This window comes from Paenibacillus sp. FSL L8-0644 (assembly GCF_038008165.1).
Lineage (GTDB): Bacteria > Bacillota > Bacilli > Paenibacillales > Paenibacillaceae > Paenibacillus > Paenibacillus polymyxa_D.
The window spans coordinates 873,871-977,500 of sequence record NZ_JBBOYN010000001.1 but is presented as its reverse complement, the minus strand read 5'-3'; the positions used below and the strand labels follow the sequence as shown (position 1 = coordinate 977,500).

The window sequence follows — 103,630 nt, the reverse complement described above, 5'->3', positions numbered from 1 at the left end:
AAACAACTCTACAAATGTGAAAATGAAAATGATATCAAACAGACCAATATGCAAAGCTGCTTTCAAGTCTAACTGGCCTACAGCCAAATTACTGAAATCAGGAATCCAGTTGCCTGTTGTCAAGCTACTCAGATTCGTTACTCCCATCGGAATACCGATTAATGTAGTAGCTACGATCCCAATCAGCAATGCACCTTTAACCCGAACGACCATCAGTACTGCGATAATAAGCAATCCGATTAGGGCCAGCAGTGCATCCTTTTGATGTACCAGACTTCCCAAAATTAAATTAAAAGCATGACCCGGAACCGGTTGACCAACATCTGTCCCTGGAACGATACTCACCATAACCAGATTACAAAGCTTGAAGCCGACAATCGTAATAAACAAGCCGATACCCACTGTAATAGCTGTCTTTAAATTTTCCGGAACCGCAACAAGCAGCATCTGTCTTACTCGTGTCACGGTTAAAATCAGAAAGACGATACCGGATATAAATACAGCGCCAAGTGCCGCTTGCCAAGTAATCATGCCATTAGAACTCAGGACTACAGTCATAAAATAAGCATTCAAGCCCATACCCGGCGCCATGCCGATCGGCACATTAACGAATAACCCCATCAGGATGGTAACCAAACCTGCACCTACGGCCGTCGCAAAAAAGACAGCTTCACTGGGCATACCTGCTCCAGTCGGACCTAAAAAGGTATTGTTGACCACCAAAATATAAGCCATGGTCATAAAAGTAGTAATCCCCGCTATAATTTCTGTGCGGACGTTCGTGCCATGTTCCTTTAATTTAAAGAAACGCTCCATGAGTCGTAATTCCTCCTACGCAAAGCATACTCGTATTGTTGTCGTTCGTTTGAAGTAATATTCGCATTCAATGCGCTATATTATTACATTCGTTATTTTAGGCTCTCACCTACTGCTTGTCAACAGAAAAAGCGAATGTTACAAATTAAACATATATGTATTGTTCGGAAAATATAAAACCCGCAAGCTATTATGCAGCTAACGGGTTATCATTTAAGGGAATCAGATGTTTTTGTACTTATCAAATGCATTCGCTGTGTCTGGGATATTCTCCAGATAAACGATCTTACCTTCCGCATCCAGCCGGGCCTTGTCCACTCCAGTAAGTGTATAAACTTCGCCTGTTGCTTTTTTACCACACACTGCCCATTTGGTTTGATAGGTATCAGGTTCTCTGGGTACAGGTTTCCAACCTTCATACATATGCTTGATTTCGAGCGATCCCTCAAAGAACATATTCAAGAAGCTTTTCCAACTGTTCATACCTTGTTTTCGATCACCATTCAATACAAACTCAATCTTCTCAGAAAAAAGGCTAATTAATCGCTCTCTACTCTTCTCGTCATCTTTTGCTAAATCATAGTAGTGAAAATAATCTTCTAAAATCTTCATCGTGCGCAATTCCATTCGTGCTGTATATGTGTATTCATCCTTATGAGAAGGTTATTGCAATTTTTCCAACAGCATGGTGGGTTTCGCTTAAAGCGTGTGCATCATATAAGCCTTTTTGCGAAAAAGGAAACGTCGCTCCCACTACCGATCTTACTTTCTTTTGCTCCAACAGGTCGGCAATTTCCTGCAGTTGCTGTCCGTTGGGCTCCAGCCATATATTTTTGACCGTTACGTTGTACTCCTTTACCAGCTCTTCGTCAAAATTGCTCACAATGGATATGATCCGTCCAGTGCCCCTTTTCATTACCTTAAAGCTATTCTTCTGAACATCCCCGCCCATCGTATCGAACACCACGTCCACATCAGATAAAACTTCCTCAAAACGAGTTGTGTGATAGTCAATGATTTGGTCGGCTCCCAATGAAGCAAGCAATTCATGATTACGCTCACTGGCTGTAGTAATGACATAGGCTCCGGCTTGTTTGGCAAACTGGATAGCAAACATGCCTACGCCACCTGCACCTGCGTGGATTAATACTTTTTCCCCTTTGGTCAGTTGACCATGTGTAAAAAGCGCCTGCCAAGCAGTCAACCCCGCCAAAGGTACAGAAGCGGCTTCCTCCCAAGAAATTGAGGCAGGTTTACGCGCCAACAGGTGATCATCCACCAAGGTATACTCGGCATAAGTACCGAACCGTGTGGTGTCCGGGCGTGCAAACACTTCATCTCCCACTTTCCAATCGGTGACCTCGCTGCCTACTTCCGAAATAGTGCCGGCTACATCCCAGCCTAAAATAATCGGGAACTCCCAATCCATCATTTGTTTTAAGTAACCTTCACGCAACTTCCAGTCAATTGGGTTGATGGAGGTAGCCGCCACTTTGACTACAACCTGATGAGCCAGTGGTGTAGGAGTAGGCACTTCTCTTTCTTTCAATTCATCCTTGCTTCCATACTGATCTATAACGATGGCTTTCATATTCATTTCCTCCTCACATTTATATATTCTTCACATTGTTAGACATACGCTGTAGTACATCTGTCAAAGCCACAATTTCCTCATCTGTAAACTTACATAGCAGCTTTTCCTGGAAGGCTTGTCTTTGCTCTGACAAAACTTGCAGCTCTTGAACCCCTAATTCGGTCAAACGTATATAGGTCACACGCTTATCCTGCTCTTTTTTACTACGTAAAATCAGACCTTCCTCTTCCAGCCTTCGTAGATGTCGAGTCACTGCTGCACCATCCAGAACGAGCAGATGTTGGAGCTCTAGCTGGCTTAGTTCCTGACGATGGTCAATATGATACAAAATTTCAACCTTGGTAAAACTGGTTTTTAACTGTGCTTCAAAAGCGTTATTCATTTCTTTACACAAAAGATGCATGCGATAAAACAACTGACTTTTTTCAGAGCAATGTTCGATGACAAACCATCCTCCTAATACTTGACCTATCAATTGATACATCAAGTATTATACACCCTCACTAAAAACAAACAAGTCCTGAGACAAGTCTATATGTATTGAAATCCTACAACCATAAAAAATGCTCAATTTAAACAAATAGCCTGAGCATTCTAAAATTCCACTTATTGAACGGTACTATTAATTTCGATAAATTTATGTTCAATCGCTGTCATTTCGTGATTTGGCCGGGTTATTAAATATGTATCCATGTAGCCGAAGGTTGGGGGAGCGGGTAAATAGGAGGTTACTTTAAATTGCCGCGTCAGCTTTTTGGACATGAGGGTGATTCCCGTTCCCATCAAAGAAAATTACACCATCGTATCAAACCCGCCGACCTCCACCGCCTCGCCATGGTCAATTGCATGTCCTGATACATTTTCTCTAAATACGTGAGGTACAGGCAGCCCTCAGACAATATATGATGATAGACGCAATTCGGAAATCTAACACTCGAAAAACTGGTGTACGATTCGAGCAGGACACAGAGTCATGGTCCTAATAGCGCACCCGCCTGCTCCCGATTTCAACCATGCCTTAAAGCTGCATCAGCTACTGGATCGCATTGAGGAATCGGCTGTAACTGGGAAGAGGATCGTATGGAGGTAATATCGTGAATCGTGGATATCCCTCTAAAAAGCTGTCTTTTTTAATGAAGTTATGCATTCACGACCTTTATACTGTCACTTTCAACCAAAATAACTTCCGCGTTGCTGATTGGATATAAATTTAATTGGCTGTCATATTCCTCAATGATGCTCTCGGCCGCCTTTTTAAACGGAATATTCGTATGGTGAGGAACTGGATAGAAATCAATAATCCCGAGCGCAACAAAGGAATCCAAAGCAGGAGCCTCCTCTACATTGTCCATAAGTCGGGCATATTCGATATTCGGCGATAGAATCATCGAACCTGCCGATTCGCCTATATATAACTTGCCCGCACTAACTTCATCAGCAATAATTTTGTCTGCGCCGGTTCTTCTTAATTCTTGGAGTAAATAAAATGTGTTGCCTCCGGTAATGTAAATATAGTCATTCTCTCTAAGTTTACTCTCTATTTCATTTGATGCTGCTGTGCTGATTTCGAGTTCATCCACCACTAATCCTAAATTTTCTAATGTTTTTTTCCTGAATTGACATAAAACTTAACTGTTTCTGGGATACTTGCGGTTGGGATGAAGGTGATTATTTTTCCTTCTAAGTGTTCACCAGCAAAATGGACTAAGCATGGTGCAACATCCTTAAATGAGGATGACAGAAATAATTTTTTCATCTCTTTATTCTCCTTAGAATAGCGTTTAATAAGACTGGACTTGAAGAATTATGCTTATCGTCGCAATACCTCGGTTCCCATCGGAAAGTGGACACCGGAATTCGCAGCATCTATCGAAGAGAAACTTCAGGCGACTTGGTCTCCTAAGCAAATCACGGAGCGCCTTCGGCAGGAAGGCCTGCGTAGCCACGTCTCTGGAACGCAAGACACGTTTATACACCGCCACTGTGATGCCCGATCGCACAAGAAGAACTGTCGCACTTGGCTTGACAATCCGTCATAAATATTAATTTTGTCTTTCCAATCCTTTGTATAAAGACAGGAGTTCGACATCCTTTTTTATTAGATTCAACGCATTTCTCCAAAATTCAACTAAATGAACATCTATATTTAATATTTTGGAGAGATCTACAATATCATTAGTACTTGATATACCTAAAAATCCCTTATAAAGTGCTGCGAACCCTTCTTTTTTCTGAAGATATTCCGAGTAAAGACCCTTAGAAAATAGTACGCCAAAGGTATAAGGGAAATTGCAAAACTCATTACCGGACATAAAGTAGCCCAGTTTGCTTCCCCACATATAAGGATTCAGACTCGCAATATCTATATTATCTCCGTATGCTTCTTTTAAAGCTTCCATCATCAGTTCATTCAACTGTTCGACGGATAGCGCTCCATGCTTTCTGCGCTCGTAAAGTCTTATTTCAAACAAATACCTCGCATACATCTCCACAATATAATAAGCGGAATCCGCAATTCTTTTTTCCGCAACATGGATCGAATCCTCAGCAGGCAGCAGCTCAACCAGGTTATTATTCATAATGATTTCGCAGAATATAGAAGCTGTCTCTGCAATAGGAACTGGATAGTCCGTATTAAGCATGGTCTGGTCTCCCAGACATGAACTTTGATAGGCATGTCCAATTTCATGTGCCAATACAATAACATCTTCATAATTACCGGCAAACGTGGTCATAATCCGGCTCTCATGGATCGAAAAAATATCAACGCACATCCCGTAACCCGCTTTACCCTCGCGTGGTTCTGCATCAATCCACTGGCTGTCGAACACTTTCTTGGCAAAATCGGAAAGCTCTTGGTCAAAGCTACTAAAAGCTGAAATAATTAGATCACGGGCTTCTAAAAAGGATATTTTTTTATTCTCATGATCAATAGGTGCAAAAATATCGTAATAAGGAAGACCTGCCCTGTGACCTAAAAGCCGTGCTTTCATTCCGAAATATTCATGAAAGACATCCAAGTTCTCTTTTATAGCTTCTAACAAAGCGTTCAATGTCTCGACATCCATCCTTGATTTAACAAGCACCTTCTCCAAAGGATTTTGGTAACCCCTTAATTCTGAGAACGTAATGGCTTCGCCACTAATTCCGTTAATACATGCCGCAAAAGTGGTAGACATCCTATGACATAATTCCATCTCTGCCTGATAAGCAGCTTTTCTGACAGCTTGATCTGCATCATATGCCATGTTTTTTAATTCGGAAAAGAGCACCTTCTTCTCTTCATCTGGACTTCCAATATTAGCATAGGTGTGATTAATTAATTCCATATATAATCGCTGCCACGCTTTGGAACCAGTGCTTTGCATTTTGTAAACTGCCTTCTCAATCTCTTCATTTTGCATATAGTTCGTATTTTGCAAAAGCTTTTTGAGATAATATTCGTGCTTCATAAGATAAGCTGAATTCGCTATAATTTCATCGGAATGAAATATATTTCCAAACCATTTTGCAAAACTAGCAACGCTCTCGGCTATTTCAGAGTCCCTCTCAGCGATCTCATCCAGGATTGTTAAGGCCACGGTGTTGGAGCCGTCGATGTTTGATACTAATTCAGCATAAGAATATAAACAAATATATACACCTTTATAAGCATTATGTGTCTGTAGATACTCTTCGATAATCCACTGCAATTGTTCTTGATTGGAATTCGTTTCCACTGAACCGAATACCCATCGGCTCAATGATTCTGTATGCTCGTTAAGCAATTCCATATCTCTTTTAAACTCATCACTGTCAAATGAGCTATATAAACTTCTAGATTCCACGATTTAATCAAATGATCACCTCATTTGTTATGGATAAAAAACAAGCGCCATCCAGTTTTTAATAACTTCTGATTAGAACTTTCCTATTTCTTTATTAACACATTATTTAATAGACCGCTTAACTGCTGACCTGCTTCTCCGTCGAACATTGAGAAATGATCACAATCCACCCCCTGATAAGATATTTTATCGTTTGAGTAATTCTTCCATATATCCTTATCTTTACATGGACCCTTCAGCGCCACAAAGTAAGCAATATCAGCTTGGAGTTTACCCTGTAATGAATAATTATTATATATTGCGTCAACCAAGGTTCTAATGGTGTTAAAAACAAGAATGATTGTTGGTACAGTCATCATCTTATAGCCACTCAATAAGCTTTTACATTGCGGTTCAAATAAACATATGTTTTTAAAAATTATCTCTTTTTCTTCTTCATTTATTGGATAATCGTCTATATTCTTCACAAACGCATCCCAAATACTATCCTCATTTTTTATTTTTTCAAGGTTCCCTAGATCAATCCCTTTCATAACGAATTCGAACATTTTAAACTCTTTATTTTTATCATTTCTTTTGTGTTTTTTATTAATGATAAATTTATATTGCTTATTTCTTGAGGTCGGAGAGTCAATAAGCCCCAATATATCTACTTTCTCACCTGCGTCCTCTAATTGTTTGGCGATTTCATAAGCTATAATTCCAGCAATACACCATCCTACTATATAATACGGACCCATTGGCTGGATTTTTCTAATTCGATTTAAGTACTCTTGTGCCAGATTTTTGATATCAATATCTTGCTTGCAATATAAATCATGGTTGTTGAAATGAACACCCCAGCAATTAAAATCATCATGTAAATATACGCTTAATTTTGCATAACATTCGCTTGAGTTGGTTGCTGTATGAATAAAAAAGAGATTCTTTTGTTTATCATTCCCCTGTTTCAGAAGGGTCATATAATCCACACTACCAGAATTTGTGCAGCCTTTAAGCTCAATTAATCGATCAATTTGTACCCCTATTTCTCTAACTGACAAATTTTTAAAGATCTCACTCAATGGAAGATTAACATTAAATACTTCAAATATTTTTGTCACTACATAGGCGGCCTTCAAAGAGTGTCCCCCTATATCGAAGAAACGCTGATTCACACCAATTTGTTCGATATTAAGAACGTCTTTCCAGATACCAAGCATCTTTTCTTCTGTATCACTCTCAGGCAAATCATAAGCCACTCCTGTTTTGACGCCTATCATTTTCAATTTGTTTTTGTCAATTTTTCCATTTATATTAATTGGAAGTTTATCAACCCTGTAATAATACCTAGGCAGCATATAATCTGGTAACTTAGTAGCCAGATATTCTTGAAGCTCTGTTTGGGTAATGTCGTTCTCTGCAACATAGTACCCGCTGAGGAATCTATCATTGTCCTCAGCTTCAATATCCATAACAATTGCTTCACGTATCATTTCATGTTTCAATAAAACATTTTCAATCTCACCCAGTTCAATTCTAAAGCCTCTTATTTTCACCTGGTTATCCAATCTACCAATAAACTGTAGATTACCATCGGGCAACCATCTAACTAAATCTCCGGTTTTGTACATCAACCCATGTGATAAAAAAGGATTACTTACGAATTTCTCAGTAGTAAGCTTAGGATTGTTTAAATATCCACCGACGATCCCGTCACCAGAGATACAAAGTTCACCCGGCAATCCAAGGGGCTGTAAACGATCTTCATGAAGCACATAGACTGAAGTATTAGATACAGGCTTTCCGATTGGAATTGTGATTTCTTCGTCCTCTACCCTATTTATGGGATAATATGTTGTGAAAGTGGTACTCTCACTCGGTCCATACATATGAATCAGTTTATCACCACCAAGGAATCGCAAAGCTTTTTTGACGTGTGGAACTGAAACTCGTTCTCCTCCAAACAATATTTTTCTTGCATTAGATAAGCATTCCAATTTCGTGTCAACAAGCATATTGAAGTAGGCGGTAGTTAAAAGCATAACACTGATTTTATTATCATGAATAATACTTCCGATTTTATGGACATCTAAAGAAGTTTCTTTGTTAACCATAATTAGCTTTCCGCCATTTAATAAAGCTCCATTAATCTCAAAAAGTGAAGCATCAAACGATAGATTGGCCAGTTGCAATACTGTATCCTCACTAGTTATATCGATGTAGTTAGTGTCCTTAATAATTCTTGTTATATTAAGATGAGAAATCAAGGTGCCTTTGGGTTTACCCGTAGATCCAGAGGTATAAACCACACAACATATTTGTTTACCATCGCATGCAACGTTGATGTCCTTGTCATCTAAATGTTCATACACTTCTTTACCGTATTGATTTTTATACTTCTCAATACTTTTTAACTCTTGATCCTTTTCAATATGAAGCATCGCATCATATCTGAATTTGGTGAGTTCATTTTCAAGAGTATAGATTTTATCAGAGAAATCAACCTTTTTAATAGATGAGAAATCACATCTCAAGTCGAGAATAAATTCTCTTGATAGAAACAATTCCGAAGACCAATCTGTTTTTGTTCTATAATTCATATTTTTATTATTTGCTTTAAATTCCTTAAGCGAAGCAATCAATTCATCCTTTAAACCATAATCCATAATGTCACCAAAGAAAATAATGCCTTTCTCCGACATTAGTCCAATGATTTTTTCTATTACTTCACGCAAATAACTGTATCCGCTAAAGGTCTGAATGACACTGTTAAGAATAACAATATCAAATCCATTTTCAGCTATTGTATCTATTTTATCTGCTGGCAATGTATCTAATTTAATATTGGGAATATTTTCTCTAAGTATCCGCTTTTTATCTTTCTCAATGATAACCTCCGATAAATCGGTTCCGTAATAAAGACCTACATGTGGGGCAATCCTGAACATGCTAATTCCCGAAGCACACCCAATCTCAAGAACTTTTGTATTTTTATTCAGATGGGGTAGCAATTTCTTTAATATATTATCGCCGTATTCATCCATATCCTCTTTGCTTAAATCCTCGCCGGTGTAACTGTTGCCCCAACCTCCACCACTAATTTCATCAGTAGCTTTATCACCAACGAACTTCCATAGCTCTTCATTACTCAAGATATTATTGTCCTCTTGCTCCTGATAAACATTGTTACTATCCATACATAAATATGTTTTAAAGTGCGGGCATTCCCACTGCAATTCATTCAATAACTTAATGTGCTTCCTAGAAGAAATAATAATTTTCGCTTCCGAATCTGTAATTATTGTTTTGATGCGTTCCTTTGGATACTCGGGATTAATGGGTACATAGGCCCCACCAGCCTTAAGAATCCCCATGATAGCAATTAGTGTATGTTCGGATTTCTCCATTAAGATACCAATCAATGAGCCAACTTTAACCCTTTCAGTTTGTGTTAAAAAATTTGCTAACTTATTAGCTTCTGCATTCAGTTTTTTATATGAAAGCTGCACATCATTATAAACAACTGCAATCCGATCAGGCGTTCTTCCAACTTGTTCTTCAAATAATTGATGAATGGGCTTTGAGGAAGGATACCCTGTCTGTGTATCATTGAAAGAATACAACTGTATATGCTGTTCTTCCATGGTTAAAAGACTGATATTATCCAATTTAATCTGAATATCCTTCAGCACTAAGTCAATAATCATTACATAGTGACGTACCATTCGCTCAATAGTGCTCTTTTTAAAGAGTTTGGTATTATATTCAAAAATACACTTGATTTTCTCGGATTCTTCCATCACAAACAGTGTCAGATCGAATTTAGATGTTCTAGCTTGGGATTTATACTCTCTAAATGAAATGCCTAAATCGTCCATATCTATAACAGACTGATACGTATTTTGTACGGTGAAGGCTACATCAAACAACGGATTACGATTCATGTCTCTAGCGATATCCAAATCTTCTACCAATTCTTCGAACTGATAATCTTGGTTTTCGAAAGCTTTGATTGCTGTTTCTTTTATTTCGGTCAAGAAATTTTCAAATGTCTTATCTCCTTTAGGGAAATTTCTCATAACCAACGTATTAACAAACATACCGATCAAATCATCTAGCTGAGTGCTTTTTCTTCCGGCAATTGCAGAACCAACAAGAATATCTTCCTGTGAAGTATATTTATACAACAAAGTATTGTAGACAGCCAGTAAGTACATATATAACGTGGTTTTGGTTTCTTTTAAGGCATATCTAATTTTGTCGGTCATATCACCATTTAGCTCAAATTCAAAAATATCTCCGTCAAAATTTACTGTTTGACCTCTCTTATAATCTAATTCCAAATTAATAATGGGGATTTCTCCAGATAATTGATTTACCCAATAATTCTTCTGGTCTTCCAAAGCACCCGTCTTCAGAAAACTATTTTGCCATTGTGCGAAATCTTTATATTGAATTTGGAGCTGTGGTAAGGGGTTTGACCGATAGATCTCTATTAGATCCCTGATAAAAATCCCCATAGAGGTTCCGTCAGAAATGATATGGTGCATATCCAACATAAGCGCATGTTTGTTATCTTCCAATTCAATTAACTTCGCTCTAAATAGTGGAGCTTTATTCAAATCGAATTTATGAATAAATTCATTAATGATTGCAGGTAATCTATCCTCTTGTGCCTTGCTTTGTATCAATACGAAATCAACTTTTGGATGTATCTTTTGTATAGCTTGACCATTTATGAACTCAAAAGAGGTTCTCAATGGCTCATGTCTATGAATAAGTTCATTAAAGGAAAATTCCAGCTTTTCTTTGTTCAGATTTCCTTCAATTATCACTGTATGAAGCATATTGTAACTCGTGTTAATATTTTCGAACTGATCTAGTAAAAACAACCGCTTTTGTGCTGAAGATAAGGGGTAATTCTCACTTATTTCCGTGGGTTGGATTCCAACATACTGAACCTTTTGCAACTTTGCAATATATTGTGCCAGCATCTGAATGGTATTAAATTCGAATATCTCTCTGAGCTGTACTTCAACATTAAACTCTTTATAAATTTTCGAAATTAAATTCGTTGACTTTAAGGAATGTCCACCAATTTCAAAAAAATTGTCATTTGTGCTTATTTTGCTGATTCCTAAAATTTCACTCCATAAACCAGCCAATCTTTGTTCAACTTCATTTGCAGGAGCAATGTAAAGATTTTCTGTTTTATAGTCCTCCGGATCTGGCAGAGCATCTCTATCTATTTTTCCATTCGCATTCAAAGGGATAGCGTTTATTTGCATGATAAAGGTAGGTATCATATACGCCGGAAGTTTCTGAGCAAGCAGTGTTTTGATCTCTTCTAAATTCAAGAACTGATCGGTTACATAATAGCCGCACAGACAGTTTTCACCCGCAACCTCTTTTAAAGTAACAGCAACTTGTTTCATTCCTGGTATACAGGAAAATACACTTTCAATTTCTTCGATTTCAATTCTGAATCCTCTAAGTTTAACTTGATTGTCTTTACGACCAATATATTCAATCGTACCTCTATCACTCCAGCGCACTAAATCACCTGTTTTATACAATCTTCCAGACTGATCCAGATCACTATAGATAAATTTTTGTCCGGTTAATACTTCGTCGTTATAGTAACCTCTAGCCAAACCCTCACCAGCGATATACAATTCACCTATTACTCCTAAAGGAAGCAGCTCCCCGCTTTCATTTACTACGTATGCTCGCATATTCGCTATAGGTTTACCTATCTCAGATTTCTCTATATCACACTTCGCAACTATAGCATCAATGGTACATTCAGTTGGTCCATAATGGTTATATAAGGAATATCCTTTCTGCAGAATCTGATTTTTCAATGTTTCATCAAGCTTCTCGCCACCACAAATTACAGTTCGTAAACAGTCCAACTTTTCACCTTCAAGTAAGAATTCCTTCAAGGTAGCCGGTACAAACTGTGCTAAATTAATTTCGTTATTTCGCAAATATTCAATCATTCGGGTCGTGCTAACCAGTTTATCCGGTATATACAATGTTGCACCATTCAATAGTGTGGCTAGGATTTCCTCAACAGATACATCAAAAGCTATGTTTGTAATTTGTAGAACATTTCTATGATTTTGAAGTTGATATTCGCGGTTGAACCATTCCGAAATATTAACTACACTTCTGTGCTCTATCATTACCCCCTTTGGATCACCAGTTGTACCAGTTGTGTAAATCATATAAGCCAAGTCTGTGGAATGATTGAATTTCTCAAGATTATTTTCTCCACAAGCTCCTATTTCTTGACTATCGAGGGGAATAACACGTCCCGAAAAATGATAGCAATCAGTATCCGTATTATGCTTTAGAAGTACCTTGGTATTACTATGTTTCAAAATGTAGTTTATACGCTCTATGGGATGATTAGAATCCAAAGGAACATATGCTGCGCCAACTTTCAATACCCCTAAAATTGCTGCGCAAATTTCTATAGATGAACTCCCAATAATCCCTACCATATCCTGGATTTTAATCCCTTGGTTTCTTAGATAATGAGCAATTTGATTGGCACGCTTATTAAGATCAGCATAACTGATCGTTTTATTCAAACTCTTTTTGCTTATTTGTTTGACATTATCATTGGAAAACAGCATTTTGTAGAACGTATTTTTTTGATAGCTCTGTTCAAAGTAAGGTAACTCGTAGCTAAATTCTGTTACTTTGCCACTTGTTGATACTAAACTACCATTTATTTTATAATCAGGATTTATTTTATTTCCACTAACAGTTCTAATGCAGTTTGCAAAAATCTGATCCCCTTTTTTGACATCTATCCCTTCATAGAAAGCAGGGACAAATACTGGAAGCCAATTCGTTCTACTATCCATTACATTAATCTCAATATTATCTTGAACATGTAAGTTAACCCAAATTAGAAAACCTTGAATTTTGGAATCCTTATTAATAGTAAGCACTATCTTTTGTTCATACTCACTCGAAGTAGAGCCAAAGTGCAGGTCTTCAAAAATATCTTCATTAGATACTAGATGTTTTCTGGAGAGGTTATCTATGCATACCCGAAAATCAAATCTAGCATTACCTTGGTTGAATAAATATTCAATATATTTAGTGCTTAATTCAGAGAAACCCATTTTTTCTTCGAAATCGTTCGGTAGAGAAACTACGGCTATTTTCGATACACATCGACTAGGAATCATTTTTCCACTATCATTTAGAAATTTTCGGGCATCTTGAAGAACGACTTCAGCACCTTCTGAACCACCAATCATTCCTATAATTTCGGAAACGCAAATGTCAACCTTCTCAGGCAGATCAATTTTTGTTGAATCCCCATGAAGTAATATTATCTTGTCCTGCAGACCTAATCTGGAAATCAACTTCTTTGCCTTTAAGTAACTTTCCTCCATAATTTCTATGGCATATACTTTCTTAGCTCCCGCGTCGATGCACATCAGCGCAAGTACAGCATCCGCACCTGTTCCTATATCCACTACAACTTTGTCTTTTACAGAATTCTCAATAGCCTTCTTATACTTTTCATTTCTTACTCTATCATTTGTCATCGCTTGATAAAGCATTTCATCGTAAATCGGATACTCTCCTAGACTGGGCCATAATTCAAACTTTTCAGTATCTTCTGCAACAATTGCGCTTTGCTCTCCGTTCATCGAAGCCTTTATTTCAAAAATTTCAGGAATCGTTTGATTTAACGAAAAGTTACTTGCGGTATCATTGAATTCATATACTAATCTATTTCTCTCGTTTGTGGTGAGAAGTTCAGTTTTGCTAATTATTTGATTTATATCCAGTTTAAGCACTTGTAATATACTTTCATATTTATCCAAAAGATCAATGATTAAATACGTATCATACAGCAGATGATTATACTTAAGGTTAATGATAATTTCTTTTTCCTTTCTCTCAAAAGAAAAAATCACATTACACTGAGACAGATTTTGCTTGTCTCCATGTATATTTCTTAATTCACAGCCAAGGTTTAAATAATAACTTTTATCTTGGGCTCCTAAAGCATTTATCCTAGACAAAATATCTTCCATGGGGTAATCCTGATTCTCATATGCCTCCTCTAATGTTGTACCTAGTTGTATCACTAAATCTCTGTATGTTGTTAATGAATTCAGGCTTGCCTTAATAACTACGTATTCGTTGAGGGTATCTTCTGTACAAAATTGTTGATATACAGGTGATACGATATTAATATCCGTATTTCCAGTGTATTTGTAAATTAAGCTGTTTAAGCCGGTCATCAGCATTGCGTAAAGGGATAAATCATTATTATTACACATTTTAAACAGACCAAAACTGAGCTCTTGGTCGAGATGGATCGAATGAATTGTATGCACTTTTTCTCCACTTACGAATGGCTTCATATAGGGAAAAAGATTACTTTGCTCACTCTCAACGGATAGCTTATCTGTCCAATACTCCCGTTGTTCTATAAAGTGCTTACCTGTTAACATAAGATTTATGTTTGTATTCATTATGCAAGCCCCCTTTAGATATTGAAATCAATTTTAATTTTCTCTTTCTTTTTAACTCTTTTGTCTTTGTTGCTTCCTATGGCACTTATCAGGTCAATGTCACCAATTTGAACATCGGTATTGTTGAGCACTTCATTAGTAATATGAATAAAGTGCTTACCCATTTCTTCAATTGTCTGCTTCTTGAAAAGAGCAGTACAATATTCTATATGGAATGTCAGACCTTTTTCTTCGTCAACAACCCCCAAAGAGATATCCACTTTAGAATTCTTATTGCTTAATACAAGGGATTTGAATTCTAACTGATCTAATTTAATTTTGTAATCTCTTTCATTATCCATCGCAAACATGACATCAAACATCGGATTTCGACTACTGTCTTGATGTAAATATAGCCTGTTAACCAGATCTTCATACTGATAATCCTGATTCTCATAGGCTTCTAATGAGTTGTTCTTAACTTGATGCAAAAAATCTATGAACTTGATTTTATAATCAATTTGATTCCTCATGACGAGCGTATTAACAAACATTCCAACCGTATCTTTTAAATCTCTATGATTTCTCCCTGAAATTGGTACGCCAATATTGATATTCTCATCCCCTGTATATTTATACAGCAACACATAATACAGAGCTAAAAAAATCATAAATTGAGTTGCTCCCGTTGCTAACGAAAGTTCATGAACGTGAACCCTCACTGTTTCCGGAAATCCAAATTGAATGGTGTCTCCTTCAAAGCTTCTTATTTTCGGACGCGGATAGTCAGTCTTAAGACCAATTTGCGTAATTCCCCCCGAGAGCTTGGTTACCCAGTACCCCTCCAAAACTTTCTGATAGTCTGATGTCAAATAATCGTTTTGCCACTTCGTAAAATCCTTATATTGAATGCTCACCTCTGGAAGTCCGATTTCCGAATATAAGCTTGTAAATTCCTTTATTAAAATTTTCATTGATATAGCATCTGCGATAATATGATGCAGATCTAGCAACATAATATATGAGTCTTCACTTATTCGTAATAAAACAACTCTCAACAATGATGGTGCTGCCAAATCAAAGGGCTGTATAAACGCCTCAATTTGCTTATCAATATCATCTACATTAGTTTCAATAACCTGCAATTTGAATTCGATTTCTTGCTGAATTATTTGTACCGGTTCACCATTTACTAATTTGAATGAGGTACGTAGGCTCTCATGCCTCTGAATTAGTTGATTTATTGCTTTACTGAACTTTGAAAGATCAATGAGGCCTTGAATGGTTACACCAGCAGGCAAATTATAGCCTGTTCCCGTGTCAGTAGTTTCATTTAATATGTAAATTCTTTTTTGCACGGAGGTCATAGGGTAGTACTCTCTTTCAGGTACCTTAGCTATGGGAACAAAATGATGATTTTTTGCTTTTGTCAGGATAAGTGCTAGATCTTTAATCGTAGGTGTTTGGAAAATTTGTTGTAGATTTAGGGTGTGTTTGAATTCTTTTTTAATCCAATTTATCAAATCTATGGATTTCATAGAGTTACCACCACATTCAAAAAAATTATCCCTAATACCTATACCTTTCACTTCCAATATTTCTTCCCAAATTTCAATAAGTCTCTGCTCTATATTGTTTCTTGCTTGTTCAGGTATACGATTTAAATGAGTAGATGTTGGTTTGATATTTTTTAATGCTTGTTTATCAATTTTCCTATTTGGTGTTAAAGGCAATTTATCAAGTTGCATGATATAATCCGGTACCATATAAGCTGGCAGTTGATGAGCTAACTCGGCTCTGACAGTCTCCATATTTAATTTCGCCTCAGATGTTACAAATGCGCTTAAACACTTATCACCTTTTTTGTTGGTTATATCAACTACTGCAACATCTCTTATGGATTTATTGAGCAAAAAATGGTTTTCAATTTCCTCAACCTCTATTCTATGTCCTCTAATTTTTACCTGATTGTCACTTCTTCCCATGAACTCTATATTACCGCTGTCTAACCATCTGCCCAAATCACCAGTTTTATATATGCGTTCACCCTTTATGAATGGATTATCAAGGTATTTCTCAAATGTTAGCTCAGGTCTGTTTAAATATCCTCTTGTAACCCCTTCACCTCCTACATATATCTCTCCAATGACTCCTATCGGTTGAACTTCACCATATCTCCCTAAAATATACACCTGTGAATTATTAATAGGCTTTCCAATTGGGATATTACTGTTATAATCACGGTCAATGTAAAATGCTGTAGAATGAGTTGTATTTTCAGAGGGTCCATAAGCATTAATAATTTTTAGTTGACCGCAATTTTTTCTAGCTAAATTTACATGCTTTGGAGTTAAAACTTCTCCACCTACAATGACGTATCGTAGGCCCTTAAAAATATCAGCAATTTCTTGCACTAGGTTATTAAATAAAGACGTCGTAATTGCAATGATTGTAATTTTCTTTTCCCTGATCAACTTCACTAATTTTTCTGCTGTCATGATCGTCTCATTATCTGCTAAACATAAGGTTAAACCATTAAGCAAAGCACCCCAGATTTCAAATATTGAGCCGTCAAAAGCGATTGCGCAGGTTTGAAGTATCTTATCCGAAGAAATAAAATCTAAATAATTACTACCTTTAACCAAACTCACGATATTCTTATGCTCTCCCATTATTCCTTTGGGATTACCTGTGCTACCGGATGTAAACATGATAAATGCCAAACTAGAAGAATCGCTAGTCAAGGGCATATTATCTGAATCTTCCATTGTCAAGTCCAATTCTGAAACATTTATGATGTCACATTTAAAATCAGTCCTGTCAACTGTCCTCGATGTCAAAATGAGACTGCACCTGGATTCTTTCACCATATAATCCAATCGATTCTTAGGATAGTTCTGATCGAGTGAAAAGTAAGCTCCTCCTGCTTTTAGCACAGCGAGCATTCCAACAATCATAGTTATGGATTTATCCATCATGATGCCAACGATTACTTTTTCGGAAACACCGTTTTTCTTTAGAACTCGAGCTAATCTGTTGGCTGATTCATTAAGTTCTCTATAAGATATACTTTCGTTTTCAAACTCTACTGCGATTTTATAAGGATTCGATGCTGCTGCTGCTTCGAATACCGCCTGCACGGTCATGTCTTTGGGATAGGGTACGAAAGTTCTGTTTAAGTTAACCAAAATATGATTTTTCTCTTCATTTGTAATCATATTTAAATCAGAAATACGAACTTCTTGATTGCGGCATACAAGCTCCAACAACTGTATATAATGTTGTGCCATTCTTTCAATCGTTTCTTTCTTAAACAATTTTGTGCAATATTCTAGTTTAAACTCCAGTGTATCCGGCTTCTCCTCTACATTTAAAGATAAATCAAATTTAGAGATTTCATTTCTGCCAGCTAACAGTTCTAATTTAATTCTCTCCGATTCCAACTTAAGACCCTTATCTATGTTGTTCATATTAAATACTACGTCAAATAAAGGGTTTCTACTGACGTCTCTTTTAATATTTAGTTTTGTAATCAATTTCTCAAGTTGATAGTTTTGATTAGCGTAAGCATTTAAGGAGTTTTCCTTCACTTTACTTAGCAAATCAAGGAAACTTTTATTTGGATCAATATTCAATTTCACTGCCAGTGTATTTACAAACAACCCCATTAGATTTTGGAGATCTGCATGCTGCCTTCCCGAAACAGGCACCCCTACAATCAGTTCATATTGTCCACTATATTTAGACAGCAAAACTTCATACACAGCTAGTAGTATCATTTGGAGCGTACATTGTCTGTGCTTGCATATTTCCTTCAGCTGCTCTGTCATAGATTGTGCACTACAGAAGCTTATACTACTACCTTCAAAGCTTTGAACTACTGGCCTTTCGAAATCATAAGGTAACTGTAAAAGCGGAATATCACCCTGTAAAGTATTCAACCAATATTCTTCCTCTTGACTAACAGTATCTGAGGACAGATTTTTATTTTCCCATTCCGCAAAATCCTTATACTGTATAACCAGAGGTTCCAGCGTAAGACCGTTATATAGTTCCATAAACTCTTTAATCAGAATCCTAATAGAGATACCGTCACCAATAATATGATGCATGTCCATCAATAAATAATGCTTATTCGGAGTAGTTACCCATGCGATTCGGTACAACGGTGTAGAATGTAAATTAAAAGGCTTAACAAAATCTTTCATAATCTTTTCGATATCGGCATCTGAACTTTCCATAATTTCCAACTTAAACTTATTTCCGCGATGTATTTTCTGTACCACTTTGTTATTTATATATTCAAAGGACGTTCTAAGTGCATCATGGCGCTGAATCAATTGCTTAAACACGATTTCTATTTCTTCTAAGTGAATGTCCCCCTGAACCTCTATAGCTCCAGGCATATTATATGCCGTTAAGTTTTGGTCGAACTGTTGAATCATATACATTCTTTTCTGCGCTGAAGAAGTTTCGTAGAACTCCTTTTCTTCCATTTCTTCAATTTTCAGGTAAATCACTTTATTGCTAATATCGATATATTCAGCTATTTCTTTGATGGTAGGACAGGTGAATAGCTTCTTTAAAGGCACCTCCACATTAAATGTCTGATGAAGTTTACTTATTAATACTGTAGCCGCTAGAGAGTGTCCTCCCAGTTCGAAAAAATTATCATTAATTCCGATTTCATGTTGATTCAATAATTTCTCCCATATAATCACAATCTTCTTTTCAGTATCAGTATTTGCATCTTCGTAAATATTTTCTTTTTTTATATTTATTAGAATTTCCAACAAGGATTTATTATCAATTTTCCCGTTAGGTGTTTTGGGTATTTCTTTTATTTCTACAAAGTAAGAAGGAACCATATAATCCGGTAATGTTTTTGAAAGGAATTCTTTCACTTCATTAGTGGATAGCGTTTGGTTCACAACCAAATAAGCAACCAGATAATGGGCTTCATTATGATCTTTTTTACCGAGGACAACAGCTTCATTGATATTGTCATGGAATAACAACTGGTTTTCGATTTCCTCCAGCTCGATTCGGATGCCTCTAATTTTTATCTGGTTATCTATTCGTCCAAGAAACTCCATATTTCCACCGTACGACCATTTGCCGATATCTCCAGTTTTATACATTTTATTATCTGGCAGGTAAGGGTTAGGAATAAATCTTTCTTCTGTGAGTGCAACGTTATTCAAATAACCTCTAGACAATCCACAACCCGATAAATAAATTTCACCTGTCAATCCGATAGGCTGCAATTGATGGCAATTATTTAGTACATACATTTGGACGTTATCGATTGGTTTACCGATATATACTTTCTGATCATCCTTATCAATTCGATACACGCTCGAACACACACTATTCTCTGTGGGACCATATTCATTATAAAGAGTGGTTTGATTTAACTTTTTGTAGTGCTCATTGATTAGGCGTTTTGTAATATTTTCTCCGGCAAGGGTTACTGACTTAAGACTTTTCAGTGAAGCCCAGTTGTCCTCCAACAATTTCGTGTAAAAACTTGGAACAATAAGCAAATGATTAATGGAATGTATAAAAATAGTCTGTCTCAAATAATTTAAATCCAACCGTTTTTCTTGCGGAATTAAAACCAATTTCCCACCTGATAATAGTGGTGTAAAAATGTCTTCAACCGAACTATCAAATGAAAAAGAAGGGATTTGTAGAACAGTATCCATTTCGGTGAATTTATAATACTTGATTCTCCAACTAATGGTGTTCACAATGGATCGGTGTTCTATAGCCACACCCTTTGGTTTTCCTGTGCTACCCGAAGTATATATTACATAAGCTAAACTCTTGGCAGAAACATGAATTCTATTAAATTCCATTTGGTTAGAATAGACATACTCTGAAGCTAAATCAATTACTTGAATATTCTCTGCAAGCTTTTCTCTATAATCTCGTTTAATTAATACAATATTTACTTTACTATCTTGAAGCATGTGCTCTATTCTATCATTAGGGTACTCCGGATCAATTGGTAGATATGCTCCCCCGGCTTTTAATACGGCCAATATTCCAATAATCATTTCCAGAGATCTATCCAACAGTATTCCTACAATAACTTCAGGCTGCAAACCACACTTTATTAAGGTTGTTGCCAATTGATCTGCTTTTTCATTGATTTCTTTATACGTTAAACTTTTATTTTCATAAATAACGCATACATTATTAGGGGACTTTAACACCTGTTCCTCGAAAAGTTCGTTAAGTGACTTATTATGAGGATAATGTGTTTGCGTTTTATTAAAATCCTCAAGTATTATTTTCTCTTCCTCGGTGATCAGTTCGATCTTATTCAGTTCCACGTTAAGATCGAGTAAAATATTGGAAAGTAAGCTTATATAAACCCGAGTAAAGAGCAAAATACTATCTTTTTTATACATTTTCGGATTGTAATATATACGCCCGTTTAAGCTGTCCTCTTTTGTTGAAAAAAGAAAAATATTATCAATCTTCAACTTTTCATTGTGCTGAAATTCATGTATTGTATCTAACATTAGCAGCATTTTAAAAAATGGATAAGGAGCTAATGAAGAGGTAATTTGATCTATCGGATAATTTTGATGATCTACAGCCTCTCTTATATTTTGATTAACAGCAATGAGAAGTTCTTTAAAAGAAGATTCTCTATTAACGTGAGTTTTCAGAGGCAAAAAAATATTTATAAAATCTGCATCTACTTCCTGCTGTTTATAAATCGGAACACCCAAGAAAATATCCTCTTGATCCAAGATTTTACTTATCATAACAATTAATACTGCGGTCAAAATCATGTGTAGCCTAATATCGGAGCCATTGCTTATTTTTAGAAGCTGCAATCTTTCTTTTTCCGGAATTTGAAATGTGATAAATTCGTTATTCGATGGAAGGCGATTACCGCTTTCCTCTAGATAATCATAAGGTAGAACGGCGCTGGTAATTTCGCCAGATAATATATTATTCCAATATTTCTTTTCTCTGAATGATTTTTTTTCTTCACTGCAACTGGCAGGATTCTTCAAATCTATTTCTCCTTTATAAAAATGTTATTTGAATTCCTTTTTCCTTTTATTAGCAACTAAAATTAAAGTCATTCTGATCCATCATCAACAGATCTGCATTAACATGCTTAAATCTGCTAGGGATTTTAATTTCATCTAAATTAATAGTTTTATTATTTAACACTTCCTCTAAAATAAGAACAAAGCTTTCGATCATTAATGAAATAGTTTTTTTGTTGTATAGATTTTTACTATATTCAAATTCGACTTTATAGCACTTCTCCTGCTCAATAATTCCAACCGTAATATCAAATTTCGAAATAAAACCTAGATCGGTATACTTTTCAAAACAAAGATTTTCAATGTTAATCTCATCGTCTTTACTGTTATGCATAAAGAAGGAAATATTAAAAAGTGGATTCCTATCCATAACTCGTTTAAGTCCGAGTTTTTGCACTAAATCATCGAAAGGATAATCCTTGTTCTGATATGCCGACAACGCATTATTTTTTACATCTGCCAAAAATGTAGTGTATGCTGTGTTCTTACGCACTTGATTTCTCATGGGCAGGGTATTTACAAACATTCCAATTATATGCTCTGTATCCGAATGCATCCTCCCATCTATAGGCGTTCCAATTACAATATCTTCTTCATCCATATATTTAGAGAGGAGTATGGTAAGAACAGATAAAAATATCATAACCACAGTGCTTTTGGTTTCGTAGGCGAAATCATTAACCTTATTAAATAGCTCTTGATCCAAATTCATGGTGATCCTTGCGCCGTCAAATTCCTCACCTTTTAAAACATCTTTATCGCCCTTCAACCCCTGAGTAGGTATGAAATTTTTGAATTGAGCTAACCAGTAATTTTCTTGTCTCTTCATTTCCGCAGAATTAAGAATGCGGTTATGCCATTCTGAATAATCTTTGTATTGAATTTCTAGTTTTTTCAGTTTATCACCTTGATACAAATCAACGAGTTCACGCTTTAATATTTCAATTGAAGAACCATCTGAGATAATATGATGCATATTAAATAGCAATAAATACTCCTCTACTCCCAGTTTTACCAACCCTACTCTAAACAGCGGAGCCTGAGCTAAATCAAACATCAAATTAAAATGTTGAATTCCTTTTCTAGTATCTCTATCTTGCTGCTCCGAATATATAATACTGAATTCGATGTGCTCATGGATTTTTTGTACCAGCTGATCATCAACAATCTCAAAGGAAGTTCTTAAGGATTCGTGTCTTTCGACTAACTGCTTAAATGCTAGCTCAAGCCTTGCTATATCTAAGTTCCCGTTTATTAGTAGGGCATCAGATAAATTATAAGTTACTTTGTGCTCATCCATTTTTTGTAGAATAAACATCCTTTTTTGAGCCGAAGAGGTTTCATACCATATTTTTTTACTAACTTTATTAATTGATTCATATCCGCTAATGGACTGATGGGAGATATATTCGGCGATCCCCTTTATTGTTGGGTTCTCAAATATTTTTTGCACAGGAATATTAACCTCGAATTCTTTATGAATAGAAGTAACTAATCTTAAAGCAGTTAACGAATTTCCACCCATCATAAAAAAGTCATCTTCTATTCCTACACGTTCTGTTTCTAGTAAATGCATCCATATTCGCATAAGTTTCTCTTCCATTGCATGAGTCGGAGCTACATAATTGTTCCCGCTCTTCATGTTTGGAGATAGTCCAATTAATACATTTCTATTCAATTTTCCATTGGAGTTGAGAGGCATCTCAGTCAATTGAACATATTGAGAAGGTAACATATATTCTGGTAATTTATCGGATAAGAAACTCCGAATCTCTTTCACTGTGAGATCTCGATTACATACTATGAATGCATTGAGATACTTGTTACCAAGCTCATCTTCTTTGTCTAAAACCACTGCATCTAGAATTTCCACGTGTTGTAATAGCCTATATTCAATCTCACCAATTTCTATCCTATGGCCTCTGATTTTAACTTGAAAATCAGTTCTCCCAATATATTCAATCTCTCCTTGTTCGGTCCATTTAGCAAGATCACCAGTACGATATAATTTTGCATCTTTAGTGAAAGGATGAATAATAAATTTTTCCTTTGTCAACTCTGCTCTATTGATATAACCTCTTGCAAGTCCAGTTCCTGAAATAAACAATTCACCTGGAACCCCGATCGGTTGCAGATGTAGATCTTTGTCTAAAATGTACATTTGAGAATTGAACAAGGGTTTTCCAATAGTAATTTTTTGTTTATATGTTATTTCCTTTACTGATGCCCAAACAGTCGCTTCTGTAGGTCCATACATATTGTATACTTTTGTGAATGGAAGCTGGTTCAAGTATAAAGTCAGTTCTTCTTGTAGCGCTTCTCCACCTAATAATATCTTTTTTACATGGTTTAAACAGAATAAACTATCGGGAGTATGAATTAATAACTTCATTCTAGATGGTGTAGTTTGAAGAAAATCTATATTATTGTCAGCAATGAATTCACATAATTTTTCTGCATTGTTTTGATCCTTCTTCTCGCAGATGACAACCCGCATTCCTTTGGTCAAAGGTAAAATATTCTCTAAAAAGAAAATATCAAATGATAAACTAGTTACTGATAATATACTTTTTGCTGTTTCGAATTCAATAATCTTGCTTACCGCGAGAATAAAACTAATTGCACTCCTATGTTCAATCATGACACCTTTAGGTTGACCAGTAGTACCGGAAGTATAAATGATATAAGCAAGATCTTCTGAGCAATTTATATTCTCAAGGTTGTCCACTTTGTGCTCATAGATGCTTCTCTCGTTTAAATCAACAAGTGTACCTTTAAAATTAAACGTCTCCATAAGCGAAGTTTGACTTAATACCAGTTCTGCACCACAATCCTTCAACATGTCTTGAATTCGTTGCTGAGGTAAGCTTGGATCTATTGGACAGTATGCTCCCCCTGCCTTTAATATTGCCAAAATTCCCACTATCATTTCTATGGAGGGCTCTACGATAATAGCGACGATACTATTAGGTTTAACGCCATGGTTTCTTAACCATTGTGCCAATGCATTAGCTTTATCATTAAGTTCACGGTAAGTTAACGCTTGACCACAATACACAACTGCATTCAAATCAGGCGTTCGAAATACTTGATCTTCAATTAGTGACTGCAATGTTTGATCTTCAGATAACGCTATCGGCATATCATTGAAAATATTCAGAACTTTTTGTTTTTCTTCAAGTCCCAAAAATTCAATCTCACCGACAGTGGTACCCTTCTTCGCATTAACAAAGGCTTCTAATATATTTTCAAGATAGTCAGGAAGTCTATGAACAAGCTCGTCACTTATTCCGTTTATATAGGAAATTTGAAGCGACAAATCATCAAAAGCTGTAATCGTTAAGGTTAAGTTATAATTGGTTTGTTCTTCTAAGGTGTAATCTTCAAGCTTGATGACGCTAGTATCATGCGAGTCAAAAGATAGGGGATAGTTCTCTATAACAACTAAAGAATTAAATGAATTTTTACTTTTACCTTCACCGGAAAATTCTTGTACTTTCACGAGAGGAGTATTCTCGTAATCCCCTCTATATTTGAGTTCATCGTTAACTTTATTTATCAGCCCCTGAATTAAGTGGTTTTTTTCACATTTAATTCTTATCGGAATTGTATTTATAAATAGACCTACAATATGATCAATATCTCTAAGAGGAACTGTTCTTCCTGAAACCGTCATGCCAAAAACGGAATCATCGGAGTTGTTCAGCCTTTGCAGAAGGACACCCCAAGCTGTATAAAAAATGGAGGCTAATGAAACATTGTTCTGTTTAGCCAAATGATGAAGATTCCTGCTCAATTCTTTCGAAAGTTTTTTTTCGAGTTTTTTCTTTATATGCGTATCACCGTGATAGTCAAACACATCATAATTCACTTCAATATTACTCAAATAATTATTCCAATACTCCTTATGCTCAGGGAAATTTACTGACTTGCTCCATTTGATATAGTCTTTAAAATTACTTTTACAAACGGAGATTTCGGGTGTCCCCCCCTTATATAAGCTGTTATATATACGCATAAAATCTCTTAAAATAATCCCATTACTCCAACCATCGTATAAAATATGATGATTACTGATAACTAATTCATAATATTCATATTCTAACTTTAATAATGTAATCTTCAACGTTTCTTCTGTGATATCAATTTGATTAAGATCTTTATGTTTCAACCGATTCTTTGAATGTAACTTTTGATCTTCAGTACAACTACTGAGATCATAGTAATTAACCTTGACCTTATGGCTTCTTAATACAATCTGCACTGGCTTATTTATCTTCTCCCATTTAAAAACGGTTCTGAGTGCAGCGTGCTTCGCTATAAGTAAATCCCATGATTTTTGCACCAATTCGAGACGTACATCTCCACGAAGTCTGATGCATAACTGTTCATAGTAATCCTTACTATCTTTGTCCTTGACATAATGGAACAATAACCCTTCTTGAGTAGGCGAAAGGTCCATTATTTCTTCCGTGTTCTCTCTAGTTAATTCCATATGGTTCACTCCCATTCTTTTTATACAACGTCTTAAGAATAAGCATTATAAAGAAAATGAAGATTACCAAATAAACGAGATATAAAGCTATTTCCATACTAAGTGGAAGCCAAATAAATACAAAATTCCAAGACAACCCGTTATAAAAAAAGTAAGGGATAAAGTAAATGAACACTGAAATCGCCAAAACAACGACGCTTATTATTATTATTTTAATTATGAATCGAATACCGAGTTTCTGTCGTTGTCTTCTCTTGATTTGGATATCTCTACCTATCCTTACTAACGCAACTCCAAATGCCACAATAATAATGACTATGATCATTATCAGTATGCTTGCAACAGTGTCTGCGACCTTATTCAGATCCGATGTAGCCGCAGGAGATTTATCCTGAAGCAGATCAAATATTCCTTGTCCAATAGAGCTAATATACATTGAATTTATATTGCCTAATACAATTACACCAATACCGTTTTTATTGAAAACAATATAAGATGAGAAATTAGGATTACTTCCATCATGAGAAATTTCTCCACTATTATTTCGTGAAATATACCATCCGTTCGCATAGGCCCATTTACTATTGGTAGCAATAGGTTGTGGGTTATGGTGTGAATTCTCTATCAGTGATCCCATAACTTCAGAATTTCCCTGAACCCCTATTTGTAATTTGGTCCACTCAGCCATATCCTCGATATTTGAAATGTAATATCCTGCTGGAGTATTGCCTCTATAGTTGGGTGCATTATACTCCAACAACTTTAAGAAACCGAGCTTATAACCTTGCGCTATTTCGCCATTCCACTGATTACTCGCATAGAAAGTGGTGTTTTTCAGTCCCATAGGATACAGGATCTTATCAATGATGTACTCTTCAAAAGGTTGGCCTGAAACCTTCTCAATGATTAAGCCTAAAACATCATAATTCATAGTCGCGTATTGAAATTTTTGGCCCGGTTTACTATCAAGAGCTGTATTCTCTAGTGTCCTAACAGTCTGTTCCAATGCGTTAAAATTGCTCGAAACAGGTATCTTATCAATGGTATGGAAGGGTATCCCGCTTGTATGATTTAGTAAATCTTCAATTTTCACATTCGCTTCGTGCCCCTGATGATACATCTTTAACCAGGGGAGATAGGTCGTAATATTATCTGTTCTCTTCAATAGACCTTCAACTTCTAGTTTGGCTATGCCTAAAGCAGTAAAAGCTTTGCTGTTCGAGCCAATCTCGAATAAAGTTTTCGAAGTCACGGGGGTTTTATGCTGAATATTCGCATATCCATAACCTTTTTGGAAAACTATTTGTTCATCCATCACTATGGCCACAGATAGACCAGGAATCTCACCATCTTCCATCTCTAATTTAATAAAATCTTCGATCTTTTGGGCATCTTCCGTAGGAAGACTTATAATTGTGTTTCCTTCAGCACAAGAGTTCATATGGGAATAAAACAATCCGATGATGAAAATAAGAGCAGTTAACAACAATCTAATTTTTTTATACATACTTTTCTCATCACCAGACTCCTAGTAGATTAGTGATTAGCTGTACAATGTATCCAAATCTTCTTGCGAAATATTAGCCGCATCAAAGTCTGAAGGGGTAAGAATTTTGTTATTCAAGGTGTCCAAATGGGAATTAATTTTAAAAATTTCTTGTTCGAATTGACTTAAAAGGTTTTGAATAGTCCTTTCTGAAAATCGATTGTTACTGTATGTTATGGCGATATTCAGTCTTTCTCCGATGATCATGCTATTAATATCAATCAATGTAGTCAGCTCATTGTTAGGAGCGCTATCTAAACCGCTTTCTATACTAGATATCTTGCCTTCGGCTAGTCTAATTACACTTTCATAATCACCTAGGTAATTAAAACGAATATTTTTTTCATAGGATTGTTTGTACTGTTTTTTCAAATACTTTAGTAATCCATAATTGAAGCCTTGACTTGGGATACTTCTTATCTGCTCTTTGAGTGTCTTAATTAAAATATCCATACTGTAGGTATTGGGTATTTGGAAACTGGCAGGATAGATTGTTGTGAACCAGCCTACAGTTCGGGATACATCAATCACAGAGTCAACTTCACGACCGTGTCTCTCAAGTTCTAAAAAAACACCTTGCCGGTTAAACACCTTGCTTATTGTTATGATTAAAGCAATCAATAAAATTTCATCAAATTTAAGGTTATAAAACTCAATACTTTTCATTGTTAAATTTTTCATCACTGCGTTTTCTATATACAAATTTAAGGTACGCCCAGTTATTACGGTATCCACACCTGCAGTGAAATCCGTTATTTTGGGATTATTGTTGTCCATACTTTCAAGTATGCTTTTCCAATAAAGCTCTTCATTAGTAAAGTCATTTTTGCAATTTTCATACAGCCATTCCGCCCACTCACTGTAGGAAGATGTTTTATAGGGGAGATCTATCTTATCACTGTCATCTTTTTCAGCTAGAAGCTTCATAAAATCCTCTATTATAATTCTCCAAGATATCCCGTCAACAATTAGGTGATGTGCAACAAATAGAAGAGCTTGCCTATTTTCATCCAAGTGAAAATTGGCTATGTGGAATAATCGACTACTCTGAATATTGATGCTTCTTCCTAATTCCATCCGAACGGTCTGTATTTCAGTTCGCTGCTGCTCAAGAGAACACAACGATATATCGTACTCCTGAATATGCGCGGGCTCATTTAAATAATCATTATTATAAAATAGTCGGTGGCCGTTATAGTTTGACCTCAACATATCATGATGGATAATCAGCTTTTTGAGTGAAGATTCAAGATTTGAATGGCTATAGGCATGCTTATACTCTATTAACAAATACTGAGTATAATAATCTTCATCTAAAAAATTCTGATTAAAATACCATTCTGTTATAGGCGTTTCCATAATCTCTCCTGTACATTCCTCCTCTGGAGTAGTGGCTCTGACAGGATTCAAAGATTGTACCTCCCTCATCATCATACGAATGCTATCATAAGACAAAATATCCTTGACCCTAATATCAAGGTCGTTGTCTTGCAGTTTGGAGGCAAGCTGAATAGCCTTAATAGAATCTCCACCCATTTCATAAAAATTTCGATCGATGTTAATTGGGACGTCACCGAGTACTTGTCGCAGAAGAGTTATTATTAAATAATCTGGTGAACCGACATGCGAATTTAAGCAATCCATGTTATGGTCATTTGCCTTGTGGGGCAAATGCAAGTTATCTACGTCCACTTTTCCATTAGGCGTTAACGGGAGCTTTTCTAAAAAAATAAAATTTGTAGGAATCATATAAACAGGTAGAAAGGCTTTTAAATACTCTCTCATTGCTGCTTCTGTTACTTCCTCTCTAGGAACGAGGTAAGCATTCAATATTTTATTTCCAGATTGACTATCCTGATATAGCACAACAGCGTCCTCAACAAAATTATTCTCCATCAAACAGCTTTCTATTTCTCCGACCTCTATTCGGTAGCCGTGTTGTTTGATTTGTTTATCACTTCTTCCAGTATATTCTATTACACCATTACTCAAATACTTGGCTAAATCATTCGTTTTGTACATTCGACTTTCTTTAATAAATGGGTTAGATATAAATCGTTCATTGGTTAACATTTCCTTGTTCAAATAGCCTCTTGCCAAACCGTCTCCGGAAATATAAAGCTCTCCGGGAACTCCATCGGGGACCAGATTAAGCTCATGATCTAAAATATAAAGCTGAACATTATCTGCCGGATGACCGATGGGTACTGAGATCCCTAAATCATTGCCAACTTCATATTTATATATCATGCAGCCCACTGTTGTTTCCGTAGGACCGTACTCATTGTAAATTTCAATGTTTCCGCCAAAGCTGGCGACGATATCCTTTGCCAATCCTACTTTCAGATCTTCTCCGCCTACAATAAATCTCTTTACAGATGAATTAGTGTTATCCAAATTTTTAATCAAACTCAAGTGTGCAGGAGTCAGTTTCACTACTGTTGCTACATTATCTTTCAAAATTTCATAAAGGATAAAATCCGATTCTTTACTGTTGTAAATAGCTATTACCGCACCAAAAACCAAAGGAGTAAAAATAGAAGTTACAGTAAGGTCAAAAGAAATCGATGAATAGAAGGCAAACACATCTTCTTGAGAGTTTAGATACATTTTTCGGGCCCAGCTTATATAATTAACCAACCCTTTCTGTTCTATAATTACACCCTTTGGTCTACCCGTTGATCCCGAAGTGTAAATTATATAAACTGCATTTTTCACATTATTTGTTATATTCAAGTTTTCTTTAGAATAATTATCAACTTTAAGACCTACTAAATTAATGACTATTCCGCAAAATGCCACTTTTTTATTCCAATCACTATCCGTCAAAATCACCTGGACATTAGAATCTTCCAATATGTACTTGATTCTATTGTCTGGATAGCTACTGTCTATAGGGAGATAGGTTGCGCCAGCTTTTAAAATCGCCATTAGTCCAACAATTAACTCTATGGAATGATCTAGCATCAGACCTACAATAGCTTCTTTTTTAACCCCGTTATCTATAAGATAATTGGCCAATTGGTTAATCTTTTCATTTAATTGCTTAAAGGTTATCTTTTTATCTTTTAATATTATGGCAACCCGATCCGGAGTCTGTTCAACCTGTTCCTCAAATAACTGAACGATAGTTTTATCACTCGGGTACTGACACGCTGTCGAATTTAATTCTAAAGATTTATAAATAATCTCCTCTTCATTCAACAAATGGATTTCTTTTATTTTCTGATTTGGATCATCTAGTAAATCTTGAAGTATTTTCATCATATTATTAAACATCGTTATGATATTTTGTCTACTGTACTCACTCTTCTTATAATCAATACTTAATTCTATTCCTTTCTCATCAGATTCTTGGATGACCAGTTGCAATGAGTAACTCTGGTGTCCGCTACAGTACTCTTGCACCTCCACATCCAAACTATCAATGCGATTATTGTATTCCATATTATAGTAATTGACACTCATACGGAATAAAGAATCATATCCCAATTTCCCTAATTCTAAATCTTTGATTAATAAATCATAAGGATACTTTTGATGCACAAAAGATGTTTTCAGCTTTCTATTAATTAAGTTGATAAATTCCATAATAGATAAGTCAGCATCTAATTTTAACCTAAACGGCATAGTGCTAGTAAACATACCAACCATATGCTTTTCGTGCCTGCCACTTCGATTAAAAACGGGAATACCCATAGTAATACTATTCTCACCTGATAGTTTATACGTGTAAATAAAAGATATTGCCAGAAACAAAGTATTTAACGAAAAACCATTTATGCTTTGGAATCTCTGAATGCTATCTCTTATAAATTCATCTAATTGGATACTTTCCCTAAGTCCATCAACAGATTCGAAAGTTTTATAAAGCATAGATTCATCAAGAGTAGTGAATTCTCCCTTCCAGAACGATTTATGTTTAGTGAATTTATCGGATTTTAAATAGTCATCTTCTTTTTTTATGTATTCAATAAATGAGGGGGCTTCCTGGTATTGTTTACCGTTATTATTTATCAATTCGCTGTAGATATCACAAACTTGTTTTTGAATTAATCCAATGGACCAACCATCGCATATCATATGATGGATTTTCAGCAGAACACCATATTCAAAATCATTAATTTTGTATATTGAAAAATAGTACAGTTGTGAATGATCTAGATCGAATTTCCGCGAAAAAATTTGTTTTACCCATTGCGTATGTTCATCTACAGGATTCATGAATTTGCTAAAGTCTAGAAAATCCATCAATATATATTCTATTTCCTGTACATATTGCATAATTTGTCCATCATTGTCACAGGAAAACCTTAGTCTCAACCCTTCATTTCTACCTATGGTGATATTAATAGCCTGTTGTAATAAATCGACATTTATAGAACCATTAATTTTTAAGCATCCACCAATATTATGAAGATGAGAATTGTAATTAATTTGCTCCATATACCATATTCTTTTTTGAGAATGAGTTAAGGGGTACAAGGTTTCTTGTGTCTTATACATAATTACTCCTTCCTGTTACTAATAAGTTGTTTAGTGCATTTTAAAATGATTGAAGTAAATCGATCCCATGCGAAGTAGTCCCAAATGTAAACAGCATCCATGGCGATCCGAATTTATGTACACTAATAAGATCATTGGCTTTTCTGGCCTTTTCGGTTGTAATGCAGAGATCTACTTCTTGATTCCTACATGATATTGCAGCATACGCATTTGAATTGGAATTTACGATTGTAACATTGGGTACTTTGTTAAGTAATGTAGAAGGTGAAGCGTGGGATGAAACCGTATACGATTCTTTTTGAGTTAATTCTTTGGTTGCTAGCTGCATTTCATCCAATTTCATGTATAAATGATCCATAAAAAAATAACAGTCACTATTCGAAAAATACAATTCACTTAATCGATTGTACACGGCACATAATACAAATACTGGAAAAGAATTAGGTTCCTGAATTTTTTTTGCTTTTAATATTGCTTCCTTCGGAGTTTCACATAAGATAAATTCACTTTTATGACTTATTTTTTTCTCTTCTGTCCACAGCTTTGCTGCTTCATAAATATTTGTACCTTCAGGACCCAATGCAAAAATATGTATTCTATTAATTTTCTCGCTCTGAAAGTAAGATTCTAATACATTAGAGTAATTGTTAACCTCAACGAAATCTTCTAGCTCTGCATCCATATCCAAATATATCTCATTCATTTTAAATCACCCTTTCTTTATATTTATAATTCACATCACTAGATACAAGTTTGTGGAGAAATATTTCTATAACTGAAATTATAAATCATTTATCCAATATTATCCCATACAATTGTGAATATTACGTGAAATATTCAACATACTTTTGGAGATTAACTCACGCTTCGCCCCCCTCCCCCACCAATGCGTATCCATTATCCCGCATAATTTCAGAGGATTTTAAAAGGCTCAAAACCAAAATTAGCGATTGAAAATTAAAACAGAGGAAAAACGAGGTAGAAATAGGAAAACATCTGTAAATCCTATATTGTTGTAAGTCCTACCTCAACAACAAAAAGGATATGATAGATGCCACTTCAGTATATTAATGAGCTGCTCGAATTACCAGAACTACAATTTCATAGTGTTCTCTTCATCCATAAATCAGAAGTACATTTGGAAGCCAAATCGGTAGCCTACAAACAGGTTTGCCCCTCTACCACTCCAAAGATGCGGTAAAGCGAGACGGCCGTAACACGCCGCGAAAAATTCGTCATGTCAGTATCTTTGGAAAAAAGTGTTTTTTGCACATTCCCTCGCTGCGTTTGGCCTGCTCGCGGTGCAATATCGGTTTTGTTTGGTCGTATGCATGGGTGAGGGCGAAAGAACGATACAGCCGTCTTTCGGCTCACAGACCGTACATCAGACACTCGGTTCCACAGTAGCACACAGTGCGAGAGTGCAAGAAGCTCCAGCTAGTATGGTTCAGCGCATGTATCAGAAAGCTCTTCCTGCAGAAAACGAACGTCTACTTCAGCTAGCATGGAAACAAGCAAAGGATCAGGCCGGGCTAGTGCTTTGTATCGACGACTTTGCGATTAAAAAGGGGCATATGTACAACACCGATATTCACGATCTTCGAGGTGAAACCATGTTAGTCCTGCTTTCGGGACGAAAACTGGACGCGCTACGCGCGTATGCCGAGCAGCATCCAGAATTCTTAAGCCTGAATCCCAAGGCTGCCATCATGGATCTGGCTCAAACCTATCACACCTAGATCAACGAGTGTTTTCCAAGGGCCATTCGAATCGTGACCGTTTCCACGTTCACGGGTATGACATTGAGAGTGTCCAAGCTGTTCGGAAATCCATTCAGTCTACTCTTTCTCCTCGGGCCAAAGGGATTTAAAAAGTCATCACCGACTAGTAAATCCACCGGTAGAATCGTTACCGGCCAAGAGCCGCGCTCAGTTAGATCACTTGCTGGCCTTCTCTCCGCTGCTGCGCGAGGTAGGGGAATGGAAAGAATCCTTCACCCGTTGATATGACTATTCGCCGAATTTTGATGTAGCCCAGCTTGGTTTTACTCGTTGGTGTCAGCAAGGGGAAGATATTCCTCATGAAGCCGTGTGAAGCGCTTTGAAGACGATGCGGAGCTGGGAAGAAGAGATCGTGAACTTCCATCACTGCCTTTTAAAAATTGGGGAAATAACGTGCAATAAAGACAGACTTCTCCCTTACACTAAACCTGATCATGAAGTATGACGAATAAAAGGCAAAATGAGAGTTACCGCTTTATACCTCCCCTTCATACTCAAAGATCCACAAATCTTGAAAGTCTCAAACAGCTCGTCCATGGTTTAAGTTCTTAAATTTGCTTTCATGGTCTGTGTGAAACCACTGGACATCTCTTAAGGCGCCTTATACGGCAGCGAAGGCATGGGGAAATCAGATCAGATCCACATCCTTGTTAGGACCTGCACTATGTACAATGATTTCTCAATTGAATAGGTCAATCAACACGCAAATGCAGTACTACTTCTGCTGAAATTTGACATAAGTTACCCAACTTTCGCACCTAGATTATTAGCCTAAACTCTTGATTTTGTAAGATAAGTTCACCTTTTTTTACTAATTTTTACAAAAAAAACACCTTGCTTGTCTGGTATTATGGAAGTACGACCAACCATAACCAAAAAGAAAGGTGTGTAACCATATGTTACAACAACATTGAAAAAAGAACAAATCGTCGTAATAATATAAATATATTTGATTCCACATCATAATACTTTAAGGAGATAAAATAATGGTTCTTAACCTAGTAGATATGGAAAATTGGAAATGAAAAGAATATTATACGCACTATATGCAGAGTTTACGTTGCACCTATAGTTTAACAACGAATATAGACATTACATGTTTACGAAGCGAAATAAAAAAGTTGAACAAAACAATGTATCCGGTATTGATTTACATGCTAGCAAGTGTTGTGAATCAGTATCAAGAGTTTCGGATGAATACAGATAGTGAAGGACGTTTAGGTTATTGGGATCAATTGAATCCAGGTTACACAATCTTTAACAAAGAGAAAGAGACATTTGCAAGCATATGGACTAAGTATAATCCGTCTTTCTGCAATTTTTATGATACATGTACTGGCGATATTGCAAGCTACTCAAGCTCAACTGTTTTAATGCCTAAGCCCAATGAACCACAAAATTTATTTAATATATCCAGTTTACCTTGGACGAGTTTTACAAGTTTAATCTTAATGTATATACCGATGGTGGTTATCTACCTCCAATCTTCACGATTGGTAAATTTATTGAACACGATAATAAAGTTTTAATGCCTTTGGCAATACAAGTACATCACGCCGTATGTGACGGGTTTCATGTGGGGAGATTCATTAATACCTTACAAGAATTAGCGGATAATTATAGTGAATGGATGTATACCTAAGTATGCTGCCTCGTTACTGTGGGTGGGGTAAAATAAATGCTCTCTTTTATCTCAACTACGCAGATAAAAGAGAGTATTTTAGGCATTCCATTAGTTAAGAGGAATGTATAACTTTATTCCCACTCAATCGTTGCTGGTGGTTTGGAAGTGATATCGTACACGATACGATTCACGTTATCCACTTCGTTTACGATACGAACGGAGATTTTCTCCAGCACATCCCAAGGAATACGTGCCCAGTCAGCAGTCATACCGTCGATGGAGGTTACTGCACGAATACCTACAGTGTAAGAATACGTACGAGCATCGCCCATAACGCCAACACTCTTCATATTCGGCAAAGCGGTGAAGTATTGCCAGATTTCCCGGTCCAGACCGGCTTTAGCAATCTCCTCGCGCAAAATGTAATCCGATTCACGAACAATGGTTAGCTTGTCCTCTGTCACTTCACCCAGCACACGAATGGCAAGACCCGGACCTGGGAATGGTTGACGCCATACAATCTCAGCTGGCAGTCCGCATTCTTCGCCGACTTTACGCACTTCGTCCTTGAACAGGGCATTCAACGGCTCGATTAGCTTGAACTTCATGTTCTCCGGCAAACCACCCACATTATGATGGGATTTAATGGTCTGTGCCGTTGCAGTTCCGCTCTCTACAATATCCGTATACAGCGTACCTTGTGCCAGGAAAGTAAAATCGTCGAATTGAGAAGATTCTTCCTCGAACACATAGATAAACTCGTTACCGATGATTTTACGTTTTTGTTCCGGATCATCGACTCCTGCCAGCTTGGACAAGAAGCGCTCACGTGCGTCAATTTTGACAACTTTCATATCAAATTTACCAACGAACGTCTCCATTACACTTTCGGCTTCACCTTTGCGCAGCAATCCATGGTCTATGAACATACACGTCAGTTGGTCACCGATCGCTTTGTGAATAAGCATCGCTACAACGGAAGAATCCACGCCACCACTTAAAGCACACAATACTTTTTTGTCGCCTACCTGTTGACGAATCTCGCGAATCTGATCTTCAATGAACGACTCCATCGTCCAGTTGCCTTCACAACCGCACACTTCATATAGGAAGTTGCTGATCATCTCGTTACCTTGAACGGAATGACGTACCTCTGGATGGAATTGCACCGCATACAGATTCCGCTCCAGGTTACTCATCGCGGCAATCGGCGCACTCTCTGTTCCTGCATCCAGTGTAAAGCCGGTTGGCAGATCTGTTACGTGATCCCCATGGCTCATCCATACGGTTTGACGAGAATCCAGTCCTTTAGCCAAGCGGGCATCCTGATTGAATTGCACGTCTGCTTTGCCATACTCACGCTTGCCCGCACGTTCTACCTTACCATCCAGTTGGTGGGCCATCAGCTGCATGCCATAACAAATACCAAAGATAGGAATGCCCAGGTCATAAATTGCCCGATCCACCTGAGGAGCATTGTCTGTATATACGCTGGAAGGTCCGCCTGAGAAAACAATCCCTTTTGGCGCCAGCTCTCTCAGCTTCTCCGCAGGCGTATTGTATGGAAGGAGCTCGCTATATACGCCGAGATCCCGAATTCTTCTTGCGATTAACTGGTTGTATTGTCCTCCAAAATCAAGAACTACAACGATTTCATTAGGCTTATTCATTACCGTGCCTCCCTCAATTGTTCGTTTCATTATACGCAACGATAAAACAAGACGTCAAGAAATCAACCGGAGTTGAGTGGGCATGAAAAGATTGTTAAAATGAATTGATTCTAAAATACTCAATCTGTTCGTAGGAGTGTAAACGATGGATGTGCTGAAGTGGATCGCGCAATTGTTCGAAGAATACGGCTACGGCGTCCTTTTTTTCGGCTTGCTGCTTGAGTTTATTGCTTTACCATTTCCCGGGGAAACCACCATGGCTTATGCGGGATATCTCTCCTATGCCGGTACCCTGGATTTCGGTAAACTGATGCTGCTAGCTTTTTTGGGCACGACCATCGGTATGACTATTACCTACTTTATCGGAAAGTGGGCTGGACTCCCCTTTATTCAGAAATATGGTAAATGGGTTTTGTTATCGCCGGACAAGCTTCAGAAAACACAAAAATGGTTTCAACGATATGGATACTGGCTTATTTTCCTTGGATATTTCATCCCCGGTGTCAGGCATTTTACCGGTTATTTTGCCGGAATTATTGTTCTTTCTTTCCGTAAATTTGTCTTATATGCTTACAGCGGCGCTTTATTCTGGGTCATCCTCTTTCTAAGCATCGGCAAGCTGTTTGGTCCCCAATGGGATGCCATTTTCCATTTGGTAGAGCTGTATGCACTGCGAATTGCGGGAGTCGTTGGGTTCATAATCCTGCTGTATATTATTTACCGGTGGAGAAGCTTCCTATTTAGCTCGCTACGCAAATCCGAAAAGTCGGTGAAAACCAGCAACAAGGATGACACGAAGTAATCACACTCATGCTGCCTTGCGGCTACGAGTCCTTGCATAATACATCAAAATCACGATAGATATCACAATAAACCCCCCACCTCCAGCCAAACCCAACGTACGCGGCTCCATCATTTCAATCGCCACCCCTGCACCAAGCATAGAACTCCGATGATTCCTTGACTCTACGCCGTCAGCATGCCCAACAATGGACCCTGTAAATACAATGGGGTCTCCCGTATTAATAATGTATCCAGACAAATGGCCCCTACCCCGCAAGCCAACTACCGCTTAATCCATAAGTAAAATCCCCAGCAACAAAAGACATACCAGTCCTCCCTTCACCGGAGCAAATCGCGAATGTCAGACTGCATTCGTTTCTATAATCGCAAGGCATAAATTCATATATTCAGAGCATACTAAGCCAACAAACTCCAATATCGGAGGATTTTACGTATGCCAAATCAGAATAAAAGTTGTCCACTTACTCATGTGTCCTCTAACTTGAAGGATAATGTGAATCATATCGAAAGCTCCTTTGGAAACAGCGGAGATGTAATCATTAAAGAGCTATTATGGATGCAAAAATGGCCAGCAGCTCTATTTTATATTGATGGTCTGGTCAATACTCAATTGCTCCATGATTCCGTTCTCCGTTCATTGATGCGAGTAAATGAACATCATGTACCGGAGGGCGCAGAACCATTCGACTATTTGAAGAATCAAGTTTTGATTGCAGGTAACTCAGGTAGTGTGGACGAAATGGATGCCTTATTCAACCAGATGCTATCTGGCGGTATTATCATTTTGCTGGACGGATACGCCAAGGGCATATGGATTGATGCGGTCGGTTGGGAGGATCGCAGTGTTAGCGAACCCCAATCCCAAAGTGTCGTACGGGGTCCAATGGAGGCTTTTACCGAAAATTTACGTACCAATACCGCTCTAATTCGTAGGCGAATCCGCGATCCGCGCCTGTGGATGGAAACAAGACAGATCGGTCAAGTCACTCATACCAATGTGTCCGTGATGTATATCAAAGGAATTGCTGACGAAGGGGTTATTCAGGAACTGAGAGAACGTTTGGACCGAATTGATATTGACGGAATTTTGGAAGGGGGTTACATCGAAGAGGAAATTCAGGATGAATCCTTCACTCCGTTTCCCACCATTTATAACAGCGAGCGTCCGGATTCGGTCGCTGCCAGCCTGTTGGAGGGGCGGATTGCTATCTTGGTGGACGGGACACCCTTTGTTCTGTTGATTCCTGCGCTATTCGTGCAATTTTTCCAGTCGGCAGAGGATTATTACCAACGTGCTGATATCAGCACGTTGCTGCGTTTGCTGCGTTTCTTTTCCTTTTTTATCGCTTTGCTTGCACCGGCAGTTTATATCGCGGTAACTACCTTTCATCAAGAGATGATTCCTACAAACTTATTGGTCAGTCTCGCTGCACAAAGGGAAGGCGTACCGTTTCCAGCCTTTGTCGAGGCGATGCTCATGGAAATTACTTATGAAATTTTGCGTGAAGCAGGAGTCCGAATTCCGAGGACAGTCGGACAAGCTGTATCTATTGTAGGCACATTGGTCATTGGGCAAGCAGCCGTGGATGCGGGGGTTGTCTCGGCGGCTATGGTCATTATCGTGTCAATCACCGCCATCTCCAGCTATGTTATTCCAGAAAACGGCCTGTCGATAGCGGTTCGTATTATACGCTTCGCCTTAATGATGCTAGCCGCAGCCTTTGGGCTTCTTGGAATATTGATGGGGTTAATCGTAGTTTTGCTGCACTTGACCAGTCTGAGATCGTTTGGAGTATCTTACATGAGTCCGTTTGGCCCCTATGTGGAAAGCGATATGAAAGATACGCTGTTTCGCTTGCCTTGGCCTCATATGACGAAGCGTCCTCAATCCATCTCTATCCAAAATACGATCCGCCAAAAAACGAAAAAAAGACGGATCGGTAATAAATCAAAAACCAGAAGGGATCAACCATGAAGCAGACCATACATTTGTTCTTCGTCTGGGGCCTGATTGCATTACTGTTAGGTGGTTGCTGGGATCGCCAAGAATTAAATGAGCTGGGCATAGCTATTGGGATCGGTGTGGATATAGAAGGAGACCAGTATCAGGTAACCGCTCAGGTGGTCATTCCTTCTGCTGTAGCTTCCAAATCTTCACCAAGTGCAGGCCCTCCAGTCGTTACTTATCAGGCCACTGCACCCACGATTCAAGAGGCCATTGAAAAAATGACGAATACAAGTCCGCGCGCCATTTACTTATCTCATATTCGTATGCTGATTTTAGGTGAGGAGTATGCGAGAAAGGGAATTGCTGATGCGATTGAAGCCATGATGCGAGAGCCTTTCACAAGAAGTGACTTTTATATTGCGATAGCCAAGAATAACAAGGCTTCTACGATGTTAAAGATCCCCACTCCAATGGAAAAGTTGCCGGCAAATAAATTATTTGCTTCGTTAGATACCTTAACCAAAACCTGGGCTCCTGCTACCAAAGTAACCATGGATCAACTTCTTAGCGATCTGGTTAATCCCGACATCCAGTCCACTCTGCCCGCATTGGAAGCTGTGGGAGATATAGAGTCGACCAATGAAAAAGGTATGGATGCCACCAAAAGTATATCGCCTGAAACCATATTGCGGTTTTCGGGTAATGGTGTATTCAAAAAAGACCGATTGCTGGGATGGATCAATGAACTTGACAGTAAAGGGCTCAGTTACATCAGGGATAAAGTGGAGTCTACAACGGGGCACACCGATTGTCAGGGTGGGGGTAACATTGCCCTATTAACCTTGAGTAGCGACACTCAAAAAAAAGTAATCATTCGTGATGGAGAACCTGTTATCTCTATATCAGTTACCAACAACAGCACAGTACGAGAAGTCAACTGCCAGCATATGAAGCTAGACAGTATGGACGATATTAAAGAAATTGAAGCCGCAAGCAATGAAAAAATTGTTGAAATTATGAAACATTCCGTAGAGACCGTTCGGCATGAGTTTAAGTCAGACATTTTCGGCTTTGGTCAACTGATTCACCAGTCCAAACCCGAGCTTTGGAAAAGACTAAAAGAAGAAAAAGAAAATCCATTTATGGACTTACAGATTGAATATAAGGCACAGACAAAGATTAAAAAAATTGGTTCCTTGTTTGAATCATTCCAAAAACAAATGAAGGAGTGAGCTGGGTGGAGGAGAAAGGGCGTATCAGCATCAGAAATATAGCCGTACTCGTATTTTTGAGTATTATCGGAGACTGCGTATTGGTGTATCCCTCCCTCATTACAAGCATATCCAAGCAGGATGCCTGGATCAGCTCATTCCTAAGTATCCCAGCAGGATTGGCTGTATTACTGCTACTCCTGCGGGTACATCAGCTATATCCTGATCTCACCTTTATTCAACTCTGCCAGAGAATTTTGGGACCGTGGCTAGGCTCCCTCATCTCGATATGGTATTTGTTCCATTTATTAATGAATTCCGCGATTTATTTAAGAGAGGTCGGGGATTTTATGAACAGCCAGACTTATGTTATGACGCCTCTGCCTGTTATCAATTTACTCTTAATTCTTGCGCTTATGTGGGGGATGTATATGGGATTAGAGCCTATTGCTCGTACGGCTCAAATCTTATTACCATTATGCTTGGCTTTCACTTTGTTTTTAATCCTGTGCTTGCTTCCCCAATGTGAAAGTCAGCAGCTTAAGCCTATGCTGGAGCAAGGTATTCCCAAGATTATGGAAGGCAGCCTATTTGCACTGTCCTACCCATTCGGAGAATTAGCTTTTTTACTCATGATTTTTCCCTATGTGAACAAAAAACCGGGTCTAAAAAAATCGGTTTTGCTAGCCGGACTTACTGCCAGCGTTCTGTTAAGCGTACTACTCTTGGTTTCTCTCATGGTTCTGGGCCCTTTTGTAACCGAACATAGTGTGTATACCTCTTATACGCTATCTAAAAAAATCAACATAGGAAATTTCTTGCAGAGAGTTGAATCCATGATGAGCATAGCCTGGATTATCACTACCTTTGTTAAAACCATTTTACACTTCTATGCCTTTACCTTAGGAATGACTCAGCTACTGCGATTAGACAATGTACGGACCTTTCTTGGCCCTAGCTTTATGATCCTGTTTGGTCTGATTATCGTGTCGGCACCCAACATTACTTATTATCTGGATACGATCGTCCACGCTTGGATTTATTGGGATTTGACGGATTCCGTTGTCCTGCCTTTACTGCTGCTTGTCGTATACAAGTTGAGATCGAAAGGCAATCATAGCCTGGGATCTGGTTGAGCCTCACCCTCAAAGGAAGGAGCATCGACATGCTGATTACCACTATCATTATCTGTATCGGCTTAGCCATCGCTGCCAAAGATTTGCCAGGCTTGTACCGAAAGCATCGCTTTAAGGATATGTTCGTGTACATCGTTATGCTCGGATTAGGCACATGGCTTAGTATTCTTGCTGCCAAATTAGAGGTTACGCCAAGTCCGCTGATTCTGATAGAGATCATCTATAACCCTGTTAACGCTTTTATTTCACATGTATTTGGCTTTTAGAAGGGAGGCAGCCACAAATGTCAAAAAAAGAACGTATCAGTGTTCGGCAAGTGACTGTCCTTATGTTTATGTGTTTAATCGGGGATATGCTCTTAATTTATCCGACTATGATTACGCATATTGCTCATCAGGATGCCTGGATCAGCTCTATACTGTCCATACCGTTAGGTTTAATTATTATTTACGTGCTCCTTCGTGTCCATGAACTCTACCCGGGCCTTACACTTATTGAAGCGATCCGTAAAATTTTCGGGCCTGTATTCGGAACCATTGTCTCCTGCTGGTATTTGTTTTATTTTTTAATGAACACCGCTCTTATTGCTAGAGAGGTAGGCGATTACCTGACTACCCAGTTATTTGTACAAACCCCTCTGCATGTCCTGCTCGTTATGGGAATTTCCCTAATGGTGCTTACTGCGCTAATGGGAATTGAAGTTTTCGGTCGTGTTAGCGAGATGCTATTACCAGCATATATATTAATCTTCTCCGGTCTGATCCTTGCACTCCTGCCACAAATTCAGCTTTCTAATGTACGGCCTGTTTTGGAAAACGGGTTAGCTCCTGTTGCTAAAGGAATGGTTCCAGGCGTGGCTATGCCTTTTGCCGAAATGTCTATTATGCTCATGGTTTTTCCTTATGTAAACAAAAAAGCCCATTTTAAAAAGGACATGTTGCTCGCCTCTCTTATAGGCGGATTCCTGATTAGCGTGTTTCTGCTTCTCTCTCTCCTTGTCGTTGGTCCCTTTGTGACCAATTATAGTCCATACATTTCTTCTGCTCTCACAACAAAGATTAACGAGCTCAATTATATTACACGAGTTGAATCGTTAGTAACTTTAACCTGGGCACTTGCTGCCTATTTCAAAGGTGTCCTTTTCTTTTACGCGTTTACTTTCGGAACAACCCAGCTATTCCGAGTTTCTAATATCCGCTCCTTTGTCATCCCCGCAGGAGCGCTTGTGTTTGGCATGACCATTTTGATAACCCCAAATGTGTTTTATTATGTAAGAACTCTTGTTTATCCCATGTCTACTTGGCATTATACAAACGGCTTGATCATTCCGCTTTTTTTATGGGGTGTTTATCTCTGCAAGCAAAAGTGGAAGCATCGACAGAACGCATCCAAAAATTAACAAAAACCTTTTGAAACCGATGCTTAAAGAAGCATAATCCGATTCCAAAAGGTTTTTTTGTTCTTCACTTACGCCATATCCTGAATGTATGCCAGCGCAGCATCAATGTGCCCTTTTACTCTTAAACCACGCCATTCGTGAACTAAGATACCATTTTCATCAATAAGGAACGTAGACCGAACAATGCCCATGTACTGCTTGCCATACATCTGTTTTTGCTGCCATACACCATACGTCTCAGCGACCTGATGCTCTTCATCAGATAACAACTGAAAAGGGAGTCCGTACTTGGCAATAAACTTGTCATGCTGCTTGAGTGGATCAGGGCTTATCCCCAGAATCACCGTGTTCAAACCTTCAAACTCCGTATGTTTATCCCGAAAATCACAAGCCTGGGTCGAGCAGCTAGAGGTCAAGTCCTTGGGATAGAAATATATCAACACCCTACTGCCTCGATAATCTGACAGCTTAACATGCTTTCCCTCACTGCCAGGCAATTCAAAATCCGGTGCCGCTTGCCCAATAACGGTAAATGCCGCGGACATCTCATCATCTCCTATCTTGTGGGGGTTCTTATATAACCTGACCTATGAGCCTGCCCCTCTGTAGCGGCGAATTCCCCAGTTCCATGCCAGTAAGCCCAAGGTCAGAAAGACAATCCCCATCACAGGAGTTAAGAGCGCCATATGGCGCATGTCCTCTCGGTGAAGGAACAGGGAGGCTGGATATACGCCAACAAAAGCAAACGGTAGTATCCAAGTCAGCACAACCTGAATGGCTCGGTTATAGATCGTTACTGGATAACGTCCGTAACCCTGAATATTGTACATGAGCGGAATAATTCCTGTCGGCGCATCCGAAAAAAACGAAAGGGAAGTCAATATGGTGTATATCCCCGTATAGATCGCCACGGCACTTAGGCTTAAAATGATCAGCGCCGGTATGAACCACCACTCCATAGCCAAGTCCATCTGTGCCCCGCTGATCCCCATTATAATCAGACCGATCACTGAGCCGACCAGTGCGGGCGGGTCCACATTTTCAAGGAAAATCTGGAACAGATTATACGCAGGACGGGTCATTACCCGGTCGAGTTCACCTTTTACAATATAACGCTCGCTAAAGTTCCAAAGGTTGACGAAACAGCTGAATAGTCCGTAAGGAACCATAAAAAATCCATAAACGAACACGACTTCATTTTCACTCCAGCCACCCAAACTGTCTGTGTGCATAAAAATAACCAGGATAAAAATAAGATTCGTGGCCTGAAACAACAGATCTGAAATAACTTCTACCCAAAAGTCGGCCCGATAGGTGAGCCGTGACTTCATGTAATTTTTTAAATATTCGCTAATGAGACCCAAATAGTACATCATCGGCTTACCCTCCCTGCACGAACAGACGTCTGCGCGCCAGTCGCCAAATGATGATCATCGGCACGAGCAGAACGACCAGCCAAATGATTTGGATACCCAGTACATTCCAAATGCCAACGCCTTTTACACGTCCCGTAAATACAGAGCCCGGCAAATAGGTAATTGCCTGAAACGGCATCCATTGGGCGATTGTCGCCAGCCAGCCTGGGAACAAACTAATTGGCAAAATCAATCCAGAAAACAGATCTACAACTACGCGCTTCATACGCATCATGCCCTCATTATTTTCGATAAAAAAGGCCGTTAATCCCGTAATAATATTGATCTGAGTGTTGATCATAAAGCTGAAAAACAGCATGACCAGAAAACCAACCCAGGCTACCGGATCCGTGGGAAGTTTCACCGGAAATAGCAGCAACGCAATCGCCATACCTGGAATCATAAACAACAGAAAACGGAACATTCCCTCGCCGAGTCCTTGCATAAATTTAACAAGTACATAGTTATAAGGTCGGATCATCTGAATTGCAATGCTTCCATCACGAATATCCGTCGATATCTCACGATCCAGATTGTTAAAATAAAAGGCTCTCGCCATCCACGATACGGCTACATACGTCGTCATCTGAGCAGCGGTAAAGCCTCCAATGCTACCCGCATCGCCATATATCGCTTTGTATGTGAAATAATACACGCCAATATTCATGCAATAAATAAGGATTCCTGAATAATAGTTCACACGATAAGCCAGCATCGTGAGAAATCGAATACGAATAAAATCGGTGTATACGCTAAGCATGAACTTTGGCCTCCACTACCGGATTGCCCTGGCGTTCCGCCGAGCCAGACTGATAGATACTGCGGACGATATCATCCGTGTTGGTTTCAATGATTTTGATATCCGTAATGTCCGTGCGACCGACTACGCAAGCGAGCACATCCGATACATTAATATGAAGAGGAATCCATACCTTGGCAGCCAAATCATTATCCACCGTCCAAGCCAATGGCATATCAGCAGTCCATGCCTGTAATTGCTCCAATTGGGTCGATGTGCCGAACTGGAACCGTACTTCTCGACCTGTACCCCAACGCGCCTTCAGATCCTCAAGACCACCATCATAAATGATATTCCCATCATCCAGCATAATGACGCGCGAGCACAGCGCTTCAATATCCTGCAAATCATGGGTCGTCAGCAAAATAGTCGTACCGTGATCCCGGTTCATGTCCTTCAGAAACTCGCGGATTTCGGACTTCACCATAATGTCAAGCCCAATGGTCGGCTCGTCCAGAAAAACAATAGACGGATTGTGCAGCAAGGCTGCTACCAACTCACAGCGCATCCGTTGCCCGAGACTAAGCTTGCGTACCGGGCGGCTTAGCAGATCCTGCAATTGCAGTCTCTCCACCAGCTCATCCAGCCTGCGTTTGAAGTCAGTAGCCGGAACCTGATATACTTTCCGCAGTAGTTGAAAAGACTCGATCACACCGATGTCCCACCAAAGCTGGCTGCGCTGACCGAAAACAACACCAATGTTGCCTACAAATTTCTCACGTTCCTCATAGGGGACATAACCGCCCACCTTGAGATGTCCCGATGTCGGCACGAGAATGCCTGTCAGCATCTTAATCGTGGTGGACTTTCCGGCGCCATTCTCACCGATATAACCGCATATTTCTCCTTGCGGAATACGGAAAGATATATCTTTGACCGCGGCTACCTCGTTGTACTCGCGGGCAAATAAATCAAGGAAGGCGCCTTTTAAGCCCTCGCGATTTTTTTGAACCTTAAATGTTTTGCGCAGATCCTGCACATCTATTGCCAGCATGTTATACCTCTCAATCAGGATTTGTAAAATCCATAGTTAAATTGATTGTGCTCCAAAAAGAAATTATAATGTAATGAACTGAAAAGCGAAAGGGAGAGCATCCATGACAAGCAGAACCAAAAGGACGATATGGTCGGTTCTAGCCGTGGTAATCGTCGCGATTGTCGGCTTTGCCGTGTACTATTTTACATCTATTTATAATCAGCTGGATAATCTGCATAAAGAGGGTGCTAACTCCCCCTTCAAAAATGTAAAGCAGGTCGATCAGGTTCGTACGCCAGAACCGCCCAAGTGGGAAGGTACCGATATGGTCAATATTTTGCTAATGGGTGTCGATGGGCGCGGTATCCAGAAAGGGGAAGTCCCCCGATCAGACAGCATGATGGTCGTGTCACTGGACCCCGTCAAGAAAAAAATCCACCTGTTCTCTATTTTGCGTGATACGTACGTGGATATTCCCGGTTACGGAAAAAATCGAATTAATACCGCCATTACTCACGGACCCAACACAGCCATGAAGACGGCTGGCGATCTGTTAGGCATTCCGGTGCAATATTATGTGTACACGGATTTCCAGGGTTTTATCAAACTGGTGGATGCCGTAGGCGGGATTGATTTTGAAGTGGAAAAGGATATGCATTATACAAGTAATGCAGATAAACATCAGTACGACATTGATTTGAAAAAGGGTATGCAGCATCTGGATGGCAACACGGCGCTTCAATATGTGCGGTTCCGCCACGATGCGATGTCCGACTTCTCCCGATCAGGACGGCAACGCGCATTTTTGGAGGCCGTAGCCCAGAAAATGCAGACCACGACTTCCATCGCCAACCTGCCGAACATTTTAGAGCAGGTTAACCCGTACATCGACACAAATCTCAGTGTTAACGATATGTGGAAGCTGGCGAATGTGGGGTACCAAAGCAACTTTGCAGGCAGTGAACAGGTTCCACCGATGAAGATGCTCGGAGAAGAGAATGTGGGCGGCGCGGCAGTTCTTACTGTCCGCGATCCGGAAGAACTGAAAACGTATGTGCAGGATATTTTTAATAATCCACCCACACAAACACAGGAACAAAATAAGGATCAGACCGAAACAAAACAGCCAGACAGTGCATCGTCTACCAAGACGGATAAAGCTTCTTTTACAGGGGGCAGTAAAGCCAGTGATGAGAATGCTTCCAAACAATCAACAACAAAGACAGGTCAAAAAGAGCTATAATGATGTATGCAGGGGCAGCCGTGAACGCTGCCCTTTGGCGTGTGTATACCCTATTTTAATGAACGGAAAGGAAGTTTTTGATGATGAAACGGGAAAACTCCGAAGCACTATATAAAGAGGCCCTGGAGCATATTGTCGGGGGCGTTAACAGCCCTTCACGTTCCTTTAAAGCTGTGGGCGGCGGTGCTCCAGTATTCATGAAACGCGCTCAAGGCGCTCATTTCTGGGACGAGGATGATAATCGGTATATCGATTATTTGGCGGCCTACGGCCCTATTATTACCGGACATGCTCACCCCCATATTACCAAGGCGATCAGCGAAGCGGCCGCGAACGGCGTATTATACGGAACCTCAACGGTATTGGAAATCAAACTGGCCAAGATGCTGAAGGAAGCCATTCCTTCTATGGACAAGGTCCGGTTTGTGAATTCCGGCACAGAAGCAGTCATGACGACGATTCGTGTGGCACGGGCTTATACTGGGCGGAACAAGATCATCAAATTTGCCGGCTGCTACCATGGTCACTCGGATCTGGTACTTGTAGCTGCTGGCTCTGGACCTTCTACACTGGGCATACCTGACAGTGCAGGCATTACAACCAACATTGCGAGCGAGGTCATTACTGTGCCATTCAATGACCTCGACGCGTTGCGCCAAGCTTTGGAGCGCTGGAGCGACGATGTGGCGGCAGTCATGGTCGAGCCTATTGTCGGTAATTTCGGCATGGTTATGCCGCAGCCCGGTTATTTGGAAGGGTTGTGCTCCATGGCGCGTGCGAACGGCTCACTCGTCATTTATGACGAGGTCATTACCGCATTCCGATTCCACTTCGGCTCTACCCAAACGTATGCAGGTTTGGACAACCATGATGCGATTCAGCCAGATTTGACCGCGCTGGGCAAAATCATGGGTGGTGGTCTGCCAATTGGTGCCTACGGTGGCAGCAAGCAGATCATGGAGCAGGTTGCCCCACTCGGCCCGGCTTATCAGGCGGGTACGATGGCAGGCAACCCGGCGTCCATCTCGTCAGGCATCGCCTGCCTTGAAGTCCTTCAAGGAGAAGGCGTGTATGAAGAGATGGAACGTCTGGCTGTGAGGCTGACGGACGGTATTCAGTCCTCTGCCGAACGCTATGGCGTGCCATTGACGATCAACCGTATTCGTGGAGCGTTCTCGACGCATTTCTGTGATCATCCGATCACGAATTACGCACAGGCGCAGGATACGGATAGCGAAGCATTCGCATCCTTCTTCCGTCACATGCTGGATCGAGGTATTCATCTGGCACCATCCAAGTACGAAGCCTGGTTCCTCACAACAGCGCATACGGACGAAGATGTAGATGCTACGCTGGAAGCGGCGGACGATTCGTTCCGGGCGATGTCACAAGGGAAGTAAACCCAGCAGTAAGTGATAGAATATGAATTTTGATAAGAGCTGGAAGTAGTCTTAGGGAAGGGTATTCGACCTCTGGGACTTCGTTCCGGCTTTTTTTATTTTACAACTGTACCCGTACAGTTTCAGATTTTATGGATTGTATCATGTTATGCCATCCGGGTATATTGAGAGAACCACAGGTTAAGGTCATGACTACGGAGGTTTATTATGCACAGTCGTTCCAGAAATGGAGCCGCCTATCTGGCAGCTCTCAGCTATGCAGCTATACTTGGATTTTCATTTTTATTTGTAAAATTGACGGTCACAGAGGCGAGCCCGCTGGATGTGATCGCCCACCGCTTTGCGCTGTCTTTTATCGCTTTGACCGTTCCAGTGCTGCTTGGTTGGATTAAGCTCAACATCAAATTGCGTGACATTCTGCGCATTTTACCACTGGCGCTGCTCTCGCCATTAGTGTATTTTCCACTGCAAGCCTTCGGGCTGATGAGCACTTCTTCATCGGAAGGTGGAATTATTCAAGCAACCGTTCCCATCTTTACGTTGCTGTTAGCTTCTTATTTTATTAAAGAGCGTACAACAGTAGTCCAAAAGATTTCCTTACTGCTCTCTGTCTTTGGTGTGGTTTTTATATTTGTAATGAAAAGCGGAGCACCGCTAGCGTCCAATAGCTATGGCGGTATTCTTCTGCTCGTGCTCTCTGCGATATGCCTATCCGGTTATAATGTACTGGCACGGCCCTTAACACAAAAGTACAGCCCCATGGAATTGACCTACGTTACCTCTATTTTGGGATGTATCGTTTTTAACGTGGTGGCACTGGGATATCATGCCATAGACGGCTCCATGAGCGCCTATACCGCTCCACTGGTGAAGCCTGGTTATTGGATGGCACTGATTTATCTGGGCATTCTGTCTACCCTCGTCACCTCACTGTTATCAAGCTTTGCCTTGAAGTGGATCGAAGCCTCCAAAATGAGTGTGATCGGTAATTTATCCACCCTCATTTCCATGATTGCCGGTGCTTACATTTTGAAGGAGCAGCTCGCCTACTATCACATTGTTGGGGCTGTGATGATCATTATCGGCGTGCTGGGTACCAATTTTGGAGGGCGAAAAAACTTCACGCCGATCAAAACAACTTCGGCAAAATCACAAAAGACGGGCTAAAAATGGATACTAATTTGCCTGCAAAAAAAAGAAATCTCCCAGCTGCGCAATTCCAGCCGGGAGATTTCTTTTTTCACTTCTTAGTCTTCGTCGGATTAAATAGGGTACGCCATGACACTCATTAACGCCAATTCCGGCTGTGTCGTGTCCAATCTGCTATATTGTACGATGATGGGCACATCGCTAGTGACCGTAATTGCGTAAGGAATGCCTGTCGGAATCCGTTCGCCGGATTTCTCCAACGAGGCTGTTCGGATATGACGGGTTCGTCTTCCTTCCACCACCTCGATCAATCCCTCCAATGGCTCGCGGTCTTCAAAATAGATGTCTATACTTAGATTTGCCACACGGCTCCCACAATTCAGCACGCATATACTCTCATGACTGAGCAGCTCTCCCCGGCTTTCCGGTGGAATATACCCATCGGGGATGACCCAGAATAGGCTGCCTCGCGGCTGATTAGCCACCTTTTCCTGAGAAAGTTCAGCATTTCCCATACTATTGGCCTCCTTCCTTTACCCATAATACTTTTTAGCGCATATGCCCTTTCTTCTAGCCGTATGGATTCTCCTTGGTACGCAACAGTTGAGCCAGAAAAGCAAGCGCCAATCCCTGACCCCAGCCCTGAATGCGTTTGTAGGGGACGTTTCGATAGCCGTCAATATCGTTCATCACAGCGGTTCCAGCGGATACACCCGTTACTGTGCCGTCGTCCTTAATGCGGGAAAGAATACCGTCGATCGCCTTTTGTGTGTATTTGTTAAACAACCGCCCTTGCATAAGCAAGGCAGTCGCGATTCCTGCCGAGCCCGAGGTTTCCAGATAAGAGGTATCATCATTCAGCACCGTATGCCACAGCCCTTCCGGGGATTGCAGTCGCACCAGCGCATTGAGCTGGTCACGCAGCGAGCCATCGATGATCATATAAGATGGATGCTGCACCTCCACAAATTTCAGCGCTTTTGCCATCGTGAGAGCTGCCCATGAATTGCCGCGCGCCCAATATATTCCTGACATCCGGCTTTGATTCGCATGATCCCATCCGTGATAATACAGATTCGTATCCGGGTCCTGCAAAAATTCTTCATGCCCGTGATATTGACGAACCCCATCCTCCCAATACTCTTTGTTGCCCAACAGATGACCGATACGCAGCAAATAATAACCGGCCATAAACATCGTATCCACCCATGCTTGCTGCGGAAATACATCATGAAGTGAGTTCACCGTATGCTGGAAAATGCCGTCGGCAAACCGTTCCGCTTTTTTGGCCAAAAATTCTGCCATCTCGATGGCAATATCAAGGTATTTTTGCTCACCTGTGGCCTGGTAAAGCGTCAACAAACAGTGCCCGACAGAAACGCCGTTCACCGAGAGAGATGGAAGCCCATCCTCAATACTTTCGTCAACCCATTCTTTCAGCTTGATCAAATACTTTTCGTTCCCTGTCGCTTCATACGCTTCGCATACTCCGTAAAAGGCTACTCCACCCGGCCAATCCCAGCTGTAGTGCATTTGAAATGTGCGTTCAACTACCCGGTCGATCACCTGCTTAACTTGTTCTTCATCAAATATCAATGCAGGCATTTCCACGTCCCCCCCTTTGGTAAGTTTCACGTGAGTTACCTCCTTGACGTCCGTATATGAATAGGTCGTCCTTCAACGTAAATACATGCGTAACGGTTGCAAATCCAGTGCCCTCACAGCATCCACCACCATGTCTGCAATACGAACCGCACCATTCTCATGAAAATGTGTGTTATCCTCTAAGCCGCCGGAAAAGTTCATGTATTCACCAGGCAGCAGCCACATAAAAAGCTCTTTACTCTCTTCGGGACCCAGCTGCTCATATAACTCCTGCGTGCGGGCAGACAAATCAATCAGCGGTACATTCGCTTCTTCCGCCAGCTCACGAACCGCTGTTACATAGTCACCATGTGTGTCAGATAGCGTACCATCCTCATTAAAATAGCGACGATGTACGGGCGTGACCAGTACCGGGGTTGCCCCATGGCTTCTTGCGCCGTCGATGTAGAGGCGAAGATGCTCCTTGTAGGTTGTAAAAGGCTCTGTAGCCCGCTCCGGGTCAGGCTTCTGATCATTATGGCCGAACTGGATGAACAGGAAGTCTCCTGCCTTTATTTCGCCCAAAATGGCACCCAGCCGTCCTTCGTCCACAAAGCTTTTGGAGCTTCTTCCCGATACGGCATGATTATCCACGCAGACATCATGCTTGAACAGGGCGGGCAAAGCCTGGCCCCAGCCAGTATACGGATAACCGGATGCGTCCTGATCCGTAACCGTGGAATCTCCGGCTAGGAATAGCCGGAGGGTCTGTGGCGCTGGCGCAATCTCCAGCGCATTGAGCCGTGGCGCGGTGCCTGATACGGTGAGGCGCAGCTTGCCACCCCGGACTGGCACCGCAAACAGGGCTTCGGTGAACTGGCCCGGCAGCGTCTGTACCGGGGGAAGCATGTGCTTGCCTTCACCAGCCTTGAGTCGCGTGAGCGTTTCCGCCTGCGAATCGCCGACCAGTATAGTGACGAGATACATCCCGTCTGGCACATCTGCAACAAATGCAGCGTTCAGTGGAATACAAAAGCTGCTTCGTAGCTGCGTGCGTGCATCCTTAGCTGCACACTGCCTTTTTCGACCGTACACATGCTCCGTAGTCTCGAAGCCATAGCCCTGTTCAGTTGTATATACGCAATCCGGAGACACTCCCTTGTAGCCATCCGCAGGTTCCCCCGGACCAAAATCAAACTTCCACAATTTACTCACCTCTCAGCCATCGCCCTCAAATCCCAACCATTCAATTGTATAAACCCGGATACCTTCCATTTCCACTCGTAAGCCTCATATCCTCACGCTATGGATTTTGGATCTTATCCCTTCAAACCACTTGTACTCATTCCTTCTACAATTTGCTTCTGGAATGCGAAGAATACAGCGATAACTGGAAGCAGGCTTAGGATAGACATCGCGAACATTCCTCCCCAGTTGGAAGCCGACTCGCTGTCGAGGAACATCTTGAGTGCAATAGATACGGTATATTTCTCCGGCGAATTCAGATACAGTACCGGACCTAGCAAATCCTCCCACTTCCAGTAGAAAGAGAAGATTGCCGCTGTAGCCAACGACGACTTGAGTAAGGGTAAAATAATTCTAAAATACAGCCGGAACTTGCCGCATCCATCAATCGTCGCCGCTTCATCCAACTCTCCTGGAATCGTTCGTATAAACTGCACCATCAGAAAGATGAAGAACGGCATCCCGAAAAAGGAGGGTACCACCAACGGTAAGATCGTATTGATCCAACCGAGCTTGGTGAAAATAATATATTGCGGTACCAGTACCACATCCCCTGGTAGCATAAGCGTCACCATCATCAAAGCAAACCACAAGTTACGTCCTTTGAATTTCAAGCGCGCAAAGCCAAATGCGATCAATGAGGAGGAAAGCACGGCTCCAATCGTTGAAATCACCACGATCGTGAGCGAGTTCAGAATGTACGTGCCAAAGTTGTAGCCAGTCGTTCCTTTCCAGCCTGTTACATAGTTTTGCCAGATCCATTCTGTAGGGAAAAGCGAGGATGCCGTGACGAATATCGTCCGACTTTCTTTAAACGAGCTGAACAGCATCCAAAACACGGGATACAGCATCAGGAGCGCCAGTGCAGCAACCAGTATGTGATAAATTGGCCATTTGACCGTTTTCCATGCCATCGGTATCAGCGCCCCTTTTCCGTTTCATAAAATACCCAGTATCTGGAGGTTATAAATAAAATCGCTGTCAGTATCCCAATCATAATGAGCATGACCCAAGCCATGGCTGCCGCATATCCCATATTGCTGAACATAAACGCCTGCCGGAACAGATACAGTGAATGCAGCATCGTTCCATCCATCGGGCCTCCTTCGCCCTTAGAAATAACATAAGCCGGGACGAAGGTCATAAAGGCACTGATCGTCTGCATAATCAGATTAAATAGAATAATGGGGCTAAGCAACGGCAGCGTAATACTGAAAAATTTTCGTACTGGCTTAGCGCCATCTACACTGGACGCCTCGTACAATTCAACAGGAATGTTCTTCAAACCTGCCAGAAAAATCAGCATGGAGGAGCCAAATTGCCATACGGACAAGGTGATTAGCATCGTAAGCGAAGCATCCGGGTCACCAAACCACTTCACCGGAGTCGCCCCTAAGGTCGAAAGCAGGCTGTTCACTATGCCGTTATTACTGAAAATGTTCCGCCACATAATGGATACCGCAACGCTACCTCCGATAATCGACGGCAGATAGTACATTGTCCGATAGGTGCCGACCATACGCGACTTGGTATTCAAAATCATAGCCACAAACAGCGCGAAAATCAGTCGCAACGGTACACCGACCAATACATACGTAAACGTGACCCTGATCGAATTCCAGTATTTCGGGTCGCCTGTGAACATTTTTTCGAAGTTACCCAGACCAATCCATTTGGGCGGGGTGAACAGGTTGTAGGTGGTAAAGGACAGATACAGCGAAATAAACATTGGAATTAACGTAAACGCCAGAAAGCCCACAATAAACGGGCTGATAAACGCATATCCGGTCATATTGGCTTTCAAGCTCTGATGATTTCGCAAGCTCATCAAGCCTCCCTTCTGTTGCATTTTAAAGAATTAGCAAAACTTTATAATATTAATAATTCGTTGTTATGTGAATAATATTGTGATGTCTGCAAAGGGTGCTTATGCAGTTGGTTCGTCCAATCAACCGTGCGCAATCATGCTTTGGACTACGCACGGTTAACTTAACGAAACGTTCCTTCGATCTTATGCTAAACAGTATCAGATATCCTAAAGGTCACATTGCGCTCATTATTGCTTGTTATTCGCAAGGATAGTATTCGCATCAGCCCGGAATTTGGCCGCTGCGTCTTCAGGCGTCATCTGTCCGAAATTGACCTGTTCAATATAATCGGTCAGAGTCGCAATCACTTCCGGCGATCCGACTGGCGGCGGCGGGCTCATTGGAGAAGCCTTCGGCTCCATGGAAGCTACAAATTCAAACACCTGCTTCGTAGGCTCGCTCAACTCTGGCGCAACAGCCTCCTTGATTTTGGAGGAAATCGGCACGCCACGTTCGCCTTTAATCAATTTATTCGCTTCTACATCATTCATCCAGAAATCAATAAACTTTGCGGCCTCATCCTTCACCTGTGAACGGGAAGCAACCGTCCAGTACATCGTAGGCTGCATGTATACGCCTTTTTCCATATTCGGCCCAAACATTGGTGCCAGTGCCATGGGGCGGTTAACAACCTGCTGTAAACCTACATACTGATTGGACCACTGCCAAATACCGATGCCTGTTCCTTTTACGATATCGGATTCCTCAAGAATCCCCTTGGTCTGGTTCATAATTTCAGGAGGCGGGGTCGCTCCCTTCTTAATCAGATCAGCCAATCCGCTGAAGAAGTCAACAAACAGCTTATCATCGTCATACCCCAATCCTGTCCCTTCCGCATTGTAGAGAGTCTTTCCTTGCGTACGCAAATAATAGTGGAAGAAAATATCGGCAGCCATTGAGCTGTCAAAGTATACTTTATTGGAAGCTGCCTTTAAAGCCATTTCTTTGTATTGATCCCATGTCCAGTTGTCAGGAATTTTGTCTATGCCCGCTTTTTTGAGCAGCGCCGGATCATACTGGAAACCCAGAACATTGACACCTGTTGGAATACCATATTGCTTTCCTGCTATTACGCCGGTACTGAGTACATTTTCGTTCACGTCAGCGACCTGAATTTTTTGATTTAAGTAAGGCGCGAGATCCTCCAGTTGACCATTTTTTGCATATTGGCTAATGTACGAAATGTCCATTTGCACGATATCCGGTAACTGATTAGCCGCAGCCTGTGGGGCGAGCTTTTTCCAATAGTCATCAAAAGAGGCATATTCCACATCGATCGTTACATTAGGATTTTTCTGCTTATACAAATCAACGACCTTCTGCGTGTATTCATGACGCGTATCCGATCCCCACCAAGCGATACGTAACTTTACTTTCCCGTCTGCACTTGTGCCCGAATTGCCGCCGCCGTCCGCTCCGCTACATGCTGTCGTCAAAACGAGCAGCATAGCTATAATCAGAAACCATCCCTTTTTGCCCACCTATCTCTCCCCTTTTCGCTGTTCTAGAAAGGAGCCAAATTACAAGTGACAACGTATTTACGCATTTTTGATAGCGTTTACATTAGCTCCTGTTGTTATTTTCCCAAAAGCTGAGAAGCATTGGAATACACAAATCAGGTTTCCTGGGTTTAAAAAACAGTGGGACTCCATCAGCTCATCCCCTCTCGTGTGATTTAATGTACTCGGAAGGCGTCATACCTGCCCATTTTTTGAACACCTGGCTAAAATATTGCGCGTTCCCGCCAAAGCCGAACCATTCGGCCAGCTCAAACACCTTTACATCTCCTGTCTCTCGAATATGCTCAGCCGCACGTTCGATCCGATAACGATTGACGTAGTGTGAGAAGTTTTCCCCAGTCACCTTTTTGAAAATCTTCCCTAAGTAGTCGGAATTCATATACAGCATTTGGCCTGCCACTCCGTTCAGCGACAAATCGGATTTTCTGTAGTTTTGCTCAATAATAGTGATCATTTTATCAACGGTAGAAGATTGGCGATACACATTACTTTTATAATAGATTGCGGTCATTCGTTCGGCAGCTTCCTGTACAAAAGATTTGAGACATGCCAGCGTTTTTTGCTCTGCCAGCACCACCATTCGGCTCGTAAACGCCGCACGCTCTTCTTCAGGGCATATACGGATCATAGCGGCATAGAGCTGAAGCACATAAGAGCGGGTCACAGAGATTTCCAGCTTCATCCGGGACAAAATACCGAATAACCGATCCACTTCCTGTGCAACCTCCACCGTATTTCCAGCCTTGATCAGCAGACCGAACTTTTCCTCGTCCAGCTCCAAATCTGCCATCTCCCGGGTATCCTCAGTCGCTAAATCCTCTTTCGTAATCAGACTGCCCTCCCCGGTGTAAAAACGGTGATTCATACAATGCAGTGTCTCCCGGTACATCCCCCGTGAATGCTGCATACTATCCGACTCACTAACTGCGACCGTTACCTCCAGTTTGTAAAAGCGATGAAATGTCGCACGTACCGCTTCAATCTGTTTCATAAACCGTGACGTATCATCCTCGCTTTCCAGCACGATGAGCAATTGCCCCTGCATGGTCGTACTGAGCAAGACATCATCCATCAAATCTGCCGCTATATTTTGCAATGCAAACAGATGCTCCGGCTCATGGGATTCCTCCACCCGCAGCAGCAGCATTCGAACCTGCTTATCTTGCAATTCAATTCCGAATAACCGCTCATAAAATGCGATATCGCGGCTACCGTAAGTTTTATAGGAAATAAACTCCTTCAAAAAGTGTTCCTTCACATGAGGCAGCATACGCTGAAAATCTAGCTTCATCCGGTTTACAAACTGCTTGCGTTCTTCCTGCTCCTCCCGCTCCTGTCCCAACTCGGTCAGAGCCTCATGAATTTGCCGCTCATTGCATGGCTTCAACAAGTAGTGCTTCACCCCGTATTGCATGGCCCGACAGGCATAATCAAAATCTTTGTAGCCAGACAACAGAATGAAACGGACGTCTGGAAAATGCTCCGTCGTTTTGGCAACCAGTCCGATACCGTCTAGTCCTGGCATAGAGATGTCGCTAATCACAAAATCAGGTGGGCTGGCTTGAATCTGATCATAAGCCTCAATCCCGTTACGTGCCGTGCCAACCAATCTCGTGCCCGCTTTCCCCCAATCAACCACCTGTGATATGCCTTCCAAAATCATACGCTCATCATCAACCAGTAGCACCTTGTACACGACCCTGATCCCCTTTCACATATGGAATACAGACATGAATCGACGTTCCTGTTCCTGACTCGCTATGCAGCTCTATCCCCCAAGGTGTACCAAATGTCAGGTTAATCCGTTCCTGAATATTCGTAAGTCCAATGCCCTGCCCACGAGTCGTAACCTGCCCGCTTCGCAGCTTTTCCAAGAAATCCGGCGTCATTCCCGGTCCGTCATCTTCAACTCGCAGAAATAGAGCACCCTCGCTTTCTCTCGCAATAATAGCAATCTGACAGGGTTCAATTCGCGGCTCCAGCGCATAATGAATGGCATTCTCCACCAAGGGCTGAAGCGTTAGCTTCGGAATTTGTGCATCCATCAGTTCTTCCGGAATATCCAGATGGAAAACGAGACGTTCATCAAAACGTGTTTTTTGGATCGTTACGTAGCTCCTTACAATATCCAGCTCTTTTCGAAGCGGAATCAGCTGCTCCTCAAAACTGACCGCACTACGCAATAGAAAGGCAAGTGCTTCCACCATCTCTGAAATCCGATCCTGTTTATTGGCCTTGGCGAGCCAGTTCACGGACTCTAATGTATTGTATAAAAAATGTGGATTAATCTGGGCCTGGAGCGCCTTTAGCTCTGTTTCCCGCAGTAATAGCTGCTTGGCAACATTCTCATTAATGAGCTCACGAATGCGGCGAATCATTTTCTTGTACGTTCGATGAAGCAAGCCTACCTCATCCTGTGTGGAAAGGGGGACCGCACCAAGTGCTTCCTCTTCCAAACGGTCGAGATCGCCTTTTTCTATTTTACGCATGTTCTGGATTAATTGAACGATCGGTTTGGTAATGCTCCCTGACAATCTAGCCCCCAGAGCCAATGCGATAAGAAGCATAATGACAAAAATAGCGCTTACAACCTCTTTGATAATCGTAATGCTGCGAAACATATCATCGAAGGGGGTCATATGCAAATACGTCCAATCCGTATAAGAAGATTTGATTTGAGCAGCGAAAAAGGTTCCTCCTGAGTAGGTCGCAATCCCGTAAGGCTGCTTCCGGCCCAGCTCGGCCTGAATATCACTCTCACTCAAAAGTGGTGTTTCGGGATAAATCATCCGCCTTCCATCTGTAATCATCAGTTGTCCGTCACGACCGGAGGTTTGTACACGGTCCGCTACAATCCGGTCAATTCGCACACGAATCGCAAGCGTTCCGAGCCCATTCAGCGTAAAATTGGAATCGGTAAAGGATTTGAACTGCCGAGCTGCCAGCAAGGAGGAATGACCTGCGGCATACCATGCATTGGAACCGTCATGTTCGTCTGCCAGCTCCGACAGGGTGGATCGAAGCTCTTGGGGAATACCTTCGCGGTTGCCCGCACTCATGACCTGTCCCTCTTTGTCGATGACCATCATAGAATAGACATAGGTTTCAGAGCCGGCAAAGGCGACAAGCCTATTCGTTATTTTTTTACGCAGCACCATTTTGGCATAAGGGGATTTCTCCTTTTCCAATTGCAGCAAATAACGTTGAAGCTGCTCGTCCGTTGTTACCTTGAAAGTAACTTTTTCCACATCCTTCAGCTCATTTTCTATACCGATTGAAGAAATATTGAGTACTTCGGATGTTTTTTTGTACATTTGATTATCATAAATGTGAAATACGTACTTAAGTATGACTGCAACAACTGCAAAATTAACCAGCATAAGCACCGTGATCAGCAGTACCATTTTATGATGGATTCCAGCATTTTTGTAAGCGCTTTTAAAGTAGGTAATCAGTGATTGTCGCCTCCTTTATAACATACAAAATACCCCATGCCTTGGTCATTCGGCAAGAGGTATTTGCATTTGCTTAGCGTTGATCGGTTGGTTTCGATTTGTCCGCCTTGCTCATATATTCGTCGTATCGGTCATCAAGTTCCCGTGCCATACTCCGGTATTTACGCGTTTCCTCAACAATGGGATCGATATGAGTCTGAACCCGCACCTCATATTTAGGGCTGAGCCGTTCCCGCTTTTGGGCCTCATTCTCACGAATTTCGCCTTCCGTCAGCAGTTCACTGAGCTGGCGTTCCAATTCTTCGGATTGACTCATCGCGATTTCCTCCTTTAGGGTGATGGTCCCTACGTAGAATTATAACCCGGTTGCGTCTGCTTCTTTCAGCACTTGAATAAGTTGAGAATGAATAGCTGTATTCGTAGCTGCAATATGCCGTACACTCAGGTCATAAGGTCTGCCCAATGTATCGGTAATGGTACCGCCTGATTCCTGCACCAGCAAAGCGCCCGCTGCTACATCCCACGCATTCAAACCAATTTCGCAATAGGCCGATAACCGTCCCGACGCCACATAAGCCAGATGCAATGCTGCCGAGCCCAGCGCCCGAATGCCGCGTACCTGAGGTGTAAGAACCTGCGTGATTTTCATATTTAGCGGTTGTGCATACGTACGATCTGGCGGGAAGCCGATGCACACCAGACTATCTCCCAGTGTTTCTTCTCTTGAGGCTTGCATGCGATTACCATGTACATATGCGCCTTTTCCTTTTTCCGCTACAAACATTTCATCACGGGACGGATCATAAATAACTCCGACAATCACCTCTCCACGATGGGCCAAGGCGATAGACACACTGTAATACGGCAGACTGTGTACAAAATTGGTCGTGCCATCTACCGGATCAATAATCCATAAATATTCCTCTTCACGGGCAGCCTCTAGTGCGCGGGCCGAAGCTTCGGCTCCCGGCTCTACACCCTCTTCACCCAAAATCGCATGATCGGGAAAATGGGTCAGAATCAGTCTGCGAATCATCTGTTCTGCACCTTTATCTACCTCGGTCACTAGATCCGTAGGAGACTGTTTGGTATTCAAATGTTCAACAGTTCCCAGCTTGCTCTTAATCCATTCCCCGGCTTTGGATGCCGCGTTAATAGCCACGGCCGTATAGCTTTTTCCTGATACGATATAGGGAACCTTTTCGTTTTCATGTTCGTTCAACGTGTTCACTCTACTTTCTATATCATTGTTACGTGGTTTACGAAGCTGGCCTACAGCACAGTCTCTTAACCATCTCTGTTTCAGTACAAGTTTGCTAGTTTACACATTCTAGTATACACAATAAACTGCATAAAGTTTCCCCAAATGAGAGCTTTATCCGCAAAATACTACTTTCTAAGGCATAATTTCTACGGAAGCCCCATCCAGCACTTTGACCCCATTATCTTCCTGAAGACGCAGTTCATTCATCAATCCGAATAACGCTTCATCCTTAAGCTTGGCTTCAAGCATGACATCAATCCGATCCGTATATCCAGCAATATTGCGCAGAAAGGTCAGCAACGGCTCCACCAGAACACCGTCTGCATGACCACGAGGGTCTTTTTCACTTTTGGGACTGGAGGCATGAATTTTGGGCGGCAATGGATGATCAGTAGAAGATCCGGCTTGGGCCAATTCCCCTTTCCAGGTATTCAATATGTCCGGCCATAGCTCCCACGGCTTCTCACCCTCGTTATTGACCCATTGATGATGAATATCGAGAACCATCGGCAAGCCCGTTATTTTGCAAGCTTCCAGTGTTTCCACCGCATTGAATGTTTTATCATCATTTTCCAGCGTCAACCGTTCTCTTAACGAAAGATCCAGAGCACTAACCTGCTCTACAAAACGCTGGCCTGAGGTCACCTTATCTCCGTATGCACCACCAATATGAATGTTGTTCTTGGCTTCGGCACCGAGCCCCATGGCCTCCAGCATCGCTTTGTGGTACTTCAAGTCATTAATGGAGCTCTCCAACACCTCAGGACGGGGAGTGCTTAACACTGTAAAATGATCGGGGTGAAACGATACCCTCATCCTATTCGCCTTGACATAGTTCCCAACCTCTGCAAAGTCAGCAGCAAGCGCCTGAAACGGGTTCCAATCCCGCAGATCCTGATGGGTCGCGAGCGGAATCAGCTTGGATGAGAAACGATAGACCTGGATATCACTCGCGCGATTATGGCGCAGCAGCCTCAATGTATTATGGAGATTTTCAGCTGCTATCCGTTCTAGCTTGCGGATCGCAGCTTCTCGGTCTCCAATCTTGTTAAAGCTGGCCATCGTCATGGTTTTAGAGGGGGATGCATTTTGCACGGTAACCGACATGGCTACATAACCTAACCTTACGATCATAGGGTGTCTTCCTTTCAGTAGTTCGCAGTAGATGGTAAGGCCGCTTTCGTTCTGTGACCTAAAACCCTTTTCTACTGATCATACCCGGAAAAGCACATGCTGATTCGGTGTTATCGCACAAATTGCAAGAAGCAAACAGCTAGGATTGCTGCTGTGCTCCAAAAAACATTTCATCCGCCAATGCGGTCTGAATTCTTGATTCCTCATCATTCAGCTTACGAATGAGGATCATTTCAACTTCGGTCACTTCATCGCCCTGGAAATTAATTTCGGCGATACAGCCCACAATCTGCACGATGGCTACTGCCACGTTGTCCACGCTGTAAGCGATGACCTTCTGGCCTGTCGGAAACACGCGCAGCCCGGATTTAACCATTTTGCCACGTCCGTATTCCAGCAGTTCGTAAAGTTCTTGTTCGCTCTTGAATTTGCATACGGAGTTAAATTCAGTTTGAAAGCCCATGTGTAGCCGCCACCTTTCATCATTAAGGGTTTAGTGAAATGCTCAAGTAAGTGCCATATATATGAACAAAAAGGAGAGTGATCAGCTCCCCTTTGTTTCTTTTATGAGTTCTCGTAGTGCAATGCGGACCTGCGCTCATAACGCTCCAGTGCAAGAGCAATCATGCGGTCCAGCAGACTTGCATAGGATACGCCGGTTTCTCTCCACAATAATGGATACATACTGAACGGTGTAAAACCAGGCATCGTATTCACTTCATTAATAAGAATATGTCCGTCCGAGCGTCTGACGAAGAAATCGGCACGGGAAATCCCGCAGCCTTCCAGCGCGCGGAATGCTTGTAATGCGGCTTCACGAATACGATCTGCCACTTCCTCATCCAACGGTGCCGGAATAAGCATTTCCGATTGGCCATCCGTATATTTGGCAGCATAATCATAATAATCACTCGACGATACAATTTCACCCGGTACCGAGGCAATCGGCTCGTCATTGCCAAGTACGCTGACCTCAATCTCACGGGCATCGACGTACTCCTCGACAATCACCTTCAGGTCAAATTGCAAAGCCAGATCTACAGCCTTTTCCAGCTCTTCTCGGTTGCTGGCTTTGGAAATACCGACACTTGATCCCAGATTGGCCGGTTTGACAAAGCAAGGATAACCTAGCTCGGTTTCCATATTACGTACCAGATCATGACTGGTTTGGGCCCACTGTGTACTATTAAAATAACAGTATTTCACTTGCGGCAATCCTGCATGCTCAAACAGCTTCTTCATGACGCCTTTATCCATACCTGCTGCCGAAGCCAACACTCCTGCACCGACATAAGGCATATCCGCCATTTCGAACAGACCCTGAATCGTTCCGTCCTCGCCAAAGGTGCCGTGCAGCAACGGAAACAGCACATCCAGCGTCTGCTCTCCGTACAGCTTGCCGAACAACGTATCTAATGCCGCCTTGGTACCGCCCTCTGCACGTTCCAGCTTCAATTGCTCTACAGAAGCCAGAGGAGCGCTTAATAGCGCCCCTCTACGCCAATCGCCAGCCTTCGTAATATAAAAAGGAATAATCTCGTATTTCTCATAGTTAAATGCGTTCATTACCGCATACGCCGTTTGCAGCGAAACCTCATGTTCGCCCGATTTGCCACCGTACACCAGCCCTACGGTCAATTTTTGATTTGCCATGCCTATCCTCCGCTTTCCTACTTTCGTCATTATGACTGATTTGCGTCACTATACCTGTTATCCATCATCTCATTTAAAAATAGTCGGCGATGTGATAAAAGCGATATACCGTGTTGTCGGTCCACGCATACGAATTTTTATAGTCCCAATAACGATGTCTGGAGCTTACCGTATGCGCATTGACTAGCGGCATGCCGCCCGCATCAAAGGCCGTTACCACCGTGCTGTGCTGAAAGGTTCCGTCACCATCCCAATCGTAAAAAATGACGTCCCCCAGCATGAGCTGCTCCGGTCGACTCACCTGCTCAGCAGTCAAACCCCATGAGCTGGAGCCCAAATACCGCTCCAGACTGTTGGAAACTGCCCAACTGTAGCTCCACAGCTCACGTCCGGCGACCCGTCCTTTATACCACCAGCCCGATTCTCTTTTACCAGTATAGTGGATCGGTGCGCCCCCTGCAAAGAGGCATTGCGAGATATAATTGGTGCAATCCACATCAAAACCTTCAAACTCCGGGTTAAAGCTATCCCACCACTGATCTGCATAAGCCGCTGCTTCTTCACGGCGATATCGGCTGGGACGTGCGGACGAACCAAAGCCCAGCACACCGCGATTCAGCAGCGGCAAACTCCCTCCCTGATTAAACGAAGCCTGTTCAAAAGGAACCTCTCCCCCCGCTGGCTTCCTTTCTGCCGGATCTCGCTCAATTCTCGCTACCTGCCAGGCTTCACCCTCGCGTGTGAACGTCAGACGCTCCCGTTCAATCCGATCCTCCCGGTGAGTCATCCCGCCCTTCTCATAAAAGAGTCGGACATGCAGTTGTACATCTACCACAGCCTCATCCGGCGTATCCTGCACCATTCGTAGCGGCTTGGCGCGTGTCTCGCTGCGTAGGGGAACAGCATCCCGTTCGTTGTACCACTGCTCCAATCTGGCCGCACGTGCTGCTCGTTCCATCCGCTGGCCCACCTCCAGATACTCATCTGGCTGCGGTACACCATTGACTTCACTGCGATTGTATTGATTCACGTAAGCAAAAAGGGCCTGTTTCCATTCCCGCTCCCCCATCCCTATCCCTCCAAATTCGTCCCGCTATCCTTTTCCGGGGATAACCGGAATGATGTATAACTTCCTTTCTTGCCTCTCTGGTCTGAAATGCTCTCTATCTATAAGTATGAATCTCTAAAGCTTGGTATGAACATCGAAACGCGAGGGAGCGGAACGTTTTATTTTCCAATCTGCAAGGCATCATTTAGGCCAAAAAAACTTTACGGAACTGCCTGAAAACGGTATACTTAATCCAAAAGCAATCATTTTGAAATCATGTTTCATCTAATGAAACAAATTGCATTCATCACAACCTCTAACACGTTATGAAGCACTGAAGATGTAATTGAGAACGCAACCAATTTAAACCAACTGGGCAAGACGTCGAAAAAACGACATCCCTATTTTCCCCCAAGCATTCACTTCAAGGAGGTAATACTTATGTCAGGAAAAGATCAATTCTCCATCGCCCGTAGTCTGGAAGTTAACGGGAAGCCTTATCGCTACTACAGTCTTAAGGCACTGGAGGAACAAGGAAAAAGCGGTATCGCCAAGCTGCCTTTCTCCATTAAAGTGTTGCTGGAAGCCGCGGTTCGCCAATTTGACGGACGCGCCATCACTGAAGAACATGTACAGCAGCTGACAGGCTGGGCTGAGGATCGGGACACCAACAAGGAGATTCCGTTCATTCCTGCACGCATCGTGCTACAGGATTTTACCGGTGTCCCCGTAGTTGTCGATTTGGCAGCTATGCGTGATACGGTGAAAAAAGCAGGCGGGGACCCGAAGCAAATCAATCCGCTCGTTCCCGTCGATCTCGTTATCGACCACTCGGTCATGGTCGATGCTTTCGGTACCAGTGATGCGCTGGATTACAACATTAATGTAGAGTTTGAACGTAACGAGGAGCGGTACCGTTTTCTGCGCTGGGCGCAAACGGCGTTCAACAACTTCCGCGCCGTTCCGCCATCCACAGGTATCGTCCATCAGGTCAATCTGGAATATCTCGCCTCCGTTGCCGCTACCAAAACCATTGACGGTGAAACGGTCGTCTTTCCAGATTCCCTCGTAGGAACAGACTCCCATACCACGATGATTAACGGCCTTGGTGTTGTTGGCTGGGGTGTCGGCGGGATTGAGGCAGAGGCGGGTATGCTGGGGCAACCGCTGTATTTTGTCACTCCCGATGTGATTGGCTTCAAGCTGACAGGCAGTCTGACGGAAGGCTCTACCGCCACCGATCTGGCGCTCACTGTTACACAAATGCTGCGTAAAAAAGGCGTAGTCGGCAAATTCGTAGAGTTTTACGGGCCTGGTCTGGCTAACATCAGCTTGGCTGACCGTGCGACAGTTGCCAACATGGCACCGGAATACGGCGCAACGATTGGTTTCTTCCCGGTCGATGCGGAAACACTGGCATACCTGCGCAGCACTGGACGTTCCGATGAGCAAGTAAGCCTCGTAGAGGAATATTACAAGGCCCAAGGCATGTTCCGCACATCCGATACACCGGACCCTGTGTTCAGCGATACCATTGAGCTGGATCTAGCTTCGGTTGTACCGAGTCTCGCCGGACCCAAACGTCCGCAGGACCGTGTAGAGCTTGGCCGCATGAAAGAAACGTTTGAAGGCATTATTCGTACCCCAGTGGACAAGGGCGGCTATGGACTGAGCGATGAAAAAATCGCACAGAAGATTCCGCTGACCCATCCGGACGGCTCCACCAGCGAGTTAGGTACAGGAGCAGTCGTTATTGCGGCTATCACAAGCTGCACGAATACCTCCAATCCAAGCGTTATGCTCGGTGCGGGCTTGCTGGCCAAAAAGGCAGTGCAGCGTGGGCTCAAAAAGCCAGGCTATGTTAAAACAAGCTTGACGCCAGGCTCCCTCGTCGTGACGGAATACCTGCAAAAAGCGGGATTAATCGGACCGCTCGAAGCCCTCGGCTTCCATGTAGCAGGCTACGGCTGCGCAACCTGTATCGGTAACTCCGGCCCACTTCCTGACGAAGTGAGTCAAGCTATCACAGACCATGATTTAACGGTTGGCGCAGTTATTTCCGGTAACCGGAACTTTGAAGGCCGTGTGCATGCGCAGGTCAAAGCCAACTATCTTGGCTCACCGCCACTGGTTGTCGCTTATGCGCTGGCAGGTACAGTGAACATTGATTTGGTGAATGATCCGCTCGGTTACGATCAGGACAATCAGCCTGTCTACCTGAAAGACATTTGGCCCACTTCCGAGGAAATCAAGGAAGCCATCAGCCTGTCTCTCAGCCCGGATATGTTCCGTCGCAAATACGAAAATGTATTTACTGCCAATGAAAAATGGAACTCCATTCCGGTTCCTGAAGGCGAACTGTATGAATGGGATGAAAAATCAACTTATATTCAAAATCCACCATTCTTTGAAAAACTTCAGGATGGCGTGCAGGATATCAAGGAAATCCGTAATGCCCGTGTGCTTGCCCTGTTGAATGATTCGGTCACGACGGACCATATCTCACCAGCAGGCAACATTGCTCCTTCCAGCCCGGCAGGACTGTACTTGAAGGAGCATGGCGTGGAACGCAAGGATTTCAACTCCTACGGCTCCCGTCGCGGTAACCACGAGGTCATGATGCGCGGTACATTCGCCAACATCCGTATCCGCAACAATGTGGCTCCAGGTACTGAAGGCGGCGTGACCAAATACTTGCCAACGGATGAGGAAATGTCCATCTATGATGCGTCCATGAAATATCAGGCAGCCGATCAGAACCTGATCGTCATCGCTGGTAAGGAATACGGCACAGGCAGCTCTCGTGACTGGGCGGCCAAAGGTACGCTTCTGCTGGGCGTTAAGGCTGTCATTGCCGAAAGCTTCGAGCGGATTCACCGCAGTAACCTAGTCGGCATGGGTGTACTGCCTCTGCAATTCCAGGAGGGCTATGGCTGGTCCAGCTTGGGCCTCAATGGCCGCGAAACCTTCGACATCCTCGGCATTAACAATGACGTGAAGCCTGGTCAAGAGCTTACAGTTGTGGCTAAACGCGAGGATGGCACAAAGTTCGAATTCCCGGTAATTGCCCGTCTGGACAGCACCGTCGATATCGACTACTACCACAACGGTGGTATTCTGCAAACCGTATTGCGTCAAATGATTCAAGAGTAAAGAGCGTATAAATAACAAAATCCCCTCCAAATGCAGTGGAAACTGCACATTGAGAGGGGATTTTTTATATGATTTAAGCCTTTAAAAGGAAACATATGCCGAGAACTGAGAACACTAGGGTTATAAGGAGTGTGAAGAGACCAGGCAGGCTTTCCATGATTGCAGAGCCTTCTTCGCTCTTGAACTGACGACTGAAATAGGGTTGGAGCATAAGCATAATCATAAAAGATATGAGGCTGATTCCACACAACAACCATACCTCAGGGGAGGATTTGTCAACAAAACGGTCAGCCACATCATTGAAATTGTAGTGGATTGCTACATTCCTAGGCATTCTCGGATACATGAAAAGGTAGATAATGAAAGGCAAAACAGAAATAAGAAAAGACAATACATTAGAAAAATTTAATTTACTTCTCATGGAAATCCCCCTAATATGCTAAATCGATCCGCATTATACAGATATCAGCAGTCTATATTTTTATACCTATGGCTTAGAAAGAGAGAAGTAACAAAACTAATCATCGTCGGTAAACAAGAAGCGAGCACCATACACACATTAACTTCTTGTCCTAATCCTATAACGATCCCGATTAAGCCAAAGGCTATCCAAATATAAGCAGAGATACGATGCGTCTTCTTCCATGCCTTTTCATTCGAAAGCAGCCATGGGAACTTCAAACCAATTAAACGGTTAGGTGTTAATTTAGTGAATGTGATACCTACTGTTAAGTGCGATATCGCTGAAACCAATAAAACTATATTTAAGGGACTGAAGTAAATAGCATTTGAATACAGTAACATTAAAAAAAGAAAAATAAAATTTAGAACAACAAACACACTGGAACATATTTTACGATATGGAACCAAATTATTTTCAGAAAATTGTTCTCTATGTTTCGAGAATTTTGGATACAAGACAACAATAAGAAAAGAGATAATCATCGCTCCTGATGACACAATAAAAAAAGCTAAAGGGAGCTTTAGCGGGTTCATTGAAGGCAATATAATAAATGATATTTATAAAATGCAATATAATAAATAAAATAGAAATCTGAATCCACGGCTTTTTAAATTCTTTTTTTAAATCATAGTTATTCTCCACTCAAAACAACCTCACTTGGAACTGTTTCTCAGTTGATTTTAGAAGTAAGTGTATTTATAATACTTCATTATAAAAAATGAATATATTTTAATAAAATATATATTATTGTCAGATCATAATGCATATTTTTCAAAAAAATAAGAGATCAAAGTCACATTCACAATATTTTTTTACAAAAAATAGCTTTTCTTCTGTTTCGAAAAGAAGTTATTATCTATCTACTCTATTTCGATTATTAAAATAAACATCTCAAAGCAAAAAAGCCGATCCCTCAGGACCGACTTCCTACCCTATTCTCCTATAACCTTATCTTCACACCACCAGTTACTTCGAAATATCCAGAAAACCTTCTCCGAACACGTCCCGCACGTCATGAATGGTGATAAACGCTGCTGTGTCGATGGCTTTCACTATCTTTTTAAGCGCCGATACCTCTTGTTTACTAATGACGATATACAGCACTTCTTTTGGATTTTTAGTGTAATAACCGTGGCCTGACAGGACAGTAACTCCACGATCCATTTTCGTAATGACCATCTCGGCAATTTTATCTTGGTGCTCCGAAATAATCATGACCGCTTTTTTGGGGTTCAGTCCTTCGATCATAAAGTCCATCACCTTCGTACCAACGTACAAAATAACGATAGTTAGCATCAATTTCTCCGGGCCAATAATAAAATAGGAAGAGAATGCGACAATCAAATCAAAAAACAGCAGGCCATAACTGATATTCCAATCCAGATACTTGTTGGCAATCCGTGCTAAAATGACCGTACCCGCCGTAGTGCCGCCTACCCGTACGATTAGGCCTATGCCAACCCCCACCAAAACTCCGGCAAATACGGCATTAATCGTCGGCTCATGCGAATCAATCCGCCAGTTGACTGTTAAATGTAAAAACAGCGAGTTAAAAGCGACCGCAATGATAGTGTACAAGGTCGTTCTCTTGTCTAAAAATTTATATCCGACAATCAGCAGCAAGCCATTAATCACCAGATTAACGATCGAGGGAGACCACTGAAACAGGTAGTACAGGATGATTGTGACCCCTGTAACGCCCCCCTCGCCAAACTCATTCGGGATCACAAACAGATTAACAGCTAGCGCGAAAAAAAACGCACCCAGAATAATAAATGCGATGTCTGCAATACATTTTTTCATATATGCTCTAATCCTCTCTCTAACATTTCAAAGGATGAATCGCCAGATCGATTGGCTGACTCTTGTTGTCAAAATACGCTGACAACCAGTTCATGGTATCTACTACCAAACATAAAGTCAATACAACTTTGACACTTTAATTCGCCACCAGACTGCCTCAATCCTGACTTGAGGAGTCCGCAAAACCCTCCTTTTACAAGGTTATTCGACAAAAAAACACAATCCCGACTACTAAACTAAGAAAACGGGCCTCAAGCCCTTGTTTTAGACCTAGGCACATTTTCCCCTAAAACGACCATCCTCCTAATCGGCATTTTGAACACACATGACCATCTTCCTGTTTTATGTCAAAAGCGTTTTACTTTGAAAAAATGTGGGTATAATGATTGAAACATAACCAAGCAACCTACATAGCATTGCGACATCAAGTACATATAAATAGTCCTATACAGACGTCCTAAGCAACTCAATCTGAATTTGACAATATGGAATTGGAGGAATGATCTACATGAATACAATGAACTTAACCGTCCACACCCTGATGCCCTTTCACCACCAATACCAACGTGCCAACGCGGTGAGTATGCAGAAGAAAGAAGATAGCTCGGAGAAGAAGCTCAGCTTTCAGGACATTTTGAATGAAAAAATGGGTAAAAAATAAGGCGCCGTTTATCCGGTTGCATGACTCGCTTTACATAAGCCAAAAAGCCGTAGTTTCCTACATCGACTGTAGAGAACCACGGCTTTTTTTGATTCATGCGTTCCTAAACTCACACATTCGTTTTACTGACCGCCATCCCGATACTGCTCTGCCTTCTCACGCATCCCAGCGGCCACTGCTTCTTCGGTGTTCAGCCCCTTATCCGCTGCATAGGCGCGAATGTCCTGCGTGATGCGCATACTACAAAATTTGGGGCCGCACATCGAGCAAAAATGTGCTTCCTTGGCTCCCTCTGCTGGTAGCGTTTCATCATGGTAGGACAAGGCCCGCTCGGGATCAAGCGACAGATTGAACTGATCCCGCCAGCGGAACTCAAAGCGTGCCTTGGACAAAGCATCATCCCGCTGCTGCGCCCGTGGATGGCCCTTCGCCAGATCGGCAGCATGTGCCGCAATTTTGTAGGTAATGACACCCTCACGGACATCATCCTTATTCGGAAGACCCAAATGCTCCTTAGGCGTAACATAGCACAGCATGGACGTCCCGAACCAACCGATCATCGCCGCCCCGATGGCTGAGGTAATATGATCATATCCGGGGGCAATATCCGTCGTGAGCGGTCCCAAGGTATAGAAAGGAGCTTCCTTACAAATCTCCATTTGCAAATCCACATTCTCTTTGATTTTATGCATAGGGACATGTCCCGGCCCCTCAATCATGACCTGAACATCATGCTTCCATGCGATTTGCGTTAGCTCGCCCAACGTTTCCAGCTCTGCAAACTGTGCTTCATCATTCGCATCATAGATACTACCTGGACGTAGACCATCCCCGAGAGAAAAGGCCACATCATAGGCTTTCATAATTTCGCAGATTTCTTCAAAATGTGTATACAAAAAATTCTCCTGATGGTGCGCAAGGCACCAGGCTGCCATGATCGACCCGCCACGGGACACAATTCCCGTCATTCTATTCGCCGTCATCGGTATATACCGCAGCAATACACCCGCATGAATTGTAAAATAGTCCACTCCCTGCTCCGCCTGCTCGATCAGCGTATCGCGATACAACTCCCACGTCAGCGCTTCTGCTTCGCCGTTCACCTTTTCAAGTGCCTGATACAGCGGCACAGTTCCAATCGGTACAGGAGAATTCCGAATGATCCATTCACGTGTGGTATGGATATTACGGCCTGTGGATAGGTCCATAACTGTATCCGAGCCCCAACGCACAGCCCAGGTCATTTTCTCCACTTCCTCCTCAATCGAGGAGGTAACCGCAGAATTACCAATGTTCGCATTGATCTTCACGTGAAAATGACGCCCAATGACCATCGGCTCACTTTCCGGGTGATTGATATTCGAAGGCAAAATGGCTCGTCCAGCCGCCAATTCCTGCCGTACAAACTCAGGCTCCACCCCTTCGCGGATCGCCGCAAATTCCATTTCGGGCGTAATGATCCCTTGCCGTGCATAATGCATTTGCGTCACTGTACGACCTTGCGAAGCACGAAGCGGACGGTTGGTCACGCCGGGAAATTCAACTGTCTCCCGTTTGGAGCCAGGTTTCAGTCCATTATCCTCCGGTTTGACGGCGCGTCCCTCGTAAGCCTCCACATCGCCCCGTTCCAGTGCCCAAGCTCGCCGTAATGGAGGCAGGCCCTGACGGATATCGACCTGATAGGCTTCGTCAGTCATGGGACCGCTCGTATCGTACACACGCAATGGCTCATGATGCTCCGTGCCCTGCGGCGTATGTGTAGGATGAAGAGCAATTTCCCGCTCTGGGACGGCAATGTCCGGCCGCGAGCCTTGAATATATACCTTACGGCTCCCTGGAAAGGGCGTTACCCCACTGGCTTGCTCCCCGTTTGTCTTCTCTACCCCAACTTCCCTTGTTCCTGCCAACCTTACTTCTGCTGATTTAAATTCTGTTCCTTTTGTTCCTTCTACTTCTGTCGGCTTCATTGTCCATTCCTCCTGTTTCGATGAAATGACACACCGATCCGGAACCATTCCCAGGGTGGCGCTGATCTATGCAAAAAAGCCGGTTCCCGAGGGAACCGGCTAATCTAACGAGGCAGCTATCCAGACCGTGCACATGTGGAATAATCCTATTCCAATGCGTCACCGTAGACAGCAGCTGCGTATACATTTCAATGGCCGATTACTTCCCTACGCTGGTATGATCCAGATCAGGTGCAAAGGGTCCGGAATCTTACACGATTCCATCTCAGCCCGGCATTACAGGCTCCCCCAGTAACTGCGATACTTCTATTCACATGAGGCGGACATAACAGACATCCCGCCATCCTTATCAGACTACTTCAAATTTATGGCTTTGGCAACCCTTCTAGGTTCCATTTAGCAAGAAGACGCTCCTCACCAAATCACTTTGCTTGCTTCAACTGCATTCATTCTTGTTACGGAAGCATAAGCCCCATTTCCTTCGCCGCTTCGATCAAAATCGGAGCAAAGTCATGTAGCGTCTCGGGTGCAAGCCGACTGACCGGACCGGATACAGATAAAGCCGCAGTGACCTGTCCCTTCCGGTTCACAATTGGTGCTGCCACAGCAGCGGCCCCTGGCTCCCGTTCTTCATAGCTGGTCGCATAGCCCTTCTCGCGAATGTCCTGCAGCTGGGCTTTATAGACCTCCGCGTCTACCGAGGGCGGCCATTCATTCCCGCTTAGCAGGGCTTCCAGCTCCTGCGGCGGCATAAAGGCAGCCAGCACCTTACTGGAGGCTCCTACAGCCAGCGGCATACGCGCACCCACAGGCGCAACCCTGCGGATCGCCTGATTGCTCTGCACGGCTTGTATGCGAATACGCATGCTGCCGTCCCGTAAGTACAAGCTGACCGTTTCGCCCAGACGGTCACGCAGTCCTTCCATTGCAGGCTGTAACAACACCGCCGGCTCGTCACTTTGGGACAAATGTGTGGATAGCTCCCAAATGCGGAAGCCAAGTCGATATTTTTCCGTTTCGGCATTCCGAACGACAAAGCCCCGATCCTCCAACGTAGTCAGCAGCCGATGAACCGTGCTTTTATGTAGACCAATTTTGGAGGCAATCTCCGTTAGGCCAAGATCCGAATCTGCGGTAAAACACAGCAATATATCAAGTGCACGCTCTACAGCGCGAACGGTTAATTTACGGTCTTCCATTCGTGAACCGCTCCTCTTGTATCCATATTCGTTTCACACTATGAAACATGGTTACATAAATTATATAGAATAGTCGCGGCTACTGTAAACCGATGTTTTTGTGACAACCATATTACAGAACGAGAACAAACATCGACAATTCTTTGCATCATTTTTACTTTTCCGGTTCAGGCGTTGACTTTGGATAACCCCCATCATACGATAATAGGTATCTATACGGATATACACTATCATTTTCAAGTGGAATTATACCTAAATTCTATTGAAACGAAGATCAATTTTATATAAGGAGGCTCTTACATGATTTCTACATCCCAGCGCAACTCTCAGCTACAGACCGCTGTTCAGGAGCCGTCCACCCCACTCTTTAATCCCCGTCTGCTGCGGTTCAAGCACGTTGTGATTGCTCTGCTGCTGTCGGTCGTTTTTTTTCTGTTGTTTTGTTTTATTGCCTTGCATGCTTACATCGCATGGGTACTTACGAATCCTACCGTCGCGCCGCTGTACTCTAATCCGATGCAGGCCAAAAACATGCCTTATGAGGAAGTCAGCTTCCCTGCCAAGGATGGTAGCCGCATGGTACAAGGCTGGTATATCCCGGCGGATCAATCGCGGAAAACGATTATTTTCAGCCATGGTTATGGAGCTAACCGCGAAGAAAGCTGGATTCCCATGTATGATCTGGCGCATTATGCCCACAGTTTGAACTTTAATGTGGTCATGTTCGATTATGGATTCGCGTCACAAAACAGCAAATCAGTCGCAACCGGAGGCAAAGCGGAATCCCAGCAGCTTCTCGGAGCGATCCAGCTTGCGAAGCAACGCGGCTCGTCGGAGATTATCGTATGGGGCTTCTCCATGGGGGCAGGAACCGCTCTTCAGGCGGGCTTGCAAACCAAGGATGTGGACGCAATGATTTTGGACAGCACTTTCCTGTTGGAGCCGGATACGCTGTACCATAACATTCACAATCAAATTAACCTGCCAAGACATCCGTCTTTGGAAATTCTGGAGTTGCTGTTTCCAGTCTTGAACGGCACCAGCTTGCATCAGATTCCATATCAGGAGGTTAAAAAGGAAAACTATCCGTTCCCGATCATGTTTGTGCATGGTACACAGGATGAAAAGGCTCCTTATCCTATTGCGGAAAAGCTCGCTGCCAATCAAACCAACCCACTTTCTAGTGTATGGATTGTCAAAAACGGAATACATGAGCTTATTTTCAGAGAGCATCCCCGTGAATATCTACGGCGGGTATCGACGTTTCTAAGCAGTGTACAGGAGCTGGAGGACAAGAAAACGATCGCTGATGCCCACAAACAAACGACTACAAAGTAAAGAATTATTTTTCAAAAAAACTGTATTTAATTCTTCACCTTGAAGAAGCCTGCCTACGGACACTAACCCGTGCCGTAGCTGGGCTTCTTTTTCGTTTACCATGGTATTCTTGTTCTACGTAACAGATGTGACCAAATTAAGCGAGTTCATAGACATATTCCCGATAGGACAGCGAATATACTGGGTACGTATGCATCCAGGGCAGATCTGCCAGATCCGCCGGATAGCCATAGTGGGATACGGGAGGTATAAAACGATGCTGAGTACTTATGGGTCTTTCCTGCCCTTACGTGTGCTGGAGGAAATTCGGCATTGGAAGCAGCAGGAAAGTTGGCATGTGGAAGTGATTAAATCCGCTACCGAGGGACTGGAGCCTACTTATGTACGGCTGCTGGATGATTGGCGGACTGTATTCGAACAGACGGAACGCACCGCCATAGAGTTGCTTGAAGAGCAACGGAGCGCACTTGATCCGGCAGATCAGGCGTGGCATCAGGAATGGAAACAGCTGGCGGCTGCCCCACAAGCACATACACACGAATTCACTGAACCTCCAAAACAGTCAAGGGGATTAGACGCATCATCATCTGTAAAGATGCCATCGTCAGAGTCAGCATTAAACGCTCAGCCTGACTCACAAGAATTAAATCGTCGATTGGACGATTTGCTACAAACCGCAAACCGCCAGTCACAGGAGTATGTACGGCAGCTCGGTCTGCTGAGCGAGCACAGTCATGCATTGCGTCAGCAGCCAAAATCCGCTGGAGTTGTATTACACGCGGCACATGAAAGCCAATATTTCCTGATCTCGACAACCCCCTTTCAAGAACCTGGCTCCATCGCAAGGGCTGCTGGGTTGTATCATGTAGCGACAGAGGGTGAGAATTACCCAGAGGAAGCGTTTCGAGAACGTCAGGCAGGCATAAGGGGAGAAGGCACATGGACGACTAAAGGCGTCAAATCCAGCCAGGCTCAACCTTCGGCAACGGAAAAAACCTCAATCGGCCGGTCGGTTCCTATTGGAGGACATCGACTCCCACCGCTCCCTTACCCCTATAATGCGCTTGAACCGTATATTGATGAAAAAACGATGCGCATTCACCATGACAAGCATCATTTGAGCTATGTGAATGACCTGAATAAAGCGGAAAAGAAGCTGGAAGAAGCCCGAAAAACAGGTAATTTTGATCTCGTAAAACATTGGGAACGCGAACTGGCATTCAACGGCGCAGGCCATTATCTGCATACTCTTTTTTGGACGATCATGAGTCCTCAAGGCGGTGGAAACCCAAGCGGACCGCTGGCTGAACAGATTAAAAAAGATTTTGGCAGCTACGATGCATTCAAAAAACAATTCAGTTCGGCAGCCGAAAAGGTCGAGGGTGGCGGCTGGGCGATCCTGGTATGGAGTCCGCGCGCGGGACGGCTTGAAATTTTGCAGGCCGAAAAGCACCAGAATCTGACTCAATGGGAGTCCATTCCGCTGCTGGCGATAGATGTGTGGGAACACGCATATTACTTAAAGCATCAAAACGAGCGCAACAAATACATTGAGGATTGGTGGCATGTCGTTAACTGGCCTGAAGTGGAAGCACGCTACGATCAAGCCTCCAAGCTGAGATGGCAACCCTTCTAGAGGTTGTTCAAAAAGTCGTCTTTCCATAACGAAGCTATTCAAGAAGCGGATTCGACGTCGAATCTTGAATTCAGCCGGGCCTTCCGTTGCTCACGTAGATCTGTCTACGCTCCGCTACTCAGTCCCTAGCTTCATCCAACTTTCTCGGTCCTGAAAAGCCGACTTTTTGAACACGCACTAATAGGCTTCTAAGCTAAAGACAAACTACACCTGCAAATCGTATCGCTCTCTGAGCGCTGCCATTTGTTCGGTCCATCCTTCCGGTTGTACCAGCCAGCTATCGGCAGGTGAAATGGCTGTCTGGCTCTCGACGACACGGCGCAAAGATGCCGTGTACGCCTCAACAGACGGCACTCCAGCCAGCTCTGCCAGGCTACCCATCGTTGCTGGATTCACCCGGGGGTAATCCTGCTGCTGCACGCCTGTCGACGTATCTCCGGCTGCCTCTGTATAGAATTGCTGTACCGCCTGTGCACGCTCTGCACCGCTGCCCTCAATCATCACGAAGGCTGTGATGATATACGCCTTGGCTTGACGTCGCTGTGCAATGCCGCAAAACTTGCGGCCCCGGACGCTGACATCGTAATCCCCGGGACAGAAGGACCCGGGGATTTCTCCGGTCTGCGCCTCGCCAGACCACGGAACCAGCGCATCGGCAATTAGCCCTGCCATGAGCCGAAAATCTTCATGCAGGCTGATGGCCCGCTGTGGATTCGGCAGGATCAAGGACAGGTTCAGCACCCCCCTGTCCAGCATGACGGCTGCTCCACCTGAGGGGCGTACGCATACCGAAGTTCCCGCGTTGCGCACTCGCTCCATCGCTTGTGGGGCGTAAGAGAGCCTGCGGTCCCGGTGACCGATCACAAGCGCTGACGGATGCCGCCAAAGATGCAAAATGGGTGCAGCTCCTTTCCCTACTTGCCGACAGGCCAGCTCCTCCCAAGCCAGCGGAGACAAAACGTCCTCCTGAGTGTCCGCAAGTGGTGCTTCAAACCACTGCAACTCAGGCAAAGCTGTTGTTTTTTCTGTTGATCTATGTACATTCTCCATACGTTATCCCCTATCTATAAAAATAACTGTTATCCATAGGCTAATCGTAATTTTAAGGCGGCTATCCCGTCGTTTATATCTGATGTTAACAAAAAAAGGTGGCTACGCCTATGCGTAAACCACCCTTTTTTGTTCATCACATAAACGTCTTGCGATGTTCGATCAATCCTTAAGCAGCGACAGAAACTCTGCGCGCTGCGCTGCATCATCACGAAACGTACCGCGTACCGCAGACGTTACTGTTTTGCTACCAGGCTTTTTGACACCTCTTGCACACATGCACAGGTGCTCGCCTTCTACGACTACCATAACCCCGTGAGCGGAGACCGCTTCATTTAAAATATCAGCGATCTGTGAAGTAATACGCTCCTGTACCTGCAATCGGCGGGTCACTGCCTCTACCAGGCGTGCAAGCTTGCTCAATCCTACAATTTTGCCGCTGGGTACATAGCCGATATGCACTTTTCCGAAGAAAGGAGCCATATGGTGCTCACACTGGCTGTAATAGACGATGTCCTTCACGATCACAAGCTCCTCGTGATTCTCGTCAAATGTCACACCCAGCGCATCCCGGGGATCAACCTCATAACCCGCAAATATTTCCTCATACATGCGCGCAACGCGTGCCGGTGTTTCCAACAACCCTTCACGCTTGGGGTCCTCACCGATCAGTTGTAAAATCTGCTCCACATGGTACTCGATTTTATCCCGGTTATCCGCAGCTTTGCGGTTAATATAATCTTTTACGCCAGCCACAGTAATCCTCCTCTATGCAGCAACCTCATGCGGCATCCGTACTCACGTTGCTCATTATTTCCGACGGCCCTGATTTTTACGCGGACCAGGCTGATTTTTGGAGAACTGTTGGTTCTTCATCATCTGCTGGGCTTTTTGCATTTGTTTCCCATTCAGGTTGTAACCCATCTGTTTGGCCATTTTTTGCAGCGTTTCAGGGTCGTTTTGCATCTTTTCAAGCTGTTTACGAAGATAATAAGCACCGATGAAAAATCCCCCAACCAAACCAGCAATCAGGGTAATAATCGGAATGACAATATTCCACACCACGAAGTCGTCACCTCTGTATATTTATATGAAACATCTTGAATTACACACGAACCTATCATAGCAAAACATGGGACAGCTAGCAAATCACTTTTTGCAAACATATGTCCTTATTGTTTCTCCAAATCCAGCAACTTCGTCTTGACTGGCAAGCCTCCAGCATAACCGACCAAACTTCCGTTAGCACCCGATACTCGGTGACATGGAAACAGAATGGGTAACGGATTTTTGTTATTGGCTCCACCCACAGCACGTACTGCCTTGGCTCGTCCGATCGATTCCGCAATATCTTTGTAGGACACACTTTGTCCGTACGGAATATTTTGCAGTGCACGCCACACCTGCTCTTGAAAAGGAGTCCCTCTCAAATCATAAGCTATACTAAATTCCCGCCGTTCTCCGGCAAAATACTCACGCAGTTGGTCCGCAGCTTCGCGCAGCTTTTCCGGCTCCTGCACATAGACATATTCCCCAATCCATGTTCGGGCCCATTGCTGAAGCAGTGCTTCCTTCGCATGAAAAACGCCATAGTCTATTCGGCACAGCCCCCGATCCGTAGCGCACAGCGTTAACGTGCCCACAGGTGTCTCCATCTCATCATAATAAATGGTGGTTGGACTCTGTGAATCCCCGGCCGTTACTTCTGATTTTGATAATTCAGATGCCTTTAGCTCTTCTGCCTGCTCTTGTTCCTCTAGCTTGGAATGCGCCTGTGCGATCATTTCGCGTACTTGCTCATGTTGTTCCTTCTCTGATGCTTGCTTGATCGCTGTCATAGCGTTTTCCCCTCCTATTCGACTCAAAGCCCACGCCGCCGTGCCTCGCAGCTCGGGACGCGGATCATCCAATAAAACCTCCGTCAATTTGGGCACCGCGCTAACATCCTTGAAATTGCCAAGACCAATGACTGCATTGCGTTGAATCGGCTTCTTCCCCCGCCAGGCCGCCGCACTTTGACCAAATCGGTCTTTAAATTCGCGATTGCTCAAATCCAATAACGGCAGCAGCAACGGCTTCACAATTTCAGGATCGGGTGTAAGCTCGGGATGATGATCCCAGTTAAGGCCTCGATTTTTGGGACATACGATTTGGCACGTATCACATCCATACAGCCGATTCCCTATTTTCAGCATAAACTCCTCGTCCAAAAAGCCCTTGGTTTGCGTCAAAAAGGACACACACCGCTGGGCATTCAGCTGTCCAGGACCTACAAGCGCGCCCGTAGGACAGGCATCCAAACATTTGGTGCACTCTCCGCAACCATCCGTAACCGGTTCATCTGGCTGGAAAGGAATGTTCGTCAACAGCTCCCCCAGATAAATCCATGATCCCAGTGTCGGTGAAATCATCATCGTATTTTTGCCGCTAAAACCAATCCCTGCGCGTTCCGCAACGGCTCGATCCGACAGTTCTCCGGTATCCACCATGTTTTTCATAATGGCATCAGGCACCCGCTCGCTTATAAAAGCCTCAAGCTTTTCCATCGCTTCGCGTAGTACCAGATGATAATCTTTCCCCCAGGCTGAACGCGCCAAAATACCACGGTACTTCCCCTTGTCCGACTTCGGCGGGTCCTTCATTTTGGAAGGATACGCCACTGCAATAGCAATCAGAGATGCAGGCTGTGAGCCATACAGCTCCGGGTAGATCCGCTTATCAATATCTGGCTCCTCAAAGCCGGATTCATAGCCTTTCGCACGATGCTCTTCCAATATAGCTTTCAGAGACAGAAAGGGGTCGGCGGATGCGAACCCGATGGAGTCGATACCCAGCCCTGGAGCCGCCTCAATAATTTCCTGCTTGAGCGAAGCCCAAGTCGAAGCGGTTCCGGCAGCCGCCTGAGTCAATCCGCGTTGCATCCGATACTCACCTCTCTTCCACTTTTTATCATTACAGATATGAGAATTTGCAAAATTCTCATATCTCAAATTTCAACAGAAAATAGCAGCAGATGCTACCGTAAATTTTTAACAGCACTGGTCGCTAGAAAATCACAACGATTATTCAGTTCGTTGTCACTGTGCCCCTTAACCTTCACATATTCAACCTCATGCTTACCCATCAGTTCCCACAGCTCTTCCCATAATTCCTTATTCTCCACTGGCTGATTTTTACTGTTGCGCCAGCCATTACGAAGCCAGTTCTTAATCCAGCCCTGTTTGAAGCAATTGACGACATAGGCAGAGTCACTGTGTACTTTCACATGGCAAGGCTCCTTGAGCAGCTTCAGTGCTTCAATCACGGACTTAATCTCCATACGGTTGTTTGTCGTCATTTTCTCGGCACCTGACAGCTCCTTACGATGCTCCCCATACAGCAGAACGATCCCCCAGCCCCCAGGACCCGGATTTCCCGAACAAGCACCGTCGGTATATACCATCACTTCTTTCATCTTCCTCTTCCTTTCCTTGATTTCAGACTTTAGTTGCTCTATAGCCACTTCCACTCAGATATCGGCCAAAATATAAATTCTGCACGTCCCAGTAAATCTTGAGATTTAATGCTGCCAAAATAGCGGCTATCCTTGCTTGCTGCAGTATGGCGATTATCTCCCATGACAAAAAAGTGCCCCGGCTCCACCGTAAAAGGACCATAATCACCATCCTCCACGTCAGAGTTGGTGTAAGGTTCATTTAGCAGTTCACCGTTCACATACAAATGATTATGTTCAACTCGGATTACATCTCCGGGAATACCTATGACTCTTTTCACTAAAAATCTTGGGCTCGACAGCTTGGAATCGGGATCTTTTAAAATCACAATGTCCCCCCTGCCCGGATCATGAAAATTATAAACCAGCTTGTTAACGAACAAATGCTGGCTTTCCATTAGCGTCGGCTGCATCGAATGTCCTCTGACCGTGGACAAGTTAAATACAAACAGGTTCAGAAGCAGCAAGACGACCATAGCGATCAGAAGAGTGACTAACCAATCGCGTATGTAACCAGAGCGACCTGCTTGTTTGGACGTTTCCGGCGAGGGAGGCGGGCCTGACGAAGGAGCCAAAGCGTCCATAATTAAACCTCCTCAACCCTGTTATAAATAGAAAAGCATATCCCGTACCCGATTGCAACGGTTACTCAGATATGCTCTAAATGTAAATATTATACTTAATGTTATTCAATTCTCTTTATTTCGATTCCCAATTAATGAGGCGCCAAAATACTCAGCTTCTGAAAAGCCTGTAAAATCTGGCTTGCTCCATAGCCCATCGCTTCGTACAAAGGCATGGCCACACTGTTATGCTTGTCCCCTGCTACCCAAATACGGCTAACCTTACGTTGCTGAAAACGCTGCTCCATGGACTCCACAAGCGATTTGCCGATTCCCATCCGACGACGATCCGGGTGAATAGCGATACGATAGTAACAACCATCATTCTGATCGATCGTGCCGATCAAAGCACCCACGATCTCTCCCTCTTCTTCTGCAACGATAATCAAACCGGAATCCCACGAAAGCTGACGGGCAAATGCTTTCACCGTCTCTTTGTAGCACTCCTCTGACAAGGCAATTTGCATGAGTTCCGTTACTGAGTTCACATCACTTAATTGAAAGGAACGAACGTGCATAAGTAATATCTCCCTTTTCGTAAGCATAATAAAAAAATTGAGACAGCACCGTCATTTTTACATAAATCCTTAAATTTCTTATCATGGTGTTAATCACAAGGCATTATGATAAAAATGCATACGATCTGCTATATATGAAATGAAGAACAGGAAAAGGGTGTATGCCCTCAAGTTCGTCATGTCATAGACATGACAGATTATAGCAGACGACAAAAAAGCCGAAATTTCTGCTTCCTTGACCATTAAACCATACTTTTTGACGGAATACATCCCTTTTTCTCATGTAAGCGCTGTATATAAAACGTTTACATTTTAATGTTCACAATTTACCTCTTATTACCTATGTATTGTGTATTCCAAGCGGGTTTTTGGACATGCTATCTACCAGGCCGTATTGCCCAGTTTGCTATTTTACAAACAAAAATGTTGATTAAATAGGCTGAATGCGGTTTAATATAACTGTCGAGGGTATTATTACATAGGAACACTTACCCAACCATATAACCAGGAGGGATTTTACTATGGCATTTCAATTACCAGAACTTCCTTACGCAAAAGACGCATTGGAACCGCACATTGATGCACAGACAATGGAAATTCACCATGATCGTCACCATAACACATATGTTACAAACTTGAACGCAGCTCTGGAGAGCGCTCCCGAACTGCAAAGCAAAAGCCTGGAGGATCTGATCTCTAATCTGGACAGCGTTCCAGAAAGCATCCGCACTGCGGTTCGCAATAACGGTGGTGGACATCACAACCACAGCCTGTTCTGGGAAGTTATCGGTCCTAACGGTGGCGGACAGCCAACAGGTGCAATTGCTGAAGCAATCAACAATGAACTGGGCGGCTATGACAAATTTAAAGAAGACTTCACTAAAGCAGCTACAACTCGTTTTGGTAGCGGCTGGGCTTGGTTGGTTGTCGGCAAAGACGGCAAACTGGCGATCACTAGCACTCCAAACCAAGATAGCCCGCTGTTTGAAGGTCTGACTCCGGTACTTGGACTGGACGTTTGGGAGCATGCTTACTACCTGAAATATCAAAACAAACGCCCAGACTACATTTCAGCTTTCTACAATGTAATCAACTGGGATGAAGTCAACAAACGTTACGCGGCTGCAAAGAAATAAGCCAGTAGCAACATTCTTATCCTATAATAAAGGGCTGTCTCAAAAGTAGATTTTCTACGAATGAGACAGCCCTTTTGGCATTCCATGGTAAACTGGTGGAGATGATTCTCAAATATGGCTCTGGAGGTTGATGGATGCAGACTTTTTTTCGTTACAACTGGATGATTCGGGAACAATGGTACCGCTGGTGTGAAGAGGTGTCGCAGGAGGAATTACTGAAACAACGCGTCGGCGGAGTCGGCGGCATTCTAAAGACACTCTTTCATATCGTTGATGTGGAGTGGAGCTGGATTCAAACGATTCAGGGCAAACCCGACTTTCAGGAGGACTTCTCTCTGTATGATACGCTCGACAAGGTCCGTGAGCTGGATGCGAAGTTTCGACTCAATGTCGAGCCGTTCGTGCTCGCCTGGCATGATGGTCTGGAACGGAAAAGGTTTGAAGTTCACCTCCCGGACGGCAGAATTGTAATGGATGCCTGGGGCGAGGTGATGCGCCATGTCATTGCCCACCAAATCCACCATATTGGGCAGTTGTCCATATGGTCTCGGGAGCTCGGCAAGCCTCCGGTTTCGGCCAATGTAATCGGCAAAGGGCTGATTGAAAGCGATGGTGGCATCGATTAGCTTTAACGAATGTACATGCATACCTATGTAAACTTAGGGCCATCCTCGGTCGTTTATAACGACGGAGGACGGCCCTTTTAATTTTTCATCTATGCTCTCTTGTCCATTCCACAAATATTCTCTTCCTTTAACCGTTTTCATAAAAGCTTAATTTTTTCAACCTGCTAATGTTCCTTTGGTTCAGGCTCGTGACCTCTTGCTCTTGATAGCACCGTAAGCCAAGGTAAATAATGCTCCACATAACAGGGCAATAAGATGAGCGACAAGATAATTGATATGACCGTGATTATCTGACGCTGCAATTGCAAAGCCCGGAAGAGCCGTGGTTCCGAATCCTATGGCTGTCAGTTTACTTAAATATACATATGCTCCCGCAACCATTCCTCCGAGGCATCCAGCAACTAAGGGGAACTTATACTTTAAAGTGACCCCAAAGATCGCTGGTTCCGAGATTCCAAAAAGTACAGACCCGAATGCAGAGTAACCCAATTCTTTAACTTTAGTGTCTTTGCGATTCAAAAGAATATACCCCAAAACGGCGCCCCCTTGAGCCATCAAAGCTACTGATGCCAATGGGTTGATAAAATTTCTGCCTGTATCGGTTAACAGCTGCGCTTCTACCGCACCCATAACATGATGTAAGCCTGTAATAACAATGATCTGCTGAATGCCTGCAAAAAACATAAAACCGAATATTCCAAGATTTTGCGTCATCCAAAGCAGCGAAACGGTGACCAGACTGGCCAACTCTCGCCCAAGAGGGCCGATAATCGTGAACAATAGCAGGGAAGAAACAAAGACCGTCAGCAAAGGAGCCAAAAATAGTTTAATCATGTCTGGAACCTTTTTGTTAAAAAACTGATCCAACTTGGCTACCACATATCCCATCATTAGAGCAATAATAATACCACCCTGAAATCCAACCAACTGTACGGGAAGGCCAAAAAGACTGATCGATTCCGGATTTTGACTCCCTTTAGCTACCTCAAAGGCATCCGCCAGGGCCGGATGAAGCATAATCGCACCCAGCACAAGCCCCAGAATAGGACGACCACCATATCTCTTGGTTGCAGAATAAACAACAAGCAGCGGCAGGATGGTGAAAATACCCGTGGAAACGATTTGAACAAAGCGATTAATCCCTTGAAAAATTGGATACATCTCCACAATCGATTTAGGACCAAATAACCCCTTCTGACCTAACAGCCCGGTTATCCCCATTAACAATGCGGCGGCGAGAATTCCCGGCATGATCTCAATGAAGACATCTGACAGCGATTTAATGGCTTTTTGAAAAGGATTTTGCTTTTGTGCGGACTTTGATTTGACATCACTTAATGACATATCTTCTGTTCCGGTCAGTTTGGAGAACACGGCATAGATATTATTGACCAACCCTGCTCCAAAAATGATCTGCAGTTGATCCCCCGCTATGAAAACACCTTTAACCAGATCAATATCTTCAATCTTCTTTAATTCCGCTTTTTCATTGTCCTCAAGTACAATTCTTAATCTTGTGGCACAATGGGCCACACCGATAATGTTCTCTTCACCACCGATATATTTTAAAATTTCTTGAGAAATGTGCTTATACCGCTTTTCTTTCGCTTCCATCTAGTAAACCCTCCTCTAGCTGAATCAGATCTCTTCTTTAACAAATCTCCAGAACATGCCTAAAAAGTCCTGCTTCACCCTGGCAAGCGTTATGCCAACATGCATTAACTCATCACCGCCGAACAGCTCACCGGTTTCTACATTTCTATAAACGTAGTCTGGATTCAGACCTTTGAATTTTAACGTTTTAATCGCGGCAGCGGGTTGGGATAAAACCTTGAAATAGCTGGCCGCCATTTCCGTTTGATCCTCTGACACAAAACTCCATGCGGCTTCATTTTCATCAAACGGATTAATCATTCTGTAAAAATTCCCAAACTGAATGAGCGATCTCATTTCTTTATATAGAGCTATCTGTTTTTTCACCACTTCTTTTTCTTCAACGGTTAATGTCGTCAAATCCAGCTCATATCCTAAATTCCCGGCCATGGCGACATAACCTCTTGTCTCCAAGGGAGTTATTCTACCCACTTGATGGTTGGGTACTGTGGAAACGTGTGCCCCCATGGTAATTGGCGGGTAGACAAGACTTGTTCCCCATTGAATTTTCAGTCGGCAAATGGCATCCGTATTATCGCTCGTCCAGGTCTGAGGCATGTAATAGAGCATGCCGGCATCAAAACGGCCTCCTCCACTAGAACAGCTCTCGAATAAGACATTGGGGAACTTTGATGTAAGCTCTTCCATAATATTATAGAGTCCCAGGATATAACGATGCGCAGTCTCCCTTTGTCTCTCAGGTGGCAAGGCTGCCGAACCCACATCCGTCATGTGACGATTCATGTCCCATTTTACATAAGTAATTGGAACATCCGATAAAATATCGGAAACCGATTTAATAACGTATTCACACACTTCCTTCCTCGATAAATCCAACATAAGCTGATTTCTTCCCAACGTATACGGACGATCAGGGACATGGATACACCAATCGGGATGCTTTCTGTATAAGTCGCTGTCTATGGATACCATTTCAGGTTCAAACCACAAACCAAACTCCATACCCAGATTTCGAATGCGGTTTGCAAGATCCGGCAATCCATCTGGAAGTTTGCGACGATCCACCACCCAATCGCCTAATGAAGTATTGTCATCATCTCGTTTTCCAAACCACCCATCATCCAATACAAACAGCTCCACTCCCACACTTTGAGCTTCCTTCGCCAACTGCTCAATCTTGTTGGCATCAAAGTTAAAGTAGGTAGCTTCCCAGTTATTAATCAGGATCGGCCGCTCCTTGTCACGAAAAGGCCCACGGCATAATCTGTTCCTGTATAAATCATGATAAATTCTCGACATACCGCCCAAGCCATTTTCGGTGTATACCATGACCACTTCTGGCGTTTGGAACGATTCCTCTGGTTCAAGCAGCCATGTAAAATCAAAAGGATTAATCCCCATCGTGATTCTTGTGTTCCGATAGGAATCTACCTGAGTCTGGGCCGTAAAGTTCCCGCTATACACCAGATTAAAGGCGTACACTTCACCCTGTTCTTCATCTGTCCCTTTTCTTACAAGTGCCATAAAGGGTGCCTGTTGAGGGCTGCTAGCGCCACGGCAGCTGTCTACCATTTGAATTCCGGGTAAAATTTTTCTCCTTGCTATATTTTTTTCATTGTTATGCGCACCGTACAAGGTAATGAGTTCATATTCATCATCTCGAAAATCCACACTGGCACTTAACGCTCTAAGCAGTTTTAGCTGTTGCCGACCTTCATTCTCGAAACGGACTGAACGGGTAATGACATCCCGCTTTTGATATAGGCTATAGGATAGTACAACCTTTACATCAATTAATGGGTCTTCAAGGACGATTTCCAGTGTTGCTACTTCGCCATCATCCTCTGCATACGTAGAAGGAAGCCCTTTCAATTTTGGTTTGCCTTGGAAAACCCGATGTTCTTTATACCGGAAATCGGTCACGGTAGAACCATTCTCCAATTGAATCTGATACGCAGGAATCCTGAAATCACTATTCCCAAATGACGGATATTCTTGTGGGATGGTATCCAGTGAAAAGGCTCGATCCTCGCCATCGGGATTGGGCGAAAATCCTCTATCCATAAAGATGATTTTATTGCTCCCCCGATAGTTCTGAATTTTCTTTCCCCAATACAAATGGGATAAATAACCACCTCGTATAACCTGCATGACATAACTTGTATTGCTACCTTGTAAATGGAATAGAAGCTTCTCTTTATCGATGTATATAGCCATAGCAACCCCCTTATAGCGCTAATAGTACGATTTCCCAAAATTATAAATTATGTTGTTTGCTTATCGTTTACATTCTAATAATAATTGAATAGTTTTAATAATTATATGGAATAATGTAGACTCTATATGAAACAGTGTGATAATATGCAGAGATGAATTAAGGGGTGAAACCAAATGAGTTCGCATTTTTCCAATCATTCCTATAACAATCTGGATCTCAATCTATACACATGTGGCAAAGAGAGCTGTACCAGCAAACACTCTTATGGTCCAGCCATTCGAAGCGGGTATATGGTGCATTTTATTTTAAAAGGAAAAGGGATCTTTAAAGTCAACGATAAAATCTATCATTTGGAGAAAAACGATGCTTTCTTTATTGAACCGAAGGTTTTAATTTACTACGAAGCGGATGAGCTCGACCCATGGGAATATGCCTGGATTGGTTTTAATGGGGTGCAAGCAAAAGAATATCTAAGCCGGACCTGTATCCATAGGGACAATCCCATTTTCCGGTTTGAAGCGGAGGGCAGCCTTGCCCGCTGTATGGAGAGCATCGTGGTTTCTTCTACGCTGAAAACCAACAAGGACCTGTTGCTTGCATCCAAGCTGTATGAATTTCTGTATCTGATGTTTGATCTTTACCCTAATCAGGAAGTCAACCCTGAGGTAAGACAGCAGCGGTATATTAAAGAAGCGCTTCTCTTCATTCAACAAAACTATTCACACTTCATTACCGTAAGTGATATTGCCAAGTACATTTCAATTGACCGTTCGTATTTGCATCGTTTATTTAAACAGCAACTAAATAAGTCACCGCAGGAATTTTTATTGCATTTGAGGATTGAAAAATCGTGCTCCCTATTAAGAAATACTTCCCTTAAAATCGGAGATATTGCTCGGTCTGTAGGGTATAAAGATGTACTCCTTTTCTCCAAAATGTTCAAAACGGTCAACAAGGTAACTCCATCCGAATACCGAAAAAATTCTCCAAAATAACACCTTCGCTCGCAAGTAAGTTAGGCATATTCGTTCCAGAAACAAAAAATAGCGGTAGTATGGATCAACCTCATGTCCATACTGTCGCTATTGTCAAAAGAAAATAAAGTTCTAGACTGAAAAATAAAGTATTAGACTGACGTTGCTTCATTAAGCTAACGAGCAGGTTAACCTAACAAGTAGACTGCCAATTACGTTTGAAAATACCCAAACGTACCGCCGGTTTGACATTCAGAACTGGCCTTTTGAATTTGGTGGAGTTAAAGGGAGTTCTAGTTGTGTCTCATCTATTATTTTGAACAAGCATTGTATTGAAGAGCCAGCGAAAATTCCATCTGAAATACTGAGCTAGATGCCAATCTTCATAACCATTTAGTACACCTTCATTTAACCAGTAAGACTCTGGTTTTCCGCTCGTCGCAGCTTCAGACACATAAGCGATCGTTTTTTCTAAAAAGCGAATGACATCTAGAATTTTATCTGGAGTGGACACATCTCCATGCCCGGGAATAACAGTATCTACCTTCAGATCTCTTTGAATGCGTTTTAGGATGCGTATCCAAGCGTATGGATTACCGTATGGCATGACCGGAATCGTCTTGTTGGTTATTAAATCACCAGCAATTAAGGTTCGTTCTTCAGGCACGTAAACAACGGCATCGCTTAAAGAATGGCCGCCTCCGTAAGATAAAACTTCGACAGTGCGTTTTGCGCCTTTTATAACTAGTTTATCGTCAAAAGTTATCGTGGGTATCACTCTACGAAGGGAAGGGATAGCATTATATAGAGCTCTCTGCACAGAAAGATCATAACCGATTTCGGTTAACATGTGCGGATTTTTTTCTTGTGAATGTACTTGATGCAGGCTATTTATTAACTTCTGAATGTTTTGTTGCATTAGATCAATATTCACTTTACCCATTTCAGATAGCAAATCTCTTGTCCAAACGGTAGATATAAAATCACTTTCCATGAATTCCTGATTGCCGTTGACATGATCTCCATGGAAATGAGTATTGATCACATATTTAATTGGTTTATTCGTTAATTGCTCTGCGGATTGACGTAACAAAGCACCAGAATGCGGTAGGTTGGTTGTGTCCACAACAACGGTCAAATCCCCAAGGTCAATAATTGCCGCATTCCCCAGAGAACCACTACCAGGTACCGAAATAGCACCCCAGATACCTTCCGCTGCTTGTTGAATCGTGAAATATTTGTTGTTCATTGTTTATACCTCCATCAAAATAAGTTTGACACCATTTCCTTTTATCTTTAGGTTGTTTTTTGTTTTCATGTATATCAATAAGCAACTTTAGCTTACAAGTTAGAGTCAACTAGAAATCAAGCACAAACTTTGAAATGAAGTTAGAGGTGCAAATATCGACTTCAAATTGACTTAAAGATGTATAATAGTTTTAAATTTTGGTTTAGAAAAAAGGAGTGACATATAAAACAATGCTTACTATAAGCCAAGTATCAGAAAGAACGGGGTTAACTCCTTATACGATTCGCTATTATGAAAAAATTGGAGTGCTACAGGAACCAAATCGAAGAAATGGAAGGACACGTATTTATACCGAAAGTGAGGTTTCATATATACAATGTTTAATTAGATTGAAAAAATTGGGATTGTCGCTTGAGGAGATCACGGAATTTACTCGTGACGGATGTGTACTGGATAAAATTCAACAAGGGGAAGAACTTGCTAATTTTACTCCTGCCTTACACATACGGATAGAAATTCTTGAGAAGCATCTGATGGAACTGGAATCCAAGCGACAGGAACTTGAGCGCATGATTTCCCTTGCCAACGAGAAGATAGCCCTGTACCAAAAACTTATGAAAGACGATATAGTAATGTAGGAAACTTGGTTCATCACCAGCATATACGATGGCAACAGAATTGGTTGAACTAACGGGAAACGATAGCTCAATCAATTGGCTTTTACCACGCCTTATTTAATGCCAAAGAGAGCCTATCCATTTATTAATTGGAAATGATTTAACCTCCAAATCAAAGTGATGGGCTTATTTTCTTTCTCCTAAGCACTACACTACATTAGACTGACGCTATTTCATAAACCTAACGGGCAGGATAGTTTAAATACAAATTTTACATAGTAAATTTATTTCTGACGGTTGTATACTATGGGTGTCAAACATTTCCTAAATATAGAAAAGTAGAATTGGGAGGCCTCTCTAAAATGGATGGAACGATAAATGAAAAGTTACTCGAGGCAGACATTGCTTCGTTACAAGCGGCGATGGAATTAGGCACGTTAACGGCAGTGGATTGTGTTCGCTGGTATTTGGAGCGAATTGAACGATTTAATCCAATTCTGAAAGCGGTGCTGGAAGTTAATCCGGACGCGCTTGCTGTCGCAAAGTCGCTAGACGAAGAACGACAGAAAGGTGGATCTCGCGGACCGCTTCACGGCATCCCGATCGTTCTCAAGGACAATATCGATACAGGTGACCGTATGCACACTAGTGCTGGGTCGGTCGCACTGGCGAACCACTTCGCACCGAAGGATTCGTCCGTAGCTGCGCAATTAAGGGCTGCAGGAACAGTATTCTTAGGCAAGGCAAATATGACGGAATGGGCGAATTTCATGTCGCCTACGATGTGGGCAGGGTATAGCTCTAGAGGTGGCTTGACACTAAATCCTTACGGTCCTGGTGAGTTGTTCGTAGGTGGATCGAGCTCGGGCTCCGGTGTAGCGGTTGCCGCAAATTTGTGTACCGCTGCCATCGGAACGGAAACTTCCGGTTCAATTATCAGCCCATCCTCGCAGAACTACCTCGTCGGCCTGAAGCCCACTATCGGGCTCGTCAGTCGTTCGGGCATCATCCCGATTACTCATAGCCAAGATACAGCCGGTCCAATGACTCGGACGGTCAGGGATGCTGCGATCTTACTCGGTGCCATGACAGTGGCGGACCCGGAAGATACAGCCATGTTATCTAAAGAGCGAATAGCGCACAAGGACTATACACGGTTTTTGGATCTTAACGGTTTGCGTTCTGCGAGAATTGGTGTTCCGCGTCAATATTATCGAGGACTGGACCAAGCCCGGTTGGCGATTATCGAACGGGCGATCGCTTTGTGCAAGGAATGCGGGGCCACTATCATCGACCCGATCTCATTGCCTTGCGAGAGTGCTAAGTGGGACTGGGATGTGATGCGGTTCGAATTCAAGAAAGGACTGAACGATTATCTCGCCAAAGCAGGTACCGGCGCCTCGGTTAGAACGTTAGATGAACTCATAGTGTATAACGAAACGAATCGCGACTCCGCGCTTAAATACGGCCAAGATACGCTAATCTGGTCTAACGAAACGAGTGGCATGTTAACCGAAACGGCGTACATCGAGAGTTTACGCCTGAACCGAGAGATAGCCAGAGGCCAGGGGATCGACTACGCAATTCGCGAGTATCGATTGGACGCGCTGCTGTTCCTTGGTAACGAGGATGGACTCGACTTGTCCGCACGTGCGGGGTATCCTGCCATTACAGTGCCGGGAGGATATGCTGAGACAGGTATCATCGCAGAAGGGGGCTATACGACCAAGGGGCCGCAGGGGATAACCTTTGTCGGAACCGCATACAGTGAGCCTTCACTATTCAGACTTGCCTATGCTTACGAGCAAGCAAGCAATAACCGTTTTGCGCCGCCCGATCCGGTTTAGTCGAGAACTCAATCAAAGAACAGAGAAGCATTTACATTGCTCACTAAACTAACGGAGAACGTTAGTTCAATGGAAACAGCGACAGTCTAGGACTTTATTTTCTCATCCTTGGTTGTCGCTGTTTCCATTTTCTAGGCTCAGTCTAATACTTTATTTTTGCTGACAGCTATTCAATTAACATCAGTTCCCTTTTTGCTTCGCATAATACTCGGTGATCAGATCGAGGAACACCTTGGGAAACGCCAAGGTGGCCATATCCGCTTCGCTGATCCAGCGGTACCCCGCTGGCAGCGCATTATGCGCGTGCTCCGCCTGCTCAGCCAGCGCAATTAACGCACCTGGCTTCGCTCCGGTGCTGTAGCTGGCCCGCTGCTCGGCAGCCAGCGGGGGGCCTCCCGCCTCCCCGGCAGGGGCGGCGACCTCCTCACACTGGAACACACGCAGATTCCAGTGAATGTGGCTGAACGTGTGCTCCGCCTCACGTACAAACCGCACCGGGCGCGCAAGCACGCCCTCTGCCAGCAAATGAGCCGCCAGATGGTCCATGGCGGGCTCATCTGGCACCGGGCCGTTGTAGCCCTCCGGTCTGGCAAGCTCATGCGGCAGCTCCCACATGCGGGCCAACAGGCCCTTGGCCGGGCGCTGCCGTACGAGCAGACGGCCGGTGTTCGCTCCGCTGCCCTCGATGAGAGCGACGGAGCGCGGCTCCAGCCGCGGCGGTTTCGCCTTGGTCTTGACCGGCAGCGTCTCCTCGCGACCTGCCAACCTGCCCGAGCAATGCTCCATGACCGGGCAGGTCAGACAATGAGGCGACTTCGGCGTACAGACCAGTGCGCCTAGCTCCATCAGAGCCTGATTAAAATCAGAGGCTCTTCCTTCGGGAATCAGCTCCCGTACCAGACTTTCCATATGTGCCCGCGTGCTGCCTTTCATAATATCCTCTTCAATGAGAAAATAACGCGACAGCACACGCATCACATTCCCGTCCACAGCAGGCTCTGGTCGATTGAAGGCGATACTCATAATCGCCCCCGTCGTATACGGGCCTACTCCTTTCAGTGCAGCAACAGCTTGTGTATCATCCGGCACCTGTCCGCCGTGAAGCTCAACTACTTGTTTTGCCGCAGTTTGCAAATTCCGGGCCCGCGAATAATAGCCCAGTCCTTCCCATAGCTTAAGCACATCCTCCTCGGGTGCTTCCGCCAGCGCTTCAATCGTAGGAAAACGTGCAATAAAGCGATTAAAATACGGAATGACCGTATCGACACGCGTCTGCTGAAGCATAATTTCCGAGATCCAGATATAAAAAGGATTCCGATGACGTCGCCACGGCAAATCGCGTTTGTTACGTGTATACCAATTCAACAGTTCAAAGCTGAAATAACGCTTTTGTTCCAATGTATTTGTAGTCATCACATCACGTCTCCTTATATTCGACAATCACAAAAGCAGAGGCAATGTTAGGCTGATGTGTAATACTCAAGTGAATGCTGTAATTTGAGTCACCTGTATTCGGCAATCTCAGTCGATCCCACGCGGATGAAGACAAATAAACTACTGGCTTCCCCCCAGGTTCCGGTAAAATATCCATATCGCCAAACCCGATGATTTGCCCAATTCCGCAACCGAAGGCTTTCGTTATCGCTTCCTTGGCAGCAAAGCGCCCTGCTACAAACTCCGTTAGTCTACCCTTGCGTTCCACAGCAAGCTCGCGTTCTGCCGGGGTCAGCACTCGATTCAAAAACGCATCTGCATATTTACCTGCCAAAATATGAGCCATACGGCTTATTTCCAGCACATCATGTCCAATTCCGTAGATCATTTGGGTATTCTCCGTCCTTTATACTTTACTGGATCTATTGTAACAGTGCGTCCACACCCTGGCGAGTCACAAAGGCGTAAAAACAGCACCAAAATATGTTAAAATAAGAAAGGCTATAGATGAATGTTTGAAATTCAGCTGATATGCCCATTTTAAAAAAATTCCCGTAGAAAGGAAGGATAGGATGTCAGAAACCATTATTGTTGAAGCAGTTACCGAAGCAGGAACAGATGCGGTGATCCGGGCTTCCTGGTTTCCCTCTAAAAAAACAGCCAAAAGCCTGCTCATCATCGCTCATGGCTACAAAGGATTTAAGGATTGGGGCATGTTCCCCTATATAGCAGAAGCATTGAGTATGGATAACCATGTTGTGACCTTCAACTTTTCACATAATGGCATAGGTGAGGATCTGGAGAATTTTACCGAGCTGGAAAAGTTCGCACGCAACACCTATAGCCGCGAACAAGAGGATTTGGAACTATTGCTATCCAATCTGAGAGCCCGTCATGAGTTCAGAGAATTGCCATTGTTTCTGTTAGGTCATAGCCGAGGCGCGGGAAGCTGCTTTGTATATGCTCTAGATCATCCCGGCGAGATTGCTGGCGTCATTTCATGGAATGGCGTGACAGATCTTGATCTGTTTACTTTACCGCAAAAAGAAGAAATGCGCGCCAAGGGGCGCAGCTATGTGGAGAACGCCAGAACCGGGCAACAGCTCCCGCTGGATGTTATCATTCTGGAAGACCTGGAACAAAATCGCCAGCGTTTTGCCATTGTAGACAGACTTGCCAACAGCCAGCTCCCAGCTGTACTGATCCAGGGAACCGAAGATTCCAAACGTCTACGAGAAGGCTCTGCCCTGCTCACATCCGTTCGTCCCGACATCGAATGGGTACAAATTCAAGGCGGCAATCATACCTTTAATACCGTTCATCCATTCCAGGGAGGCAGTCTTCCACTGGATCAGGCGATTACCGAAACCCGCCGCTTCATTGAGTGGATCGCCAATTAATTATTACCCCTTCAATACAAACGGCGATCCGCCGGGCGGATCGCCGCATTTATTTACTTCAGAATTTTGCAAATCCTCGCTTGAGCATTTTAAAATTACATAATGATTAATGCTTAGACTCCTGGGATGCTTGTCCGCTTATGCGCAGTACGTGTAAAGAAGCTTTCCAGCTTTTCGCGTGCCGCCGGGTCAATTTCCTTGCCTTCCAGATAGTCACTGTTTGCTTCGTAGGAGATCCCCAGTTCTTTTTCATCCGTCTGGCCTTCCCACAATCCAGCTGTAGGCGCTTTGTCCAAAATGGCCTGCGGAACTCCGAGATAGCTGGCGAGCAAGCGCACCTGACGTTTGTTCAGCGTGCTAAGTGGCGTAATATCGACCGCACCATCGCCCCATTTGGTATAAAAGCCTGTGATGGCTTCGGAAGCGTGATCTGTGCCAACGACGAGCAAATTCAGCTCATTCGCAAGTGCGTACTGAACTACCATACGTGTTCTTGCCTTTACATTCCCTCTCACTTGCGGAGTAATCGAACGCTCAAGACCAATATCCTTTAACGTATGCTCCACTTCCACGGCAACCTTGTCCACGGCTTCCTTAATGTTCGTTTCCCCGGCATATTTCAGGTCGAACGCTTTGGCAACCGCGTAGCTATGCTCGATATCTTCCTGTTGGCCGTATGGCTGGAATACACCCAACGTTTTGTATTCGTCTCCTTGTTCCTGCGTCAATTCATCTGTAGCGCGCTTGCACAAAGCAGCTGCTACGGCACTGTCAATCCCGCCACTGATGGCGATCAACAGCCCTTTGCTTCCCGTTTTCGTTACATACGACTTGAGGAAATCCACACGCTTACGGACCTCTGCCTCTACGTTAATCGTAGGCTGTACTCCCAATTCAGCAATAATCTGTTCCTGCAAACTCATCAGATAAGCACCTCTTTTTTAGGAATTTCCTTCACAAGCCAACATGCAAAAGCCCCGGCAAGTTTCGCAGGCGAAAAATGCGGGGCATAGCTTGAGCAGTCTTACCGGCAAAAACGATCAAATGCACTGGTCAAATCAGCAGCAATCTGATCTGCCGAACGATCCTCCACCTGATGACGCTCGATGAAGTGAACCAGCTCGCCGTCTTTCAACAGCGCGATAGAAGGGGAAGACGGTGGGTAAGGTGCGAAAAATTCGCGAGCCTTTGCCGTTGCTTCCTTGTCCTGTCCGGCAAAAACCGAATACAGATGATCTGGCGTAATATCATGCTTCAGTGCTTCACCCACACCCGGGCGGCATTGGCCTGCGGCACAACCACATACCGAGTTCACAACCACCAGCACTGTTCCTTTACTATTAGGCAGCTTGGCCTCCACATCTTCAGAGGTACGCAGTTCCTGAATCCCAAGATTCGTCAGTTCATCGCGCATCGGCTGAACTGAATCTCTCATATATTGATCGAAAGACATAGACATATTCTTTCACTCCTTTTCCGAAAATCATGTATAGTACGTTTCTAATTTCATCCTTTGCCGTAGTAAAGGCATGGACATCTAAATTTCATTATACAATCTTTTTCACGTAATTTGCAAAAATCCGGCTATATTTTTGAACGATTATTTCTGTATCGGACTCATGACAGGAGGCTCAGAATGATCCCGGTAAGTCGGGACGGTTCTGCGCAATCGAACTTTAAACTGCGTGCCCATTCCCTCCACCGAATCTACGGCAATCGTACCGTGATGACGCTCCACTATACTTTGACATAAGGCCAGACCCAGACCTGTACCTTTCGTTTTGGTGGTGTAAAAAGGTTGGAACAGCTTTTCAAGCTGTTTTTGCGAAATTCCAGGCCCTGTATCCTTTACTTCCAGTTCCACGAAATCCCCTTCCTCATGAGTAGAAATGGTCAGCACTCCCTTTTCCCCCATGGCTTCCATCGCATTACGCGATAAATTAAGCAGCAATTGCTTTATTTCCTTAGGGTTCAAATGCAGCATCGTCACATGATCCTCCAGCTTTAGATCAATCGTCTGCCCCCTCAGATTCGCATCTGCCCACAATAAAGGCGTCAGTTCGCGAATAATATCATGCAGATGACATTGCTCCTTCTCGACAATTCGATTCTGGGCCAGTGAAAGAAAATCGTTAATAATCCCGTTCGCCCGGTCAAGTTCCTCCATCACAATGCGGTAATAATGGTTGAGGGATTCTGGGCTTTTCTCACGCATAAGCTGTAAAAAACCACGCACAACCGCCATCGGATTACGTATTTCATGAGTAATGCCCGCTGCCATCTGTCCAACCAGGCTGAGCCTCTCGAAATTGCCCAGCTCACTGCGCAGCGTCTCAAGCTCTGTAATATCTTGCAGGGCGATAATGACGCCTGTCGTTTGGTTTACATGTTTATCCCGAATAGGAAGGAAACTGGAGAAGAATACTTTGGGAGTAACATTTATAAAATCAGCACCCGCCTCTCCTTCCAATGCTTTCGCAACTCGTTCGTTAACCACAGGTAAAGTGTCAAAACCATATAACGTGCTCAATGGACGACCCACTATCTCAGGCAGTGTAATGTAGGGATCGTAGTTTCGATAGAGTTCCAGCATCGTTTTGTTCATATGTATAACTCGTTCTTCGCTGTCCAGAGTAACAAGAGATAACGGCATCAAATCCATAACTTGACGCAGCTTATCCACTTCAATTAAGTATTTGCTCGTAAACTCAGTCACATCACGCCGAAGCGTCAGTTTCTCAAAGGCATTATGCATTAGACTCACGACCGTAAAACTTGCCAGCACCCCTGCACCCATATTCCAAAACGTTGTAAGTAAGTCAGGAATGTATACAGAAACATCCTGTTTGCCCCACAGTAGCGGAAATATCGCCTTAAACAGCATATCAGCCACAACATATGCAGAGATCAGGAGCTTTTTGTCCAGCAATGTTCCTCTTTGAAAAAACTTGACATGCAGGAGCATAAAAGGAAAAAGGATAAAACCAGTGCCCACATACATTGGGGACATTTCTGTCGACTGGGCTATAATCAGGACACCCATCAGTGCGGAAGCAGCGAGCACAAAGGCAGTGCGACGTCTACCGTACATGATGCCAACAGCAAGGGGAATAATACCGAGATTAGAAGGTAGACCATACGGAGACTGATATTGAAAGAGTGTACATAGCAATATGGCTGGTAAGCAACACAAATACAGTATTCCTTGAGTGGGTCCAGGAAGCAGATTGCCGCCCCAAACCTTTTTCTTATCCCCATAATCCGTTAATATAGAGAAAAAACCCGCCGATATAACGGCAAGGAGAACTTGGAGCACACTTTCCTTCAACGCAATTAACAAGGACTTCTCCCCCTCATCATCTTTCCTTGACGCCGTTAGTTGAATTAAAGCACAGGCTACAATATATTACAATATATGTGTTAAAATTCCGGTATAGAACGACAAAATCTGCTAAATACCAGATGTATATAAGAAGATCGTTTTTACGCGTTTTAAAATCCTGTAAATTGAAAAATATACACGTTTACCGTGCCCTTAGGTTATCTAAAATGACGGTATTGCGATATGATGAAAAATTGGTTACGCCGTTCTGAATTTTTTGAAAATTTGTCGACGAAAAGGAAGAGGTTTATGACTTACGACGTTATTGTGATCGGAGGCGGCTCAGCCGGATTAATGGCTGCTGCCGCTGCCAGCAGTGAGGGCGCCAAGGTGCTTTTACTTGAAAAAGGAAATAAACTCGGGCGAAAGCTGGGGATCTCTGGTGGAGGCCGTTGCAATGTCACGAATGCCAAAGAGCTGGACGAACTCATTCGGCACATCCCCGGCAATGGCCGTTTTCTGCACAGTGCACTGGCGGCTTTTGGCAATCGGGATATCATCGCCTTTTTTGAACAGCTGGGTATAGCCTTAAAGGAAGAAGACAATGGGCGTATGTTTCCAGTGACGGACAAAGCCAAAACAGTAGTCGATGCTTTGATTAACAAGGTACGCTCTCAAGGAGTCGAAATTCGGACAAGTCTTCCTGTTCAAGAGGTTATTTACAAAGAAGGTCATACAGCTGGGGTACGGCTGCGTTCCGGTGAAATCCTACATAGCCGTAATGTCATTGTAGCCGTCGGTGGCAAGTCCGTCCCGCATACCGGCTCGGAAGGTGACGGCTATGCATGGGCAGAACAAGCGGGGCATACCATTACGGAGCTGTATCCAACAGAGGTGCCATTGACCTCAGGCGAAACGTTCATCCAGACGAAAGAGCTTCAGGGACTATCCTTACGCGACATCAGTCTGACCGTATGGAATGCGAAGCAAAAGAAAGTTGTCGTCCATGAAGGAGATATGATTTTTACACATTTCGGTCTATCTGGCCCAACTGCTTTGCGGTGCAGTCAATTTGTCGTCAAGGGAATGAAAAAAGATAAGGTAAACACGGTGTTATTGACTCTCGATTTGCAGCCTCATAAACATGCCGATGAAGTCTACCGTGAGACGCTGGAGTTGGCATCGGTCGATGCTAAAAAAGCGATCAAAAACGTGCTTAAGCCTTATTTACCGGAACGCTTGATTCCATTGTTGCTCCAGCAAGCCGAACTGCGTGAGGACTTGACCTATGATCATATTCCCAAGCAGCAATGGCAAGAACTTGCTCATCGCATTAAGGCGTTTCCAATCCGTGTGAACGGTACGCTCTCTCTGAAGGAAGCATTTGTTACCGGGGGCGGTGTGAATTTGAAGGAAATTAATCCGAAAACGATGGAGTCCAAGCTGATGCCTGGATTGTTCTTCTGCGGTGAGATTCTCGATATTCACGGTTACACAGGTGGTTATAATATTACAGCGGCGTTTACGACAGGGCATACAGCAGGGACACAAGCGGCCGTAAGCGATTAAGACGCTGCGCGTAGGACTTGATCTTACGATCGCTGTTGCCACGGGATTCTCTTGATTATATAAAAATTCCGTGGCAAAGGCGAACGCTGTCGCTTCTTCAGATTCAAATCCTCCGCTGCGCTGCATACCACCACTGCATCCTCATTTGTTTGGGGGAGATAGGAAAAGGAAATGAAAAAGACTTAAATCAGTTGAATTGCTGAGTTAAGTCTTTTTTTGAGTAATCGTGTATTGAACAAGCTCTATCTTGTTTTGACATTTGCCGCTATCTTAAACCTCAATAATGATAGGTAAAATCATGGGTCTTCTCTTCGTCTGATTGTAAATGAACCGACCAACATCATCTTTTAACATCTGCTTAATCAGTCCCCACTGACTCATTTCGATTTCTGTTAGCTCGTTCACTGTGGACATAATCGTGTCGTGGATCTGACTCATGAGCTCTTCGGAATCCTTAACATATACAAACCCTCTTGAAATGACCTCTGGCGCTGCGAGCATTTGCTTCTCATTTTTACTCAACGTCATCACAATAATCAGCATTCCGTCTGAAGAAAGTTTTTTACGGTCACGCAGGACAATATTACCTACGTCACCGGTTACCAACCCGTCTACCAAGCTATTGCCGGCTGGTACTTTAGGCCCCAGGGATGCCCTTCCCTCTTCAATTTGAATCGTGTCACCGTTATGGACGATAAATACATTCTCCATCGGAATCCCCACAGACTCCGCTAGCTGACGATGCTGATACAGCATTCTGAATTCACCATGTATAGGAATCAAATACTGTGGTTTCATCAAAGTCATCATTAATTTCAGTTCTTCCTGGCTACCATGACCGGATACGTGCATTCCTGTAGAGCTGCCTGATCCATAAATAACCTGGGCACCCAGCACATACAGGTTGTCAATGACCTGGGAAAGGTTTCGCTCATTCCCCGGTATGGCTCCCGCAGCAATGATGACCGTATCACCAGGCAAAATTTCGATTTTGGGATGCAGGGAATTGGCTAAACGTGACAATGCGGCCATCGGCTCTCCCTGGCTTCCGGTACATAAAACTGCAATTTCTTCTGCGGGAAACCGCTCTGTTTCTCCCGCCTCAATCAGCAAATCCTCAGGCATATGCAAGAAGCCCAGCTCCTTGGCCACTGACACCACATTTATCATACTGCGTCCGAGTAAAACCAGTTTCCTGCCTGTTTCCACAGCCGCGTCAATGACTTGCTGGACACGGTTAACATTAGAAGCGAACGTGGAGATAAACACCTGCTGTTTGGCTCTGGCAAATGCATCTAGAATATGCCCGCCAACCAAACGTTCTGAAGGGGTAAATCCTGGCCTTTCCGCATTTGTACTTTCGGAGAGCAGCACTTTCACCCCCTTCTTTCCTATTTCAGCCATTCGATGAAGATCGGGAAAAGGTCCGCTTACGGGAGACATATCGAATTTGAAATCGCCGGTATGGACCACATTTCCTTCCGGTGTCTGAAAAAAGACACCCAGGCAATCCGGGATACTGTGAACCGTGGTGAAAAAGGATGCCTGAATCGTTCCCGCTTGAACGGTTGAATCCGCATCTATAAGATGAAGCTCGGCATCACGCAAAAGGTTATGTTCCCTTAACTTAATCTTAATTAATTCGATGGTGAGCTTTGTCCCATAAACGGGCATGTTAATCTGCTTGAGCAGATAGGGAATACCTCCGATGTGATCCTCATGCCCATGAGTCACAATGAGCGCTCTGACTTTATCCTGATTTTCCAGCAGATAGGTGACATCGGGCACAATAAGGTCAATACCAGGCAAGTTCTCATCAGGAAACTTCGAACCACAATCGATTACGACGATATCCTGATCGTATTGGATGAAATACATGTTTTTCCCGATTTCATTCACACCGCCTAAAGCAGCAATGAGTAATCTATTATCACCAAGCATCAAGTTTATTTCCTCCTTAGAAAAATGCTATCCATATTATTCATTTTCCACGTAAACTTATACACAAAAAGAAACCCTTGTCTCTAAAAGACAGGGGTTCTCACTTGATTTATTAGATA

General features: G+C 43.1%; 74 protein-coding genes, 4 pseudogenes and 1 riboswitch (2 of these 79 running past the window's edge). Of the genes and pseudogenes, 24 read left to right on the top strand and 54 right to left on the bottom strand.

The window, feature by feature from the left end:
• The 5 genes and pseudogenes from NSS94_RS04365 to NSS94_RS04345 all read right to left on the bottom strand — a co-directional run.
• Nucleotides 1-816, bottom strand: partial view of an NCS2 family permease gene (locus NSS94_RS04365; RefSeq protein WP_165150799.1) — the 5' portion only. 555 nt of this gene lie to the left of the window's left edge; only the first 816 of its 1,371 coding nucleotides appear in the window; the start codon lies at nt 814-816; the stop codon falls past the left edge of the window.
• 222 nt (nt 817-1,038) lie between these two features.
• Nucleotides 1,039-1,428, bottom strand: a complete 390-nt coding sequence (locus NSS94_RS04360; protein ID WP_220027006.1) for a nuclear transport factor 2 family protein — start codon at nt 1,426-1,428, stop codon at nt 1,039-1,041.
• A 40-nt stretch (nt 1,429-1,468) separates the two neighbouring features.
• Entirely contained in the window at nt 1,469-2,407 is a 939-nt protein-coding gene (locus NSS94_RS04355; RefSeq protein WP_341038746.1) for an NADP-dependent oxidoreductase, read from the bottom strand.
• Between the two features lie 19 nt (nt 2,408-2,426).
• Nucleotides 2,427-2,897, bottom strand: coding sequence for a MarR family winged helix-turn-helix transcriptional regulator (locus NSS94_RS04350; RefSeq protein WP_341038743.1), 471 nt, complete (start codon nt 2,895-2,897; stop codon nt 2,427-2,429).
• A gap of 652 nt (nt 2,898-3,549) precedes the next feature.
• A pseudogene (locus tag NSS94_RS04345) lies at nt 3,550-4,166 on the bottom strand (Type 1 glutamine amidotransferase-like domain-containing protein).
• A 43-nt stretch (nt 4,167-4,209) separates the two neighbouring features.
• Between NSS94_RS04345 and NSS94_RS04340 the strand changes: the two are divergent.
• Nucleotides 4,210-4,344 (top strand): annotated as a pseudogene (locus NSS94_RS04340) (IS30 family transposase); the annotation flags it as partial.
• A 108-nt stretch (nt 4,345-4,452) separates the two neighbouring features.
• Here NSS94_RS04340 and NSS94_RS04335 read toward each other — a convergent pair.
• From NSS94_RS04335 to NSS94_RS04305, 7 genes are all read right to left on the bottom strand, one after another.
• A complete protein-coding gene (locus NSS94_RS04335) occupies nt 4,453-6,237 on the bottom strand; it encodes a M3 family oligoendopeptidase (RefSeq protein WP_341038741.1) in 1,785 nt (594 codons plus the stop codon).
• Between the two features lie 83 nt (nt 6,238-6,320).
• Nucleotides 6,321-14,732 (bottom strand): amino acid adenylation domain-containing protein, encoded by an 8,412-nt coding sequence (locus NSS94_RS04330; protein WP_341038739.1) that lies wholly within the window; start codon nt 14,730-14,732, stop codon nt 6,321-6,323.
• A 14-nt stretch (nt 14,733-14,746) separates the two neighbouring features.
• Complete coding sequence (locus NSS94_RS04325; RefSeq protein ID WP_341038737.1) at nt 14,747-21,748, bottom strand: amino acid adenylation domain-containing protein; 7,002 nt, start codon at nt 21,746-21,748, stop codon at nt 14,747-14,749.
• 49 nt (nt 21,749-21,797) lie between these two features.
• The gene (locus NSS94_RS04320) at nt 21,798-26,282 is read right to left on the bottom strand and encodes an amino acid adenylation domain-containing protein (protein ID WP_341038736.1); all 4,485 of its coding nucleotides are present in this window, start codon (nt 26,280-26,282) and stop codon (nt 21,798-21,800) included.
• Nucleotides 26,269-27,789, bottom strand: coding sequence for a serine hydrolase domain-containing protein (locus tag NSS94_RS04315; RefSeq protein WP_341038735.1), 1,521 nt, complete (start codon nt 27,787-27,789; stop codon nt 26,269-26,271). The genes NSS94_RS04320 and NSS94_RS04315 overlap by 14 nt, the downstream gene beginning before the upstream one ends.
• A 36-nt stretch (nt 27,790-27,825) precedes the next feature.
• A complete protein-coding gene (locus NSS94_RS04310) occupies nt 27,826-32,334 on the bottom strand; it encodes an amino acid adenylation domain-containing protein (protein WP_341038734.1) in 4,509 nt (1,502 codons plus the stop codon).
• Between the two features lie 40 nt (nt 32,335-32,374).
• On the bottom strand, nt 32,375-33,016 hold the full coding sequence (locus tag NSS94_RS04305) for a hypothetical protein (protein WP_341038733.1): 642 nt from the start codon (nt 33,014-33,016) through the stop codon (nt 32,375-32,377).
• Between the two features lie 488 nt (nt 33,017-33,504).
• On the opposite strand from NSS94_RS04305, the pseudogene NSS94_RS26190 reads away from it, so the two are divergent.
• The 3 genes and pseudogenes from NSS94_RS26190 to catA form a co-directional block, all read left to right on the top strand.
• Nucleotides 33,505-33,591 (top strand): annotated as a pseudogene (locus NSS94_RS26190) (hypothetical protein); the annotation flags it as partial.
• Nucleotides 33,592-33,593: 2 nt separating this feature from the next.
• Nucleotides 33,594-34,073 carry a transposase gene (locus NSS94_RS04300; RefSeq protein ID WP_341038732.1) on the top strand — a complete coding sequence of 160 codons (480 nt, stop codon included), beginning with the start codon at nt 33,594-33,596 and terminating at the stop codon, nt 34,071-34,073.
• A gap of 1,088 nt (nt 34,074-35,161) precedes the next feature.
• Nucleotides 35,162-35,757: pseudogene (gene catA, locus NSS94_RS04295) on the top strand (type A chloramphenicol O-acetyltransferase).
• A gap of 113 nt (nt 35,758-35,870) precedes the next feature.
• On the opposite strand, the gene guaA reads toward catA, so the two are convergent.
• Nucleotides 35,871-37,409 carry a glutamine-hydrolyzing GMP synthase gene (gene guaA, locus NSS94_RS04290; RefSeq protein ID WP_013308777.1) on the bottom strand — a complete coding sequence of 513 codons (1,539 nt, stop codon included), beginning with the start codon at nt 37,407-37,409 and terminating at the stop codon, nt 35,871-35,873.
• 145 nt (nt 37,410-37,554) lie between these two features.
• Between guaA and NSS94_RS04285 the strand changes: the two genes are divergently transcribed.
• Nucleotides 37,555-38,211 (top strand): DedA family protein, encoded by a 657-nt coding sequence (locus NSS94_RS04285; protein ID WP_029515749.1) that lies wholly within the window; start codon nt 37,555-37,557, stop codon nt 38,209-38,211.
• 6 nt (nt 38,212-38,217) lie between these two features.
• Here the strand turns inward: NSS94_RS04285 and NSS94_RS04280 are convergent, their stop codons facing one another.
• Nucleotides 38,218-38,451 carry a hypothetical protein gene (locus tag NSS94_RS04280; RefSeq protein ID WP_341038731.1) on the bottom strand — a complete coding sequence of 78 codons (234 nt, stop codon included), beginning with the start codon at nt 38,449-38,451 and terminating at the stop codon, nt 38,218-38,220.
• Nucleotides 38,452-38,646: 195 nt separating this feature from the next.
• Here NSS94_RS04280 and NSS94_RS04275 point away from each other — a divergent pair, with 195 nt between their 5' ends.
• The 5 genes from NSS94_RS04275 to NSS94_RS04255 are packed head-to-tail and all read left to right on the top strand — an operon-like array spanning nt 38,647 to nt 43,907.
• Entirely contained in the window at nt 38,647-40,188 is a 1,542-nt protein-coding gene (locus NSS94_RS04275; protein ID WP_029515751.1) for a spore germination protein, read from the top strand.
• Nucleotides 40,185-41,393, top strand: a complete 1,209-nt coding sequence (locus NSS94_RS04270; RefSeq protein WP_209949435.1) for a Ger(x)C family spore germination protein — start codon at nt 40,185-40,187, stop codon at nt 41,391-41,393. The genes NSS94_RS04275 and NSS94_RS04270 overlap by 4 nt, the downstream gene beginning before the upstream one ends.
• A 5-nt stretch (nt 41,394-41,398) precedes the next feature.
• Nucleotides 41,399-42,508 (top strand): GerAB/ArcD/ProY family transporter, encoded by a 1,110-nt coding sequence (locus NSS94_RS04265; RefSeq protein WP_029515753.1) that lies wholly within the window; start codon nt 41,399-41,401, stop codon nt 42,506-42,508.
• A gap of 29 nt (nt 42,509-42,537) precedes the next feature.
• Nucleotides 42,538-42,774, top strand: coding sequence for a hypothetical protein (locus NSS94_RS04260; protein WP_029515754.1), 237 nt, complete (start codon nt 42,538-42,540; stop codon nt 42,772-42,774).
• Nucleotides 42,775-42,791: 17 nt separating this feature from the next.
• Nucleotides 42,792-43,907 carry a GerAB/ArcD/ProY family transporter gene (locus tag NSS94_RS04255; protein ID WP_341038728.1) on the top strand — a complete coding sequence of 372 codons (1,116 nt, stop codon included), beginning with the start codon at nt 42,792-42,794 and terminating at the stop codon, nt 43,905-43,907.
• 68 nt (nt 43,908-43,975) lie between these two features.
• On the opposite strand, the gene bcp is transcribed toward NSS94_RS04255, so the two are convergent.
• From bcp to NSS94_RS04235, 4 genes are read right to left on the bottom strand one after another with little or no spacing between them, the layout of a single operon-like run.
• Nucleotides 43,976-44,452, bottom strand: a complete 477-nt coding sequence (bcp, locus tag NSS94_RS04250) for a thioredoxin-dependent thiol peroxidase (RefSeq protein ID WP_029515756.1) — start codon at nt 44,450-44,452, stop codon at nt 43,976-43,978.
• A gap of 42 nt (nt 44,453-44,494) precedes the next feature.
• Nucleotides 44,495-45,283 carry an ABC transporter permease gene (locus NSS94_RS04245; RefSeq protein ID WP_025718032.1) on the bottom strand — a complete coding sequence of 263 codons (789 nt, stop codon included), beginning with the start codon at nt 45,281-45,283 and terminating at the stop codon, nt 44,495-44,497.
• Between the two features lie 4 nt (nt 45,284-45,287).
• Entirely contained in the window at nt 45,288-46,082 is a 795-nt protein-coding gene (locus NSS94_RS04240) for an ABC transporter permease (protein ID WP_025718034.1), read from the bottom strand.
• The gene (locus tag NSS94_RS04235; RefSeq protein WP_029515757.1) at nt 46,075-47,115 is read right to left on the bottom strand and encodes an ABC transporter ATP-binding protein; all 1,041 of its coding nucleotides are present in this window, start codon (nt 47,113-47,115) and stop codon (nt 46,075-46,077) included. The genes NSS94_RS04240 and NSS94_RS04235 overlap by 8 nt, the downstream gene beginning before the upstream one ends.
• A gap of 103 nt (nt 47,116-47,218) precedes the next feature.
• Between NSS94_RS04235 and NSS94_RS04230 the strand changes: the two genes are divergently transcribed.
• From NSS94_RS04230 to NSS94_RS04220, 3 genes are all read left to right on the top strand, one after another.
• Nucleotides 47,219-48,340, top strand: a complete 1,122-nt coding sequence (locus NSS94_RS04230) for an LCP family protein (RefSeq protein ID WP_029515758.1) — start codon at nt 47,219-47,221, stop codon at nt 48,338-48,340.
• A gap of 83 nt (nt 48,341-48,423) precedes the next feature.
• A complete protein-coding gene (locus NSS94_RS04225; RefSeq protein ID WP_274386683.1) occupies nt 48,424-49,740 on the top strand; it encodes a glutamate-1-semialdehyde 2,1-aminomutase in 1,317 nt (438 codons plus the stop codon).
• A gap of 207 nt (nt 49,741-49,947) precedes the next feature.
• Nucleotides 49,948-50,907 (top strand): DMT family transporter, encoded by a 960-nt coding sequence (locus NSS94_RS04220; RefSeq protein WP_029515760.1) that lies wholly within the window; start codon nt 49,948-49,950, stop codon nt 50,905-50,907.
• 95 nt (nt 50,908-51,002) lie between these two features.
• Here NSS94_RS04220 and NSS94_RS04215 read toward each other — a convergent pair whose 3' ends face one another.
• The 14 genes from NSS94_RS04215 to NSS94_RS04150 form a co-directional block, all read right to left on the bottom strand.
• Nucleotides 51,003-51,404, bottom strand: a complete 402-nt coding sequence (locus tag NSS94_RS04215) for a sensory rhodopsin transducer (RefSeq protein ID WP_029515761.1) — start codon at nt 51,402-51,404, stop codon at nt 51,003-51,005.
• A gap of 55 nt (nt 51,405-51,459) precedes the next feature.
• Nucleotides 51,460-52,494, bottom strand: a complete 1,035-nt coding sequence (locus tag NSS94_RS04210; protein WP_029515762.1) for a glycoside hydrolase family 88/105 protein — start codon at nt 52,492-52,494, stop codon at nt 51,460-51,462.
• Between the two features lie 72 nt (nt 52,495-52,566).
• Nucleotides 52,567-53,679: a rhamnogalacturonan acetylesterase gene (locus NSS94_RS04205; protein ID WP_341040387.1), complete on the bottom strand. Its 1,113-nt coding sequence runs from the start codon at nt 53,677-53,679 to the stop codon at nt 52,567-52,569.
• Nucleotides 53,680-53,792: 113 nt separating this feature from the next.
• A complete protein-coding gene (locus NSS94_RS04200) occupies nt 53,793-54,632 on the bottom strand; it encodes a carbohydrate ABC transporter permease (protein WP_013308762.1) in 840 nt (279 codons plus the stop codon).
• Between the two features lie 5 nt (nt 54,633-54,637).
• On the bottom strand, nt 54,638-55,546 hold the full coding sequence (locus tag NSS94_RS04195) for a carbohydrate ABC transporter permease (protein ID WP_023987015.1): 909 nt from the start codon (nt 55,544-55,546) through the stop codon (nt 54,638-54,640).
• 228 nt (nt 55,547-55,774) lie between these two features.
• Nucleotides 55,775-57,067 (bottom strand): ABC transporter substrate-binding protein, encoded by a 1,293-nt coding sequence (locus tag NSS94_RS04190; RefSeq protein WP_029515765.1) that lies wholly within the window; start codon nt 57,065-57,067, stop codon nt 55,775-55,777.
• Between the two features lie 175 nt (nt 57,068-57,242).
• Complete coding sequence (locus NSS94_RS04185) at nt 57,243-58,802, bottom strand: response regulator transcription factor (protein WP_340931313.1); 1,560 nt, start codon at nt 58,800-58,802, stop codon at nt 57,243-57,245.
• A complete protein-coding gene (locus NSS94_RS04180) occupies nt 58,780-60,510 on the bottom strand; it encodes a sensor histidine kinase (protein WP_209018226.1) in 1,731 nt (576 codons plus the stop codon). Before NSS94_RS04180 ends, NSS94_RS04185 begins: the two co-directional genes overlap by 23 nt.
• A gap of 124 nt (nt 60,511-60,634) precedes the next feature.
• Nucleotides 60,635-60,877, bottom strand: coding sequence for a hypothetical protein (locus tag NSS94_RS04175; protein WP_029515768.1), 243 nt, complete (start codon nt 60,875-60,877; stop codon nt 60,635-60,637).
• A gap of 39 nt (nt 60,878-60,916) precedes the next feature.
• Nucleotides 60,917-61,783, bottom strand: a complete 867-nt coding sequence (locus NSS94_RS04170) for an inositol monophosphatase family protein (RefSeq protein WP_029515769.1) — start codon at nt 61,781-61,783, stop codon at nt 60,917-60,919.
• A 174-nt stretch (nt 61,784-61,957) separates the two neighbouring features.
• Complete coding sequence (gene uvsE / locus NSS94_RS04165) at nt 61,958-62,959, bottom strand: UV DNA damage repair endonuclease UvsE (protein ID WP_069011284.1); 1,002 nt, start codon at nt 62,957-62,959, stop codon at nt 61,958-61,960.
• Between the two features lie 139 nt (nt 62,960-63,098).
• Entirely contained in the window at nt 63,099-63,422 is a 324-nt protein-coding gene (locus NSS94_RS04160; protein WP_013308754.1) for a hypothetical protein, read from the bottom strand.
• A gap of 101 nt (nt 63,423-63,523) precedes the next feature.
• Nucleotides 63,524-64,612, bottom strand: coding sequence for a D-alanine--D-alanine ligase (locus NSS94_RS04155; protein ID WP_039270664.1), 1,089 nt, complete (start codon nt 64,610-64,612; stop codon nt 63,524-63,526).
• A 73-nt stretch (nt 64,613-64,685) separates the two neighbouring features.
• Entirely contained in the window at nt 64,686-65,681 is a 996-nt protein-coding gene (locus NSS94_RS04150; RefSeq protein ID WP_069011283.1) for an amidase domain-containing protein, read from the bottom strand.
• Nucleotides 65,682-66,101: 420 nt separating this feature from the next.
• Here NSS94_RS04150 and acnA point away from each other — a divergent pair, with 420 nt between their 5' ends.
• Complete coding sequence (gene acnA / locus NSS94_RS04145; protein ID WP_029515773.1) at nt 66,102-68,813, top strand: aconitate hydratase AcnA; 2,712 nt, start codon at nt 66,102-66,104, stop codon at nt 68,811-68,813.
• A 73-nt stretch (nt 68,814-68,886) separates the two neighbouring features.
• Here the strand turns inward: acnA and NSS94_RS04140 are convergent, their stop codons facing one another.
• The 3 genes from NSS94_RS04140 to NSS94_RS04135 all read right to left on the bottom strand — a co-directional run bounded on the left by NSS94_RS04140 (nt 68,887) and on the right by NSS94_RS04135 (nt 71,079).
• Nucleotides 68,887-69,234, bottom strand: a complete 348-nt coding sequence (locus NSS94_RS04140; RefSeq protein ID WP_322251841.1) for a DUF1648 domain-containing protein — start codon at nt 69,232-69,234, stop codon at nt 68,887-68,889.
• A gap of 44 nt (nt 69,235-69,278) precedes the next feature.
• On the bottom strand, nt 69,279-69,617 hold the full coding sequence (locus NSS94_RS26185; protein WP_445671539.1) for an SdpI family protein: 339 nt from the start codon (nt 69,615-69,617) through the stop codon (nt 69,279-69,281).
• Between the two features lie 625 nt (nt 69,618-70,242).
• Nucleotides 70,243-71,079: a YitT family protein gene (locus NSS94_RS04135; protein WP_029515776.1), complete on the bottom strand. Its 837-nt coding sequence runs from the start codon at nt 71,077-71,079 to the stop codon at nt 70,243-70,245.
• Nucleotides 71,080-71,587: 508 nt separating this feature from the next.
• Here NSS94_RS04135 and NSS94_RS04130 point away from each other — a divergent pair.
• Complete coding sequence (locus tag NSS94_RS04130) at nt 71,588-71,740, top strand: hypothetical protein (RefSeq protein WP_010348453.1); 153 nt, start codon at nt 71,588-71,590, stop codon at nt 71,738-71,740.
• A 122-nt stretch (nt 71,741-71,862) separates the two neighbouring features.
• Here NSS94_RS04130 and thiC read toward each other — a convergent pair whose 3' ends face one another.
• Both thiC and NSS94_RS04120 read right to left on the bottom strand, forming a co-directional pair.
• Entirely contained in the window at nt 71,863-73,707 is a 1,845-nt protein-coding gene (thiC, locus tag NSS94_RS04125) for a phosphomethylpyrimidine synthase ThiC (RefSeq protein ID WP_069011280.1), read from the bottom strand.
• 187 nt (nt 73,708-73,894) lie between these two features.
• Nucleotides 73,895-74,007, bottom strand: a riboswitch (TPP riboswitch).
• Nucleotides 74,008-74,162: 155 nt separating this feature from the next.
• Nucleotides 74,163-74,906 carry an IclR family transcriptional regulator gene (locus tag NSS94_RS04120; RefSeq protein WP_039270658.1) on the bottom strand — a complete coding sequence of 248 codons (744 nt, stop codon included), beginning with the start codon at nt 74,904-74,906 and terminating at the stop codon, nt 74,163-74,165.
• Between the two features lie 300 nt (nt 74,907-75,206).
• Between NSS94_RS04120 and NSS94_RS04115 the strand changes: the two genes are divergently transcribed.
• Entirely contained in the window at nt 75,207-76,244 is a 1,038-nt protein-coding gene (locus NSS94_RS04115; protein WP_029515779.1) for an alpha/beta hydrolase, read from the top strand.
• 256 nt (nt 76,245-76,500) lie between these two features.
• Nucleotides 76,501-77,880, top strand: a complete 1,380-nt coding sequence (locus NSS94_RS04110) for a Fe-Mn family superoxide dismutase (protein ID WP_341038727.1) — start codon at nt 76,501-76,503, stop codon at nt 77,878-77,880.
• Nucleotides 77,881-78,084: 204 nt separating this feature from the next.
• Here the strand turns inward: NSS94_RS04110 and NSS94_RS04105 are convergent, their stop codons facing one another.
• From NSS94_RS04105 to NSS94_RS04075, 7 genes are all read right to left on the bottom strand, one after another.
• Nucleotides 78,085-78,930 carry a lipoate--protein ligase family protein gene (locus tag NSS94_RS04105; RefSeq protein WP_341038725.1) on the bottom strand — a complete coding sequence of 282 codons (846 nt, stop codon included), beginning with the start codon at nt 78,928-78,930 and terminating at the stop codon, nt 78,085-78,087.
• 162 nt (nt 78,931-79,092) lie between these two features.
• Nucleotides 79,093-79,686 (bottom strand): GTP cyclohydrolase I FolE, encoded by a 594-nt coding sequence (folE, locus tag NSS94_RS04100; protein ID WP_013308743.1) that lies wholly within the window; start codon nt 79,684-79,686, stop codon nt 79,093-79,095.
• 54 nt (nt 79,687-79,740) lie between these two features.
• Nucleotides 79,741-79,995 carry a YneF family protein gene (locus tag NSS94_RS04095; protein WP_013308742.1) on the bottom strand — a complete coding sequence of 85 codons (255 nt, stop codon included), beginning with the start codon at nt 79,993-79,995 and terminating at the stop codon, nt 79,741-79,743.
• Between the two features lie 107 nt (nt 79,996-80,102).
• Nucleotides 80,103-81,851, bottom strand: a complete 1,749-nt coding sequence (queG, locus tag NSS94_RS04090; RefSeq protein WP_069011278.1) for a tRNA epoxyqueuosine(34) reductase QueG — start codon at nt 81,849-81,851, stop codon at nt 80,103-80,105.
• A gap of 95 nt (nt 81,852-81,946) precedes the next feature.
• Nucleotides 81,947-82,384, bottom strand: coding sequence for a ribonuclease HI (gene rnhA, locus NSS94_RS04085; RefSeq protein ID WP_023986996.1), 438 nt, complete (start codon nt 82,382-82,384; stop codon nt 81,947-81,949).
• Between the two features lie 38 nt (nt 82,385-82,422).
• Entirely contained in the window at nt 82,423-83,007 is a 585-nt protein-coding gene (lepB, locus tag NSS94_RS04080) for a signal peptidase I (RefSeq protein WP_029515784.1), read from the bottom strand.
• A gap of 131 nt (nt 83,008-83,138) precedes the next feature.
• The gene (locus tag NSS94_RS04075; RefSeq protein WP_029515785.1) at nt 83,139-83,564 is read right to left on the bottom strand and encodes a GNAT family N-acetyltransferase; all 426 of its coding nucleotides are present in this window, start codon (nt 83,562-83,564) and stop codon (nt 83,139-83,141) included.
• Nucleotides 83,565-84,085: 521 nt separating this feature from the next.
• On the opposite strand from NSS94_RS04075, the gene NSS94_RS04070 reads away from it, so the two are divergent.
• The gene (locus NSS94_RS04070) at nt 84,086-84,700 is read left to right on the top strand and encodes a superoxide dismutase (RefSeq protein ID WP_029515786.1); all 615 of its coding nucleotides are present in this window, start codon (nt 84,086-84,088) and stop codon (nt 84,698-84,700) included.
• A gap of 134 nt (nt 84,701-84,834) precedes the next feature.
• A complete protein-coding gene (locus NSS94_RS04065; protein ID WP_341038722.1) occupies nt 84,835-85,326 on the top strand; it encodes a DinB family protein in 492 nt (163 codons plus the stop codon).
• 180 nt (nt 85,327-85,506) lie between these two features.
• Here NSS94_RS04065 and NSS94_RS04060 read toward each other — a convergent pair whose 3' ends face one another.
• Together NSS94_RS04060 and NSS94_RS04055 are read right to left on the bottom strand one after the other, a co-directional pair.
• Entirely contained in the window at nt 85,507-86,940 is a 1,434-nt protein-coding gene (locus NSS94_RS04060) for a PTS transporter subunit EIIC (RefSeq protein WP_341038720.1), read from the bottom strand.
• A 24-nt stretch (nt 86,941-86,964) separates the two neighbouring features.
• The gene (locus tag NSS94_RS04055) at nt 86,965-89,157 is read right to left on the bottom strand and encodes an alpha-galactosidase (protein ID WP_341038719.1); all 2,193 of its coding nucleotides are present in this window, start codon (nt 89,155-89,157) and stop codon (nt 86,965-86,967) included.
• A 174-nt stretch (nt 89,158-89,331) separates the two neighbouring features.
• Here NSS94_RS04055 and NSS94_RS04050 point away from each other — a divergent pair, with 174 nt between their 5' ends.
• Complete coding sequence (locus NSS94_RS04050; RefSeq protein ID WP_069011274.1) at nt 89,332-90,153, top strand: AraC family transcriptional regulator; 822 nt, start codon at nt 89,332-89,334, stop codon at nt 90,151-90,153.
• 283 nt (nt 90,154-90,436) lie between these two features.
• Here NSS94_RS04050 and NSS94_RS04045 read toward each other — a convergent pair whose 3' ends face one another.
• Complete coding sequence (locus NSS94_RS04045) at nt 90,437-91,381, bottom strand: MBL fold metallo-hydrolase (protein ID WP_318627575.1); 945 nt, start codon at nt 91,379-91,381, stop codon at nt 90,437-90,439.
• A gap of 230 nt (nt 91,382-91,611) precedes the next feature.
• Here NSS94_RS04045 and NSS94_RS04040 point away from each other — a divergent pair, with 230 nt between their 5' ends.
• Both NSS94_RS04040 and NSS94_RS04035 read left to right on the top strand, forming a co-directional pair.
• Nucleotides 91,612-92,019 carry a MerR family transcriptional regulator gene (locus tag NSS94_RS04040; RefSeq protein WP_318627576.1) on the top strand — a complete coding sequence of 136 codons (408 nt, stop codon included), beginning with the start codon at nt 91,612-91,614 and terminating at the stop codon, nt 92,017-92,019.
• A 341-nt stretch (nt 92,020-92,360) separates the two neighbouring features.
• Nucleotides 92,361-93,845, top strand: coding sequence for an amidase family protein (locus tag NSS94_RS04035; protein ID WP_318627577.1), 1,485 nt, complete (start codon nt 92,361-92,363; stop codon nt 93,843-93,845).
• Nucleotides 93,846-94,025: 180 nt separating this feature from the next.
• On the opposite strand, the gene mutY is transcribed toward NSS94_RS04035, so the two are convergent.
• The gene (mutY, locus tag NSS94_RS04030; protein ID WP_341038717.1) at nt 94,026-95,258 is read right to left on the bottom strand and encodes an A/G-specific adenine glycosylase; all 1,233 of its coding nucleotides are present in this window, start codon (nt 95,256-95,258) and stop codon (nt 94,026-94,028) included.
• Nucleotides 95,259-95,262: 4 nt separating this feature from the next.
• Nucleotides 95,263-95,667 (bottom strand): holo-ACP synthase, encoded by a 405-nt coding sequence (gene acpS / locus NSS94_RS04025; RefSeq protein ID WP_029515799.1) that lies wholly within the window; start codon nt 95,665-95,667, stop codon nt 95,263-95,265.
• Nucleotides 95,668-95,851: 184 nt separating this feature from the next.
• On the opposite strand from acpS, the gene NSS94_RS04020 reads away from it, so the two are divergent.
• Nucleotides 95,852-96,679, top strand: coding sequence for an alpha/beta hydrolase family protein (locus tag NSS94_RS04020; protein WP_341038715.1), 828 nt, complete (start codon nt 95,852-95,854; stop codon nt 96,677-96,679).
• Between the two features lie 113 nt (nt 96,680-96,792).
• Here the strand turns inward: NSS94_RS04020 and nadE are convergent, their stop codons facing one another.
• The 3 genes from nadE to NSS94_RS04005 form a co-directional block, all read right to left on the bottom strand.
• Nucleotides 96,793-97,602, bottom strand: coding sequence for an ammonia-dependent NAD(+) synthetase (nadE, locus tag NSS94_RS04015; RefSeq protein ID WP_025722646.1), 810 nt, complete (start codon nt 97,600-97,602; stop codon nt 96,793-96,795).
• Between the two features lie 101 nt (nt 97,603-97,703).
• Complete coding sequence (locus tag NSS94_RS04010; RefSeq protein WP_029515801.1) at nt 97,704-98,138, bottom strand: BrxA/BrxB family bacilliredoxin; 435 nt, start codon at nt 98,136-98,138, stop codon at nt 97,704-97,706.
• A 141-nt stretch (nt 98,139-98,279) separates the two neighbouring features.
• Complete coding sequence (locus NSS94_RS04005; RefSeq protein ID WP_039270619.1) at nt 98,280-100,019, bottom strand: two-component system sensor histidine kinase NtrB; 1,740 nt, start codon at nt 100,017-100,019, stop codon at nt 98,280-98,282.
• A 291-nt stretch (nt 100,020-100,310) separates the two neighbouring features.
• Between NSS94_RS04005 and NSS94_RS04000 the strand changes: the two genes are divergently transcribed.
• Nucleotides 100,311-101,570: a BaiN/RdsA family NAD(P)/FAD-dependent oxidoreductase gene (locus NSS94_RS04000; protein ID WP_340954175.1), complete on the top strand. Its 1,260-nt coding sequence runs from the start codon at nt 100,311-100,313 to the stop codon at nt 101,568-101,570.
• A 270-nt stretch (nt 101,571-101,840) separates the two neighbouring features.
• Here NSS94_RS04000 and NSS94_RS03995 read toward each other — a convergent pair whose 3' ends face one another.
• Entirely contained in the window at nt 101,841-103,511 is a 1,671-nt protein-coding gene (locus tag NSS94_RS03995) for a ribonuclease J (RefSeq protein ID WP_029515804.1), read from the bottom strand.
• A 112-nt stretch (nt 103,512-103,623) separates the two neighbouring features.
• On the bottom strand, nt 103,624-103,630 hold the end of the coding sequence (locus NSS94_RS03990; RefSeq protein ID WP_340931307.1) for a YfcC family protein. It continues 1,424 nt past the right edge of the window; only the last 7 of its 1,431 coding nucleotides appear in the window; its start codon lies off the right edge, out of view; it ends in the stop codon at nt 103,624-103,626.

What these genes read in the sequence shown, in the direction of transcription:
- NSS94_RS04360 (WP_220027006.1), bottom strand. Translation starts at nt 1,428, where the DNA reads ATGAAGATTTTAGAAGATTATTTTCACTACTATGATTTAGCAAAAGAT.
- NSS94_RS04355 (WP_341038746.1), bottom strand. Translation starts at nt 2,407, where the DNA reads ATGAAAGCCATCGTTATAGATCAGTATGGAAGCAAGGATGAATTGAAA.
- NSS94_RS04330 (WP_341038739.1), bottom strand. Translation starts at nt 14,732, where the DNA reads ATGAATACAAACATAAATCTTATGTTAACAGGTAAGCACTTTATAGAA.
- NSS94_RS04320 (WP_341038736.1), bottom strand. Translation starts at nt 26,282, where the DNA reads ATGGAATTAACTAGAGAGAACACGGAAGAAATAATGGACCTTTCGCCT.
- NSS94_RS04315 (WP_341038735.1), bottom strand. Translation starts at nt 27,789, where the DNA reads ATGTATAAAAAAATTAGATTGTTGTTAACTGCTCTTATTTTCATCATC.
- NSS94_RS04310 (WP_341038734.1), bottom strand. Translation starts at nt 32,334, where the DNA reads ATGTATAAGACACAAGAAACCTTGTACCCCTTAACTCATTCTCAAAAA.
- NSS94_RS04305 (WP_341038733.1), bottom strand. Translation starts at nt 33,016, where the DNA reads ATGGATGCAGAGCTAGAAGATTTCGTTGAGGTTAACAATTACTCTAAT.
- guaA (WP_013308777.1), bottom strand. Translation starts at nt 37,409, where the DNA reads ATGAATAAGCCTAATGAAATCGTTGTAGTTCTTGATTTTGGAGGACAA.
- NSS94_RS04285 (WP_029515749.1), top strand. Translation starts at nt 37,555, where the DNA reads ATGGATGTGCTGAAGTGGATCGCGCAATTGTTCGAAGAATACGGCTAC.
- NSS94_RS04275 (WP_029515751.1), top strand. Translation starts at nt 38,647, where the DNA reads ATGCCAAATCAGAATAAAAGTTGTCCACTTACTCATGTGTCCTCTAAC.
- NSS94_RS04270 (WP_209949435.1), top strand. Translation starts at nt 40,185, where the DNA reads ATGAAGCAGACCATACATTTGTTCTTCGTCTGGGGCCTGATTGCATTA.
- NSS94_RS04260 (WP_029515754.1), top strand. Translation starts at nt 42,538, where the DNA reads ATGCTGATTACCACTATCATTATCTGTATCGGCTTAGCCATCGCTGCC.
- NSS94_RS04255 (WP_341038728.1), top strand. Translation starts at nt 42,792, where the DNA reads ATGTCAAAAAAAGAACGTATCAGTGTTCGGCAAGTGACTGTCCTTATG.
- bcp (WP_029515756.1), bottom strand. Translation starts at nt 44,452, where the DNA reads ATGTCCGCGGCATTTACCGTTATTGGGCAAGCGGCACCGGATTTTGAA.
- NSS94_RS04245 (WP_025718032.1), bottom strand. Translation starts at nt 45,283, where the DNA reads ATGATGTACTATTTGGGTCTCATTAGCGAATATTTAAAAAATTACATG.
- NSS94_RS04240 (WP_025718034.1), bottom strand. Translation starts at nt 46,082, where the DNA reads ATGCTTAGCGTATACACCGATTTTATTCGTATTCGATTTCTCACGATG.
- NSS94_RS04235 (WP_029515757.1), bottom strand. Translation starts at nt 47,115, where the DNA reads ATGCTGGCAATAGATGTGCAGGATCTGCGCAAAACATTTAAGGTTCAA.
- NSS94_RS04230 (WP_029515758.1), top strand. Translation starts at nt 47,219, where the DNA reads ATGACAAGCAGAACCAAAAGGACGATATGGTCGGTTCTAGCCGTGGTA.
- NSS94_RS04225 (WP_274386683.1), top strand. Translation starts at nt 48,424, where the DNA reads ATGAAACGGGAAAACTCCGAAGCACTATATAAAGAGGCCCTGGAGCAT.
- NSS94_RS04220 (WP_029515760.1), top strand. Translation starts at nt 49,948, where the DNA reads ATGCACAGTCGTTCCAGAAATGGAGCCGCCTATCTGGCAGCTCTCAGC.
- NSS94_RS04215 (WP_029515761.1), bottom strand. Translation starts at nt 51,404, where the DNA reads ATGGGAAATGCTGAACTTTCTCAGGAAAAGGTGGCTAATCAGCCGCGA.
- NSS94_RS04210 (WP_029515762.1), bottom strand. Translation starts at nt 52,494, where the DNA reads ATGCCTGCATTGATATTTGATGAAGAACAAGTTAAGCAGGTGATCGAC.
- NSS94_RS04200 (WP_013308762.1), bottom strand. Translation starts at nt 54,632, where the DNA reads ATGGCATGGAAAACGGTCAAATGGCCAATTTATCACATACTGGTTGCT.
- NSS94_RS04195 (WP_023987015.1), bottom strand. Translation starts at nt 55,546, where the DNA reads ATGAGCTTGCGAAATCATCAGAGCTTGAAAGCCAATATGACCGGATAT.
- NSS94_RS04180 (WP_209018226.1), bottom strand. Translation starts at nt 60,510, where the DNA reads ATGGTACTGCTGATCACGGTGCTTATGCTGGTTAATTTTGCAGTTGTT.
- NSS94_RS04175 (WP_029515768.1), bottom strand. Translation starts at nt 60,877, where the DNA reads ATGAGTCAATCCGAAGAATTGGAACGCCAGCTCAGTGAACTGCTGACG.
- uvsE (WP_069011284.1), bottom strand. Translation starts at nt 62,959, where the DNA reads ATGATCGTAAGGTTAGGTTATGTAGCCATGTCGGTTACCGTGCAAAAT.
- NSS94_RS04160 (WP_013308754.1), bottom strand. Translation starts at nt 63,422, where the DNA reads ATGGGCTTTCAAACTGAATTTAACTCCGTATGCAAATTCAAGAGCGAA.
- NSS94_RS04155 (WP_039270664.1), bottom strand. Translation starts at nt 64,612, where the DNA reads ATGGCAAATCAAAAATTGACCGTAGGGCTGGTGTACGGTGGCAAATCG.
- NSS94_RS04150 (WP_069011283.1), bottom strand. Translation starts at nt 65,681, where the DNA reads ATGGGGGAGCGGGAATGGAAACAGGCCCTTTTTGCTTACGTGAATCAA.
- acnA (WP_029515773.1), top strand. Translation starts at nt 66,102, where the DNA reads ATGTCAGGAAAAGATCAATTCTCCATCGCCCGTAGTCTGGAAGTTAAC.
- NSS94_RS04140 (WP_322251841.1), bottom strand. Translation starts at nt 69,234, where the DNA reads ATGAGAAGTAAATTAAATTTTTCTAATGTATTGTCTTTTCTTATTTCT.
- NSS94_RS26185 (WP_445671539.1), bottom strand. Translation starts at nt 69,617, where the DNA reads ATGTTACTGTATTCAAATGCTATTTACTTCAGTCCCTTAAATATAGTT.
- NSS94_RS04135 (WP_029515776.1), bottom strand. Translation starts at nt 71,079, where the DNA reads ATGAAAAAATGTATTGCAGACATCGCATTTATTATTCTGGGTGCGTTT.
- NSS94_RS04130 (WP_010348453.1), top strand. Translation starts at nt 71,588, where the DNA reads ATGAATACAATGAACTTAACCGTCCACACCCTGATGCCCTTTCACCAC.
- thiC (WP_069011280.1), bottom strand. Translation starts at nt 73,707, where the DNA reads ATGAAGCCGACAGAAGTAGAAGGAACAAAAGGAACAGAATTTAAATCA.
- NSS94_RS04120 (WP_039270658.1), bottom strand. Translation starts at nt 74,906, where the DNA reads ATGGAAGACCGTAAATTAACCGTTCGCGCTGTAGAGCGTGCACTTGAT.
- NSS94_RS04115 (WP_029515779.1), top strand. Translation starts at nt 75,207, where the DNA reads ATGATTTCTACATCCCAGCGCAACTCTCAGCTACAGACCGCTGTTCAG.
- NSS94_RS04110 (WP_341038727.1), top strand. Translation starts at nt 76,501, where the DNA reads ATGCTGAGTACTTATGGGTCTTTCCTGCCCTTACGTGTGCTGGAGGAA.
- NSS94_RS04105 (WP_341038725.1), bottom strand. Translation starts at nt 78,930, where the DNA reads ATGGAGAATGTACATAGATCAACAGAAAAAACAACAGCTTTGCCTGAG.
- queG (WP_069011278.1), bottom strand. Translation starts at nt 81,851, where the DNA reads ATGCAACGCGGATTGACTCAGGCGGCTGCCGGAACCGCTTCGACTTGG.
- rnhA (WP_023986996.1), bottom strand. Translation starts at nt 82,384, where the DNA reads ATGAAAGAAGTGATGGTATATACCGACGGTGCTTGTTCGGGAAATCCG.
- lepB (WP_029515784.1), bottom strand. Translation starts at nt 83,007, where the DNA reads ATGGACGCTTTGGCTCCTTCGTCAGGCCCGCCTCCCTCGCCGGAAACG.
- NSS94_RS04075 (WP_029515785.1), bottom strand. Translation starts at nt 83,564, where the DNA reads ATGCACGTTCGTTCCTTTCAATTAAGTGATGTGAACTCAGTAACGGAA.
- NSS94_RS04070 (WP_029515786.1), top strand. Translation starts at nt 84,086, where the DNA reads ATGGCATTTCAATTACCAGAACTTCCTTACGCAAAAGACGCATTGGAA.
- NSS94_RS04065 (WP_341038722.1), top strand. Translation starts at nt 84,835, where the DNA reads ATGCAGACTTTTTTTCGTTACAACTGGATGATTCGGGAACAATGGTAC.
- NSS94_RS04060 (WP_341038720.1), bottom strand. Translation starts at nt 86,940, where the DNA reads ATGGAAGCGAAAGAAAAGCGGTATAAGCACATTTCTCAAGAAATTTTA.
- NSS94_RS04055 (WP_341038719.1), bottom strand. Translation starts at nt 89,157, where the DNA reads ATGGCTATATACATCGATAAAGAGAAGCTTCTATTCCATTTACAAGGT.
- NSS94_RS04050 (WP_069011274.1), top strand. Translation starts at nt 89,332, where the DNA reads ATGAGTTCGCATTTTTCCAATCATTCCTATAACAATCTGGATCTCAAT.
- NSS94_RS04045 (WP_318627575.1), bottom strand. Translation starts at nt 91,381, where the DNA reads ATGAACAACAAATATTTCACGATTCAACAAGCAGCGGAAGGTATCTGG.
- NSS94_RS04040 (WP_318627576.1), top strand. Translation starts at nt 91,612, where the DNA reads ATGCTTACTATAAGCCAAGTATCAGAAAGAACGGGGTTAACTCCTTAT.
- NSS94_RS04035 (WP_318627577.1), top strand. Translation starts at nt 92,361, where the DNA reads ATGGATGGAACGATAAATGAAAAGTTACTCGAGGCAGACATTGCTTCG.
- mutY (WP_341038717.1), bottom strand. Translation starts at nt 95,258, where the DNA reads ATGACTACAAATACATTGGAACAAAAGCGTTATTTCAGCTTTGAACTG.
- acpS (WP_029515799.1), bottom strand. Translation starts at nt 95,667, where the DNA reads ATGATCTACGGAATTGGACATGATGTGCTGGAAATAAGCCGTATGGCT.
- NSS94_RS04020 (WP_341038715.1), top strand. Translation starts at nt 95,852, where the DNA reads ATGTCAGAAACCATTATTGTTGAAGCAGTTACCGAAGCAGGAACAGAT.
- nadE (WP_025722646.1), bottom strand. Translation starts at nt 97,602, where the DNA reads ATGAGTTTGCAGGAACAGATTATTGCTGAATTGGGAGTACAGCCTACG.
- NSS94_RS04010 (WP_029515801.1), bottom strand. Translation starts at nt 98,138, where the DNA reads ATGTCTATGTCTTTCGATCAATATATGAGAGATTCAGTTCAGCCGATG.
- NSS94_RS04000 (WP_340954175.1), top strand. Translation starts at nt 100,311, where the DNA reads ATGACTTACGACGTTATTGTGATCGGAGGCGGCTCAGCCGGATTAATG.
- NSS94_RS03995 (WP_029515804.1), bottom strand. Translation starts at nt 103,511, where the DNA reads ATGCTTGGTGATAATAGATTACTCATTGCTGCTTTAGGCGGTGTGAAT.